The sequence below is a fragment of the Sphingomonas leidyi genome, from assembly GCF_011761945.1.
Classification (GTDB): Bacteria; Pseudomonadota; Alphaproteobacteria; order Sphingomonadales; family Sphingomonadaceae; genus Sphingomonas; species Sphingomonas leidyi.
In genome coordinates, this window is record NZ_JAASQV010000006.1 from 112,580 (window position 1) to 206,760 (window position 94,181).

The following is a 94,181-nucleotide window of genomic DNA, read 5'->3' on the forward strand; positions in this document are numbered from 1 at the left end:
CGCGAAGACGCTGCGCTGGCGCGCACGTTCGGCATCGGTAAAGGCGATCGGGGGTGTCGCGAGCTTGGCGGCGTCGGGGCCACGGCCGTTGCCCGTCATGCCGTGACAGGACGCGCAGGATTGTTGGAACAGGGCATGGCCGGAGACGAGGTTCGGAGCCTTATCGGGCGCGAGCGGCACCGGGTAGGCGCGCAGCAGATCGGCCGCGAGCCCGTGCGCCAGTGTTGCCACCTGTTCAGTCGATCCCTTTTCCGCGATTACCGCTTGGAGGTTGGCGGCCCGCTGAATGAGGGCTTGGCGCTCCGGCTTCGCCGGCAGGCCTTGAAGCCGTGTCGAGACCGACGCGGCAAACTCATTCATTTCGGCGTATTCCGACGCGCTCTTGATCCGACCGTTCGCGACCGCGCCTCCATAATCGACGGCCATATAGTCGAGCAGCCGCCATGCGGTTTGCACGTCGCCGGGTTCGGCGAATGCCGCAGCAGGGATCAGCAGCGCAGCGAGCGCGGCGAGCAGCCGCAGCGAGAGCATTGCCCGGATCAAGGTGAGCAGACGCACTACCGCTCTCCCAGTTCGCGCCGAGCGCCAGTGACGATTTCATAAGCGGAGTGGAGGAACAGGAGGGCGATGAGGCCGGCGACGGCGAGGTCCGGCCAGGCGCTTCCTGTCCACGCCACCAGACCGGCCGCGGCGATCACCGCGACATTGGCGAGCGCGTCGTTGCGGCTGAACAGCCAGATCGCGCGAACATTGGCGTCCCCTTCCCGGAAACGCGCAAGCACCAAGGCGGACACGACATTGATCGCGAGCGCGACAACGCCGATTGTGCCCATCAGTTCGGCATCCGGCGCGGTTGCGTTCAGGGCGCGCCAAATCGCGAAACCGATTACGCCCACGCCAAGCGCACCGAGAAACAACCCCTGCGTCAGCGCGACCTTTGCCCTCGCCCGTGCGGACCAGGCAAGCGCGAGAAGACCGATAAGGCTGATCGACCCGTCCCCGAGAAAATCGAGGGAATCCGCTTTCAGCGCTTGGCTATCGGCGATGAACCCGCCGAACAGCTCGGCGACTCCGAAGCCGAGGTTGAGCACCACGACGGTCAGCAGCGCACGGCGATAGGCCGGATCGGTTTGCGCGCGCGCGGGCTCCCCGTGGCACCCGCAGCTTTCGGTAGAAGCATTCATGCGGCCTTCCTTACCACCTCCAGTCGCTGTAGAAGCAAGCGAAATGTGCGACACGTTCGCATTAGCAAGGATGGCATGATGAAGCCGGTGATGATTGGGCAGCTCGCCAGCGAGACGTCGACAAAAGTGACGACGATCCGGTTTTATGAGTCGATCGGGTTGCTGCGCTCCGCCCCGCGCACGGCGTCGGGCCGTAGAACCTATGATGCCAGCGACATCGAGCGTTTGCACTTCATCCGCAACGGTCGCCGGCTCGGCTTTTCGGTCGACGAAATACGATCGTTGATGGGGCTGGCGCAGAACCCGGACCAGGATTGTGGTGCCGCCTCAGCTATCGCTGCTCAGCACCTCAAGGATGTTGAGGAGAGGCTGGCGCAACTCGCGGTGTTGCGGGATGAGTTGGCAATGCTCAGCCAGAGCTGCACCAAGGCGCGCATGGCCGATTGTCGGATCATGAAGGCGATCGGCAAAGGCCACCCTCAAGCCGATCAGTAATAGTCGGCTAGCCTGAGGTCGCGCACATCACCCGAGGCCATCGTCAGCTTTACGAGGGTGCCAGCAGGCCGGGAGCGCACTTGCCAGAGCTCCCCACGCGTATAGTTCGCATCGATCGAATGGCCGTTCACCGCCACGATCCGGTCGCCGACCGCCCAGCCAGCCTTTTCCGCGGGACTGTTCGCCGCCACATGAACGACGGTGAGCGCCGTTGGTGAGGCTGCGAGGCCAAGGCCGCTACGGTCCTTCAGCATCGGCAGGCGACGACGAGGACCGAGTGGCCGGAGCCACACGAATCCGGCGGTCACGTCGAACACCACGTCGAATTGAGCGATCAGCGGTAGGCCGACATTGCCAACCGTGCTGGTGGAGAGCCAAGCTCTCATCCCGAGTGTGGGGACGTTCGAGACGCCAAGCCCTTCAATGTTGATGTTCTGGGTTGTGAAAGCATCGTTGACTCGCACGCCATCGACGCCGCCGATCGCCGCGGTCGAGACGAGCTTCCCGTTCAACAGCCCTTGATCGCGGGCATAGGCCGACGAGAGCATCAGCGCGGCCGAGCTGCCAAGATCGATCATCAAGGGCACGGGAGACAGGCCCTCGACGGAGGCCCGGATGAACAGCTCCTGCTTGGCACCGCGTCCGAGCGCGACAGCGCGCCAGTCGGGGCCGGCGAGAAACGTGCCTGACTTGACGACCGCCATACGCCTGTTCGCGAAATCGAGCGCGATGCAGCTGCCCGTGAACATATCGGCACCGAGGAGAACGTCGATCGGTCGTCCGAAGGCCGCCGACACTGAACTCAGATCACCAACAACGGCAAAGGGTAAGCGACGGGTTTCGCGGGCGAGCTGTACGTCGATGTCGCGGACCAGCAGCACCGGGGCCTTGGCGCTCAGCCCGCTAATCATGCGCCGCTCACCATTGTTCAAGCCGAGCTTCGCCGCGAGCGCCGTGCTCATGATCGACGCGCCGCTGCCACTGTCGAGCACCGCCCGCGCCGGCACTCCGCGCACTTGTGCCGAAACAAGGAGGGTATCACCCGTGCCGACTTCCAGCGGCTCCCATTCGAGGTGAGCCGCGCCGAAGTTCCACGAGGCCGCAGACCGGGAAGTCTGTCGCGCGAGCGTTGGAGAACCGAGCACCAAGCCGGTTCCACAGGCCACCAGCCGCGCCACTAATGAGCGTCGAGACATACCGATTGCTTCAACACGGGCCGTCAAAAAGCCACCTCCAGCCCCCCGTCCGCAGGAGAGCAAATTGCGGTTACATGCTCTAGCAACTGGAGGAGCAAGGGTTTTTGAAGCGCCCGAAATGCTATCCTGTTCAAATGCCCTCTCGAAAATGAGCAGTTGAGGCAGGTCAGGAACCGGTCGAATAAGACCGAAGTAGGCAATTTCGCTTGCGCGACCTTGGCGAGCAGGACCCCAGTTCACGAAGAAACGTGAAGCTATCGCCTCACCCGCAGCAGCCCGCCACAGTCCCGTTTGCTTTCGCTTCCTGGATCGGAGGGCATGGGACATCGCCAAATGAGCAGAACACGCAGCAGTCGCCAGCCAGGGGCCGCAGCACCACCGCGCAATGCCGGCAATCATAGAAGAATTGGCAGGCGTTGGTGGGCATCCTTTCGGTGGCCACCCCGCCGCATTTGGGACAGGTCAGGGTTGAGGTGAGCTGCATCAGGAAAGCGCGTTCATCAGCGGCGCTTCTAGGAGGTCCCAGGCGAACGCGATAAGCGTCAGAACCGTTCCAATCGCGAGCAGGATAGGTGTCGCGCGCGAGGGCAGCGGCATTGTGCAGGACCGGTCCCCAGCACAGGACCTCCGCCGCTGCGCGTAGGCCCACCACCCAGCAGCCAAGCCGATGAGGGAGGTCGCCGTTAGCGGCCACCGTAGTGGTATCAGCGCGGCGAAGTTGCTGGACAGGCCCGCCCCCAGGCCGAGCGCCGCGAGTGCGAGGGGCAGGACGCAGCATGACGCCGCAGCTAGAACAGCGGCTAAGCTCGCAAGCGCGCCGAGGGCGGATAGCCCCGTGTCGGCGCGACGTCGTGACGTTGGTGCGCCTAGGGGTTCACGCGGGATGGTCTCTTGGTTCATCTATCGCCTCTAGCGGGTTAGCCCGTTATGCATCCTGTAGTGACTACAGGAGCAAGCAATATATGCGCGTTGAGGAAAGCATCACGATCGGCGAGCTGTCTCGCCGGACTGGCGTGAATATCGAGACGATCCGGTACTTCGAGCGCGTTGGTGTTCTCGCAACGCCACCCCGCACAAGCGGCGGGCGGCGGGTATATGGGACCGGTCACGTCCGCGCACTTGGGTTCGTCCGTCGCGCGCGCGAACTCGGCTTCTCCCCGGCCGAGGTGCGCGCGATCCTGTCTCTTGGCGGTTCTGCGCAGGCGTCATGCAGTGAGGTCCGCGAGATCGCGGCTCACCATCTAGAGCGTGTGCGCGCTAAGATGGAGGATCTGGCGCAACTAGAAAGCCTGCTGGCTGCGACCATCGACCGTTGCGAAGGCGACGGGGCGGCGAGGTGCGCCGTGATCGACTTGCTGAACCAACATTCGACTGCGTAGATGTCGCATCGCACCCCGTACTCGCGCAAACGGTCGATAACGGAGCCGATCACCATCACCACGGCACGCGGCCCTAGCCACCTATGTGGACGTTGCGCATCACGAAGCCGCTTTTCGGAAGCGCTGGCAGCCTGGCGAAATCGATGCTCAGGTCTTGGTCCGGTACGTCATAGCGCATCGCGTTGACGAGGAGGTGTGCCGCCACCTTCATGATCGCGAGGACGATCCATTCGCCGGGACAGCGATGGCCGAGATAGTGATCGCCGCCGCCCTGCGGAATGAAGTTGAAGGAGTCTTCGTCCCAAGCCCTGAAACGCTCAGGGCGAAACTCCTGGGGGTCGGCCCAGGTCGCTGCGTCGTGATTGCTCCCATAAAGGTCTAGCACCACTTGACGCCCTTCCGGAAAGGCCATCCCCTCCCACTCGAAATCTTGGCTCGCGCGCGCCACCACAGCGGGAAAGAAGGGATAGAATCGGCGGACCTCTTGGACGAAGAGCTCGGCATAGTCCGGCTGCTGAACCAAGGCCGCCCTGATCCCTGAACAGGTTTGCAGCGCGTGGGCGACGAAGGTGATGTACACTGCGATCGCGACGGTCGGGCGAAGGACATTTACCAGTTCGACCGCTGCGACGTGCGGCGAAAGAAGATCGTCGTGCCGGTCGCGATGCCAGGCTATCGCGTAAGCCGCGGTCCCCGAGCCCGAGCCGATGCTCCCGGCCCGAATGCCTTCAATGATCCGCTTCGCCCATGCGTCGACGCGACGACGGGCCAGCCGTGACCAAAGATGCCTTGGGCTCGCCGAGCCGGCGGCGTCGAACAGCGCCCGCAGCTCGCCCGCGCGGTTGCCGGCTTCATCGTCCGGAAGAGGAACTCCCGCCCAAGCGCATACCGCTCGCGTCAGCGGCTCATGCAACTCGTCATAGAAGACGATCTCTCCTTTGCGCGTCCAGCCCGGCACCGCCCTGCGCCACTCGGCCTCGAACAATTGCGCCAGCGCCCGCACGCGCTCTGGTGTCATCAGGCCCATGAACATCTGCTTGCGGTGCCGATGGGTCTCGCCGTCCAGACCCTGAACGCCGCCTTGGCCCAGCAGTGTCTTCTGAATAGCGACCGGCATGGCACCTTCGCGCTCGAAGCGGGTCGTATCGTAGAAGATTTCGGCGGCCTTGGCCCCCTTAAGGCAGTTGGTCTTTTTCAGCAGGAAACGGGATTCAAAAGCGTTTGCGCCTAGGCGCTGGCACTGCCTGGAGATGAACCGATAGGGATCGGCGAGGAGAAAGGGTTTCGTCCGGGCCTTTCGTGTGTGGTGTCTTAGGCATGACCGGTCCGGTGATTGTTGGGTCTCCTTTGATTAACTCGGAGGAATATCACGGGTTGCAGGCTCACGACAGGTGACGCACGAGGACGATCAGGGCGGAGCAGGCGCGGCCGAGGCGTTCGAGGCCATGCGCGGCGAGCTGGCGCTGCGCCGTGGAGGGCTTGGCGGCCGAGCGCGGCGATCGACATACCCGACCATACCGAGACGCTTGGCGTGCTCCAGCAGAACGTGAACACGGCAGGCGAGAACGTCGCGCGCATCGGCCAATTCCTGAAAGCGGCCCCGGCGCTGGCGATGACGCCGGAGCAGATGGCGCAGCGCATCGCCGCGGCGGGCAGCGCCGCCCGGCGCGAGGATCAGGCGGCGCTCGCCAAGGCGGGCGAGGACAAGGCCCGCATCATGGCCGATCTTCGCGCCATCGCCGGGTCCGCATGGACACGCGCCGACCAGAAGAATCGGCAGCTATGGTTTGCCCTGGGTGGGGTGGCGGCCGGCATCCTCGCATGGGCGATCGTGCCGGGCCTGGTCGCGCGCGAGATCGCACCGGCGAGCTGGCAATGGCCCGAGCGCATGGCGGCGCGGACGCTCGACTTGCCCCGCTGGGAAGCCGGGCAGCGTATACCCTTGTGAGCCAGTCATGCAGCAGGCGGCTCAGAACGGCAATTCCCGGTCCTACGTAGCCTAGCTAAGCGGACCGGGTCTAAGTAGCTGCTCCATCATCGATGAACGCTATTTCGGTGATCGGGCGTGCATTGGTCCCTGTCTCCACGCTGGCGTCCGATTTTGCTCTCCGGTATAAGGCCGTTGGACAGGTCGGATCAGCGGGTTTGGTGCAGATGGAAGCACAGAGGGTCAAGATCGTGGACGGCGGTAAGCTCGTGATCCCGGCGGCAATGCGCCGTGAGCTCGGGATCACTACGGGTGACACCGTTCTCGTCGATGTGGACGATGGCGAGTTGCGGGTACGTTCCGTACCTAAGGCACTTGAGCGTGCTCGCGCGATCCTGCGCAAGTATGTGCCCGAAGGCGTCGGCTTGGCTGACGAGCTGATCGCGGAGCGTCGGCGTGAGGCGGAGCGTGAGTAGCAAAGTCGTACTCGACGCCTCCGCCCTGCTCTGCCTTTTAAACGATGAAGCCGGGGCGGATCGGGTAGTCGACGTCCTGACCCGCAGCATCATCGGAACGGCCAACCTCGCAGAGGTCGTTTCCAAGCTAAGGGACCGAGGATTGCCGCTCGACGAGGTGCGTGAGGCGCTTGGCGGGCTGCACCTCGATGTCCGGCCGCTCACTCCTGCCCAGGCGCTCATAGTAGGCGACCTCCGGCCAGCGACGAAGGCGCTCGGTCTGTCTCTCGGCGACCGGGCATGCCTTGCCTTGGCGATCGACCTGCAAGCCGAGATGCTCACAACGGACGGGCCACTTGCGAGCGCCGAGGTAGGCATCACCATCACCAACGTGCGCCCTCTGGCAGAGTAGTCGCACATTCTTGCTTTTAGGTACGGCACTCTGCAGGCGGGAACTCCCATGACTACCGCTCCGACACCGGTGCGCGACACAATTTTGATCACGCACGCCAATCCTGAGGACAATCGCTTCGCCCGGTGGCTTGCCGGGCGCCTCACCACGGCCGGATACAAGGTCTGGGTCGACGTTCGCGCGCTTCGGGGTGGCGACGATTTCTGGGACAAGATCGAGCACGTGCTGCGGCACGAGGCGATCAAGCAGATCGTCGTCGTGTCCGAGCACATCGGCAAGCAAGGCGTAAAGAAGGAACTCGCCCTCGGCGACGTCATGCGTCGCAAGCTCAGCGACCCGGAGTTCATGGTCCCAATCCGGATCGCCGACGTGGACTTCGGCGAATTCCCCACAGAGATCATCCGCCAGAACGCACACAATGCGTTCCCTAACTGGGCAGCCTGCCTTCAGCCCCTGTTCGAGACGCTCGACACCTCACGGGTGCCGAAGGTTGAGCATCTGGACGCCGAGCAGCTTGCGATGATCGTCGCTGCCCAAGAGGACGGTCGAAAGCTGGTCACTCCAAATCCTGAGACGCTTTACAGCAACTGGTTCGAACTCCGGGCGAGGCCTGACGTCTGGATCCTGGAGGCTAAGGGAACGACTGCGCAGCTGGAAGCGTGGAGCCAGTTCACCAAGGCTCCCCACGTCCTTCACGAGGGAGGCGCTATCGCCTTCTGCGGACCCGATGCGATCGAGCGTCTCGACAATGGCGCGCCGCCGTTGAAGGCACGCGCTAGCCTGCCTTTCAACAGCGTGATCGACGGTACATATAGCCGCCACTTCGGTGAGCGTTCCAACGCGCGGCGGATCGCCGTCAACCTGATGCGCCAGCATTGGGACCTGGCCATGCATCGTCTCGGGCTACTTCCTGTCGATTTCGCCTCGGGCGCCCGCGGCCGCTTCTTCCCCGACGGTCTCATTGACGGAAGGGTAAAGCTGACGCTGAGCGATGGACATCGGGTCGACCGGGTCCTGAGCGGCAAGTTCAAGGATCGGCGCTGGCATCTGTGCCTTGTTGCTCAACCCAAGCTCTGGCCGGATGCTCTCTTCCGGGTCCATGCCAATGTCGCGGTGACGACCGATGGCCGAACCCCGCTTCCGGGTGAACAGCTGCAGCGCATCCGATTGCGCCTCACGCGGTCTTGGTTCAACGACAAATGGCGCGACATGCTGCTCGCCGCGATGGGCTGGCTTGCCGAAGGTGAAGCGGCACTAGACATTGCCGCGTCCGGTGAGCGCCTCACCGTCGCTAGCTTACCGATGAGCTTCGACTTTCCGGTCAGCTTCGCCGCGGAAGAAGACCGCCGAGCCGAGGAAGACGAGGCAGGCCAGATAACCCTGTCAGAGGACTTCGAAACGGCCTTCGACCGGGATGAGATACCGGAGGAGGCCGACGCATGAGCATCCTCACGCACCGCATCGCCGAGCCTTTGCTCGAGTTCGGTCACGGGCAGCAGATGGAAGCGCCAAAAGATGGGCTCTTCCTCTTTGGGCCGCTCGAAGGTCCAGATGGCCGCTCCCAGGTGCGTTTGGGCGTCATCGGGACGGAGAGCGGCGTCGGCCTATCCCGCCGCTGGTTAGAGCGGATCAGCCTGCATATACCCGGCAAAGTTGATGCGAAGGGCAAGCCCGTCCTATGGGCACCCGCATGGCCAGGCTTCGAGGCCTGCTTCGGCATCGCGCTGCCGACCCGCGGCATGGTCGAGCTAGCGGTCAAGAGCGGCGACATCGATCACTGCATCAAGAAGAACAATCGCGCCGACGCGGTTCGTTCCACGGTACTGCTGTTCGCCAACGCGATCCGCGCGCACATCCGCGCCGAGGAGCGCCGTCCCGACGTCTGGCTCGTTGTCGTTCCGGACGTCGTCTATCGCTATGGACGCCCCCAGGTCGCACCACCGCCCAAAGACGAGCGCACCCCCTCCGACATCACGAGCTTCAAGGACGCCAAACGCTTCTTCCAGATGGGGGGCGACCTGTTCCCAGACACGGTGCGGGATGCCGAAACCTACCTGTTCTCGAGCAATTTTCACCACCAGTTGAAAGCCGAGTTGCTGCAGGACGGCGTCGTCCTCCAGCTGATCCTCGAAAGCACGCTGGTCGACCGCAACCTCAACATCACCAACGACCGCCGGCGCGGCCTCCAGGACGAGGCCACGGTTGCCTGGAACTTCTGCACCACGCTCTACTTCAAGATGGACGCCAAGCCGTGGGCGCTGGCCCATGTCCGCCCTGGTGTTTGCTACGTCGGACTGGTGTTCAAGAACGACGACACGCCTGCGGCAACGGGCGAGGCCTGTTGCGCCGCGCAGATGTTCCTCAACTCAGGCGACGGTCTCGTATTTCGCGGCGCCCTTGGCCCTTGGTACTCCGACGAGCGCAAGGAATATCACCTGTCGAGGAGCGCGGCGGCGAATTTGATGACCTCGGTGGTCGAGGGCTATAAGCTCAAGCACGGCAAGCCACCGAACCAGCTATTCATCCATGGCCGTCACCGCTTTTCCCACGATGAGTGGGACGGCTTTTGCAGCGCAGTGCCCACTGAAACACAGCTGGTAGGAGTCAGGATCAAGCAGCTCGATGATGTTCGGCTGTTCCGCCCCTCTGCGTCGACACCGGTCCTGCGCGGCACAGCCCTTACCGTGGGTGACTGGTCAGGTTACCTTTGGGCGCGGGGCTTCGTGCCGCGGCTGGCAGGGTATCAAGGGTTCGAGACACCCAAGCCGCTCACCGTCGACGTGACGCATGGCGAAGGAGACATTGTAGAGGTGCTCGGCGACATCCTTGCGCTCACCAAGGTCAACTATAACGCCTGCGATTTTGCGAGCGCCCTGCCTGTGACGCTCAAGTTCGCCGACCGGGTGGGTGAGATCCTGATGGCGTCGCCTCATACCGTTACCGCACCGCCGCTGCCGTTCCGGCACTACATCTGATCCCATGAGCGCCGACTGATGCCGATGGCAGGTCGAGCGTGAGGCAAAAACTCTGACGTCCACCAATTTAGGTGCAAATCCGCTATTTCGGGAGCGTGCCGCCGGGCAGATGCCGTCCACCATTTCAGGAAAACCTACACATCCCAACCGCCGGCGAATTTCATGCCGCCGGCCTCAAGCAGGTTCACCTGGCGTGGCAGATCGCGATGGACTCGGTGCATGATTACGATGGTGCAACGTACTACAAGCTGGCCGACGAAACGCCCGAGGAAGCGGTTGAGGAATTTTGGCAGCGCTCGCAGCCCGCGCTCGCCAACGCGTACAGCCTCATCCAGCAAGGCATGGAGCTGGCGCTCAAGGGTCGGATCGCGGCGGTATCGCCCTATCTCCTGATTGGTGGGCCGAAGGATTGGCCGAAGGGCACCGCCACTGGGCCGGTCTCGTTCGGTGAATTTCGCACGCTCGACGCCACGGACCTCATACCCGTCCATAACAGTGTGGTTGCCTCTCCCTTGGACGAGCCGTTCAAGACGTTCTGGGAACAAGTCAGGCGCGATCGCAACAAGATCATGCATTCATCGGCGCCGGGCACGTTCACGCCCGAGCAGGTGGTGAAGACGCTGCTGACAGCGATCGAAGCGCTCTTTTCGGAGGTCCCGTGGGCGCAACGGTTGATCGAATTGGAGGACGAGAGCAAATTCGCCTCGCTCGGCTTCGTCGACAATGCCCGAAACCACGTCCTGCGACAGATCGCCACCGCCATCCGTCATCTGAAGCCCGCTGAGGCCAAGCGCTTCTTCGGCTATGATGACGATCGGCGGGGCTATGTGTGCCCGCACTGCTATTTCGCGTCGAACCGCGATTGGCAGGACGACTGGCCCCGCCTTGCTCAGTTGACGACCAAATCGCCTGGGGCGACCGAGCTCTACTGCCTAGTGTGCGAAGAGACGACTGTTACCGAGCGCGCGCCGTGCGGTCAGACCGAATGCAAGGGCGATGTCATCGCCGAAGGGATCTGCCTGACGTGCACACATAGCCAGGACGAGTGTTTCGACGTCGCATCCGGCTTGGTGGATTCGACGCTCTCCAAGGCCGATCACTGCTACGACTTCGTGTTTGGCTACGGCACCGCTGGCGCTGGGGGCTACTTCGCAGGCGACCAGCAGACCCTTGCCAATGACGCAGACGCTAAAGAGCATGGCAGATTTGCCATGCGCGAGAAGCATCTTCAGCGGTGGAACACGGTCTCGATCATGCATGTGCAGCGGCGTAACTTCCCCGATCTCACCGATGCAGATCGGGTGCTAGGTCATTGGAGCCGAAATGGCGACAATCTCGATTGGATCGACGGTGTCCGTGCCGATCGCCCAGATATGGGAGGCCTATCGGAATGAGCCAAAACGACGGCGAAAGCCTCAAAGCGATCATGGCGGGCACCGTCGCGGTGCTCAATCAGGTAACTTCCCTGGAGCCGTTTCTTCCTGACCTTTCGCCTGACGATCGCGAGCGGGTTGACGCTTATGTCGCGCGGGCCTCGGCCGAGGCGACGTTGCGCGCATACAAATCCGACTGGCGGCTTTTCTGTGCCTGGTGCGGGGAGAATGGATATCGGCCGCTTCCGGCGGCACCCGCAACCGTTGCAGCCTTTTTGACCCTGCTTGCCGAACGCGGGTTCGTGCCGGCCGAGCCGCGGCGAACGAAGCGCGGCACTGTCCTCGAGCGCAGAGATCCCGTGCCGTTGGGCCGTGCCACTGTCGGCCGTCGCTTGGCCGCAATCGTCTTCGCCCATCGCGCAGCGGACATGGAGCCCCCCACTACTCAGCCTGACGCCGCCCGTCTCGAGAAAGCCGTGCGCGGCATTCGTAAAGACAAAAAGGGAGAGCTCCCCGGAAAGAAGCGCGCGGCTGATGGGGACGTCCTTCGTGACATGCTCCGCAGTATCACAGGCGAGGATTGTGGATCGGCGTGCAAAAAGGGCCCCGTTAGCGGGGTGATCGGCGTCCAAAAGGGACCCCTCATTTCGATGGTTTAGGCAGCGGTCTGGATTTCCAGATGGCGAGATCGGGATGTTGGTGGTGGAGACTGTGGTGCGGGTCCGGCGCGAGTACGCGGCCGGCAAGCCGATAAAGGCGATTGCGCGGGATTTGCGGCTGTCGCGCAAGGTGGTTCGCAAAGCGATCCGCGCGCCGGAAGGCGCCTTTGACTATCATCGGGTGGTGCAGCCGCTGCCGCGGATTGGTCCCTATCAGGAGCGTCTCGACGCGCTGTTGCTCGAGAACGAGGCGCGGTTACGGCGCGATCGGCTACGCATGACGCGGATTCACGATCTGCTGAAGCGCGAGGGGTTCGAGGGCTCTTATGACGCGGTCCGGCGCTATGCCACGCGCTGGGCGGATGCGCGGCGCAAGGATCCTGGCGGCGACGTGCCCGCGTTCATCCCGCTGATGTACAGGCCGGGCGAGGCCTACCAGTTCGACTGGAGCCACGAGGATGTAGAACTTGCGGGCAAGCCGATGCGGATCAAAGTCGCCCACGTGCGGCTGTGCGCATCGCGGGCGGTGTACGTCAGGGCCTATCCGCGCGAGACCCAGGAGATGCTGTTCGACGCGCATGCGTGCGCCTTCGCATTCTTCGGCGGGGTGCCGCTGCGCGGGATCTACGACAACATGAAGACGGCGGTGACGACGGTGTTCACCGGCAAGGAGCGCGAGTTCAACCGCCGCTTCCTGGTCATGGCCGATCACTACATGGTCGAGCCGACCGCGTGCTCGCCGGCGGCGGGTTGGGAGAAGGGCCAGGTCGAGAACCAGGTGCAGACGATCCGCGGGCGGCTCTTCCAACCACGCCTGCGGTTCGCCAGCTTCGAGGAGCTGAACGGTTGGCTGGAGGCCGAGTGTCGCCGCTGGGCAGCGCATCAGTTCCATCCCGAGCAGCGTGAGATGACCGTCGAAGAAGCTCTGGCGGCGGAACGCTCCGCGCTGCAGCCGATGTTGGCGCCGTTCGACGGCTTCCACGAGAGCGAGCACGCGGTGACGGGCACCTGCCTGATCAGCTTCGACCGCAACCGCTACTCCGTGATGGCCAAAGCGGTTCGCCGCGCAGTGCAGGTCCGCGCCTATGCCGACCGGATTATCGTGCGCCTGGGCGACGAGGTGGTGGGCGAGCATCGTCGGTTTTTCGGCCGGGATCGGATGATCCTCGACCCATGGCATTACCTGCCTGTGCTGGCCAAGAAGCCCGGTGCCTTGCGCAATGGGATCCCGTTCCAAGGGTGGGATCTGCCACCTGCGCTCAGCCGGCTGCGCCGCAAGCTGGGCACCGGCGATGAAGCCGATCGACGGTTCGTGCGCGTGCTGGCGGCGGTGCTGACCGACGGCCTGGATGCCGTGGAAGCCGCGATCCTTGAAGCGCTCGATGCGGGTGCTGCCAGCGACGAGGTGATCCTCAACATCCTCGCGCGGCACCGTGAACCACCTCGGCCGCTGACGATCGTCACGCCGGAGGATCTTGCCCTGACGCATCCGCCGATCGCCGACTGCGCCCGCTACGATCGCTTGCGAGGCCTCCATGCAGCGGCATGATATGATCGAGGCGATGCGCGGGCTTGGCCTCAAGGGTATGGCCGGTGCGTTCGACGAGGCGGTCACCGCCGGCGTGCAGCGCCAGCGCACCATCACTGAGATCCTGACCGATCTGCTGCGTGCCGAAGCCGCTCACCGTCATGCCGCCTCGATCCGCTACCGGATGAGTGCCGCCAAGCTGCCGGTGGTGAAGGACATCGATGCGTTCGTGTTCGAGGGGACGCCGATCAACGAAGGCCTGGTCCGATCGCTGCAGGCAGGATCGTTCCTGCCGGGTCGGCGCAACATCGTGCTGGTCGGCGGCACCGGCACGGGCAAGACCCATCTGGCCACCGCCATTACCGCCAGCGTCGTGCGCGCTGGTGCCCGTGGCCGCTACTTCAACACCGTCGACCTGGTCACCCGGCTCGAGGAAGAGACCCGCATCGGCAAGGCCGGCGCGCTTGCCGCGCAACTCTCCCGGCTCGAACTCGTCGTGCTCGACGAGCTTGGCTATCTGCCGTTCGCCCGTTCGGGCGGACAACTGCTGTTCCACCTCGTCAGCAAGCTCTACGAACGCACCTCGGTGATCATCACCACCAACCTCGCGTTCGGGGAGTGGCCGACGGTGTTCGGCGATCCCAAGATGACCACCGCGCTCCTCGATCGCATCACCCATCACTGCGATATCGTCGAGACCGGCAACGACAGCTGGCGGTTCAAAAACCGCAGCTGACCCGCCTACACATAGCTCCCGGAAAGACGCTTCGCCCTGCTTGCGCCTCCGGTCGGGCTACGCCCGCCCTACGCCGCAAGCAGGGCGGAATAGCGCACCGCTCGACGTTCCGCGCCAGCCACCAAGGGGGTCCCTGTTCGACGCCGATCGGGGGTCCCTTTTGCACGCCGTTTGACAGGCGAGGATCTCCGCGCCTATCGTGACAGGGCGCTGCTCGCCATCGGAATGGCCGGTGCAATGCGTCGCTCCGAATTGGTCGCGGTGACGGTCGGGCGGGTATCCGAAGATGGTCGAGGCCTGCTGATCCGCATTCCCTCCTCGAAAACCGATCAGGAAGGTCAAGGGCACACGGTCGCGATCCCAGACGGCCAGCGTCTCGAGCCGGTGCAGCATTATCGGGCATGGCTCGCTAAAGCTGGAATCGATAGCGGGCCAATCTTTCGCAAGCTGACACCGCAGGGTCGACTGACCGGGAAGGCAATGAGCGCGCAGGGCGTAGCACTGGTCGTCAAGGCGGCGGCTGTGGCTGCCGGCTATCCGCCGGAGCTCTTCTCAGGTCATAGCCTCCGAGCCGGGTTCCTGACCGAAGCAGGACGCCAGAACGCAAACCTCTTCAAGATGAAAGAGCATAGCCGGCACGCTTCGCTCGAGATGGTCGCGGAGTATGTCCGCGATCATGAGCGGTTCCGAGAGCATGCAGGTGAGGGCTTCCTTTGAAGTCACGCGGAGCCGCAATCTCCGCTGCCGCGCGTGCGATTAGCTTCCGGGCGCGGGCTGCAGGTGTAGCTGTGCGCGGTTGGGGTAGCGAAAAAATGGTCCTGGTGCGTCGGCCAGTCCGCCGGCGCATCGCGCGAGCCAGGCGATACGCGCGCCGCACCTTCCTGCTTGGGTGGGGCGCAGCCGGATTGGCCATTATCGTTCAGCTCCTGACGCCCATGGCTCTGCTGTATCTGTGGTTGCGCTCGCCGACGGCATCGAGCCATCTACCAAGTGCCGTCCTGCCATATGCGACCGTCCTGGTATTTATGGCCGGATATGTGAGCATCATGGTGCTGGGGACCGCGGCAAGCATTATCCTGAAGGCCGCGATCAAGGGCTACAGCTCCGGCACACGCAGCCTCGTTATCTTCCTGATGAGTATCGGACTTTATCTCTTCGTCGCATTCATGGGTGCCGTGGTGGGGCGTGAGGCGCCGAAACTTCCGGGGCAGGTCCCTGTGCTGCTGACGTTCTACATTGCGCTCTACGTGATGTTTTCAGGTTGGACCACCAAGCACATCTGGGACCGGATTACCGACGACGGCCGGGACAGGCTGCACCTCTTCTTGGCTGGTCGCGCGATGCGACGCCGAGCGCAATCGCGCCTTACGGCTGTTGCCAGGCGGTCGTGAAGTCGAGAGCCTCGATCATGTCGAAAAGAGAGCAGCACGGGACCCCGAAGTCACGACAGACATCAGGCACCTTCCGGTTGGCACCCTGCTTGCCGGGTTTCGATACCTCGAAGCTTACGACCGTGCGTTCGCCCGGCTCGACGCGTCCGTAGGCCACCAGAAAGGGATCGCGCCCGACTAGCTCGACGCCGTTCTCGTCGAGGGGACCATAGCCTTGCAGGGTTGTATCGGCGACCAGCGCGGGGTCGAGATCCTCGGCCAGGATCAGCGCCGCGCGGCAATCTTCGGTGCAGAGCCAGTCCACGATGTCGCCCCGACCGGAGGTGACCTCCTCGAATTGCTCCAATGGAATTTTGACGTTGCCGAGGGTGCCTTGGTGTCGCAACCACTCCCAAAACACGGGAAAACGCCGGAGCGGATAGGCTCTGCGATCTCCTGTTATGAGCGTGTCGGCATCGAGCAGGTAGAGCAAGCGACCCCCGCTATGCCATCTGTTCGGTCATGCGACCGATCGCCGTGGGTTTTACGCCGAGCACCTTGCCCGCCTTGGTCGTCGTCAAGGCGCCACCCGCGACCATCCGATCGACAAGCGCGAGGAGACCCTGTCCAACCCGGTGGCGCCTTACGACATAATAGTCAGGCGCGCCTTTCGCTGGCTTTCGCGGAAACTCGAGACGGTCCTCATCGAACCGGGCGGCGAGCTGCCGGTACATGGCCGCATCGATGAGGCGCTCCCGTAAGAGGTTGTAGGCGACCATCTTGCGGCTGACTTTGCGAGCGTTTGCAAAGACGCCGATTTGGTCGATCAATCCGTCTAGGTCGGCGACACCGGCGAGCTCCTGCAGCTCCTCGCGGCCAAGAAGGAATTTCGCCGCCGCGTCATCGCACAGCCGCTCGATCACCTGTTCGCTGTCATATCCGCTGATACCGCTCTGCCCCAAAAGGATGTGGCCGAGCTCATGAAGAAGCGTGAACGGCCAAGCTGCCTTGGAGTCCGTTTCATTGACGACGATGAACGGCGCGACCTCGTCCGCGAGAGCCATTCCCCGGAAAACACCTGGGCTGAGATTGCTCGTCCAGTGGCCGAGATTGCCGATGAGCAGCACATAGACGCCCGCAGCCTCAACCGCATCGCGCAAGATCCGGAAGGCTTGCTCGATCGTCCGGGCCTGGCGGTAACCCCCTCGATCAAGGTTCAGCAGTTCACCCATCGCCTGAGCAAGGGCATCCGCACCCGCCCGTGGGTCAATGGACCCGACGAACGTCCGGATTTCAGCCTCTTCGGCGTCTTCTAATGCACCACGAACAAGGGACTGGCGGGTGCGAACGTCACGGACCAGCGCACCGACGGTCGCCTCCGCTCCGGCCTCCCGATCCGGAAGCGTCCGAAAGTCATGGGTTCGGGGGGGCGCTGCCGGTGGTTCGGGTAGGTAGAACGTGAGCAATGGACGACGATAGCGATCCGCCATTTTGAGCAATTGGGGGCGGCTGGGCTCGCGATCGCCCGCCTCCATCTCCGCCAGGCGTGCAGCGGCGCTTTCACCGCCAAGACCGATCCCTTTGGCGGCATCCTCAAGCGTCAGGCCCGCGCTCTCGCGCGCCCATGACAGGATCTGAGGATTGACCTTCGGCATGCTTGGTGGGGCTACTCCGCTGATGATGTTCCCTTGCTATATGCCTATGGTGCAGGCCTCTGTCATCGCCGAAGCGCGGCGCGGAAGCTAAACCGTTGAAACATAGGGAGTGATGTCGAATGGGGCAGGCGAAGCAGCGAGCAGCCGCGCGTGCAGGAGTTCACGCGGAAATTGATGCTCGGCTGCGGGGGCTCGGCATCGACACCACCCAGTTTGGCTTTTTCGATCAGCCGGCCTTTGCGGCGGAGGAAGGTCGCGACGGCACCTTCCTCGATCAATACGCCTTGTGGGTGCAATCCCGCCCGCGCACCGCCGAATATGATGAGCGCGTCCGTGCGATCGTCCCCCGGCTCGCCGAATTCCTGGCGGATCTGTTCGAACGTGAGGATATGCAGCGTAGCTGTGTTCATGTCTCGTCGATGATGCAGCGTATCCTCGATCGGCTCGGTGTCTGGAGTTTCGGGCTGAAAGGCTCGATGATTGCCGAAGTAGCCAGCGAAGATCTTTGGCGCGGACAGTCGATGTGTGACCTCTCCGATTTCCCTGGTGCCGAACTGGGCCACGCATGGGTCGTTGCGCCGCCTTTCGTGATCGTCGACGGAACGATCCGGCTGCAAAATCCTGTCGGCGACCCAATGAACAGCTACACCCCAGCCATTGTTGCGGTAGAGCATACGACGATGGTGAAGCCGACCGTCGACGACGTCGTTTCCGCTCAGCTTCGCGCCCGGATCGCTCGTGATGAAGGACGAGAAGACAGCCAACTCCATCACCGCCTGGTCCCAAACCTGAAGGATTTCAGTCGCAATTTCCCAAGCAGTGAGATCCGCTATGGCGAACTGGTACTCCGCTACGTCCCCGCTGGCGTGCGGATCAGCGATGTCGGGCTGGAGCAGATAAACGGCGCGGGCGAGAAACTTCGGGGTGATGAGGTTTGGAACGACCATGTCGCACCCGCCTTCGCCGACTTCATCGTTTGATCCGGTTGGCTCGCACGGGTCGCGCTAGCTTTTTAGGCGGTGCCGGCGGGAGCGAGCGTCTCGGCGCTGATCATCCGGACCGCAAGCTAGCCATGTCCAGCAAGCTGCTCGAGCAGCAAAACGCTGTGAGCCTCGGCGTCGTCTGCGGTGGTGAACATCTCCGTCGTGTAACGCCCACGCGCCATGCTGCAGCCTGGTATATCCTGAACTAGCGAGACGTAGCTGTCCGGCCAGCGACAGACGATGAGCAAGGGCCAGCCGGTGGTGGGTGGCTCATAGCGAGAAATCAGCACATTGTCCGAGACCAGGGCCGATGGACGGTGATCGAAAAAGTCTGGAGCCACGGGCCCCGGACGGGGAAGGTTCAGAAGGCGTTCCGCTTCCGCTTGTTCGTGGCTGGTCTCCAAAATCATCGCGTAATAGCGTCCGAGCCCGAGACCGTCGCCGCGCAGCGGTACGGGCACATCGACCAAGAGAACGCTTGGCGCTGAGATGATCGTCGAGGGATAGAGCATTCGTCGTCGCGCGAGGTCATCGGACAGGCGGTAGGTCGCAAGGCTCATCTTTTTGTCCGTCGGTCGGAGCCGTCGGCATCGGCTCATTGAAGCCGCCACCACCCTGCTCCACAAGCATCCGCAGATTCCGGCAAGAAGCAGACTATGAACATATGGCGCTGACTTTCAACGCGGTCCTCGACGAAGCGGGCATAAGCCCTGATTCCGTTCGTCTCCTGCGGCATCAAACGCATTCTGCGGGCCGGACGCCTTATTCGCTCTGGCGCGACGATCGGGCGGGCTTCCTCGTGTATCAAAGCCTTCAGACGAGCCAGAACCGCGCTCGTCTTTCCGCAAGATATTGGGCGAGCTTCGTCGTGACGCCCGCGGCAGCCACCCTGTTCGTGGGACTTTACGAAATCTCGCTCATCGGGAGTGCGCCCGACGACATTGTCGACCCGCTGCGTCACAAGCTCGCAACCGAAGGCGGCACCCGGCCGCTCGATCTCTATGCGCAAACCTCCGTATTCGCGTTGGAGGACATGAGCGGCCGTTTGACCATCGACTGGGGCGCAGGAACCCGGAGTTGGATCCAGCGTGCCGGTAGCCAGGCGAAGGCTATACTCGAATTGAGCCGCACGTTTCAGGAGGAAGCGTTCCCAGGTTATGTGCGGTTCATCGGCAACCTCTCGTCGCTGGAAGCACTGCCAAAGGGCTGGATCGCCGCGCTTACCGCGGCGCGGGGCGTTTACCTTCTGACCTGCCCGCGCACGCGCGAGCAATATGTTGGTTCGGCCACAGGCGAGAGCGGTTTCTTCGGCCGCTGGCTCACCTACATCCGAGATGGCCATGGCGGCAATCTGGGTCTGAAAAGTCGCGACCCGAGCGACTATCAGGCCAGCATTCTCGAAGTGAGCGGATCAAGCGCCACCGTCGAGGAGATCATCGCTGCAGAGCAGCTTTGGAAAGCGAAGCTACAAAGCCGGGAGCTGGGCCTTAACCGTAATTGAGGGTGTTTCACCGACCGGCGTGAAGTGCCCGACGTGCTTCCTCGGTGATCGTGTAAACCGCTTGCCGCTGGGCGCCCCGATTTTGGTGATCCACCCGGTAGCCCTGATAATGCCGCCTGACGAAGCCGGCGCGAACCAACTCGGAAACGGCGCGGCTGACATTTGTGCGGCCGGACTGACGAACCCGCTTGCGAACCTGAGCGTCGACGATCCTGTTTGCCGCCACCGGATCGACCGGAAGGGCACACTTAGCCTCAAGGTCTTGTCGCACCTTGTCTGCGATCGCGAGACGACGGGGGTCGCGCTGAGCGACGGGAACCAGTGCGTCGCATAGCCAATCCCGGACGGGAATCCGGCGGTCACCCTCGCGGATGTACGGTCCCGCCGATCCCGTCTGAGCACTCGCCTGGGCGATCAAGTTGAGCACCATGAAGCTGTAACGCGGTCGCTCGCATACGATCGTCAGCCGCTCCAGAATGGCCGGTAGGTCAAGCGGGCGCGTAGGCTCTCCGGCTTTCACCGGCCGAGCACAGTCCTCAAGGGAAAAGAGATCGGGCTGAAACATGGAACATTACAAGCACAGAGTGCCGGCAAAGTGAATCCCGCACAGGAGGGCCACAAAGACTTTAACCGCTCGTGGCACTTCACCGAGCGAGGTAAAGTGCCGCGAGCGGTACGGATTTTTGACGGCGGGGCGCGGCTAGAGGGTGATGAGGATGCGGCTCTTAAACAACTTACGCAATTGGATAGCCAACGCGCTACGTGTTGAGGAGCCGGCCGAGACCGCCGCGCTCCAAGAAACCAGCGAGCGTGATCTCCATACACTCGACAGCTGGCGACAGATGTTGTCGGGTCTGCCGCGAACGATCGAGTGCCCGCAAATGACGTTGTTCGGGCGCGACGAGGAAGGCGCGATCTTCAAGGGTTCGGGTCGCATCGAAATCGTCAGCACGACCAAGATGCGGTTCTATATGCATGCGGCGCCTTCGGTAGATTTGCGGCAGGCACTGGAGGTGTTCAACCGGCAGAAGTCGCAGCCGTATGACGCCCGTGACCTCCTCCGCTTGTTTGCGACGGACTATCGCGGGGTCGAATGGGTGGGCGGCTATACCCAGGTGGACTTCTTCGCCGACCACAATAACGGGTGGCCGCTGAGCGGCGAAATCGACGCACTGCACGCGCTGGCTAAAGGCTACTGGGTATCGAAGCGGAGCAATGTCGAGCTGTTGCTCGTGCCGCCAATCGACCTGCCGATGAGCGAGCCGCTGACAACCACGGCATTCATCGGCGAGCGCCGTATCTTGGCGAGCCGCGGGCCGGGCCAACACGTGATTGAGGTCCTCGGGACTAGCATCACCTTTTCGTATGAGCCGTCAGGCCAGGCGTTGTGGATCACTGCCGACGCGGGCGGGGTTCTCTCTCATCCGTTCTTGGAGAATTGGCTGACAGAGCCGCTGCGTATCCTGCTCGGCGTGCCGGTCTATCCGCGCATGGTCGCGCGCAACCTCGGTGACGGCACTGCGCATGTGTGGCTGCGGCCATCGCCGCGCCATCGGGAGCCGTCTGCGATCGGCTTGCTGCAGCCCTTCGCGATCGAACACGGACGGGCGGAAGCCTTTTGGAAGCTCTACGCCGACATTCTTACGTTCATCGTCAAGGTCGGATCTTTCGAAGCGAATCCGCTGACACGTTATTACGATGAGCTCGCCGAAGCCCAGCTCGGTTCGCGCTGGGTGCTCACGCTGACGCTCGCCGGCGCGGCTGAGGCACTGGCGAACGAGTTGATGACCGAGGACGACAGACGGCCAGAATTCTCCGATGAACTTCTTGCGTCAATGAAAAAGCAGATCGAGGCGTGGAAGGACGACCCCGCCTTGCGCGGCCGAATGCTCTCCAACCTTGGGATGGTGAGCAAGCGCAGCGTCGTCGCCTTCATGCGCCAACTCGGCAAGGCGGGCACGCTGGAGGCGGCGCACGTGCAGACTTGGTACGAGATTCGCAACTCGGTGATGCATGGCAATCTCGTCGAGCCATGGTCCAGCGAGGAAGGCGACGCCCGGCTGCACCAGATGCTCGATCTCCTCCACGCTCTAACCCGCGCCCGGATCGCCGCTGGCCGGTGATGCATCCCGTGGCTTATTCTGAGCGCATGCGTGCACCGCATGCGTGGTGGGGAGCGCCCCCCACGTGGTTGGAAAGACTTTTCCGGGAACCGGCAAAGTGTTTCCGGCTGGAACGACTTGGGGCCACTATTTCAGAGCGGTGACACCTCATCGTAGCGTCCCGCTTGGCGCAATTGGCGGACGATTCCATTGAAGGCAGCGGTCACACCCTGCGAGCGACCGATGTCATTGGCCTGGGCTGCCGCGTCCCAGAAATTCTCCAGAGGCCAGCGCTCCGGGCAGTGTTGAAGCAGGCAGCGCAAGGCCAAACGTACCTCGACGACGTCGACGCGAGTGTCGGAGGATCGTGCGGTCGCGGAGCGAAGGATATGGACGGAAAGGGCGATGACGACGCGCTGGTGGCGCGGAAGGGCACTCATAGCTCAGCGGAAATCGTGTGACTTGAACCGCACGACCTCCTTTGGATCCATGCCGTCAGCGTGAGGCGGCCAATAGCAGTTGCGTGGCTCGGGCTTCCAACCCTTGTCTCCGCGGTCGGGGGCGCCGGCATGGCGAGCTCCATCGGCTCGACCGGTCCGGTGCGGGAATGACAGCTCGCCCACTCGGTGAAGCAGATCCCCGTGATCGATGATCCGATCGCAGATGACGTGGATTACCTCGCCTTCTTTCTGGACCCTGCCCTTCATGCCGATCATCGATGCCGACATGACGGTTCGGCGCTGCGCCTCGAACCGGTCCGGCCAGAGTATGCCATTCGCGATGCCTGTCTCATCTTCAATCGTGATGAAGAGGACGCCCTTTGCCGAACCAGGTTTTTGTCGAACAAGGATGATGCCGGCGACCTCGACATGGCGACCGTCTCGGATGCTCGCGAGATCCGCGCAACGGGTCACGCCTCGCCGCGCCAGTTCGTCGCGGACGAATGTGAGAGGATGGGCGCGCAGTGACAATTGGAGCGAGCGGTAATCTTCGATCACCTCGCGACCATCCGTTAGCGGCCGCAGGGTGACGGCCGGCTCGAGGCCCTCGGCGCTCACGGTCTGCGCTTCGCGGTCAGCGGCCGCAAATAGCGGCAAAGGTGCCTCGCCGAGGCCCTTCACCTTCCAGAGCCCTTGGCGACGATCGGCGCCGAACGCGTGGTAGGCGTCGGCGTCTGCCAGCTTCTCGATAGCCGCCCGCTGGACCCGTGATCGGCGCCACACGTCCTCGACAGAATCGAACAGAGCGGTCGAGCGCGCGCCGACTATTGCCGCACCGTCTGCGTTCGAAAGACCGCGGACCTGGCGCAGTCCAAGCCGCACCGCGAGATAGCGGCCGTTCGTGGGCTCCAGCGTACAGTCCCACCGGCTCGCGTTGATGCAGGGCGGACGGACCTCCACACCGTGATCGCGTGCGTCGCGAACGATCTGCGCGGGCGCATAGAAGCCCATCGGCTGGGCGTTCATCAGGCTGGCGCAAAAGACGTCAGGGTGATGATGCTTCATCCAGGCCGAGGCATAGGCGATCTTCGCGAAGGAGGCGGCGTGGCTCTCCGGAAAGCCGTAGGAGCCGAAGCCTTCGAGCTGGCGGAAGGTGCGCTCGGCAAATTCGCGCGGATAATCGCGCGCCACCATCCCCTCGATCAGCTTCTCCGAGAAATGCGAGACCCCGCCGGTAAATTTGAAGGTCGCCATAGCCCGCCGCAAAGCGTCCGCCTCGGCGGCCGTGAAGCCTGCGCCGACGATAGCGACCTTCATCGCCTGTTCCTGAAAGAGCGGAACCCCCAGCGTTTTTTCCAGCACCGCACGCAGCTCGGGCCGGGGATATTCCGGCTTCTCCAAACCCTCGCGCCGCCGAAGGTAGGGATGCACCATGTCCCCCTGAATCGGCCCTGGCCGGACGATCGCGACCTGTATGACGAGATCGTAGAAGCGCTGCGGCTTCATCCGCGGCAGCATTGACATCTGCGCGCGGCTTTCGATCTGAAAGGTCCCAAGCGTATCGGCCTTCTGGATCATAGCGAACACCGCAGGGTCATCATCCTGCAGGTCCGCAAGGCCGATCTGGCAACCTTTCGCTTCCTCGAGAAGGTTGAAGGCGCGGTTCATGCAGCCAAGCATCCCCAAGCCGAGGACGTCGACCTTCATGAATTTCAGGGCGTCGATGTCATCCTTGTCCCATTCAATAATCTGCCGGTCGTCCATCGCGGCCGGTTCGATCGGTACCAGGTCGTCGAGACGGTCATGCGTGAGGACGAAGCCGCCGGGATGCTGGGACATATGGCGCGGCGTACCAATCAGCTTGCGCGCGAGATTGAGCGTCAGGCGCAGCCGGCGATCTCCGAGATCCAAATTGAGTTCTTCAACCTGCTTTTCGCCGACCCCTTCGGCCGACCAGCCCCAGACCAGGCCTGCAAGCGAGGCGGTCAGATCTTCGGGCAGGCCCATCGCCTTGCCGACATCGCGCACCGCTCCGCGCGCGCGATAGCGGGTAACGACGGCTGTCAGCGCGGAACGGTCACGGCCGTAGGTTTCGTAGATCCACTGGATAATTTCTTCACGGCGCTCATGCTCGAAATCGACGTCAATGTCCGGCGGCTCGCGGCGCTCGCCCGATACGAAGCGCTCGAAGAGCAACTCGTGCTTGATCGGGTCGATCGACGTGATGCCCAGCACGAAGCACACGCAGCTGTTCGCCGCAGACCCGCGTCCCTGGCAGAGAATGCCGCGACGGCGCGCTTCACGCACGATCGCGTGGACGGTTAGAAAGTAGGGAGCGTAACCTAGTTCACGGATCAGCCGCAGTTCGTGGTCGATCTGGCTGCGGTAAGATTGCGGCACATCGCCATCGAACAGCCGGTCAACCGCGTCATTCGCCATCTGCTCAAGGGCTTCTTGCGCCGTAAGACCCTCGACCACCCGCTCGTGCGGGTATTGGTAAGCGAGTTCATCCAGACTGAAGGTGCAAGCGCGGGCAATGTCGACGCTGGCCTGCAGCGCATCGGGGTAGGCGCGAAAACGCCGGGCCATTTCGTCGGGTGATTTGAGCGCTCGGTCGGCATTCACCTCCCGCCGGTAGCCGAGCTCGTCGACAGTGCACTTCTCGCGGACCGCAGTCAGCACATCCTGCAGGAGGCGAGCCTCAGGCGCATGATAGAGGACGTCGCCGGTCACGACGGCACGGACGCCGGCACCGCCCGCCTGACGGGCAAGCGCGTCAATCCGTACCGCGTCGTCGGGACGGCGACGCTGAAACAGCGCCATATAGGCCCGGCGACCGTAAATGGCTTTCAAGTCGGCAAGGCTGCTCAGATTCTCAGCGTCAGCCTCTTGCGGCAGGAGGATCGCGATGACGCCCTCTGACCACGGCTGCAGGTCATGCCAATGAAGGAGGCACCCGCCCTTTCCCGCTCGCTTCTTCCCGACGGTCAAAAGCCTGGTGACGCGCGACCACGCTGGTCTATCGGTCGGATAGAGGATGAGGCGACGACCGCAGGAGAGATCGACGCGTGTGCCCGCTATCGATCGCACCCCGGTCGCTTTCTGCGCCTCCCAGGCGCGCACGACGCCTCCTACGGTGCCGATGTCACCTATCCCGAGGGCGGGGTAGCCGAGCAGGGCTGCGGCTGAAAATAGCTCCTGCGGGCTCGATGCGCCGCGCAGCAAGGAAAAGTGCGTCAGCACCTGAAGCTCGACATAGGCGCTCATGCGAAAACGCCGTGGATCCACCAGCTAAGGTCGCCAGTGTTGTCGTCCATCCCATCGCCGCGCCGGAACAGCCAGTACCGGCCGCCATCTTCGTCCTCGACCCGATAATAGTCCCTGACGGCCCAGACCTCCGCATCGCGCCGCCACCATTCGCCATGGACACGTTCGGGTCCGTCGCCGGCGACGACCCGGTGAGCTGTGCCGCGCCATTCGAAGCGGCGGGGCGGCTGATCGGGGAGGAGTGCTACGACGCCCCATAGCGGCTCTGGTCGAGCGAACAGTCGAACCGGACGCTGCCATTTGGGCCAGTCGCCTGGAATATGGACAGGGTTCGTGCGTGCTACCGCGCGTTCCGGAACATGACTTTCAACGGGAGCGATCCGAAAAACCGAGCCGCTGCCGATACGGCCAGCGACCACATCCACCAAGCGAGCTGGGTCGCGGACGAGCGTGTCTCCTGCGAGCACCGCCCCTAGATCAATCGCGTCGAGAGGCTCCGTGTGGGGCGCTGCCAGCCAGAACTGCTCGATACCCAGGCCTGGGTCGATGCGCTCGATGCGCAGCTTCAGCAGTCGAAGAAGATGCGGCACCTCGCGTGTCGGCCGCGAAGTGCCGATGCCCACGATCTGTTCGCTGCCATCGACCCGCAGGCCGGCAAGGCGGAGCGAGCGGACGCCAAGCCCCCGCCCCTGCAGCAGCTCCCCGAGATCCCGCAGGAGATCGCCCATGACCTGCTCGATCGCTTCGGCGGTGCCGATCGGCTCCAGAAGGCGGCGCTCCACCACAGGGATGGATGGATCGTCGCGCGGAGTGATCGGCTCCGCAGTCGAGCCAAGCGCCTGATCGAGCCGGGTGATGGCCGGCAAGCCTAGTCGCCGCGCCAGGGGACCGCGCGCCACCGGCAGGAGATCAGCTACTCTCTCGAAGCCGAAGCGCCGCGCTGCACTGAGCGCCGTTGGGTCGAGCCTGAGTGCTGCGATCGGCAGCGAGGAGAGCGCGACCGTGGTGGTACCCGGCGTCACGCAGGCGAGATCGTCGGCGCCAAACCGGGCGATTGCGTGAGCCGCACCGGGGGTATCGGCGACGGCCACGCGAGCGGTAAATCCCGCCCGTCGGCAAAAGACGAGCAGTCTCTGACAGAACTGGTACTCGCCGCCATGGAGATGCTCGCACCCGGTGAGGTCGATCCACAGGCCATCGGGGGGCGACACCGCTGCGATCGGCGACCATCGCCTAATTGCAAAAAGCGCGAGCCGATCGAGCAGCGCCGCATCGGCCTCCGGCTCGGCAGGACGAAGGTCCAGGTCCGACACAAGCGCACGCGCGTGCGTGGCGGCCATGCCGACATGGATTCCGAGCGCTTGCGCGCCAGCGCACGCCGCGACGATCTCTTCTCGTCGCCCAACCTTCCCGAAGAGAGCCAGCGGGGTAGCGACCGCCTCCGCGACAGGTGCGGTCTGTTGCGGTTTCGCCGCTGGCGGCGCTTTGAATGGATGCTGAGCGGCCTCCGAACGACGGCCCAGCTCGCGGGCAGGCGGCTGCGCATGCCGTGGCAAGGTCGCGATCTGTGCCTCAACGTCCGCGCGCGTGAGCATTCCGCTGCGGGCCCACCGGGCGCCCGGCCGCCAGCCGCCCCCGCGCGGGACGGAGCAAGCGCCGGGATCGTCGTCGACGGGTGGCTGGAGGCTCGGCCGACTAGGCGGCCGCGTGGCGGACCGTTCCTGCCGTCTCAGCCGTTCGATGGCCAAGTGCGGCAGGAACGCGGAGACGACCCGTCTCATCGCTGCCCTCCACGATCAGGGAAAAAGCCTCGCCACCTCGTTGGCGCGCGAGTTCGACCGTCCAGCGTGGCCGTCCTACACCGGCGACGCCGAGCCTCTCCGAAGGGGCGCTCGCGATCCGCCAGCGAGTCCAGGCAGCCGATGGCTCGCCAAACGGATCGTGATCACGGCGCCGCCGCCGTCGCAGGAGCAGGACCGGGAGGTCGGCATCAGCTGCAGCAAGCTGAAGGCGGCGGGAGGCGACCATCGAGACCTTCTCAGCCTCGGCAACGATGGCAGCAGGCGTACCGTCTCGGATCGCATCTTCGACCACCGCGAGCAACTCAGCATCATCGCGCGGCTGGGCGTGAATGACGGCAGCTGAGGACAACCCCGCCTGAGACAACGCCGGGGCGTACAGATCGCTGCGACAGCTTGCCCAAAGGACCGGTCCTGCGCTGATTGCAGCTTCCCGAGCGGCTATACCGCACAAAAACAGGGTCACCGCCGCATCGTCAACGAGCGAGCATGAATGCGCGGTCGCCTCATGGAGCGCTCCCGCTCTCAAGCCCCCGCTGGCAAGCCGCTGGTCAAGCTCGGGCACCCCGAAGGGCATCGTCCGGTACTCGGCGATGGGTGTCGCGATGGAGCGAAGCTGGGCTATGTTCGCAAGGCGGGAATCGACGGCAGGCATAAAAACAAAGACTCGGAGCGTTCCCCTTATGTTCTGCCATCCTTGTCTTTGGGTCAAGAGTTCGATCGTGTCGAGCTCCCGTCCGAGGACGACCTTTTCAGACCGCGCATCGGCTCGGCGGCAGCCCTAGTCCGTCCACTCGAAACAGCGACCACGCTCGATGAACATCCGCAGGATACGACCGGATCGCCGCACCAAGTCACGATCGCGACCGTGCTGGGGCGATTTCGCACCGTGAAACAGGTTGCAGCGAACGCAATATATGGTCCGTAAGAGCTGCGGCCAGGTTGGGACATCTCCGTCTGTCCAGCCCACTGGTTGCATCCGGACGCCCACGCGTCGACGGCGGTCGAAAAGCTCGTCGCGGTCCTGCGCCCAGAAGGCATCACGACCGAGCTTCTGCCGCACGTCCCGGACGTTGAGCACCGGCCATAATTGCGAGAAGGCCATCACGCGTCGTTGAAAATCGTCATCCTGCATCAGCTCTTCATAGGCATCGGTAGCTCGCCGGTTTTCGGCAATCGCGGTGATCATGGCCGCGTCATGGTCCGCGCCGGTCACCGATTCCATCCAGCCGTTGAAGCCCATCCAAAGGCTCATAAATGACATGAAGGCTGAGCGTTGCCGGTCAGCGTTATCGATCAGCTCGTGGCAAGATCGGCCGTTTCCGGGTCGAGCGATCGAAAATTGCTGAAGTGACCATCGTCGATATGCTTCCCGATTAGGCGATCGCCGCCGATATCTGGCGAAGCGTAGCCACGAAGGTATCCAGCAGCTGACGGCCTTGCATCGCTGCTGGCGCGGTATCATCGACCCCTGCCCGCTCCTTGCCGCTGGCGATGTTGCTCGAACCAAGATGTGCGTCGGCGAGCCGAAGATCGTAGATCCCGAAGAGCGGCGCCATCATCGTGCTCGCGTCGTTCCCAGGGATTAGACTGCCGAGGAGTTTCTCCAGCGCCTTATTCGAACCCGGCTTCCGACCATCCTTGGGTTTGGGCAGGTTGAGAGGCGCAAGGACGGCATCGACGTCGACCCGCTCCATGAAAAGGCGAGTGACCTCCTTGGCTAGCTCCAGCAAACCGTCTGCTTCAGCCGCCTGGAAGCGGTGCGCGCGGCGCAACAGCCGAGGCACGGCCTGGTCGTCGCGGAGGAGCGGGACGCCATATTTGCCGCTGAAAGCCGCGTCGATCTCCGCAAGCGCCGCGGCCAGCTGCGATTCTGGTGCGATCGTACTGGCCGGTGTCACATCCATCTGAGCGGCGAACAACTCCTCTGCCACGCCGCCGTCGGGCGTTACGTTATGAGCGCTCCACAGCCGCTGCTCCCAAGGATCGAGTGCTCCGATGTCTTTTGCGAAGACCGTGATCAGGCCGAGCCGGTTGACCCCGAAGTGGACACCGGTGCTGGCGCCCAGGCCTCCGGTTTCCGCGCTGTACCAATGCAGGCTCGCGCCGCGATGGCGCATCAAGGTGGAGACGACGGTGGGATCGAAATATAACCATGTCGACACCCCAGCCAGACCATCGCCCGACCTGCGGGTGCCGTCACTCTCCAGTATGAAGCTCGTGGTATGGGGATCCTTGTCGCCCCGGATGCGTGTACTCAGCCCGCTTGGCTGGACCCATTCCGTTCGCCACATGGCGCCCATCGTGCGGTACTGATCACTGGGGGTCGGCCAGCGCCCCGGTCCGGTTCGACCCTCCCGCTCGTCCCTGCCCCTGACTTCGGCGAAAGCGTCGCCTGGCCAGCTGTAGACAGGCTTGTCGATGGTGGTGGCGGTCCGCTGGTGATAGCTCGAACAATACAGGGCCATGCCGCGGGCGCTGAGGTAGTCACCAAGGAACTCCGGCCTAATCTCAAGCAGGATCGGGCGGTCCTCAGCATCTCGTTTCAATCGCGCGACCTCGGCCCAGCCCTCCTCCGGTCGAAACCAGCAATCACCTTCACGTAGAAGGCGGAGGGCCACGACCAGGTCGGGATGCAGGTGCCAGATGTGAAGGTGTTCGTCCTCGAGATACTGGTCGATCACGAGATTGGAACCGATCGGCTGAGTGGACCTGCCATAGAACAGGTCGGAAGCGCGATAGCCCCACGGTTCCATGCCGCCCCGGTGTGCGCCGACCCCCAAGTCGCTCCAGACGACCTTGTCGCCCTCTGATCGATGGGTGTCGAAGATCGCGGCAGTGGCGATGCCCGTATATTCCCGCAGCTCGACGATACCGGCCTCAGGTGGGTCGATCACGACATCGGCATCGTGGCGGAGCGGTATCCATGGCCGCCCTTGCAGCGGCAGCACATCACGCAACTCAAAATATCTCTGTACGATCGGCATAGGCACCCCCGGGTAGCGGAGCATGACTACCCCTGATTGCAGAGACCTTGAATCAGCTTTTTGCGATATTCTACCGTGCAGCAGGCGCCGTCGCAGAAGTCGCCGGTATCGGCTTGGTTATAGCTGCCACAAAGCACGGGACCATGTGGGCGAACGGTATCAGGAGGGATGATGAAGCTAACCAGCGATGCTGTCGAAGTGGTGAACCGCAATGCGCTCGTCACCGTCGCACTCAATCAAGGCTACAACGCCTATCTGCCGGTCTATGACAATGGCATCGACCTGATCCTGTTGAACGAGGCGACTGGCGATACCAAGCTGGTGCAGCTCAAAGGCCGGTGGACCATCGATAAGAAATATATCGGCCGAGACATCTGGATCGCGTTCCCCGACCGCGGTGTCTGGTACGTCGCACCGCACGACGAGATGCTGCGGTTAGGGGAAAGGCACACCACAACAAGCAGCTGGGCTCGAGGCACCTACAGCAAGAGTCCTCTCAGCAGGAGCGATTGCGAAGAATTGGCGTCCTATCGCTTCGGCGATCCGGACACGGTCATGGATGATGCCGCCGCTTTGAGCGCGGGCGGATAACATCCACTTTGGTGCAAAGCGCCGCAAGCTCACGTGCACCACCTTACTCAGAGGGTGAGACCGATGCACAAAAGCAGGATCGCCGCCGCGCCCGCAGCGAGCTTCCCGCCGGCAACGACGCGTGCCGATCGCCCCACGCGAAGCCGCTTGCCCGTCCTGTCCATTCCGGAGCGGAGCCCGAGCACGCCGTCGGTCGCCAATACGGTGCCGATGATGAAGAGCAGAACCGAGATTGCCTTGGCAAAGCCGTGAGGTGACAGCCCGGTGACGATGAAGACCGCAACGAGCCCGATCGTGAGCAGGCCGTACAGTGCAAATCCGATGTCGAGCAGCCCGCGCAGCCGCTTCGGCCCGTTCCAGTCCGTAGGCCGTCGAAGGAGGATCATCGGGCGCAGGCAGAGCTGGCAGCTCTCGAGATTGCTGTCGCGCGGCCAGTGATTGATCAGATGGCCGCAATGCGGGCACCCCGGTCGACGGTATGGGAATGCGGTCGCCCGGATCAGCATGGCGAAGTCTCCGGCGCCGGTGCCAGATAATAGGCCGTGATGGCCGCCCCGATGATCATTCCCTCGACGGTGACCGACTTACCGATCAGGTGTCCGGCGATCACGTCCCCAACGAGCCGCCAGCGCATCCCGTCTCCCTCGATCAGCATCAGCCCACGTGGCGTCATGTCCACCACGCCGGTTAACCGGACAGGGCTGCTGGCCGTCATTCTGCTGCCTCGGCATAGACCCGGGTTTCCTCGGCCGAGGCGCCATTGAAGCATACCAAGGGACAGTGGAGGAGAAGCCGGCCGTGATAGTGCAGCGTGCGCCCGTCCAGCCTGATCGGATCGCGAGCGAGGCGTTGGCAGGATTTGTTCGATCGGTTCCTGAAAGCGCAGGGCGCGGCGAGCGGGGAGAGGGGCACCTTGGTCACTTCTTCCGCTTGGGATTGAGGCGGCGGTTCGCCGAAGAGGTCGCACTGTTCCATTACGGGTTCCGTTCTCCCCCCGAGTGGTGGCCGCGGTTGCCAGCGCTGGACCATGGCGGCGTGAAGTCGTCGCGAGATTTTCCGTCGATTCAACGAAGCGCTGCCAAGCGGCGTTGACTTCGTCTTCGGCGCGTTTGCGTCCCTCGCTGCCTTGCCGAAGCCCCAGCGGAGCTTGCCGGGATCAACCTTCTGCCGCTGGCGATACCGCTCGCGCGTATAGTCGCGGTCGTCGATCGCCACTACGCAGCCCCTTCGACGCTGGATTGATAGTAGACGCCTTGGTCGCGGTGCATCGCGATCTTCAGAAAGGCGGGGCACTCGACAAGCACCGCCAACCACGCCGCGCACTCGGCCCTTCCGAGCGCCGACGAGTGACTGGCCAGTTCCACCCAGACGAGGAGGGCGAGGCCGGCGATAGTCCCGATGCGGACGTCCCGCCGAAGGCCGGCAGGAAGCTTTAGAATGCTCGGTAGGCGCACCCATGCCGGGCTGGCGAGATCACCCCTGAGGTACAGCGGCGATGCGGCGTAGATCGCCAGTATGATCTGGGTCTCAAGCATGGTTCGCCCCCCGATCCGCGATCGCGCCCGCAGATCGATCCGAATGAAGCAACGGTGCGAGCGCCTCACGGACATTCGCCAGCGTCGGCTTGGTCTTTGCCGCGATGCGGATCGTCGTGTAGCCAGCGCCCGATGTCATCGCATCACGCTTTGCGTCGGTCGCGGCGTTATGGGTATAGTCGTCGACCTCGATCAAGGCGACGATCGTTCCAGTCTCCCGGTCCTGCACTACGAAGTCGATGATCTTCTGCGAGAAGCTGTTTCGATCAGCGGGGGACACCTTGCGCCCGAGCCGACGTGGAACCTGCAGGAGAGCCCCCATTGCCACCTGCGCGTGGATGCGGTGTGCGGGCAGGGCGCGCTCGATCGCCGCGAGCATGGCCAGCTCGCGGTCGGTAAGAAAGCGCTTGGCCACCGGCGCGGGCGGTCCACTCGGTGCCGCCGCGCTTTTCACCAGCGCAAGTATAATGACCGCGCAGACGATAAGAAATACGGTCGCGATTGGCGATCCGAACAGTTGTGTCATTGCGTCACCCCTCGGAATGGAAGGCGCGGCCAACAACCGGGGCCGCGCCGGTCTGCCGGTTACCAGCCGTCGCGGCGCCCCTCGCCGCTGTCCTTGAGCCCACGCCGGTCCAGACTGGAGCGCCGGATCTCCAGTTCAACGCCATCGCCCTTGTCGCGGGTTCGGATGTCGCGGGGATCCACATTGTTGCGCTTGGCGAAGTCCTCGGCTGCCTTGTCGCTGCCGAACTTGCCGACGTCGTCGAAATCCCATCCACTCATCGTCGTCTCCTTCAATCCGGCGGTCCGGCCGGTCGGTCGTCACAGATCGAGCCCCAGGCTGCGTTCCGGCAGCGGCGGCAGCACGTCGCTGCGGTCGGGCTTGAGCTCGGGCGGTGATTTGAGGGGATCGCCCGGTGCAGACGCAGCCTGGCCCTTCCCGGCAGTCGGAAGCGGCGGGTCGCCTGGCAAAGGCGGCAAGTCCGACAGATCGACAGGGCCGGGATCGAATTTTTCGCGCGGGCTGGTGCCCGTGCCGCGTTCCCGGTCGACGTCGAGCCGACCCACCGTTTCGAGCGCCGAGGTCTTGTTTCCGGGGTTGTTGTCGAGCTGGCGCTCGAGCTTCGCTTTATCGTCCACCACCATCGTCATTTCGTCGCGAACGCGGGTGACGCCGACGTTGAACAGGCGCTGGTTGGACAGGTTGCGCTCCTGGCTCGACATGACGGTGATCGCCTTGTCGGTGGTGATGCCCTGCGCCATGTGCATGTTCAGCGAGTAAGCGAGGTCGAGCCGCGACAGCATCGGATCGCCCAGGTCGAGCGTCAGCCGCTCCTTGCTCGCGGTTTCGACGGTGACGCCGCTCGCATCGATGGTGAGGACGCGTGCGAGGGCGGCGTTGTGGAGCCCCCTCCCCTTGTCGTTGGCGGTCCAGCGAATGCGATCGCCTTCGCGCAGATGAAGATCTTTCTTCTCGCTGAGCTGAAGGCGGTCGCGCTTCTCGGTTGGCGAGAGTTTCTGTGGGTCGAACCGGATGCGCCGGCGACCGTCGAGAAGATCGACCTTGCCGTTGGGGTGGACCTTGTCGACGTCGTAGCGGCCGGCGGCGAGGCCGACGTCCTGACCGCCTCCCCTGCCTACCTCGAGGGTTTGTCCGGGCCGGTAGGTGGATGCGTACCGCAACTCCTCGCGCGTGGTATTCACCCGCTCGTAGACGGTGAGGTGAATCCCCTCGCCGCGCACGGTCTTCTCGGCCGCAAGCCCGTCCTGAATGCGTTGATTGATGATCGCGCGCGAGGCGCGGCCCGACGCGAACACCGCCGTCGACTCCCGATCGGCGCTCGAGAGTCCGAGCCACATTTCGGCTGCGTGCAAGGCCGGGCTATTGTGCTCGATGACGCTGTCGCCAAGCACCTTCATGGCCTTGCCCGCTTCGCCGACATTGGCCAGGGCCGCGACGGTGCGCAGCTGATCGGTGCGCTGGCGGATGTTCTCGTCCATGCGCGCCATGGTTCCCCCGCCGGCCTGGATGAGCGCGAACGACTTTCCGGCATCGATCGAGGAGAGCTGCTGCCGGTCGCCAACGAGAACGAGTTTGTCGACGCCCAGCGCGGCCGAGATTTGATGGAGCTTCAGCATGTCGTCGCTCGACACCATCGAGGTCTCGTCGACGACGAGCATCTGGCCGCCGAACACGGCCCGCGCCTGCTCATAGGCGTCGCCCTGCCGGTTCGTGACGTGCCGCTCGTTGGCAAGAATGAAGGAGGCGATGGTCTGGGACTTGATTCCGGCGCCCTCTGCGAGGTCCGCCACCATCTTGTTCTGGAAGGCGAGGCCCGTGACGGCCCGCCCCTCCGCCTCGGCGACCCGCGCGACGGACTGCAGCATGGTCGACTTGCCGGCGCCGGCTATGCCCTGCACCACCACCGTCCGGTCCTCCGAAGAGACAATCAGTGTGGCGGCGGCGAGCTGCCCGGCGTTGAGCTCGCGATCCGCATGTGCCTGCAAGCGCTCGGGAGCCTCGCTGGCCGCAATCATCGGAGTGGAAGCGCCCTTCCCCTGCTCCACCGCCTTGAGAATGCGCTCCTCGGTCCTGAGGGCCTCCTGCGTGGTCACCATGCGGGGCCGGGTGTCGCCCACGCGCGCCTCGCCCGCGATCAGCTGGCCGCGTTCCACAAGCTGAGCGATCCGCCGCTCGACATGGTCGACCGTGACGCCCTTCAGACCGAGATCCAGAGCGGTCTTGCCGAGCTGGTTGACGTTGAAGGCGGCTTCACGCTCGGAAAGCATGCGCACGGCGGACGCAACAGCCAGCTGCGCACGAGCTTCTGCCGGCGAGTGGGTCACCCGAGCCAGGCCCCGATCGACGAGAGGATCGTGCGGCTTGAGGACGTCGCCAAGCTTTTCCCAGGCGTTCGTAAGCGCCTCGGAGACGGCGCGATAGCCGCGCTCGAGAGCGCTTCCCGGCTCGCGCTGTTCGGATCTTGCAAGCGCCGCCTCGAGCAGGGCCTTGCCATCGAAGCCGAGGGCCGCCGCCTTCTCGATCCACTCGCGTCGGAGGCCGTCGCGGTCCTCAACATTCAGCTTGGGATCGCGCGTATTGGTGGTGACGCTGTCGCGCCCTTTGGGAGAGGTAATGCCGAGCTCGGCCGCCTTCTCGAGAATGGCTTCGCGGCGCTGGCTGAACGCCTCCAGCACCGCCTTGGGGACACCGGCTACCTCGAACGTCCCGTGCTTGCCCTTGAGCTCTAGCCTGTAGCCCAGCTTCTCCATCTCCTCGCGCAGGAAGGCGTGGTAGATCGAGCCGATCACCGTGTTGTTGCTCCAGATCTTGTCGGCATGGAGCGCCTGCCATTTGCCGTCGGGCATCTTGGTCAGGTTGGCGATTACTGCGTGGACGTGCGCCTGAGGATCGAGGGCGCGGCTCGTGTCATGCTGGAACAAGGCGAAGACGAGGTTGCCGGTCTGCACCGGAACCTTGCGCCCTTCCACGTCCTTGCGCCCTTCGGCGAGGTTCTTCTCGACCCAGGCCATCGCCCGCGCGACCGCCTTCATGTTGGCGCCGTTCTCGCCGAGGATCCGCTTGTCGCCGGTGACATAGGCGAGCAGCGACACCGACTTCGGAGCCGAGAAGGTGAGGTCGACGCCCGATCGCCGGTTCTCGACCTGTGCCACGCCCTCCCCGCTCGGCAGAATACCGTTCAGGATGCCTTCGAAGGCATCCTTCGCCACCTCGCCGGACAAGCCCAGGTCGGAGGCGCCCTCGCCGCCCCAGGCACTGACCTCCGAGCTGTCGTCGACGGTGTAATAGTCGTCCTTGGCGAAGTAGCCGGCGGCGCCGGAGGCGGAACGGACGGAGGCGACCGAGAGCACTGGCTAGATCCCCATGTCCATGCCGTCAGGCTCGCGGCCGGCGGAGAAATCCTGGCGTAGCTCGACGATCGTCTGATCCTCGACCCGCGGCGCGCTGTGATGGCTGCGACCGTCCTTTCGATCATCACGTTCTCGGGCCTGCGCTGCCTCCTGCTCTGCTGCCGCGCGCGCAGTCTGTGCGATGTCGGCCGCATGTTGACGGGGTGCCTGTCCGTCGCGGTCGGCGTTGTTTTCGTGAACCGCCTTGCTGGTCGATTCCTTCTCCGCATCGACCTCGGCAGACAGGATGCGCGCGGCCATTTCCTTCGCCACGTTGACCGGCTCTACCACCTCCTGGATCACCTGGCCGGCACCATCACGCCCACCGGCTTCACCACCCCCTTCTCCGTCGAACACTTCCTCTCCGCGCTTCGATCGCACCGGCTTCATGTCGGGGCGGGGCAGGAAGCCGTCCGCGACCTGGGGATAGTCCTTCCAGACGAGCTTGATCCGAGCGGCCGGGAAGCCGTCGGGGAACTTCACGAAGCCATGCATCGAGGGCAGGTTCGTGATGTCGTCGGCGATCACGAGCGGTTCGACCTGCTTGCGCGGAGTCAGCGTCGAGGCGTCGCGCGTGTTGTTGTAGCCGTAGCTGTAGGCCTCATCCATCTGGCGGACTTCGCGGTTGCCGATATAGCGGGCGCACTGCTCGGCGGTGTCGAGATCGGCGGTCGCGAGGATGAGCTTGGAGCGGGCAAGCGAGGCGAGATTGCGGGCGCCCTGCTCGCCATAGACCTCGACCAGCTTTTCGAAGCTGTGGATGCCGAGGATCATTGCGCCGCCGAAGGCGCGGGCCGTCTGAAGGCCATTCTCGATGGCTGGCAGCCGGTGAAGTGCGCCGAGCTCGTCGAACATGAACCAGGTGCGCAGCGACCGCGTGCGCGGCATGGTCATGAGCCGGTTGATGGCGAGGTCCATCCAGAGCGTCAGCAGCGCCCGGTTCATCGGCATGTCGACGTAATTTGAGGTGATGAAAAGGATGGAGCCTGGCTTCTTCTCACCCGTGATCCATTCGCGGATCGAGAAGCGCGGACCCTCGTCTGGCAGGAAGCGGAGGACCTGCGCGTTCGTGTTGAAGACGGCGCGGATCGACTCCGCCATGCGGGCGGCTTCCGGGGCCGTCAGAGGGTCGGCGATGGTGTTCTGAAGGTAGCGGTGAACGCGCTTTAGATCGGCCGTCATCAGATGTTCCGACAGCGCGAGATTGGTGGTCTCACCACGCTCCTGCAGGCGGACGCACATTTCGATGAAGAGAGTTCGCGCCGCGAGCGCCCAGAACGGTTCTGAGGAGCCGCCGTCCGACGGGATCAGGGCCGCAGCGGCGGCGGTAAACTCACTGTGGGTGCAGCAGTCCGAAAAGATCGACCATGCCGGGCAGCGCCGGTCCATCGGATTGAGGATCGTATCGCGCTCGGGGTCATAGAATGCCTCGACATAGGCACCGGTGAGATCAAAGATGACGGCGCTGTCCTGACGCTCGCGCATCTGCTTGACGAGGCTGCGCAGCTCGGTCGTCTTGCCCGACCCGGTGGTGCCGACCAGCATCGTGTGCGACTGTTCCATCCGGTGCGGGAACGGGATGCCGGCGAGTATGTAGGGATGGTGGATCCCGGCGGCCTTGCGCGCCGCAAAGGGCAGTTGCAGCACCTGCCGCGGCGAGAGGTCGGGCAGGCACTCCCGGGCTTCCTTTTCGAACGCCGCCTGGTTGTGTTGGGACACCTCCGCGAGAAGCAGTTCGCGCTCGACTAGCATGGCGCCCCGCTCGTGTCGCTCCTGCAGGATCGACCGGCCCCGACGCCGCGAAATATCGACGAACCAGATGGTCAGCGGGATCGTGAGAAAGACGGAGACGAGGATGGCGCCGAGCAGGCCCCGCACGGCCACACTCCAGGCCCTCTGGACCTCGGGCATATACTGCACGACCGCCATGATCGTGCGGTGGATTTCGCCGTTGGGGAGGGTGACGTTGACCCGCTTGGCAGGGTCCAGTCCGACCCAGTCCCAAAGCATCGCGTAGAGCTTCATGCAGACGAGCTGGAAGCCGTGCTCGTCGAGCTTGAGCGATAAGATGATGAACCAGGCCGCGAGGAAGGCGAAGAACCACAGGATGAAGGGCAGCTTCGCGCCCGAGAACCACATCAGCATCTCGTGGGTGAGAAGCTGGCTTCCGCGCGTGAAATTGCCGGCGTTGCGATGGACTTTGCCCCGCGCCGAATGATGGGTCAGGGGTATGGCGCGGCCATCGGTGCGGATGTCCTTACGCGCCATGGTATTGCTCCAGGCGCTTGTCCGCATTGGCGATGATCCGCTCGCGGAATTCGGGATATTGCTCGCTGATGATGACGTCGAGCGCGAGCTGCATGAACTCGCTGATCCGCGCCAATCGGCGGTGGCTGGACGTGATGACGCTCGCCGTGCCGAGATAGGCATCGACTGCCGCCCGGATGATCTCGGAGGGCTTGCATTCCTGGTCCGTCGCGAGGGCCAGAATGCGATCATACTGCTGGCGGTCGAGCCGGACCGTGCAGTGCCGTGTCGTCGAGGACAAACCAGCCTCCTAGCAGAGAGGCTGGTGGGGACCTGAGAAAGCGTGTGGAGATATAACCGATCGCGCGGTGGGCGGCAAAGAGAAATGGGGAACACAGAGCGCGTGGCACCACGTGGCACGGCTAAGTCACTGAAAGCTTGGGATAAACAGACTCCCTCGCGAACGTCCCACGCCGTGGCACGCTCTCCGGTCGCCCTAAGCTATTGAGGGAACACGGGAATCCTGCACCTTCAGGTGCGTAGGGTGTGCGCATATCCCAAGAGACCGCTATATGGTCCCGGACCTGTCCGGAGGTCGTTGGAAATGGCCCGTAGCCGGGTCCGGCTGGGCAGAGGTCCGCCGGCAGGCGGAACGGCGAGAATCGACCCGCGCGAAGTCAGGGGCCACCAGCGGGCGCCTTGGTCAGGCGAGGATCGTCACCCGAATGGGCGGAGACAAGGCGCTTGCCTTGGCTCCGTGAGGTTGGGTTGCCGGGCCCCAACGGGGTGCGGCAGCCCTAGCGAATAGAGCCGTCATCGGGCGTGAAGCCCGATGCGCCCCCGCACCATTCTTCTCCTTCCGGGGCGGAGGCTCTCCCGCTATGGTCGGACTGTTCATAGCCCGATCAGCCTTGAACAGAGGCACCTATGGCAAAGACACTGGAACAGGAGCGCGCAGCGTTCGAAGCGGATGCACAGCGATTGGAGGAACGGCGCCGAAAGCTCGAAGAGCGAGAGCGCGAGCAGGCCATAACGGCGGTGGAAAAAGCGGGCCTGCTGAAGCTTGAAATCAGGCGGCTGACCGCGATCGTCGAGCGGGTAAAATCGCTCGGAATCGACGAGGTTGAAAAGCGGCTGAGGGCCTGAACCCAGCCTGCCGCGGCAGCGCCGCGGCACGGGCATAGGGGGTTCGATGCCCCCTATGCCCGTATTCCTTCCAGCAAAAAAAGGGGAGAGGCGACGCGCGCGCCTCCCCTTTTTGTCGGTCTCAGAATTCGTCGAGGACCCCGCCCGGCGCGGTGTAGACGATCCGGTCGATCATCGCCGGCGTCAGGTTCCCGTAATCGCCCTCGTCGATGGCGAGATACCCCTGCTCTTCGTCCTCGATGACATGTTGATCGAAGAAGCTGTGAAGCGCCCGGCGTTCCGCGTTGGCGACCGCTGCGAAGTAGGCGTTGTTGTGGGCGGCGGCGGTGTTGGTGATCGTCTGCATGGCTATGCTCCTGTCTGTCTTGAATGACAGGGGAAGGCGCGTCGGGCGGGTGAGGTCGGGTCAAGGATCGCCGGCTTGCCGGCGACCGCGCAGCGGCGGTGGGGGTCACGATTTTCTTCGGCGGCCACCGGTGTCGAGGGGGGAGCGCTGCGCTCGATCCGCCGGAGAAAATGGTGGGGCCCCGCCGTCCTTGAGGCGGCCTCGCCCGGCCGACAGAATGGGAAGACTGTGAGAGATGTTTCCTCTCGGTCGGAGGACCAGGCCGAGGCGTAGCGGCGTGCGGACCGGCGGGTCCGCGCGTCACGCGAGCGAGCCTGCGTCTGGCAGCCTTCGCTATTCCATGCCGTCATGGAACAGCCTCCAGAGGAGCGCGTCCCCTTCAATCTCGCGGAGCCGAAGCTCCAGCGACAGGGCCGCTTCCCGCTCCGCGATCCGGGCGTTTTCGGCGGTCGTGAGGGCGGCGCGATCGATTCCGGAGAGAAAGGTTTCTCGGTGGTTGAGGAGGCGCCGCAGCCGTGCCGTTTCGCGGTCGATCGATGCGATGGCGGCGACGGCAGCGTGGGTTGCGGATACGGTCATGGTTGCGCTCCAGGTGCGAGGGGATTGAGCGCTCGAGCGCCCTTTCGTTCGAGACGCCGCCGTTTTGGCGGAGGGAGAGAAGAGGAGCCGGGCGCGCGACCCCGCCCAAGGGCTGATCAGGGGTGCCCGTCGCAGTGGCAGTAGGGCATGGCCGCTGTGCCTTGGTGTCGCGGATGGTCTGTGTTAGTTCCCGCGCTGCGCTGCGAAGGCCGTGGCGCCGGGACTGGTAATCCCGTCGAGAAAGGCAACTCGGTGTGGTTTCACGCCGGGGTGCCTGCGCATATGTCCAGGTGCCTCGGCACTAAAAGCGTAGGCGCATGTCTCGACGTGTTACCAGCCCCGGCTCCCGCGCCCCAGCGCGGGAGTTGCTTGGCGAGAGCGCCCAAGTTGCTCCGATGATGGTCGCGCTCCGGAATGCGATATGGACCTCAACGAGAAGGATCCGGGCGTGACACGGGCGCTCGCCTTGGCGCTGATGCGTCAGGCGCGCGAGTATCTCGGCGCGATCGGCGAGGACGAGGCGTCGCTTCATCTGCAACGCGCGATCGATGCCCTCCTGAAGCCCGCGCCCGGCAATTCGGCGCAAGCCTGAGCGGCAAAAAAGGGCGCGCCATGCGAGGTGACGCGCCCTCCTTCGGCGGCGGGAACGGGCGGAGGCTATGCCCATTCCAGCCGCGAAGTGTCGTCGGCGTCGGCCAGGCCGATGAGCTGGTCGAGCCGATCAAGATACGGGGTGATCCCCTCCTCCTCCGCACGGCGCCGGACGGCCGGGTTGGCAAGCCGCACGCGGACGGCATCTATGGGTATTTCGCCGATGCTGTCCGGCGCCAGTCCGAGGCTCTCAAGCAGGACAGCGGCGTTGCCCGAGGCGAGATCGAGTTCGAGGCCCCGATCGGAGGTGAGAGCGACCCGCATGGCGATCGTTGCTGCCCCCTCGTCCCGCCATACGCTGACCCGGCGGCATCGGAACTGGGCCTCTTCGACGACGCTGATGACGTTCGCGTCGAAGTCGAAAATCCTCGCGATCGCGGCCAGCGCGAGTGGGCAGACGCGTGCTTCGAAGTGATAGGAAAGATACTCGTCCTCGGGCGCGTCGGGGTCGAGCAGAACGGCTCTGCAGCGGGCGCTTTCCTCGCGAAGGAAAGTCCGGAAGGCGGCGAGTTGCCGGGCGTTGATGGTGGCTCGCGGACCCGGCTGGTCATCGGCCGCCGTCGCGATACGGAACGTGATGGACATCTCGTCCTCCCTTGTTGAACCGCAGCCGATCCTCCCCCTCTCCTTTTCCGCCAGCGGCGGGATGCCGGAGCGAGCGCGCAGGCGCTCAGTCTCGCGGCGCGAAGGGGCTCGATGCCCCTGAGCGCCGCTTGTCGACGCAAGAAAGGAAGAGAGGCCCCGGCTTACGCCGGAGCCTCTCGGACAAGCGCCTCAGGCGGCGCGTTGGCCCCGCTGCTGGGTGAGGCGGACGATGTGCAGCGGAACACCCGCCTGCCGCAGCTTCTGGGCGAGATTCTGCTGGATGCCCGAGCCTTCGCAGATGACCGCTTCGACCGGCTTGAGGTTGAGGATGCGGTCGTTGCGGACGAAGGCGGCGCGGTTGCCCTGGCTGCGATCGAGGCGGAACTGGATTACCTTTACGCCGCGCGAGGCGGCCCATGCGTGCGCCACGGCATCGCACCCCTTGGCCTGCGCGGTCGTCGCGAGGATCATCTCCGGGATGCGCGCCTTGATGCTGTCGAGACCCTTCCAGAGCAGGTCGCCGTCTTCCCAGACCTGACCGCCCGAGAAGGCCACCACAGGTCCTTCGGGCGCGAACTGTTCGCGGCGCTCGCGGGCGCGTGAGGCGAGATAGTCGCGGGCGTCGATCATCGATGCGTTGAGCGCGCTCGACACCCTGCTTCCCCGGACCGGCGAGAAGGGCTTGCCGGTTTCGACGCGATATACTTCGGCGGCGTGGTCGCGCATGCATTCCATCGCTTCCCGGCAACCTTGCAGCGTCTGACACAGGAGCTGCGTGTCCTCCAGTTCGGTCGCGTAGATCTCGGAGGGGTCGTAGGCGCGGGCGAGGTCGCCGAGCTTCTTGGCCGCGTCGTCCTCCCGGCCCTCGATCCGCTTCGCCACGACGTGGAAGCTGTTCGCGAAACCCCAGGCGAGATCGGTCGCGAAGGCCTCCATGCGCGTGTCGCGCAGCACATCGAACATCGTCTGCATCATCATCTCGACGGCGGCCCGGACTTGCTCGGGGTCGGGCATGTCCAGCGCTTCCGGCGCCTCGACGATGCTGAGCTTGGCCATCTCGCTATGCTCGATGAAAGCGCCTTCGTAGGTCTGGGTCAGGTCCTCGTTTTCGCGCGCGGCGGCAATGTGGCTGGCGAGGTCGGCGAAGTTGGTGAAACTGGTCTGCATGATAGCCTCCTTGGAATCTCATCCATTCGATGAGGCTTCTCATTCGACGTGCGGCGGTCGTGCCGGTCAGGGACGTTAACCGGGAAGCCGGCGCCAGTCGGATCCCGGTTAACGCCGCGAAGCGGGGAGCGGGGGAGCCGATTTTCTCGGGCCCGGAGCGCAGCGCAGGGTGCGTGAAAATTGGGGGAACCGCTCATCCTTGACGGGCTCGGATCCCCGCACGTCACAACTAGGAATTCAGAGAGAGAGATTTTTTGGTCACCACCTCTCCTCACGCTCCCCGCAGGGTGATCGTCACCCGTAAGGGCGGAGACCCGGCGGAGACGGGGCTCCGGGAGCGACAGCGAGTAGAGCGCCGGTCCCGCCCGCAGGGTGGGATGCGTCGAACCATTGGCGGTTGATGACAGCGCGACGACGGCAGGTCGCAGGCGGCGGGCAAATCTGGCAAGCAGCGTCTTTGACGAACCTGCGGAGTGCGCGTGAAGGCCCTGATCCAGGCGAACTATGAGGAGCGATTGTCGCGCTATGCGACGCTGCTGCACGGGACCGAGCCACCCGGCCTGGCCGCCAAGCTCGGCGTCTATGCGCAGCTGCTCCGGCAGCATGAAATCCATGGCGATCGCCTCTGGACGATCGAGCCGATCCTCTATCCATTGATGCTGTCGGCCGAGACCGACCTCCACCTGGCCGTCGCGCGGCTGCTCGAGGATCCCCGCCGGGCGGAGGGCAGCGTGTTTGCGTTTCTGGAGTTCTGTCGGAAGAACCGGGAAAACATCGCCTGGAAGGCGGGCACACCACCCGCCGATGTGCTCGACGCGCAGGTCGCGGCGCTCGAGAGTCATCGGCCGACGATCGCGGCGATCATGGGCCGCCGGGACCGGTTCTTCGCGCACCTGGACAAGAAGTATTTCCTCGATCCGGGGCGAATCTACGAGGATTATCCGCTTGAAGGGTCTGCGGTTATCGCGCTCGCCAATGCTGTGATCGCCGTGATCTCGGAGCACCAGTGGAAGCTCAGGGAGCACGCCAATTTCCATTTCGCCGAGTTCTTCGAGATCGGTGTCGACAACATGGTGCGCAATCTCGAGGCGGGCCGCCGCCAGAACTACCCGGGCCAGCTCGACTGACATCGATCGATCGATTGTCGGTCCGCCGGCGGCACGAAAAATGCTATACGGAGTCGGGGCGCAGGATCACGATGCATGGAGAGCGTCATGAGATTGGCGATGGACGAGGCCATGATCCGGGACGCCGCGGAGGCACTCGCCGCGCGGTTCAAGGATCTGCTGGTCGACGGCTTGGCGCGCAGCTTCACCCTGTCGCGCGACGAGGTGGTGCTGGCGCTGGGTTTCACGCAGAGCGTGGCCGACCTGCTGACGCCGACGATCCCGGCGCCGGCGATGCGGCTTCCGGCCTGAACACAGGCGGACAGAGCGGCGCGTGAGCGCCGCTCCGTTGCGCTTCAGAAGAAGTCGATCTTGTCGGCGATGATCTCGCAGCCGTAGCGCGTCACGCCGTCGCGGTCCTCCCAGCTCGAATAATGCAGGCGGCCGGTGATCGCGACCACGTTGCCCTTCTCCCGGATCGCGGCGGCACGGCCGAGACCGTTGAAGCAGGTGATCTTGTGAAACTCGGTTTCCTTGGCGGTGTAGCCGGTGGCCTCGTCGACATAGGTCTTGCCGTCCCTGAGCTTCACGCGATCGGTCGCGACGATGAGGGTGGTGACGGTGCCGCGCGTCTCGGGGTCCTTGGCGACCCGGCCGGTGATGTTGACGTTGTTCATGGGACTGCTCCTTCCGATGCTGCGGCGGCCTTTCCGCCGGTGACACCGAAGAGCGGCGTGCGGGCGCGGCCGACACCGGAGCGCGAAGCGCGGAGGGAAACCCCGGGAGCGAGCTGGCGCGGGCAGCCGCGTAGCGGCAACACGGGCGAGCGGATGGGGTTGTGGGACGCGGCCGTCTCGCCGCAGGTGTCAGGAACCGGCGACGGAAAGGCGCTGGCACCAAAGGATGACGGGGACCCACCACGTCGATGCGGGGCCGATCGGCGATTGACCGGCAAATGCAGCGTCATCTCATTGGACGCGTCTGGCGGCGCAATGGGTCAGGAGGTCCGCTTAACCTGGGCGATCTTGCCAGCGTCGTAGGCGGCAAGCCAACGCGTGCGAATGGTCTCGTAGAGGCTGGCCGGGAGCACGCCGTATGCGACGTCGCCGGCCGGATCGCCGGGCGCTGGACGCAGGTCGGGGCCGGGCCATTGGAAGTGGTTGAGTTCGGTGAGGATCACCCATGATCGCTCGTCGTCGAGGCCAAGGCGCGCCTTCGTGGCCGCCGGGATCTCCACCGCGAGTTTAGGGTCAGCCGGGGGCGTGTGCGTCACCGGAAGGACGGTGACCATTCTTGCGCCGGCCTTGGTGGTTGCGGTCAGGAGGATGGCGCAGGGGCGGTCCTTGCTGCCCTCTTCGTGGCCGGCCTTGGCTTCGTGGCTCCAGAGATAGGCGTAGCGGATGACGAGGCCTGGAACCGGTTCAGGTATTTTCACGCGTCAGGACTCGACCTCGTTATCGAACGCGGCTGCCTCGGCAGGCGCTCGCGCGGCGCGCACGCCCTCGGCAATCTCGTCCGGGATGTTGTCGAGCGTGTAGACCTGACGATCACGGCTCTTGAGCCGCTGATATTCGGCATGCGACAGAAGCACGAGGCTTTCATGCCCATGATGGGTGATGGTCAGCGGGCTCTCGAGGGCCTGGCGGCTGAAGCGGCCGAAGGATTTCGAGACCTCGACGGAACTGGCGGTCTGGGGCATGGCGATTCTCCTGCCCGGAATATACGGAGTTTCCGGATAAATTCAAGGACGGCGGCTGACTATCGGGCAGGTCGCGTCCAGAGCGAGAGGTTCCCTCTGGCGCCTTGCCAGTCCTGGCCTTGGCGCGAGAAGCCCGCCCGGCTCAGCTTCCCGTGCATCCTGGGATTGTCGGTCGTGGCGAAGCAGGCTTTGGTGAGCGGATCGGCCACGGCGCGAACGAGGCGCTCCCCGAGGCCCTGCCCTTCCATGTCCTTTGCCACGACGATGTAGCCAAGTTCCGGGGCATCCTCATAGCCATCGATTGCCACGCCGGCCTCGGCGAACTTCTTGCAACGATAGTTTGTGGACGGGTCTTTGAGGACGCCGGCACCGACGATGCGATTGGTCCCGGGCTCGCGAAGCAGTTCCACGCGGTGGCTTCGGCCGAGCCGCGGCAGGATACGTTCGATCGTGTCGGGGATCGCCCCGCCGTCTTTCACAAGCGCTGCAAGCGCTCGTTGATCGTCCCGCCCGAGGTCGGTGAAGCGGCCGGTCCAGGAAACGGGTTGATCATCGGCCGCCATCGGCACTCCTTGCTGACCGCGTGTCCGCGGCTTCCCGGATTCTACCGAAGATCGGTGTCCGGCCTATAGCCGGAAACAGAAAAAAGGGCCCGCTTCGCCGGGGGGAGCGAAGCGAGCCCTGGTGATCCGTGCGCCCGATGAGGCGCACGGCGTGAGGTCAGTCGGCCATCTCGGGCTGGCGGCGGCGACGGCCGCCGGAAGCGGGCTCGCCACCGGAGGCGGGCTCTCCGCCGAACGCGCCATCGGCCGAGGATTCGCCGAGCCCGTCCGTGCCTGCCGGCGCCGCCGGCTCGCCCGCGCCCGGCAGCGGCGGCAGGCCGTCGTCGGCCGCGACCGTGTCGGTGGGCGCATCGCGGCGGCGCGTCGGACGCGACCAGACGATGTTGTAGGAGCCGTCCTCCTGGCGGAAGGCCGAGATGTAGAGCGGCTTGTCGAGGCTCGGATCCTCGATCTTGCCGTTGAGGAAGGTCTCGCCGGTCGAGTTGGACGAGAGTTCGAACAGCGCGCCGACCTGAACCCACTGGCGGGCAGCCGAGAGCGCGAGGATCTCGAACTTGGGCGCGCGGGGATTGGCGGAGTGGACGGTGCGCAGCGCGATCACGATCGCGACGGTCAGCGTCGAGATCTTGCCGGTGTAGGTGCCGCTGGCGTTCTGGGTGATGGTGCCGATGTTCATGGGTGGTCTCCTGAGAAAGTTCGCTCGAACCCCTTGTCCGAACACCTTCTCTGACCCCCTCCTCTCCTCGGCCGTTCGGCCGAGTAAGGCGCGTCAGCGCCGCTCCGACAAGCGCCACTTCGGCGCCGTCGGGATCGTGTCACTGACCGAGTGGAACGGGAGTCAGGACTTTCGCGCGAGCGAAGGACGCCAAAGGGCGATGATGTCCTGCATCTCCTCGGCAAAGCCCAAGCTATCGATGTAGACGGCGCCGCGGTCGTTCTGCCCGAGGAAGCCGATAACGCTGGTGATGTCGTTGGCGATGGCGATATCGAGGCCGAAGAGATCGGCAATCTCGAAATGGCCGAGATCGGGGCCATTCCACCAAGCCATCAGGAAGTTCGCGACGCGGCGCGCCTGGCCGGTGTCGCTCATCGCGATTGGGATCAGGCGCGTCAGCGCCGCGCGCGCGGAATCATAGTCGGTCTGGATCGAAGTCATCGGCGGGCTCCCGGATGACAAGCTATCGGGATGCGTGCGCTGCGCAAAGGACTTCCCGCTGCCCCTCAGAGACGCAGCGGCGCTGGCATCGCCAGCCATTCGGGCTGATCGTCCGCGATCGGAAGGTCGAACTTCGCGGCCTCGGTCTCGCTGAACACGGTCGCCCGCGCAAGGCTGCCGAAGCCGTCCTCATTGTTCCAGAAGCTGAGGCCGGGTTCGCCGTTGCGCGTGGCAAGGACAAAACCGTCCGCGCCTTCGTCGCTCGCCCGGGCGATGGCACGATCGAGCATCAGCGAGGTGTGGCCATATTCGATCGTGTCGGCGGTTATCGCGACATAGCCGCCGCCAAACTCGCCGGCGCGCAGTCTGTCGCAATCCGACGCCCACTCGAAACCGAACGGCAATGCCGACGGGGCGCAGCGCTGGATGAGCTTGGCCGCGGTCTCCACGCCGAACTGCTCGCCCGATAAGAAGACCACGACCACGCCGTCCGCATCGGGCCCGGCGAAGTCGATGTCGAAATCTAGGCTCGGATAATTTTCGTCCCGGAAGAGGTCGAGCAGCCCGTCGAACGGGCTCTCCGGCGTGCGCGGGAAGAGCGCGGCGAAGTCCGCGCCCAGGTCGCGATAGTGGGCCTCGAGCACGTCGAGGCCTATCTCGGCATCGTCGATCATCTCGATCGCGCCGACGACGCGGTGAAGAAGATCGGCCTCAGCGCTGGTGACCGCAATGCCGAACGCGGCCTTGGTATAGCTATTGGACATGACGGCCTCCGTGGCTGGCGGGGTTGTCGGCATCGACACCGCGGACGACGAGCGGCGGCACGGTGAATTCGGCAGTATCGAAATGCGCGAGGACGGCCTCGAACGAGCCGAGCATCTCGATCTTGCTTCGGCTGATGACGACCTCGTCATCCTCGGTGACCGCGTAGGACGTGATGCGCTCGTCGCCGGTCGAAACGACGCGTTCAGGTCCCCACTGGCCGGAATAGCCGCCGCACCATCGAACGAAGGGCAATCGATGGGAAAGGCACCAGCTTTCGAGATCGTCGAAGCTGCCGCCGGCCACCTCATGGGCGAAGAGGCTGCGCGGCTCACCCGCGACATGATGATGCGCTTCGAAAGGCTCGCCGTCCCATTCGATGGCGAGTCGCTCGCTTGCGATGATGTCGACCAGCTCGTCGAACTCGGCGGCGTTGAGCGTGCCTCCGACGATGATCGAGGCGGATACGCGATCGGCCATATGGACCTCCTTCGGTTGTGCGCGCCTCGGCGCGCATGAATTGACCGGCACGCGCTCGGCCGCCCCGCCCGGGACGGACGCATGCTGCCCGGCCTCGGTTGCGGAGCATTGCGGCTTATCCGCCGCTGCGCCGCATCCGGTGCTGGACGTGGCGGGCTGCGCCTTCGGCGCTGCTGATCGCCTTGCCGGCGGCCGACGCCGCCTGGCGGGCGCCAGCCTGGCGGAGAAGAGTCCGCGCTTCGCGCAGTCGTTCGACCGCGATGGCGATGGCCTGCCCGTGCTCGGGCGTGGCCGGGGTGATCCGGCGCATATCATTCCTCCGAAAGGGATGGAGCGGCGCGCGAGGCACCTAATCGTCTTCGGGCAGCATGATCGTCATGACCCGTGTCGTGACATCGGGGTCGCCCGGATCCTCGGAGCCCCATTCGAGCGAGCGATCATAATAGTCGATCGCAAAGCGGATCGCCCTGCCCCTGAACAGGACCTCGCCGCGGCGGCGTTCATCGCGCTCGTCGGCCGCGAAGGCGCACCGGTCGATCGCCATCAGCAATTCGCCATGGGCGCGCAGCGTCGCGTCGGGGTCTGAGCCTTCGGCGAGCGCCGCTGCGCAAGCGGCGGTGATGACGATCCGCGCCGCCGGATCGAGACCTTGCCGGACGCGATCGTTGAGCGTGGCGATGCGGGAGAGCTGGTCTGTCATTCTGCCTCCATCAGGCCGGCATTGAAGGTCGCGATCCAGGCTTCCATCGTCGGACGCTCTGAGACCGGCACGAGGCTGGCCGCGTCCTGGAAACGGATCAGGTTGGTCGGGGCGTCGCGGCGGATCGCCGCGATCTCGGCCTCGGGAAGGAGCCGCTCCGCCCGGATAAAGTCGGTAATCTTGCCCGGCTTGGTCTTGGTCGAGCGGCGCCACAGGCCTTCGACGGACCGGAGCCGGGGCTCGGCTCGGGCCTCGATCAGGACAATCAGGCGCAGGCACCAGGAGGGAAGCGCGCGAACCTCGTCAGGCCGGATCGCTCCGCAAAAGAAGCAGCTTGATTTGGGAGGCACCGGCAGGCCGGCCGAGACGATGCGCGCCACGCAGCGATCGCGGGTCCAGCCCCATTCGCGCAGCGGATAGCGGCACTCGAACAGGGGGTCGTCGATGGCGGAGGCGTGCGCGTAGCGACGACTGTCGGCGGGCGACGCATCGTAGCCGATCAGGCGAACGACCTTCTGACCGCGAGACCAGGCGGTCTGCGCCGGCGCCCAGTCGCGAAGGTAGGCATCCTGCGGCGCGACCTTCCATTTGAGCGAGCAGCTATGTCGGCCCAGGCTGATGCTGGGAAGCGTTGCGTTGGTGAGCACATTGGCCAGGATCGAGTAGTAAGGCGGCCAGTGTTTGAAGCGTCGGGGAACGTACCGGACAATCTCATAGGGGATGCCGCGCGCCGCCATCCACGCCGCCATCATCTCCTGATAGGCATAGGTCTCGGGCTTCTCGGCCCCGGGATCGGCGGACAGGACGAGATCAGGAGCCTCGCCGCGGGCCTCCAGCTCCACGAGCAGCGCGGTGGAATCGACGCCGATACCGTAGGCGAGGACGACCGGTGGCGGGGCGGAAACCAGGATGTAGTCGGGAGACCGGGCCATCCCGGCCTCGGCGTGAGGAAAAGCGGACATGAAGGATGGCCTCGGATCTTGAAGGCGGTCATCGCCTCCGATCCTCCAGACCCCCCTCCCCTCATTCCTGGCGGCTGGGCTCGCCCAGGAGGATGACGGCGATCGACGGCTTGTCATCGGCATCGAGCTTGCGGCTGTCGAACACCTGTCGGCCGCCGAGGCCGATCGTCAGCATCTCGAAGGTCGGCGAGATGCCGCCGTTGGCGTTCGCGATGTTCGTGCCGTGATCGTGATACTGGATGTCGACGAAGCTGGGCGGCGCGCCGCGCTTGTGCTCGCCGAAGAAGAACGTGACCCTTCGCCCGTCCGACGTCTTCGCCGTTATCGTGAAGTTGCCGTCGGGGATGTCGACCGGAAGCGTCGGCACGTCGTTGAACCGGGCAAAGCCGATGCTCTCGGCATCGGCCGCCGTCATGACGGGGAGGGTCGTGATGTCAGCCATGGTTGGTCTCCGCATCGACAGGAAAGAGCGGCAGCGTGGGGTGCCGGATCGGAAGAGCCTTGGGATAGGGCAACCGGGGGAGCGCGCGGCCTCGGCGGCGCGCCTCTCGGGTGAGCTCGAAGCAATAGGCATAGAGCCCGGCTTGCTGGTGGGCGAGGAGATGCCGCTCGCGTTGAAGCCGCCAGAGCCAGCGGCGCGGCTCCTCGCCTATCGACGGCCTCGGGACGCCGAGCGCGACCAGCTGGTCGATCGCACCAGCATGTCCTTGCTCGCCGAGACGAATTTTTGAGAGGGTCCGTCCCGAGATGGTGATGTCGCCGACGCGGAGCATGGTACGCGGCCTCGTGATCGCCCGGTGCGCGGCCGAGAGCGCGCAATAGACCCGGCCAATATGCCCGGCGCCGGGGTCGCTATACGAGACCACGGCCTCGATTCCCGGCCGTTCACGGCGGAGGTGCCGGAAGGCGCGCGCCACGAAGAAGCTCTCGCCGTTCTGCGGCACTGCGTCGGTCAGGATGAGACGGGCCAGGACGCAGCCGCGTGCGGGATCGTCGAAGCCGGTGTGGCGTGAGATCACGGCGCCGGTGGTCGGCACTGCGAAAACGGCGACGCCTTCGAGAGCACCACTGCGATCGAACAGGCCGACAGCGACTTGGGCCGCCGGATAGGTCGGGAGGTAGTGGTGCCGTGCGATGAACGCGCGCGCCACGGCATGGTCGATGACCTCGACCCGATAGGCGCTTGGATCGATGAGCTCGAGGTCGCGCGCCCATAGCGCGCGCCGCTCGCGCCATCGCTGGCTGCGGTCGGTTTGCATGAGGTGATGATCCGAAGGTCAGAGCAGACGAGGCTGACGGGCGTGATCGTCCAGCATTTGCCGTGCGAAGCGCTCGGCGCCCGCCTGGTCGGTTGATGGGAGCAGGTCGTGTGTGCAAAGCAGGCGAAAGCTATGATCGCGTTCCATCGCGCACAGCCATCGATCACGGCCCTCGACATCCACCATCGTGAGGGCGAGGCACCGCGACCCGGCATAAGGGTTGGTGTCGATCGGATCGCCGGCGAAGCCGGCCAGCGACCAGAAGCGCCAGCCGAGCGGCGGCTGATCCTCGATCTCGGCGGTGAGGCGACATTGGCCGATGGCGACATCGATCGCCGTCATCGCGCGGCCTTCCGTGGCGCGACCGCGAGAAGCTCGGCAAATCGCTCCATGATCGAAACCGCGGTGGGAAATCGGTCTGGCAGGGAATGGCGTGCCAGGATCGGGCGCCGGGCCGCGGCAATGTCCTCGGCCTCGGCCGGAGTGGGCAGCCGGGGCGGCCAACCTTTGACGTATCGCAGACCTGGCGGCATCGACGCTTCTAGACGGCGGCGCTCGAGCTGGTCGGCCTTGGCGCGCGCGACGTCCGACCTGAGCCCGGCGCTCAGCAGCCGGGGCGCGACGTCGGCGAGCCACCGCGTCGGCTGGAAGGGGAACGTCGAACGAGCCTCGATGCCGACCAGTTCACGATAAACCTCGGCATTCGACGGCGCCGCTGCCGACGCCTCGAGGTCCTGCAGCGAGGCGAAAATGCAATAGCGACAGGACAGCCGGCTCGAGCCCCACGTCGAATAAGCTTCATGCAGCAGGATCCCGAGCATGCGGTGGGCGTGAAACACGTCGCTGCTCGTCCAGTCGGCAATCGGATGCCACGTCATCATCGTCGTTCCGTGCCGGTTCCCGGCCTTGGCGTACCGCTCGTCGGCCTTGGCGATCGGGATCGAGGCCCGGTTGTGGCTTTCGTCGCGGCGCAGCCCGAGAACGGAGATGATTTGTTCGCCCTGGTGCATTCGGGCAACCGCCGGTCCGATCACCGCCGCCTTCATTTCGGATTGGCAGAAGCGAAGCGATGCCGACGACCACGGTCCGATCAGATTATAGGTCTCGAGCGCCGCGTATCGCCGCTTGCCGCTCTCGAAACGCTGGATCCAGCGATCGACCAGGTCGCCCGCCGCTCGCCGGACGACAGTGAGCGGCATGCCCGCCTCGGCGGCGATGCGCTGGACGGTCTCCGGGGTCGTGGCCCATTCGGCACGGCCGAGATCGGCATGGATCGCCATCCGCCGTTCGCGCGGATGACCGACGAGATCGAGGAATAGGTTGACCGCGGCCATCGCGGCGCTCGAATCCTTTCCGCCCGACAGGTTGAAGACGATCCAGGCGCCGGCCCGGATAGCGCCGATGATTTCGGGCGTGAGGGCAATGCCCGGAAGCTCCGGGCTGATCATGTGCGATGAAGCCGCCGAGGCGAGGCGAGCGTGGTGGATCATGGTCTGCTCCGGCGGCGAGAGGGCGAACGCGAGGCCGGTCAGGCGAACAGCCGATCCGCCTGGGTGACGGACGGCGAGAGCTGCAGGTCCCGCCGAAGCTGCTGCGCAAAGCGATCGGGGGCGAGCAGTGCAGTGACGGGCGCGAAGTGATTGCGCTGGCCGCAATAGTCGGTTCGGCCGCTGACGCGGCGGTAGAGAACCTCCCGATCCTGGCCCAGCCCGCCTAGCGAGAGCTGGACATAAACCTCGTCACCATGGAGCGTGATCTCGCCGGAGACCGCAGCACCGCCCTTGTTGGAGCGGACGGAGTAGCTCTCGGCCTCGAGGCCCAGGGCCTCGGCGAGCCGGCGCATCGCGGTCCGCCCTTCGGCATGGAAGGTGCGCTTCGCGGCCTCGTCATAGGCGACGCCGCGATAGGCGAGCGTGCGAAGCACAGGATGTCGGCGGATTTCGGCGATCTGGTCCATGCAGGTGCGGCGCAGGGCCATGCTGTCCGGGCGGCGCTCGGCTACCGACACGAGGTGCCTCACGAGCAGGATGACGGCTGCGTCGGTCTCAGCGTCCTTTCCGGCATTGCGACAGTCGGTGATCGCCGCGTGAATGGCGTGCAATCCTGCGCCGATGGTGGTCAGGGCGCTGGGGTCGAGCGCCTGCTGGTGGCGCATCGCGACATCGTAGGTCATGGACGGGGTACTCCGGTCTCAAGCGCAAATCCGCTCGACCAGCCCCTCCCCTCTCTTCTCCTTCACGCCGGCGGGCGTCGACGATCAAGCAGCCGCCGGCAGGGGTATCGGGGCGCAGCGTCCGCTGCCGAGATTGATGAAAGCTCCGGCGTGACCGATCGACCCGCGACCGAGCAGGTCGAACAGGAGTGAGAGCGCGTGGCTCGCGACGATGCGGTTCACGAAGAGGGATTGTCGCTCCAGGGCCTCGGCGACCGAGCAGGATGGCGCGTCGTCGTCCGGCACGCTCTCGTCAGCGAGTTCCGGAAAATATTCGAGGACGGTGGGCAGGCGACGCTCGTTCCGGCGATGGGCAGCGGCGGGGCAGCCGATGATGTATTGGCCATCGCCGGCGCGGTTGCCGAGGTCCAGCCAATAGGCGGGTGCCTTGGACCCTCCACCGAGCGCGGCGCCGAGGGCGCGGCGAGCTGAGGCGGTATCGACGCAGCTGATCAGAATGTCCGCCCCCGATACATCGATCGCCTCGGGCGCTCGGCCGTGAACGGCTCGCCAGGCGAGACCGTGCGCAAGGTTGATCCGCTCCGTCAGCGTATGGGCTTTGGAGTTGCCGAGATCGCAGCGGTAGAAGGGCTGCCGGCCGAGGTTCGCCTCGGTTACGACGTCATCGTCGACCACGATCACATGAAGGGATCGCGACGAAATTGCGCGCAACGCCGTATCGAGCGAGGCGAGGCCCATCAGAATCTGGGCGCCATTTCCCCCGCACCCGATCAGAACGACATTGATTACGCGGTGGTGGAGCCCTTCCGGCAGGAAGTGGCGATCACGTGTTTCAGGCGTCATGGCCGTATCCTTCGAAGGGGCTGCGCGGGAGCGGAAGAAACATCCCGCCGGCGCAAAGCCGAGAGGCAAACTCGGGACTGTCGGGACCGCCAAGGCGACCGATGACGAGCGCAATCTTGGTCGCGTGAGCGTCATCGGCATCGTCCGTGGCGCTGAAGAAGGCCCGGCCATGGCCGTGGCTGTGGATATCGCAGACGATGTGGCGGTTCCCGGGCAGGACAGGTGTCCGATAGACCAGGCGCGACGGCGTCGCCTGGTCGATCTGCGGGAAATCGAGAAGGAAGCGCCGATCGTCCTCGTCCCACACGATGAAGGCGGCCGCCTCATTGGGCAGCGCCGCGCCGAAATGATCGATGATCTGGGCCAAGAACGCCCGCGGTATCAGGCCGCACCGAAGGTTGGCGCGAGGCTCGCCCACGCTGCCATAGGGAAGGTAGGCGGCAATCGGCGGCGTGACAGGCACATCGAGCTCGAGCCACGGGCGCCTGACAATCAGGAAGACGCCGTCTCGGCCGATCGCGAGGCAATGGCCCGCGCGCGAAGCCCGTACCGCGTCCAGGCCGGGTGAGCTGCCGCTCGGCGGCGCAGGGAAGCACGGGACGGCCGCGAGCAAGGCAGCCGCCGTGGGGTCATCGGCGAGAGCCGTCATCGTCTCGTCCTTTCGATGAGTTGGCCAAGCGTCAGCGGCTCGATAGCCTTGCGGGACGATGCCGCAACCGACCGACGTTTGACGGCGAAAGCCTTGAGACGCCTGACCGGGAAGCGGGCGGCGCGGCGCGCCGCAAGGTCGTCCCAGAGGGAGATGAGTCCACCCTTGCCCGAGACCGTCTGGTCCTGCCCGTGATTGGGATGAGTCGACCAGGACTCGAACAATGCCCGCTCGAAGTCCGGGATGGCGGAGACGGACAGCGTTCCGGGCTTCGGGATATTCCCCCAGCAAAGCGTGCCGTCGGCGTAGACATTGAGGATCGGCGAATGGAAGACGATAGAGTCGGCAGTCGGCCGCTCATCCTCTCGAAGCGCGTAGACTCCCAGCGATCGCTTCGTGGCAACGAGCAGGTGGGCCGGGTAAGGGACCGAAACCACCGTTCTGGTGGAAAGAGCCTTCAGGCCGGCGAGCGGCGTGCTCAGATTGAAGTAGGCCGGACGAACCTTCGCCGGGATCCACCACGCGAGGAGATCCTGGTGCGCAACGAGCACGTTGTGCGGGAGGAGCTCGGGCGCGGCGGCGCGACCCAAGGCCTCGGACCATTGGCGCAGGTGCGCCCGTGTCAGCGGCGTGCCGGCGGCGATCCTCGGCCCGGCGTCGTCATCATGCTCGATGTGATGAAGGCTGGCGAACGCCCGCCCATCCTGGCCGGGAGCGCCGTAGCGCGTGCCGCTTCTCGCGGCCTCGGTTCGATAAAGCAGGATGGCGTTGGTCAGCACCAGCCCGCCGGCGGTGGCTTCGAATTGGGTCGAATGCTTTGACATGGCTGCCTCACAGGGTGTCGGGATCGAGCTGGATCAGCTCTTGGGCGGCGAGCAGAAGCCGGGCGCCCGCCTCGAGCGATGCGAACCAATCGGTGACGCGAGCGGCGTCCGGCAACGGGCAGAGGCCGGCGATGTCCATGAAACCGTATTCCATGCCGTGGCGTGCGACATCGTCGACCTCGCGCGCGAACTGCTCGACGGGCACGAGCGTCAGAGGAGGCAATGACGAGCACTCCTCCAGGTCCGGCAGATATTCGTGGAGGGTCGCGCCGTCGAAATGCCAGGCGTTCTTCTCATCCGGCAGGGCCCGAAGCGCCCGGTGGCTGCATCGCAGATTGCGAAGCGCGCTGCGCAGGCCGTTCGGCAGCGACCGCAGCGGCGCTGCGTTCGCCGCGATCATCCAGTCCGGCCTTCTGTCATTCATGTCAGAGGGAAGGATGGTGTCTTCAAGATCCTCCGGATCGGCACCATGATAGGCCACGAGCGCGTCGCGAGCGGCTTTGTCCTCGATTTCGCCATCCCAATAGTACATCGAGATTTCTTCGAAGAGATCGTCGTAGCCGAAGATCGGAAGCGCTGAGCCCATGGTCCGGGCGAGCGCGGTATAGGCAGCGGCGCGCCAGCCGATCTGGGCGTCGCTGGTCTCGATCCAGCCGAGGTCGAGCTGTCCCATACTGTCGCAGACGATGGCGATGGCCGGCGCGTCCATGTCCTCGCTGTTGAGGACGGCGACGCGCAGTTCGGCCAGTTCGAGCGGCCTGAGAATATCCAGAACCGCCTTATCGAAAACGCGCTCGATGCGGCGTCGAGCCTCAGCGCGCGTGCAACGCCGTGCCGTCTGGTCGCGCGATGCGACCCAACCGCCAATCAGCTTGTGATGACGTGCAAGCGGCTGATCGAAACTGACCGGGATCTCCCGGGACAAGACGACCGACCGACCGGCCAGGTCAGCCGAGCGGGGGCAGTCGCAAGCCGTTGGGAGACTGGAGGGGCTCGGCCGGTTCGCCGTGTTGCGATGCCGGGTCGATGAGGATCTTGAGGTGGAGGGCCTGGGCCTGCGGGTCGCAGGGTGGTCCGGGAGAGCGGGTAGCGTCGCCATCATCGAACTCGATCCATTCGAGAAGTGTCTTGCGGGATGCGGCGGGAAGGACCGCGTCGGCCTTGCGCGCCACGGCTATCCCTTGGTGCCGACCGCGCGGCGGTACTCGGTGACATGGGTACCCGCGGTGACGCCGGCGTCGACCAGTTCGGCGTTCAGGATCGCGGGATAGAGAGTGGCGTGATACGCGCGCAGGCCCTGCGGGTCTTCGGCAAGGTGGGGCGGAACCGGAAGGTCGATCCCGTCATATCGATAAGCGCGCGAAAGGTGATTGATCTGCATGGGGCTTCTCCTGAGAGATTGAACACGGGCCGAAGCGGGGCCGTCACCAAAGACTTGCCGGCTCGTTCGATTTGGCCTCGGCCGGGAGCGCGCTCGGAGCTGGTGCCGGCGACGCGGAAGTGGTCGCCGTCTTTGCCGGCGCCGGTGTTGGCCTTGCCTTGGCGGCCTCGGCCGAGGCGAACTTGGCGGCTTCAGCGGCCTCACGTTGATCGGCGATCTGATCGGCGAGAGTCTTGCGCGTCGCGATCAGCTGACCGAGTGCGCCGTCGGCGCCACGCGCGAGTTCCGCGTCGATTTCCGCTGCGCTTGCGGTGATCGAGATGGGCCGTGTCTCGCCGACCTCGAGGGCGGCCGCCGTGCCCTCGACCTTCCGAGGGATGACGGTCAGGGTCACAGTGTCGTCCGGCCCGGCGACAAGGTCGAACCCTAGCGAATAGCGGTGGAGCAGTGGGAGCAGGTTTGCGATAAGCATGGTCGTTCGTCCTTGTTCGGATGCGAGGAAAGTGGATCAGGCGGCGAGCGCATCGACGCGGCGGCTGGACATCGGGGCGGCGCCGGGCGCCGCGCCATATTGCCCGTCGAGGGTCATCGCGCTCGGCAGCCGGCCCGCCCAATCGAAGCCGGCGGCGTTCAGCATTCCGGTGACCAGATCGGCCTTCTTGGAGCCGAGAAGCTTGGCGAAGGCCTTCTCGCCCATGTGCGAGATCAGCCCGCACTCCCGGGCGACGAACTTCAGCTCGTCCTTGGTATATCGCTCGAGAAAGCCGCGATCGACCTGCCAGACCTGACGGATGTCGACGTCGAACGCCCTTGCGAGATCGGCGACATGGCTGAACGATTGCACGTCGCGGGCGTAGGCGGCGCCGATCGCCGAGAGCGCGGTTGCCGCCTGGGCCTCGGAAAGTTCGCGAACCTCATTGATTTTGCCCCCGAAGTCCAGATCAGGGAAGGACGGGTTGACGAGAAGGCCGGCTCGCGCCGTCAGCGTGCCCGACTTGATCTGGGAGAGCGTCCCGGTCAGCGCGGCGACGAGGATGGCGGTTCGAGCATCAAAAGCGTTGTCTGCGAGCCCGCGCGCCAGCGCGGTGCGCCAGGTTGCCTCCCGCAGATCGCTTGTGCGGCCCGCGATCGACTTCGCGGTGACGCTGGGGCCATTGGCATTCGCGTTCGATCGCACGGTCGCCCGACCTGACGGAGTTCCCGGCGCGAGCGCGGCTCGCCGAGCGGTCGCCTCGACCCCGTCCGCGCGCTCATCTTCCTGATCCTCGGCCTCATCAGCTTCGGCGAGGTCGCCTTCGTCGGGGGTGTCATCGGCTGCGGCGGAACGATCCTGCTCTTCCTGACGGGCCTGCTCGACCGCGTCCGTCTTGAGCTGGAAGCATGCCGCGTTGGTGCAATGGCCATCGTCGACGTGGGTCTCGAAGAGCGCGCGTTGGGTCCCGGAGTTGAAAGGACAGGTCGTGCATTCGGACTTGTCGAAACAGGCGTCGGCAAGGTTTTGGGTTACGCGCATGAGGAGGTCGCGGGTCTTCCCGATGTCGAGGCCGGCTCCCAGGATAGTCTCGAGCGCCTTGTCCTGCTTGTCCGCCGGCACGGCGGCGAGCAGCTCGGCGTGGCCGACCTTGATGCGGCGCTTGTCGAGCGCGAGCTTCACCGCGTCCGAAAGGTTGGCCAGCGCGAGGCGGCGGTCGAGCTTGGCGCGCGACCAGCCAAGACGTCGACCGGCCTCGCCGCGGTCGTTCTGGCAAGCGGCGAGGACCCGGACCGCGGCATCGGCCTGCTCGGTTTCGGAGGCGTCATCCCGGATATCGTTTTCGTCGATCGCCGCCTCGAGCGCTTCCTGGTCGGTCATTTCCCGGATGATGACCGGCGCTTCGCCGTCCGCACCGAACGCCTCGAGCGCGGCGCGATACCGCCGCCCGCCGGCGACGATGATGTAGCGATCCTTGCCATCGTCCGCCGGGCGCACCAGAATCGGCTGAAGCATGCCGCGCAGCCGGAGCGACGCGACAAGTTCGTCGTGCTTCTTGCTGTCGAAATAGCGGCGCGGGTTGTAGCCGATGGCTATCCGGGCGAGTGGGACCATGGTGGTTCCGGTGGGCTGGGGTGCGGTCACGGCCGATCTCCTTGCAGGGTAGCGGGCCACCTCCGTCGTAGATGGGCGCCTCGCTCTGGCGAGCCTCATGCTCACCCCATTCCTGCCCCCCTCCCCTCTCATCAGCCGGCGAGCCGCTCGCGGTAGATGTCGGCCGCCCATTGCTCGATCCACGGCGCTGTCATCTCGTCGTGATCGAGATCCCCGCTCTCGATGAGCTCGCGGATCTCGGCTCGAGCTTGCGCGATCGCCGTTTCCCAAGGGTCCGTCGGGACGCGATCGGGTTCCGCAGGCCGATGGTGCGGCAGGCGCAAAGGGTGGCTGGCAAGACGTGCGTGCTGTGCCGCCACCCACCGCGCCATATGGTCGGCCACGAAGCGGTCGCTCTTGGATACACGGGCCTGGCGGGCGGCCTGGCGGGCGCTGATGCCGTATGCCTGGCTGTCGATAGACGCGACCCGGTGCTCGAACGGAAGCAGGTATGGCAGCGCCGAACCCTTCACGCCAAATGCGTGCAGCCGGACCCCCTTGGGCAATATCTGATCCAGATGGTCGATGACGGCGATGACCCCCTCCGGACCATGGACGTCTCGCCGGCACATGCTGCCGACGCCGATCAGCGACCCGGGCTTCAGCGATCCCCCCAGCGCATCTATGCAGCGCTCATAGTCTTCCGGACGGCGGCCCTGGATGACCGGCATCAGGGTGTCGGCGATGCCGTGATCCTGGGCGAGACGGCGACAGTCGAGATTGGCGCGGATCGTGCGCGAGAGGCGGTCGATGACCTCTTCGCGGTCGCGAGCGATTTCTGCCTCGACGCAATAATCGGCGCTCGCCCACCACCGAAAGGGAAAGGCGGCCGCGAGCGCGACATAATCGACGAGCGACCAAGGGAAGCCGCCGTATCGAGCCGCCGCGACGAATCCGGCCGAGTCCAGGCAGAGCGCCGCCAGTCCCTTGCCATTTCTCAGCTGGGAAAGCCGCCACCCGTCCCATTCCCGCCACCCGCGGCGTTCGGTCCAACGAGACAATCCATTCGCGGAAATGAGAGTGGGCTGCTGCAATGCGCGAGCTTGGGCGAGGATCGGTCCCTCGCTCAGGTGCGGCAGCCCCACCATGATCTCAATCGGCATAGCGGCCTCCCTGGGCGTGATGATGTTGACGGCGCGGCGCGTTCACGATACGTTCCTTGGCGCAGGAGATTTGCCATGACGACGACACCGTTCCGCGAGCGCTTCGACCTCGACATCACGCTGCGAGATGCGGCGCTGGATTCCGAGAACCGGCCGACGCGCCGGATGATCGCGAACGCGTCGATCGGGATGCACGTCGAGGACGCCTATTATTCGGTTCGTGAACTGCGCGAGGCGGTGAGCTGGGTTCATGAGGGTATCCCCGCCGGCAAGGGAAAGCTGTCCGAGATCCTCGCCAACGATGGCGCCGACGACTTCCAGCGTTGCATCTATTTCTGCCTGGCCGGGCGCGGCGTGGTGGCGATGCTCGACGATCTGGAATGGCTCGAGGATCTGCTCGAACGCCGCGGCCGTGTCGCGGGAGAGCAGGGGCGGCTGAAGGCGACCCGGATGCCGCTCACCAACCCCTATGTCGCCGACGCGCCGGACGGTCCGATAGTGAAGCTGGACGCCGCTTTCGAGCAGGGACCGTCTTGGTGGGCCGATCCGACCTTATCCTGCTGAGCGGAAGTCGGCGCCCGAACTCAGGCCTCGCGTCTCGCATCGGGCGGGCCGGGTCGTCGGCGAGATGATTCGCGGCTCGCGCAAAGGGATAGATCACCGCTTCAAAGCACCATCTCGACTTCGACGCGCTCGCCAAACGCCGGCCAAGTGCAGACGCGGAAAGGCTGGATCGGATTGGTGGTGCGCACGATGCTGACGCGACCCGGCCGCTCGTCGAACAGCCGGGAGGCGACGCGGTTCGCGTTTTCGCGACTGCAGAGGAGAAGACGCTTAGGGGACAGGCCGGTGCTCAGGTCAAGCATGTCAGATCCTTCTCGGAAAGCATGATACCGGCAGGACTCAGGCGAAGATCGTCTTGTGGGTCTTCGTCGTCGGCACGATCCGCCATTGCCGCTCCATGAGGCGGCTGATCCGGTAGCGGCCGCGGGTCTCAGGGTCGCGAAGGGTCACTCGGCGCCCCTGCTTCTCGACAATGAATTCCTGCCCGACATGGCCGTCCGAGAAGGTGACCGGCTGCTCCAGCCGGATCCGATCGCCGTCCGCGACCTTGCGCGAGCGGCGTTTCAGGTTCTCGGCGCAGCGACGACGCCAGTCGAGCGCGTGCTCCTTGTCGGTCGGCGTCAGCAGGTCGAGGATGTGCTGGGGGCATCCGTCCTCGCACGGCCCCATCGACTCCGTCAGTCGGGTAGGATTGGTGCTGCTCATGGAGTCAGCCCTGATCCCCCCGCCGAACCGCACGTGCAGCTTTCACCGCATGCGGCTCTCCACTGTGACGAACCATCACTTTGCCGTAGATCGGGCAGGCGGCCTCTGTGAGTATCCCAGTGGCATTGCTCGCACAGGACCACCGTCCTGCGGGCGCGTGCCACCTTCATTCTCACGACAAAACCGCGGTGCGAAACATCGGCCATCCCCCGGATATGGTGCACCTGACACGGAACATCGGATCGACCGCAAGCCTCGCATTGCTTGGCATTCTGACGATCAACCCAGTCCGTACGTGAGTGGGTGAACACCTGCGTCCAAGGCTGGATATCAATCCTGGACGAGGTGGCCGGATCACGTTTCAGATGAGCCAGTTTCCAGACTTTGACCGATCGGGGCTGGCCATCGACGTCGTAGCCGATGGTGAATTCCTGCCCCGTCCTCATGCGGGCCACGACCGCTCGCACATTGGTTTTGTGCTTGCTGGCCAAGGTCTTGAACAAGCTCCACCGCTGGAGAAACTCAAGCCTGTTCAGCTTGAAGCTCACATCCTTGGCGAGAGCATAGTAGTTCGCAAAACCCCGCAATTCGGCGTTGTAAGCTAGGACGATCTCAACGTCGCTGCAGCTGAGCAGCAGGCTACGATGACGCGGCTTCAACACCGACAGATCACCATAACCTTTTGCAGAAGCGAACGCGTGGACCTTCTCCCAAGGGACATGCAGCTGCATCACTTCCGACGGCGGCCTACGAAGGAAGCTGACGGAACCTTGTCGGCTCCGGACAACCCGTTGGCGTGTCGTATATGTGCGGACCTCATATCCAAGGAAGGCGGCTCCATCGCTCGCCTTGCGGATACCGCTTTTCTCCTCGGACACCGTGAGCGCCAGCGCCTCGGTCAGGAATGCCCTGACTTCGGCGAACACGCTTCGTGCATCCTCCTTGCTACCGATAACCCCAATCATGAAGTCGTCCGCGTAGCGACAGTAACGAAGTCGGCGATAACCGGGGTCCATCGCGTCTCTCGACGGGATGGACCGCTTTTGCGGCAGTAAGGTTTGGATTTTGGCCAAGGAGGCCGCAACCTTCACCTCGTCGACATTGTCTTTGGCCCGCAGCATGGTGACGCGCTTCCGTTGTTTCTGGATGCGCCCAGCCAGTCGCCCATATTCCGGGTTCGTGGCACGGACCTTCCCCCTCTCGAAAGCCGCGATCCGTTCCGCCATGAACATATCGAGTTCATGGAGGTAGATGTTGGCCAAGATTGGAGAGACGATACCGCCCTGCGGAGTGCCGCTGTAGGTCCGGGTGTGAACCCGGTCTTCCATAACACCCGCCTTAAGCATGCTGCCGATCAAGCCGATGAATTTCTCGTCATCGATCCTTTTCCGCAACAGCCGCAGGAGGATGTCGTGGTCGATGTTCTCGAAGAACCCCGCGACATCCACATCTACGAGCCATTTCACCCCCGTCCATACGGCTTTGACGTGTTCAAGCGCCGTATGACACGACCGGCCCGGCCGGAATCCATGGGAGGCGTTCGAGAACACCGGTTCATAGATCCGTTCGAGCAGTTGCCGCGCCACTTCCTGAACGAGGCGGTCGTCGCGCGTGGGAATGCCCAGCGGACGCCGTTTGCCCTTGCCTTTCGGGATAAACACCCGACGCACTGGTTTGGGATCATAGGTCCCTGCCGTCACGCTGGCGATAATCGGGTCGAGGTCTTCCGGTCCGAAGTCCGCGAAGGTCTCGCCGTCAATACCCGGCGTCATCGCACCCTTGTTGGATCCGATCTTCTGGAGCCCCTCCTCCCAAAGGAGGCGAGACCCCATCAGACGATAGAGTCCATTCACCCTTTTGCCCGACGCAACGAGCGCCGGAATGGCCTCCAACCGGCCTTTCACAGTTTCTGGCAGCATCAGCACACCCCATGATCGGTGGTTGAAGAATCACAGCTGCCGCCCTTCCCCCGGTCTTCCCCGCTTTCGGCCCGATCGCTCGAGACCTTATACAGTTGCACCGCCGCCTCCGAAGAGGTCGATGTCCCGGGCATTACCCCGGGCATTTGAGTAATATGGCGGCTCCGTACCCATGCAGGCCGGCAGAAGCCGCCTGTTTAGGGCATCCCGTAGTTACGCTGAATGGAGATGCGGCGCGGTTAGGTGTCCCGTTCGTCCACTAAACCCCTCGACGAGAGGCGCACCGGATGGGCTGAGAAACAGGCGGCCAAGACATGAGACCGCTGTCATCATCCGGACCTGGCGTGACAGTCGCTTTCGCCAGTATCGCTATATAGATTGCTGCAGACTGGGATTTAAGCAGTGTAGCCTTCACCATACGCACCTTGCCCTGACCGTCATCGCCTCCATTTGCGACTAAGACGCATCTGGCCTTTTCCGAACATGCTATTGTTCCCCGTCCCTTTCGGGATTTCAGACCTTGTGAGGCCCGAGGTTAGTCCGGCGAGCAGAGGCATTCTCAACTTACCTCATCATCACTGATACTCCATTTCAGCGCCGCAACGGCGCACTATCCTTGTAGCCGAACTGCTCACGGGTCTTGCTGCCTGGGTTCCAGAGAACCTTGCAGATGATCGCGAACACCTCGCCGCCGGCGCCGTTCGTCATCACCTGCACAGCGGCATAGTAGGTGCGGTTTCGTGGGCAGGACGAGGCGAGCACCCTGAGACCCGAGGTGCCCCCATCGACCTCGCGGCTATAGGTGAACTGGTCGTCGAGATAGGCCTTTGCCGAGGCGTGACCGCCCATCGATGTAAAGGGCATGGTGAGCCAACCCATGAGGGGTCCTTTCGCAAGCGGGAGGGGTCAGGCGGCTTCTGTCAGCGGATCGATGGAAGCGGACACTGGCGCGCCCTCGTCCCCATGATCGCTGCTGAAGGCGAGGAGGTAGTTGAAAGCTTGTTCGGCCTTGGCCGCGGCGTGAATGATCGCGGTCTTGTCCGCGCGCAGGATTCCGAGCCAGTGGGCGACATAGCTCGCGTGATTGTCGTGGAGCTCGTTGGGCAATCCGAGCTGCGCGCAGATGAGGCCGCTGCCGATCTCGGCGACCAGCTCCTCGAATGCGTATGCCTGGTCCCCGAACCGCTTGCCGAACGTCCGCGCGAGGCGGGCGGTGCCGCCCGACCAATGCGTCGTCTCGTGTGCGCGCACCGAAGCATAGTGGTCCATCGTCCTGAAGGACCGCTGGTGCGGCATCTGGATGTAATCGAAAGTCGGGTGGAAGAAGGCGCGATCGCCACCGTGGCGCACTTCGGCGGGGACGGCTCCGAAAAAGGCGTCGATCGCGCTTTGGCGGTCGGATGGGTCGCCAGGATCGATGATCTCGGATCCGGGATAGAAATAGGCTGGAAGTCCGTCGATCTGATCGGCGTTGAAGACGACATAGTGCCGCAGGAACCGGATATTCTTTTCGGTCTCGGCGCCCGTAACGGGATTGGCCTCGGTCTTTTTGAAGTTGGAATAATAGACTGAGAGTGAGCCGCTTTCGCCGCGGCGGACATTTGCGCCAAGCGCCTCGGCCTGGCGGTAAGTCATCCAATAACGGGATCGATAGCCATTCGCGTCGGCGATCGCCCAGAGATAGATGGTGTTGATGCCGGTGTATGGCGTGCCACAGTGCCGCAGCGGTCTGCCCCCGGCGCCGGTGACGCGCCACGGTCGGCTCCAGGGCGCAACCCCTTCCTCCAGTTTGCGAATGATGAGACTGGTGATCTCGGCCGCGACGTCGCGGCTCGGTGTCGATTTGGCGCGCATGGTGATGTGCTCCGGTCGCATGACGGGATGGCCGCCGGCGCGGGCGCGCCGACGGCCAGTTTCTCGCGGTTGTTCGGATCGCTGTGGCCGGGTGGTCAGGCCTCGACCGGTTCGAAGAGCTCGCCGCCCTCGGCCTGCGAGCCGCGTTCTGCGTCATTGGACGGGTCTTCGGCATCGCCGTCATCAGCGGGATCGATGACGGTAGCGTTGGCATCGTCGAGGAACCGCATCGCATTGGGAACCCAGGCGAGCGCGGCCTGCTTGACCTCAGGTTCGACGATCGACTCACCGGCGAACAGCTTCTGGCAGCTTTCGGAGATCTCGGTCTTCTTGAGCGAAGCGTGACGGGCCGTGAGCGCCGGCCCCCCGACATCGTGGAGGAGGCTGAGGATGGTGCCCTTGTTCACGCGGTCGAAGAAATTCTCCGAGGTCGGCCGCCACCAGCCCGCGACGTCAACCTCGAGGATCGTGGCGATCCGGTTGTGAAGCGGAACCTGGGCATTGGACGGGCCGGGCTTCGCTTCGAGCGACAGCGCGACGATATAAGCGAGCCAGTTCGCCTTGCTGTCATCATCGAGAGCGCGGAACCCCTCGAAACGATCCACCTCGCTGTCATGCTCAGTCCACGCGGCGTCGAGACCATCATGAGCTTCCGCCAGGTAGGCCCGTGCGCGGGAGCTGGGCATGTCTCCGACCATGGGATCCTGCGGACCCATCGCGCGAATCGTCGTGCCGTATTTGACGGCGCTGTCGGTGGCACCGCCGGATGAGCACATCCGGGCGTCGATCATCACGAACAGCGCGAAGTCTAGCGCCAGTGCGGGCTGCGCTAGGAGGCACGACGCCAGGATGTCGCGTCGTTGGATCGCAAGCTCATCGTACAGCCGCCCGCTGAGTGGCTTTCCGCCGGGCGCCACCGCCTCGGGCCGACGGTCCGGCTGCGCGGAACCACGATCGGCGACGCGAAATCCTCCGGTCGGCGACTCTTCCCGACCCGCCTCGCCGTCACGAGCAGTATCATCCTCGCCCGTGACCGGTTCGCGCGGCTTTTCAATGAGAATTTGCTGCTCGCTGTAATATTGCGAATCGAGCCGCATCTCGCCTTGAGGGGTGAGGACGAGGAACGCTCCCACATGGACTTTCAGCTCGTCCGGCAACACCGGAGGGCGATTCTCGATTGCCTCGGCCTCGGCGATCAGCCGATCATCTTCCTGGTCGAGCACCTTGACCGCCTCCTCAGAAAGATCCGCATCCTGCATCTCGGCTTCGAGAGCACCGCGACGCTCTGCGATTTCGGCAAGCCGAGCACTCTGGGACGCGGTCAGTTCCGGCGGTTGAAGAATGACGCGGTAGAGCCCGTGGGCGGCATTGTGCGTGTAGTTGCTGGCGATCGGGCGGATCCAGGCGAGCCCAGTCTCCTCACCGATCCGCCGGGCCTCGGCCTCCATGATCTCGCCGGCGAGACGATGGGCGATCTCCGGATTGACCCAACGGTCGTTGCCGTCTGTGAAAAGGTCGCCGTCGATCTTGCCGCCGGCAGTACGATAGCGCGGTTCGCCGACCAGCATCGCGATGGGGTCGCTGGCTTTGAGCGTCTCGTTTTCAATGACCCGGCGGATCGTGTCTGCGGTCACCTCACTGTGCTTATACGTGTTCCAGACCAGGAGCTGCTTCTCGCGGTTCTCGGTCGAGGCGTATGCCTTGGCGATATCAAGCGTGATCTCGCCCTTGCTCAGCGCCTCGAAGATCGGCTCGGCGAGCGAGGCGAGCCGCAGGCGACCCTCCACGAAGCGACGGGTGACGCCGAACCGCTTGGCAACCGCATCGATGTCGCCGCTCTTGCCGATGAAGTGCTGGAAAGCGCGGCATTCTTCGGCCGGCGTCATCTTCAGCTGATGAAAGTTGGTGGCGGTCGAAGTCTCGGAGAGTTCGGCATCCTCCCCCGTCAGCACCATGACAGGCACGTCGTAGTCCGCCTCGGAGATCGTACCGCGCTCCGCCAGAAGACGGAGCGCTCGCCAACGGCGGCCGCCGTCGAACACCTCATAGGTCCCGCGCGGCTTTTTGGCCGGAGTGACGAGAAGGTTCTGCAGGACGCCCTTGGCCTCGATGCTCGCGGCCATGGGCCCGATCTGGAGCTGCTCGTCCGGCGCTGTGCGAACGTTGATTGGTGAGAGACGCAGCTTGCTGAGTTTGACGGTCTGGATCACGGGGGAAACTCCTGATGGCGTCCGGCAAGTTCCGGACACCATTCCCGACCCCCCTTCCCTCTCTCTGGCTCAGAGCGCTCCGGGAGGGTGGACGCCGCCCCCCCCCGTGCTCGCTCTCGGTCGCCTCATGCTTAGAGACGCGCGCACAAAAACGAAGGGCCGCCCTTTCGGACGACCCTTCCATTGTCCTGCCTGAACGGGCAGCTCAGCCGAGCCGGACTCCCGAGGCGGAGGTCTTGCTCATGAGAACTGCCGCACGCGGCATATGACAATGAGACATCTGACCACCTCCTTTCCGTTGTTGAACGATCGCTAAGATGTGGGCGCACAACGCGAATTTTCAATCCTGCGAATATTCGCGGTGGCTTATTCCGCATGCGCGTTGGCCGCCTCAGGCAGCGGCGCGCAGTATGCGATCGAGCGTGTCGCCGGCCGTTGCCATGGGCAGGAAGATGCGGGTTCGGTACTGGATGACCTCGGTGAAACAACCGAGGGCCTTAAGCCATGCGAGTTGCTGCGACGGTGCACCGACCAGTTCGATCCGCTGAGAGGCGTTCACCAGGGAGCGTTTGATCGTCATCGGGAACGGCCTGGTCAGATCGACGCTGCGTCCCGACGAGGCAGACTTGATGATATCCGCGGGTGGCATGTTCTCGGCACGGTCGATGCCGAGCCTTGTGAAGAGTTGCACGACATGCTCGTCGAAGACGAGGCGTCCGAGCCAGCTGTTGCCAGCCTTGTCCGCGATCCGGTTGACCACGAGATGATCGCTCGGCAGCGCGGACCAGATCGGGAGCAGCAAGCCGGTCGCGAGCCGAATGGTTTCGGTGTCGACCTTGTTCGCTGCAACTTCTGCCTCTTCGAGCCACTTTCGACAGAAAGCGTCGCGGTCGATCGGCGTCCAGGCGCTCTCGAACAGCTCCTGCTCCCGCATGTATTCACGCCGTGTCGGCCGCATAAGCTCGAAACGCGGAATGGGCGTTCCCTCTTTCTCCTCCATGAGAGCGCGGGCACGGGTCTGCAACGCGACCATGCCGGACTTCCCGTTGATCAGGAACTCGGCTGTAGCATCGCTGTCCGCGATATGGAGGATGCGGTCCAGCGCGACCGGCGTTCTGCGATGAGCGATCTCGATCGTGAGCAGGTGTGATGTCGCCCCACTGACCGGATCGGTTCGCAAGAGTGTGTCATCCACCAGCGTCGCGGTGTCGACGAGGATCGTCTCGACTCCGAGGTCGAGACGCCCGGCGTCGCGCGCGGCCGAAACACGGGTTTCGACCAAAGAAAGAAACTCATCGAATATCTTGTTCTGAAGGGCGATCGGGAGCGCCAGGATCCGGTTGAGCCAGCGCTGGATGGGCGGAAGCTCATCCCTCATGACTCCGTCCTTATCGCAGAGCTCTAGCCCGGTTCGGCTTTCGAACTCGCTATGCGACACGCTGGTCAGCTTGCCACCGACAAGCAGATGAAACCAGCTGACGAGCGCCGCGCAGGCATATTCGCTCTCGAGATTATCGGCGGGATCAAAGAGGTTTTGCCCGCCGGTCTGGCGCTGGCCGCGGGTAAGAGCGCCCAGGCTGTCGAGGCGGCGCGCGATCGTGCTCGTGAAGCGCAGCTCGCCCTTGCAATCGGTTGTCACCGGCCGGAAGAGCGGGGTGCTCGCCTGATGCGTGCGATGGGTGCGGCCCAGGCCCTGGATGGCCCGGTCGGCGCGCCAGCCGGGCTCCAGCAACAAGTGGACGCGCTGTTCCTGGTTCGGCACGTCGCGCGACGCATGGTATGACCGACCCGTCCCGCCGGCATCGGAGAAGATGAGGATCCGCTTGCGGCCCTGCATGAAGGCGGCCGCCTCGGCCTGGCTGGTCCGGGTCGAGCGGGTTTCCAGCTTCTGGCGGCCGTCGGCCATCGAGACAAGCCGCTTGGTCCGCCCCGTCACTTCGGCGACCGTATCATGCCCGAACTGCTCTAGCAGGCCGTCGAGTGCGGAGGTGATTGGTGGCAAGGCACACAGGTCTTCAATGAGCTGTGAACGGGCGGCCTCGGCCTCCGGGTTGTAAACGGGATTTCCCGCCTCGTCTTCCATGGGCACGGAACGCTGCGTGCCGGTATCGTCCGTGAAAATGCGCATCTGCCGCGTCGGGAAGGCGCGCTCGAGATAGTCGATCACATATTCGCGAGGCGACAGATCGATCTCGAGCTCGGCGCGCTCGTCGGGGCTCAGCGCGTCGAGACGACGATCCAGGATCGACTCTGCGGTGGTAACTAGCTGTAGTACGACCGATTGGCCGTTTGCGAGATGTTGGCGGACGGCGGCGATCACGGTCGGAAGCTTCATGGACAGCAGCACCTGTCCGAAGAAGCGCTGCTTGGTGGATTCGAAGCGCGAGCGGGCCGACGCCTTGGCACCGCTGTTCAGCGTGGCGTTTTCCAGCCCGTCGACGACGCCGGTGAGTTCGAGTGCCCGTTCCATGTTCTGGTGGATGATCGACCAGGCGTCGGCATATGTGTCATAGATTTCGATCTGGGCCGGGGTCAGCTCGTGCCGCAGAATTTCGTACTCGACGCCCGCGAAACTCAAGGCTCGGGCCATGTAGAGACCGGTCGCCTTGAGATCGCGAGCAACTAGCTCCATCGCCGCGATGCCGCCCTTGCGGATGCCGCTGATGAATTGCTCGCGATCGGCAAAGGCGGTCTCCGGTCCCCAGAGACCGAGGCGGACCGCATATGCGAGATTGTTGACGTCGGACGCGCCGGTCGCAGAGGCATAGAGCACGCGCGCACTGGGAAGTTGGTTCTGGAGAAGCACGCCGCAGATACCCTGCTGCGATCCTTCCTTGGCGCCAAGGGCGCCCTCCCCGCCCGCGACGCCGCCCATTTCATGAGCCTCGTCGAACGCCAGCACGCCTTGGAAGTCGGCCCCCGCCCAATCGACGATCTGCTTCAGCCGGCTGTGATCGCCGCGCATCGAGCGCAGCGTGGGATAGGTGACGAGGAGGACACCCTGATCGAGCCTGATCGGCTCGTCGATCTTCCAGTTGGAGATGGGCTGAATGTCGCCGCTGAGACCGCCGAGCGCAGTCCAGTCCCGGCGCGCATCTTCGAGAAGGGGGGCGTTCTTGGTGACCCAGATGTTGCGGCGACGGCCTTGAAGCCAGTTGTCGAGAATGCAGGCTGCTATCTGCCGGCCCTTCCCTGTACCCGTCCCATCTCCCAGGAAGAAGCCTTTTCGATAGGCGTCGCCGTCCTCGGCAAGGGTCAAGCCGACGCCTTCCTTGTTCGGCTTGAAGCGACCGGGGATCGTCTGCGCCCAGGCATGCCCCGCATAGACGACCGTTTCGAGCTGGGAAGCGGAAAGCAGGCGCTCGGCGACGGTGCGCTCGGGTAGCGACGGGACATAGTCGGGGACCGGCGCCGGGATCGATCCCATCGCCACGGATTCGACCAGCGCGGTCGGATGTTCGCCGGCGGTGGCGAAGCTGATGCGGCTTGGACGGTAGGGAAGATAGACGCCGGTCTGCTCGAGGAGCGGTGCAGGCGTCGCGAGCTTCTCATATTCGACGGGGAGCACATCGTTACGAACGGGTGCGTGAAAGGTCCGCGGTTCTGGGCGGCTGCTCTTGACCGCGCGAAAAAGCGAGACGCCGCCCGACCGCTTTGGCGCAGGCACGCACTCGTCTCGACGGGCCCTCGATCTTGCGGGAACGCGCAGCGCATCGAGAAGCTCGGCCACGGAAGAGCGCTGGATTACGGAAGGCGGCGCCTTGCCGGGGACCTTGTCGATCACGAACAGTCGGACGGCGATCGAGGTCCCGTGCTTCAAATAGCACTTTTCGAGCCGCACCGAGGTCTGGACGGTGACGTTGCGCAGCACCGTTTCGTACTGGTCGCGCATTCTGGCGCTGGGTCCGAACCAATCAGGCATGATCGCAACCAGACGTCCCCCCGACTGCAGCCGGCGAAGCGCAGCCTGTAGATGGCGGACCGCCGCATAGTCGTCGGCGCCACGCCCGAGGGAGCGCGAGAACGGCGGATTCATGAGGATGAGCGAGGGTCGCTCGGCAGCAGCCAAGGTCGAGTTGATCGTTGCGCCATCCTCGCCGGAGATCGTAGCCTCCGGGAAGACGTGGTGCAGCCGCCCACGGCGGAGGGGATCGAGCTCGTTGAGGTGGAGGGCTTTGTGCTGCCCGATTTGAGCGACAAGCAGTCCGTTGCCGGCGCTCGGCTCGAGGATGACGTCATCGGGCTGGACGTCCGCAAGCAGGACCGCGACGGCGGCGATGTCGACTGGCGTTGAAAATTGCTGCCAGTCGAGTTGCTCCTCGCTCCGCACCGTCTGGGTCGGGAGCCTCTCCGAAAGTGCGACCAGGCCGCTGACTTCAGCAAAAGAATTCAAGCCCTGGCAGCTTGAGCGGAGGTGTAGGGCGAGCGCATGTTCGAGGACCTCGAAGCTCGTGCGCTGAGTCCAGCGACCGTCGGCGTCGGACCCGCCGAAAGCAGTGACCATGATATCGTTGATCAGGCGGCGGCTGATGACGCTGTCCGCTGCGAGGTGCGGAAGGAGAAGACGCGCGGCTTGATGGTCGGCGCCATCGGCCGCGTGGAAGAGGTCGGTCATCTCGGAATCTCCTGCGTGGCTGCACCCTCAGCAGCATCACGCTCTCGATCCCCCTCCCCTCTTCCGGCGCCGAGCGCCTAGGCGCTGATGCGCTGGACGGTGGCGTCGAGGGCTTTCGCCCAATCCTTGAACTTTGCCGGGGGCGGTGCCCGGCGGATAATCAGACCCGGCCGTCGATAAAGGTTTTCCGCCTTGTCGGCGGCGCGTCGGCCTTCGGCGTCATTGTCCTGGGCGATGAGCAGCGTATCGATCGCGGACGGGATGACCAGTTGATCGAGCCGCCGTGCGCCGAGAGAAGCCCAGCAGGGGATGGCGTTGAGACGAGCGAACGCATCTGCGGTTTCGAAGCCTTCGGCAATCGCAAGGATGGTGCCCCCCTCCCCGCCCCGCCACGAGCCGTTCCCAGGCGTGCCAAGCATTACCTTGCGCGTATAGTCGGCGGTCGCGGGGTCGAGAAAAATCCTCTGAATGGCGACCAGTTGACGGGTCTCGCGCACCGCGATCAGCAGGGCAGGCTCGAATATGGTCTTCGGCTTCGGCATGTACGGGCACCGCGGATGGAAGCGCACCTCGCGTGGCGGCGGAAGGAGGTTGCGGCGAGCGAGATAGCGCTCGGCCAAGGTGCCTCGAACATCGCCAGCCTGCTCCCAGAGCCGCTCGACATTGGCCGGGCGCTGCGGACCGGTTGCCTCGGGTGCCGAATAGTGGCGATCTGGTCGGACCCGGCGGAGTTCCCGCAGGACGTCTTCTCGCGAGCATCCGGCAAAGCAGGTAACGAGGATCCCGCGATCACCTTGGCGGATCGACAGGCTTGGATCGCTGTCGCTATGAGCTGGGCAGCGGCACATCGCGATATAGCCGCTCCAGGTACCACCGAGCGCCCCGACGATGTCGACTAGTTCCTGCGTGGGCCTCTTGGCTGTAAGCGGCATGGGTTCACCTCCTGCTCGCCAGCCTAGACCCCTCTCCCCTCCTCAGCGACGTGCCAGTTGTCGACGGGTGCGACTCGGGTGAACTTCCTCAAAGAATCATCTTTAAAAACGCCGCTGCTCGCAGCGGAAGGATTCGTGATTCAAAAGATTCAGATTCAGGGCACGAAAAGCTCATAGAAATCAACGGACTACGGCGTTTTGCCTGACCGGACGGGGGTGTTTGACTGACCCATTGGGGGCTTCAACCTGTCCCGTTGGGGGGCGATACCTGACCTGCTGGGGCAATCCTGACCGATTGGGGGGGGGCGTCATTCTTGGCGTGCTTCGGCCTAGTTTTGAGGCGCCCTGATCGACGAAGCGATCGGAAAGGCGGTTCGCGAGCATTGTTTGGGGGGCGCCGCGCGACTCGGCAGCGTTCCTCGAATTCTTGCCCACAGCCATGCAAATTTGTCCTGACCGATTGGGGGAGGCCGGGCGGCGGATGATCCTGACCTGACTTGACGGACGAGGTCAGGTCAGGCAGCAACTAGGCACCGGAGACTCACAACTGATCGTAATTATGGCATGGAAACCGACGCTGGCCAAATAGACGAGGCAGTAGACCAGAGCGGCGAGGAAGCATCGCCAGGCCGTGCGATGCGAGTTGCGGCGGCGCTGAAGGCCAAAGGTGGCGATCAGTTCGCCAAACCAGGCAACATCATCGAGGTTAAGTTCGTCAAGGGCGAGTCTCTTAGTCTGACAGCCTCGCGATTGCTTGCGCTGATGATCCTTACGGCGGGCGGGGATGCCTGGGAGGATCGTCCGCATCGCATGCGCAAGGCAGACATCCGCCGGGGTCACAAGGGCAATGAGCGTATCAGCGACATGTTGGAGGAGCTCCATCGCACGCTGTTCGCAGTCGACGACAAATCGTGGCGAGGGAAGAAGGCCACGCTCCGCTTTTCGCTCATCTCGCGATCGCGCGAGGAGACGGAGGAGGACGGTGGCGAGGCGGGTTGGATCGAATGGGAGTTCACGCCCGACGCGCGGAAGCTCATCCAGGCTTCCGAGACCTATGCGGTGCTCAACCGGCAGGCCGTTCTTGGCTTCAGATCGAGCTACGCTCTAAAACTTTATGAGCTTGGCGCGCTCCGGCTGCATCGGAGGCAGGCCACATGGAAGGGCGACATGCAAGCGCTCCGCGCCGCGCTCGGCATTCCGCCGGAGGTCTATGCTGACTTCGCCCAGTTGCGGCGGAAGGTGCTGGAAAAGGCGAAGGCCGAGATCGATCAGCTGGCCCATTTCAGGGTGGAGTGGCGGGAGATCCGGCAGGGGCGGACGGTCACCGAGCTGGAGTTCCGCTTCGAGCCAAAGGGCGCACCCGAGGTCATCGAGACGGTGGATGAGCTAAATCGGCACTCATCGGGACGCGAATCGAGGCGTGACGGTAGCGTGGAGACGGTGAGCGTCGCGCGGGCAGGGCAGGGGATGATTTCGGCGCCAAAGAAGGTTCTTCCCAAAGCCAAGCCGGAGGAGAAGACGTTCCCGCGTGGGTCGCTTCATTTTGGCGAGGATGAACTCCTGGCGATCGGCCGTGCACATGGCGGTGGCTGGGACATCAACATGATCGCGGATGCCTATCGCGAGCATATGGGTGAGCGCCTTGGAAAGGTCCGGGGTGCCAAGATGGTCGCGTCTTGGAAGGGATTCTGCGAGGGCTGGGTCAACCGTCGGGGACGTCCCTGAGAGCAGGAATTGCACGCGTGCAATTTCGATGACCCCCACCGAGTCAGGATGACGGGTAAAACGAGCCCGATGGCGGCTTCACGGTACGACGACTTTCGAAAGTTCGTCATTTCTTGACCGAAAAGCGCAAGTCGGTGTACCACACGCCGAATTGCGAAAGGTAGTCATGTGGCTAACGGACTCGAGATAGAGGAAGCCGAGCGGATCGTCTCGGTTGCGACGCTTGCGAGTCGAACTTCGTCAGTGCTTGAGAAGCTGCGCGATTCAGCCCGTAGTGCGCGGGCTGATGACCGGCGCGAGCCGACCTTCACGATCAGCAAGGCGGCCGAGTTGGTAGGTCGAACGCCGGCGGCGATCCGCGATGCGGAGAAGGACGGGCGCCTTCCCGAGCCATCGCGGACCGACACCAATCGACGCGAACGATATACGCTGGCTCAGCTGAATGACATGCGAGGGGTGTTCGGAACCCGTCCCTATCGGGCGCCAACTGATCCGTGCTGTGTCGTTGCCGTCCAGAACTTCAAGGGCGGGGTGGGCAAGTCCACGGTAGCGGTCCACCTTGCCCAATATCTTGCGATCCGGGGCTATCGCGTTGCCCTCGTCGATTGCGATAGCCAGGCTTCTGCAACGACGCTGTTCGGCTACGTTCCCGATCTCGACCTCGGCGAGGACGATACGCTCTATCCGTTTCTCCGGGAGGGCGAGCGGTCATCGCTCGATTACGCACTGCGCAAGACGCATTTCGATGGCCTCGAGCTGATCCCGGCGAACCTCCGCCTGTTCAACTCGGAGTATGAACTGGCCGCGCGCATGGCGCGGGGAAGCGACGGGCTTCTCGACCGCTTGAAGGAGGGGGTCGAGAGTATTTCGGATCGTTTCGACGTGATCGTGATGGATCCACCGCCGGCGCTGGGCGCCATCTCGCTGTCGGTTCTCCGCGCGGCGAACGCTCTGGTCGTTCCGGTGCCGCCGACGGTCATGGATTTCTCGTCAACGGCGGCATTCCTGTCGATGCTTGATGAGACAATCGAGCAGCTGGCCGAGCGTGGTTTGGCGCCGGAGCTTCAGTTCTTGCGGTTCGTCGGCTCCAAGGTCGACGAGAACAAGTCGATGCAAAAGGAGCTGCTGCATTTGATGCGGACGCTGTTCGGGCATGCGATGGTGCGGACACCACTCAAGGATTCGGCCGAGATCGATAATGCAACCGCCCGGCTGATGACCGTGTATGAGCTTGATGGCCCTGCGACCAGCTCGGCCGTTCGCAATCGCTGCCTTGGTTATCTCGACGGCGTGAACGCGGAGATCGAAGTCGATATCAGGTCGATGTGGCCAAGCCATCAGGCAGCGTTGCGCAAGGCTGCGCTGGCGTGAAAGTCCGAAATTGCACGCGTGCAATTTTGCGAGAACAAGGAACAATTGCACGCGTGCAATTCGCTAGAGGGAGGCTCGAATGAGCAGGAAAAACACCGGCTTCGCGGCCGATCTGGCGGCGGGCATCGACCTGTCCGAGGAGACTCCGCCACCGCGTCGCTCGGGCCTCGCTTCAAACGTGCTGACGGGGCGCTCGAATAGGCTTGCAGACCTTGCTTCCGGCGCGATCGTCAATCGCACGCATGAGCTTGTCGATCCGGCGCGCTGTCGAATGTGGGCAGGCCACAACCGCGACTACGCGCTGCTTACCGAGGAACGCTGCGCCGATCTGATCGAGAGCATCAAGGCGCAGGGGCGCCAGGAGATGCCGGCGATCGTGCGGCGAGTCTCAGGCGATCCTGACTTCGATTTCGAAGTGATCTGTGGAGCGCGGCGGCATTGGTCGATCACCTGGCTGAGAACCCACAATTATCCTGACTTCAAGTTCCTGGTCGATGTGCGCGAAATCGGGGACGAGGAAGCTTTCCGACTCGCCGACATCGAGAACCGGGCTCGTGATGACCTGACTGACCTTGAGCGGGCGAGGGACTATCTGCGCGCGCTCGACACCTATTACGACGGCCGCCAGAAGACCATGGCCGAGAGGCTCAAGGTCTCCGAGAGCTGGCTGACCCGCTACCTCGATCTGGCGCGCCTGCCAGAGGAGCTGACCCGGGCGTTCGTGAATCCGCAGGATCTTGGCATTCGCAACGCGATGGCCCTTAAGGGCCTTCTGAAGCCGGAGGACCGTAAGGCGAGGGCCTACAAGGAGGCAGCGCGGCTTTCCGAAGCGCAGGCGGCGAGCGGCGAGGCGCTGCCGGTTCTCGATGTGATCAAGGCGCTCACCTTGGCGGTAGACCCCCCCAAGAGGTCAGGATCCCCCAAGAGGTCAGGAAAGCCGGAGACCATCTCCAGTTCAACCGGGAAGCCGGTGCTCCGGATTGAGGGCGCCGACCGGAAGGGCATTCGCTTGACCCTGCTGAGCAAGGGCGGAGCGTCCCGCCAGGATGCGGAGGAGGCAATCCGAGCGGTACTAGATCAGCACTGGGCGTGACGCGGACGAGGCCGACGCCAGGAGCTTGCGGGCACCTTGGGGCGTCACCTTCAAAAGGCGCGCGACCGCGGCGGGCTGAAGTCCCGGGTAGGAGAGTTGGAGCCGAGCGAGCAGGGGAGCCTTGCTCCGCTTCGTGGCCTGGAGATCCAATTGGATGCGCGCCGCCGCACGTTCGAGGGAAGCCAGTTCCCGAAGCCCCGTCTGAGCCGTTCGGCCAATCGCCTGCACCATCAGCCTGGCGAGCTCAGCGGGGGAGGGGGGCAGGTACTTTGGCAGCAGGATAAAAGAGGGGATGACCCGCGTGGTGAAGCCGGCGCGGTAGAGCATCCGTGGCACGGCGACCGCAAGCAGCCAGTTTCGGTCGCGACCGCGCGGTGGAAGGTTGAGCGTCCGACCATCGAGACTAACTACATCCCATCCGCTTGTGGGCGCTGGCTCGGTGGATGCGGCCAGCTCGAAGATGCGGTCCGCGACGCTGAGGAGGTCGCCAGTAGGGAAGGGGGCGTCTGCGGCCGCCTGCACTTGCCGCCAAAGTGGACCGAAATGGGCGAGGTCCGACGTCGCATAGGTTTCCGCTTCAGCGCGATCGTCCAAAACGGAACGTAGCGCATTCAGCGTCGCGCGGGCGAGTGGGTCGCTGAGGTCCTCATCCCGGCTGAGGGCGATGTGGAAGATGGCCGCCACCGAGATCGGATCGTTGAGTCCCTCGGACGAGCGGGGAGGGGGCGTGCGGCCCGCGATCCAGTCTTGCAGGTCTCTCACTGCGATCGGCACGCCGGCGAGGCCGCAAAGGGCGGAGGCTCCTTCAAGACGCGAACGGGCGAGAAAGATGTCCGCGCTTGTGCTACCCTGCAGGCGGCCGTCGAGGCGCCCCAGCAGGAGAAAAGGGTCATCGGCGGGAGGGTTGTCGTCGCGGGCCATGGGTAACCGACGATGCCACGCCGAGAAACCAAAGTCAGTAGTTGGTTTCCTCTCTCGTACGTTGTTTTGCATGGACCCGTGATAATTGCACTTATCACATAAGCAGATTTGACCGTTCTTTATAAGGTGGGCTACAAGTGTCGGTTTCCCTATACGACCGGACTCCAGCGTTTCCCGCGATGTAGCGCGTCAGGCTGACCCCAAACCTCCGGACTCCGATACCAAACCACTGGACTGGCATTGGCAAAGCGCCGGAAAGTCGCGGATTGGGGCGCTTTTGAACCTTTGAGTGGGGAGGGGGCTCAATCCCTCACGGGTATAGGCGCTGGCGCGGCGCGCAACATTCTCTCCTTGGATCACCGGCGCGCGTTCATGGCGATCAAGACCAGCCGCCACTTGCTCAAAACTCTATCGTACGGGGACAACCGGTCGTTTGACCCCGTTATATGGAATGTGACAAATGGCTTTGATCGGCTACGCGCGGGTCTCGACCGACGAGCAGGACACGGCCATCCAGCTCAGTGCGCTGCGCGCCGAAGGCTGCACGGTGATCCTCGAGGACAAGGCGAGCGGGGGCAGCCGCGATCGTCCGAACCTCGCGCGTGCGCTCGCACGCGTCGGGCATGGCGATACGTTGCTGGTGGTTCGGATCGACCGTTTGGCACGATCGCTTTCGCATCTGCTCGAGATCGTGGAGACCCTGAGGGGGAAGGGCGCCTATTTTCGCTCGATCAACGATCCGATCGATACATCGAGCGCGCAGGGCATGCTGATGACGCAAATGCTCGGCGCCTTCGCGGAGTTCGAGCGTGCGCTGATCCGCGAGCGGACCCGCGCCGGTCTTAAGGCGGCCGTTGCACGAGGAGCTAAACCTGGAAACCCGAAGATGCGCGCACGCGATCCGGCGGCGATCGCCGATATCCGCTACAGCCTCAAGGAACGCTATCTCAATGAGTTGATCGACGATCGGCACCGCTGGTTGCCGACGGTTGCCAGATTGCGGCCGCATCTGCCTTGGGCACTAGTCCTACGGCAAATCCGCGCCATCACGCCACCCGTGCGCTCGTTCAGCGAGCGAACTCTGGTGAAAGCGTGCCGAGCCCTGGTAAAGGCCGGCTATGCCGATGCAATCATCCTTGACCAGGCACCGCGCCTGCCGCCTGATACGCGGGTCGCGCGGCTTGTCGCCGATCGCCTGAAAACGCATCCGGATTCCTCGTTACGGGACATTGCGTCCTGGCTGACCCGAGATCTGCGTGAGCCAACGCCGCGCGGCGGATTGGCATGGTCGCCCGAGGGCGTGCGGCGGGTGATTGGGCAAGCGCAGAAGCTGCAATTGCTCCAGGATTGATCCAGAGCTTCCTTTTTGCGAATAATTCGCAGATAAGCGCGGTCAGGAATTGCGAAGTTCGCAGGATTCGGGCTTAAGAACACTTTGGAAGGAAAGGTCTCTCGACCTTGCTATGTTGATCGTCCGGCTACTTTCCTTGCTGTTCGTGCTGACGCTGGCTTTCTCCCACGGCGGTCCGATCGCGTCGATCAGCCACGATCACGCGCTCACGGCCGAACATCATCATGCCGGGCATGGCCATAGCCCTAGCGATGCGCCCGATACCGATCATGAATCGGACGGGACCAGCGCCCATGTTCATCTGCTCGTCGACCGGCTCGCGTATGCGGCGCCGGTCCCGGCGACGAGGCTTGACCGAGCGCCCCGACACTGGCCGCACAACCAACCGCAACTGCCATCGGCCGTTCTCGCGCCGCTGCTCGAGCCACCCGCCGCCTGAGCCTGATGCGGCAGCCGCCGCGTGAACGCGGTGCGGGTTTGTTTCGCGCCGTTTCTCCAGGCATGTGCCTGGCGGGCCGCTTGCCCGTCCGGCGCTCAGGAAAGTCATGTCATGAATTCCTTACGGGCCAGACCTCCGGCGATTTGCCGCACGGTCCTCCTTGCCCTGATGGCCTTTTCCTTCGCTGGCGCGGCTTTCGCGCACGGCGTCGCCGAGGGCGATCAGGGCTATATCGAACAGACGAGCGGGCCACAGATCGGCGCGTTCCTCTATCTCGGCGCCAAGCATATGGTGACGGGCTACGACCATCTGCTGTTCCTGTTCGGCGTGATCTTCTTCCTCTACCGGATGAAGGACATCGCCGCCTATGTGACGCTGTTCGCGATCGGTCACTCGACGACGCTGATCGCGGGCGTCCTCATGGGCACGAATGTCAGCGCCTATCTGGTCGATGCGATCATCGGCCTGTCGGTCGTTTACAAGGCGCTCGACAACCTCGGCGCGTTCCAGCGATGGTTCGGCGTCCAGCCCAATACCAAGGCGGCGGTGCTGATCTTCGGCCTGTTCCACGGCTTCGGCCTTGCGACCAAGCTACAAGACTTCTCGCTGTCCCCGGATGGGCTGATCGTCAATCTCCTCTCGTTCAATGTCGGCGTCGAGATCGGGCAGATCCTCGCGCTCGCCGCCATCCTTATCGTCATGGGCTACTGGCGGCGCACGCGCAGCTTTTCGGCCCATGCCTTCACCGCCAACGTCGTGCTGATGACCGCGGGCTTCGTGCTCACCGGCTATCAGCTCGCGGGCTTTGCTCTGGAAGGAGCCGCATCATGAACCAAGTTCCGCAACCCGGCATCGGGGAGTTGCCGAGCCTGCGCCAGCTCAACCGCGCGACCCTGATCGCTCTCGGAGCCGCCGCCGTCATTCTCGTGACGACCGTGCTTCCGGCCGAATATGGCGTCGATCCCACCGGCGTCGGCCGCTTGCTCGGGCTGACCGAGATGGGCAAGGTCAAGCGGGCGGAAGCCGCAAGCCATGCCGTCCCGGCGACGCCCGTGGCCGCAGCGCCCGCCGCATCCCCGGCGCCCGCGCTGAAGGCCGGGGAACGCGTCGAGGTGAAGCTGACGCTCGCTCCCAATGAAGGCCGTGAGGTCAAGGCGACCATGAAGGCGGGCGGCGAGTTCGACTATCGCTGGGCCACGGATGGCGCGGAGGTCCGTTTCGAGCTGCACGGCGAGCCGGCAGGCGCTGCGAGCGACGACTATACGAGCTATGAGAAAGGCAGCTCGGCTGGCGCATCGGGCAAGTTCCGCGCGCCCTTCGACGGCACGCATGGCTGGTATTGGAAGAACCGCACCGACCAGCCCGTCACCATCACCGTGACCGCAACCGGCGACTTCGAGAAGTTCGCCGCGCTTCCCTGAACCTCATTTCCAATCTGAAAAGGATATTTCCATGCGTATTGCTCTTATCGCTCTTGCCGCCTTCGCGCTCCATGCTGCCCCGGCGCTCGCCCATCCCGACCATGACGACGAGGAGCATGAGGCGCGCACCCCCCAGCAGACCGCCCGCGACAATGTGGTGCGGCTCATCAGCCAGGCGAAGCTGCCGGCGAGCTGGTCGAAGGCGACCGTTGCCGGCACGCGCGAGCGCACCAGCCAGGGTCAGCGCCAGACGATCGTGACCTTTCGCAACGAAGCCGAACCGAATGCGGCGCGCAAGCTGTTCCATGTCGTGCTGACGGCAGGCGGCCAGTTCGTCTTGGGCGACTTCCGCCAGCCTTGACCCTGCAAGGACGCCGGGGCCATCCCCCGGCGTCCGCTTTTCCGACTCCGCGATCCTATCGGATCGGCCAGTGCGGATGCAGTTCGTCGATCACGAATATATGGGCCGCGCGACCCTGCGGATGGCCTTCGGCGAGATGGGGATGGTCGGGCGGAAGGGCGGCGTGATCGTGCTCCACCACGTCGGCATCCTCCTTTGGCCAGATCAGGAACGCTAGTCCCACGCCGATCAGCGACAGCGCGGCGGCGACCGCGAACGCCAGGCCCATGCCACCCTGCGCGCCGGTCTGGCCAGCCAGCGGATAGGCGACGAGCCAGCACACATGGCTGAGCGCGAACTGCGCGGCGAACAGGGCGGGCCGATCCGCTTCGCCCGACGATCGTCGTAACAGGCGGCCGCCCGGCGTGATGCTCGCCGAATAGGCAATGCCGAGCACCGCCCACCCCGCGAGAATGACGCTCCAATAGCCGGGCGAGGCATGACCGCGCCAGGAGAGAGCCAGCGCGGCCAGCGCGATGGTCATTGCCGGGGCCGCCGCAAGCATCACCGTGCGGTCGGGCAGCTTGTCGAGCAGGCGCGGCAGCAGCAGCGCGGCCAACATCGAGCCGCCGCCGAACGCGGCGAGCGTGATCGCCACCTCCCGTTGCCCCAACCCGAGCGCCGCCTGCACCAGCACCGGCGTATTGACGATCACCATCGCGCTCGCGGCGGCGGCGGCGAGCGTCACCGCCAGCAGCCCGCGCAGCCGGGGCGTCTTGAGATAGAGCCGGGCGCCGCGCGTGGTGTTGTCGTAGATGCCGCCTTTTGGCTTGGCGGCGGCAGCACGCGGCAGAACCGTCGTCAGGACCAGCAGCGCCGAGCAGGCAAAGCCGATCGCGGTGCCCGAAAACAGCCAGTGGAAGTTCATCACCGTCAGCAGCGCGGCGGCGAGCATCGGGCTGGTCAGGCTTTCCATGTCGTAAGCGAGGCGCGAGAGCGACAATGCGCTAGTATAGTCCTTCTCGTCGGGCAGCACGTCAGGAATGGTGGCCTGGAAGGTGGGCGTGAATCCGGCCGAGGCTGATTGCAGCACGAAGATCAGGAAATAGACCTGCCAGACCTGATCGACGAACGGCAGCGCCAGCGCGACCAGCCCACGGATCACGTCCATCGCGACAAGGAAGCTGCGGCGCGGCAAGCGGCTCGCATAGGCGCCGACGGCCGGGGCGACGCCGATATAGGCGATCATCTTGATCGCCATCGCCGTGCCGAGCACGGCCCCCGCATCGGCCCCGGCGATGTCATAGGCGAGCAGGCCGAGCGCGACCGTGGCGAGGCCGGTGCCGACCAGCGCGATTATCTGCGCCAGGAACAGGTGGCGGTAGGTGCGATTGGCGAGAACCGAGAGCATGGGCAATTCCTCAGACTGTCCGCTCCCATGCGCGATCGACGCATGGGAGCGGCATGGGTCAGTTTATGGCGGGCGCCATGTCCGGCGGCGTTCGCGTTTCGGGTTCGGCCCTGCGGCCATGCACGAGGCGATAGAGCGCGGGCAGGACCAGCAGCGTCAGCAGTGTCGAGGAGATGATGCCGCCGATCACAACTGTTGCGAGCGGCCGCTGCACTTCCGCGCCCGCGCCGACGTTGAACGCCATCGGCACGAACCCGAGGCTTGCCACCAGCGCGGTCATCAGCACGGGTCTCAGCCTGGTGAGGGCGCCTTCGCGGATCGCATCCTCAAGGCCGTTGCCACTGGCGCGGAGCTGCCGGATGAAGCTTAGCATCACCACGCCGTTCAGGACCGCCACGCCCGAGAGCGCGATGAACCCGACACCCGCCGAGATCGAGAGCGGCATACCCCGGATCAGCAGCGCCGCCACGCCGCCGGTCAGCGCCAGCGGCACGCCGGAGAAGACGATGGCGGAATCCCTGGCGGATCGGAACAGGCCGTAGAGCAAGCCGAAGATCAGCAGCAGCGCGGCGGGCACCACCAGGCGCAGCCGCTCGGCCGCCGAGATCAATTGCTCGAACGTACCGCCATAGCTCACCCAATAGCCGGAGGGGACTTCGACCTCGGCGTCCACCTTTTGCTGAAGCTCCTCGATGAACGAGCCGAGATCGCGCCCGCGCACGTTGGCGGTCACGACGACGCGGCGCTTGCCGTCCTCGCGGCTGATCTGGTTGGGTCCGATCACCACCTCGACCTTGGCGACATCGGCGAGCGGCACGAACCCGCGCGGGTTGGCGCCATTGCCTGCCAGCGGAATCCGCAAGCGCCCGATCTCGTCGGCCTTGCTCCTGATGTCCTCGGGCAATCGCACGATCACCGGGAAGCGCCGGTCGCCCTCGAATATCCGCCCGGCCTCCCGGCCGCCGATCGAGACCGCCACCACCTCCTGGATATCACCGATGTTGAGGCCGAGCCGCGCCAGCGCCGCCCGGTCGGGCGTGATCTGGAGGACGGGCAGCCCCGTAACCTGCTCGACGCTCACATCCTGCGCGCCCTCGATGCCGCTCACCACGCCTTCGACGGCCTGACCGATCTCCAACAACTGATCGAGATCGTCGCCGAACACCTTGATCGCGACATCGGCCCGGACGCCCGACAGCAGTTCGTTGAATCGCATCTGGATCGGCTGGGTGAACTCGTAATTGTTGCCGGGAATGGTCGCGGCGGCTTCCTGCATCTCGCGGACCAGCTCGGCCTTGGGCTTGCGCGGGTCCGGCCATTCGCTGCGATCCTTGAGCATTATAAAGGTATCGGCGACCGAAGGGGGCATCGGATCGGTCGCCACTTCGGCGGTGCCGATCTTGGCGACGATCCGCTCGACCTCGGGGAACCGCTTCAATCGCGCTTCGAGCGTGGTCTGCATCTGGATCGCCTGGCTGAGACTTGTGCCGGGGATGCGCAGGGCGTGGAGCGCGATGTCGCCCTCGTCGAGATTGGGAACGAACTCCGATCCCATGCGCGTCGCGGCAAAGCCCGCGATGGCGACCAGCGCCACCGCGCCCGCGACGAACGCAACCCGGAGCCGCAGGGCGGCATCGAGCGCGGGCGCATAGACCTTGCGCGCCCAGCCCATCAGACGGCTTTCCTTCTCCTCAACCTTGCCGGTGACGAACAGCGCGACTGCCGCCGGCACGAAGCTCAGCGACAGGATCAGCGCGAAGGTCAGCGCCATGACGACGGTGATCGCCATCGGGTGGAACATTTTCCCCTCGACGCCGGTGAGCGCGAAGATCGGCACATAGACCAGAGCGATGATGAGCATCCCGAACAGCGACGGCCGGATGACCTCCGACGTCGCCGACGCGGCGAGCGCGAAGCGTTCCTCGCGTTTCAGCAGCCGCCCTAGCTGGTGCTGTGCCTCGCCGAACCGGCGCAGGCAGTTCTCGACGATGATGACCGCGCCATCGACGATCAGCCCGAAGTCGAGCGCGCCCAGGCTCATGAGATTGCCCGAGACGCCCGCGCGCACCATGCCGGTGATGGTCATCAGCATGGTAATCGGGATCACCGCCGCCGTGATGAGCGCCGCGCGGATATTGCCGAGCAGCAGGAACAGGACGACGATCACCAGCAGCGCACCTTCGAGCAGGTTCTTCTCGACGGTCCAGATCGCCCGTTCGACGAGATCGGTGCGATCGTAGATCGGCACGGCCTTCACGCCCGCCGGGAGCGCCCTGGCCGCTTCCTCGAGCCGCGCGGCGGCCGCGCGCGCGACGATCCGGCTGTTCTCACCAGCCAGCATGAACACGGTGCCGAGCACGACTTCCTGGCCGTTCTCGGTCGCCGCGCCGGTGCGCAGTTCTTCGCCCATGCCGACATCGGCGACATCGGCCACGCGGATCGGTATCCCGCCCCGATTGGTTACGATGATCGACTTGAGATCGTCGATGCCCGACGCCTGGCCCGGCACGCGGACCAGATATTGCTCGCCGTAGCGCTCGACATAGCCCGCGCCGACATTGGCGTTGTTGCGCCCCAATGCCTCGACAACATCGTTGAGAGTAAGCCCATAGGCCGAGAGCCGGTCAGGCAGCGGCGTCACATGATACTGTCGCTCATAGCCGCCGATGCTGTTGACCTCGGTGACGCCGGGGGTGTTCCTGAGCTGGGGCCGGATCACCCAATCCTGAAGCGTGCGCAGATCTTCGGGTGTATAGCGGCTCCCATCCGGCTTGCGGGCATTCGGCGCCGCTTCCAGCGTATACATGAAGATCTCGCCCAGCCCGGTGGCGATCGGCCCCATCTCGGGCGCGACGCCATCGGGAAGCTGGTCGCGCGCCGTCTGGAGCCGTTCGTTGATGAGCTGGCGCGCAAAGTAGATATTGGTGCCGTCCTCGAACACGGCCGTTACCTGGGAAAGACCGTAGCGCGAGATCGAGCGGGTATATTGCAGGCCCGGCAAACCGGCGATCGCGGTCTCGACCGGGAAGGTGACGCGCTGCTCGGCTTCGAGCGGCGAGAAGCCGGTCGCTTCGCTGTTGATCTGCACCTGGACGTTGGTGATGTCCGGCGTCGCGTCGATCGGCAGGCGCTGGAAGGCCCAGACGCCGATGCCGCAGAGCAGCGCGACAACGACCAGCACGGCCCAGCGGAAGCGGATCGCGGAGGCGACAATCTTTTCCAGAAGAGGTGGGCGTTCAAGCAAGGGCGTATGCTTGTGGGTGGCGGTCTCAGTGGTCATGGCTGGCCCCCGACTTGTCGATGTCGGCGCGGATCAGGAAAGCGCCGTCGGTCACATATTCGGTGCCGGGTTCGAGGCCGCCGAGCACTTCGGTCCATTCAGGCGTGCGCCGCCCGATCTCCAGCATCCGCACCTCGTAGGTGTTGCCGACCCTGGCATAGACCACCTCGAAATCGCGGAACCGCTGGATGGCCTTGGTCCTGACCGCGAGCGGCACTTGCGCTTCGGCCACGGCGAACGATCCCTCGACGCCCATGCCGGGGCGGAAGGTTCGCGACGCTTCGGGCGGCAGATGGACATGCGCCATCATCGTCTGGCTGGCGACGTCCGCGGTCGGCAGCACGGCTTCCACGGGCGCGTCGAGCTTCGCTTCGCCCGACAGGCTTCGCACGCTCACCCGCTGGCCCACGCGCACGCGCTCGGCGTCGCGGGGATAGACGAAGAACTCGGCATGGAGCTTCGTGGGATCGGCAACCACGAACAGCGCCCGGTCGCCGGTGGTGTCGCCGACATTGGCGTTCTTCTCGATGATGGTGCCGCTGATCGGCGCCGGCACCGCGTAGGTCTGGAGCGAATGGCTGGACTCGACGCGCAGGAGTGTCTGCCCCCGGCTGACCCGATCGCCCAGCTTGCCGGTCATCCAGACGATCTGGCCGGGAAGCCGGGCGCGGACATCGGCCTTGCCTTCGGGCGTGATCTCGATCCGCCCGCCCATGTCGATCAGCTCGGCAACGGTCGCGGAACCCGCGCGCTCGGTCTTGACGCCTCCGGCCCGCGCCGCCTCGGCCGAAATCGTCGTCCGGCCCTCATAGGAGGCGTAGGTCCAGTTGTGCGTGCGGCCGCCTTCGACCGCGCGCACCTTCACGTCGAACGAATGAGGCTCGATCACCACACCGCCGCCGCGCAGATAGTCCTCCTGCGGGGTGAAGGCAAAACGATCGACCTTGCCGCCAAGGCGCGACAGCTCGATCGCAAGCTGGACTTCGCCTGGCGGAATGGGCTTGTCTTTCCGGTAGGCATAGACGTGGAACTCGGGATCTACGCCATCCTCGAAGATGGTGATCTCGACCGCGAAATCGCCGTCGCGCAGCATTCGCCCGCGATGCGGCCCGCGTTCATAGTCGTCGGCGGCAGCGGCCGCCTTGGGTTCGGCCGCCTCCTTGGTGGCAGGGGACTCGCCGCATCCGGCGAGCAGGGAAAGAGCGAGCAGCGAGCCCGCGAAAAGGAAGGATCGTGTCATCAGCGGTTCTCCGCGCTGGCAAGGAGGGAGGCATGGCGACCGGTCAGCCGGTCGAGCCGGGCGCCATCGAGATGGAAGCGGCGCAGCAGCTCGACCCGGCGGGACCGGGCATCGACGACGGCCTGCTGGGCCTGGTTGACTTCGAGGAAGGTGAAGGCGGTGCCGCCGCGCGCGAAACCATCGCGCACCAGCACCACCGCGCGCTCCGCGCTCGGCAGAACCTCGCGTTCGATCCGGACGATCTCGGCGGCAAGGCTCGCCCGTTCGGCTGTCAGCCGGTCGATTTCACGCCGCACCTGCACCCGCGCGACGGCGATCTCGGCTTCGGCGGCCTGAGCTTCGGCATTGGCGCGCGCGACATTGCCGCGATTGGCGGCGCGGTTGCCGAGCGGGATCGAGCCGCCAACTATAATCGCCACGTCATTGCCTTGCCCGAAATGGCGAACGCCAACCCGCGCGGTCGGGTCGCCGGCATTGCCGGTCTCCGCAAGCCGCACGCGGGCACCGGCAGCGTCGCGCTCGGCGGCGAGCAGGGCGAGGTCGGGACTGTCCTCGGCCGCCGTCGCGCCGGGGGTAGCGATCCCGAACGGCGAGGGATCGAGATTGTAATCGGCCGTGCCGCCCCAGAAGGCAGCGAGACTGGCGCGGGCGATCCGCGCAGTCTCCCGCGCCTGATCGAGCGCGATGCGGGCTTGCGCCACGGCGGTCCTCGCCCGTTCGCCCGCGAACAGCGGATCGAGCGCGCGCCCGACACGGCGGCCGGTCTCCGCTTCCACGCGCTGGGCGGCGGCGAGGCGCTGTTCGGCAATAGAGATCACTGCTTCGGCTGCCAGCGCATCGACCCAGGCGGCTTGCACCTGGGCCAAGAGGTCGAGCATCCGTAGGCGGTTGCGCTCGACAGCGATGCCCAGGTCCGAGCGGGCCGCACCGATGCGGGCTTCGCGCTTGCCGCCGCGTTCCCACGTTCGCTCATACCAGGCGGTGGTCTGCGATCGTTCGAGCGGGGAATAGGGGCCGGTGCCCGCGAAATCCTCGACATCGACGCCGACGACATCGCGTGGCCGCACATCGGCTTGGGTAATGGCGGCATCGGCCGCACGGAGCCGCGCGGCGTTCGCTGCGACGGAAGGATCGCCGGATGCGACGCGCGACAGCGCATCCGACAGGCTGAGGGACTGCGCCGCGCCGATTGAAGGCGCGGACAGGGCGGCCAGCGCTGCGCCTATCGCAAGCGCGCGCCGCAAACGCGCCGGTCGGCGCGCAACGAGGATGGAAAGCATGACAAGAACGGCCTCACGAGCAGGCGTGGCAGATGCCGCGCCTCACATGACGCGGCGGCTCAGCTTGGGATCGCGAGGCTCTTGGGAGGTCGTTCGGGGCCGGGAATGCGCAGGCCTGGTGTCTGGTTATCCGGCGCAAGCCCGAGCAGTTCGCTGGACAAAGCGACTTGGACGGAATCCGCCGAGGCCGTCACCGGCACAGCCGAGCCGCCATCGCCATGATGGTGATGGCTGCCGGGTAGATGGTCGGACGGATCGTTGTCGCCGGGTTGGGGCACGTGATGATCGTCGGCATGGTCTTGTATGATGGAAGCATCGCTGAATAAGGAATGGTCGTGTTCGAACGAAACACCCGGCGCATGCTGGATCTTGTCGATAGACGTGGAAAGCGAGGCGCCAGCAAAGACGACGGCCAAGGCGATACAAAACATCGCCCAAAACCGGTTCGCCAGGAAGAGCCTCGAAATGCGCATGGATGGGGTTCTAGCCGGTGAAGGGCGGGGGCTCAATCAGTAACCGCTTCCAACGACATGGAATCAGCTTTGGCCAGCGAGATCGCGAGGTTCGGTTTGTTCGTTTGTCGATGCATGGGCGAATACGTTGCGTATCGCTCGATGCGCCGCTTCCAGCTTCGAGATCGTGAACCGGCGGGCCATTCGCTCTCGTGCGGCTTTGATCTGAGAGATAAAGGCGGAAGACCAGTGTCCGTCTGTCATCAGCAAGCGATCGAGCACGCCACGATCTGCTCTGGCAATGAACCGTTCGATCGCTGACGGTGCGTCAGGACCAAAAAGCGCGGCGCCTATCTCGGGATTGGTCTCGATGATGCCGCAAGCGGCGGCAAGCAGGCGCCGGCGCAGGAGCGGCGATGCGGCGGCGAGCGGGTTGAGAGTGTCGCTCGAATAGAATTGGAGGCCCATGTAACCGGGCGTCATCGCGTCGCACGCGAAATCGTTCAGCGGGATGTTCCGTGTCCTGCACCACCAATATTCGTCGTTTGGCGGCTTCCTGGTCAGGAGGCGGCAAATGCCTCGAACCTCGTTGAGGAGTTGGTCGGCCGACGTGAAGTTGAAGCGGAACTGGTCGGGGGTCCTACCCTTTATCGCGCCTATGCATTGCTGCTCGAACGCAATAACATGATCCCAGCAGAGCAGGGCGTCCTTCCCGGCATAAATGGCCGGGGCCGAGGTTCTTTCCATCGGTTGCCAGCAGGCATCGCAAATCATCCGCAGCGGACCGCGCGCGGGCATCGCAAATCGCCATGTCCGCGATCCGCAACCATTACAACGATCCTCCAGCGGCCAGCGGTGCCGATGGCAATAGCCCACAGCGGCCAGTACCCACTGACGCCGGACGTGCGCTGGCCGGTCGGATGCGAAATCTTCCGCGAGGCACCGGCTGCACCAACTGACGTGCAGCCGCGGCACCGGGATCAGCCCGGTAGAACCGGCTGAGCCCGGCGGGTGTTCCCAAGCCAGAAAATCGACCGGTAAGTAGGGATAGTGCTTCGCAAGACTATGTTCGACTAAGCGCGTCGCCGGCACGTTGAGGTCGTCGGCAGTCCCATTGAGCCAGGCTCTTGTCGGGCGAATATCCGGGTGGCGCCAGTCGCCCTTGCGATTTCGGACAGCCTTTGGCTCCGGTAGCGCTCGCCCTCGGCGGGAATGGCGCTGACGCGCGTGCCAGGACGTCAGCAGTTCGTCAGCGAAAGGATTTTCATGCCGCACGGCGCCGCAATGCCCGCTTGGCACTGGCGATGACCTGCATCGAGACGAGCGGGAGCAATAGCTGCTCATCATCGAAGCTGTCGGCGTCGATCATCTCGCGGCCGCTTCGGATCGCCGCGATCGCGACAGCCTCCATCAACCGGAAGATTCGGCCTGTCACGCCCTCACTCAATGCGATGACGCGCTGGCGGACCTCAGCTTCATCGAGCAGGGAAGGGCGGCGCAAGGGGAGCAGACCGGCGAAGCTCGCCATGAGCTGGCGCAGGGCGTGATCGTTGCGCCAGGGTGAAAGCTCGAATGCGGCGAAGCGGTCGGCGAGATTGGGATCGGTGAGGATCGCGATACGCGCATCTTCCGTGCCCGCGCACACGATCGGAATTCTGAGGTCGTTGGTCAGAAAGCGAATGGTGTTGAGAAAAATCCGCTGCTGGCGCGGCGAGCCCGCCAGCATCTTGTCGATTTCGTCCAGAACCAGCACCTTGGTCCCGAATTCCCCGAGGGTGCGACGGGCCAGAGAGCGCAGTGATCGCAGGGAGATATGGTCGAACTCGGAGTAGTTCATAGCCAGCATAAGCTCGGTGTAGAACTCTTCCTCGGTAGGCTGTGGCGGCATCTGGACCATGACGACCGGCATAATCGTAAGGCCGGCATTCTTATCGTACCGGGTTGAGTGCAGCTCTGCGAAGCGATTGAGGATCTCGCTCTTGCCCATGCCAGTGGAACCGAAAAGCAGGAGGCAGGGCATGCGGCCGCGCGGGGGATAGGTCAGCAGATCTTCGAGCCTGCCGAGCGCGGCTTCGGATTGTGGCAGCGATAGCCATCGATCGCGTCTCAGCCAGTCGATGCGTTCGTCGTCGGATAACCCTGCCTGCTCGCGATATGCCGGAAACAGATGATCGTAGAGGTCGGTCATAGTCGCTCCTCGATCTGGAATGGAACGATAGGCGCGCTATCCTCCGGCTCGGACGATACCGGCAAAGCCATTGAAGGAACTGCGGTGGCAGGAGGGAGGCCAGCCTCCAGCGCATAGGCGATGCGCTGGGCGGATTTTCGCGCAGCCTTGGTCTTGTGGGCCGCTTCGAGGACGATGCGCCGCTGCTCGTTCACCATGTCAAACAGCGATTGCTCGTCGACGGCCTGACGCCCGCGTTCGCGCAGTGCTCGCACCGCGAGGTCGTGCTCGAACTTCGTGATGGCAGGCCGCCGCCGATCACGGAGCGGAACCGTCAAATGCTCGGTATCGGACAGCTCGACGTAGACAGCCGAGAGGTTGAGCGGATTATACTTGATCGGGAGCTTGTGATCGCAGTTCGCGAGGAGGCCGGACAAACTGCCATGCCAGTAAAATGCATGGAACAGCTCGATACCCTCACGCCTGACCTTCCGCATCTCGAACGGGAGAAAGTTGAAGAGGAAGCGAGCGGGATCAGCCGGGAGCCGGAGCGGGTCAGCGCGGCTCCCGAGCCCGTCAGCCCAGGCCGTGAGCGGAGGAACGCCAAGCTCGCTGTGAATCGAGCCATGATAGACGCCGACCTCGAGTGTAAACCAGCGCTCGAACTCGCGCAGCGTCATGCAGGCTTGGCCCTCCGCGTCGTAGTCGCCTTTGGCCTGGATGTTTGAGAAGGTCGTACCCGGTAGGAGATGCACGGCGCCGACCGCGGTTCCGATCAAGCGTTCGATGTGGCCACCGTAGTGCGGCGTGCGCCGGGGGCGGTGCTTGAGGTCGATGCCATGCTGCTCACAGCCACGCTCGAGCGCCCTGGACCTAAACTCTGCGGCATTGTCGAGATGCAGAGTTTCGGGGATGCCAAAGACGGGATAGTCGAGATTGATCTCGCGTTCTTGAAGCCAGGCTGCCTTTGGCAGGACCGCATGGCGGATCGCCATGCCTACAGACGTAGCTGAGGGTTTCTCGAGCGAGATGTAGAAGCCCGGAATGACTCGGGTCGCTATGTCGATCTGGAGGGTGAGCGTTGGTCGGCCAAGCGGTTTGCGGAAATGCTCGTCGACGATGATGATATCGGCGGGTGTGTGGTCTATTTGTACGATCTGCAGCGGGTAGTCGGCAGTGTAAGATCGAATCACGGGTCGGTATCGATCAGACGCTGCCTTCGCGCCTTCGCGCGTTCTGGTGAGGCGTTCTCGGTCAATCGCGGCAACGCGCGCGGCGATAGTCTTGCGAGTGGGCGCGCGAAGGCCGCGTTCATAACAGGCATGCCGGATGTCGCGCTGCAATCTCGCGAGGGTCGGTTTGGGGCGCGTCAAGTAGAACCGTTCGATTTCGGAGGCGATCACTTGGTCGATCTCCGGCGCCAGTCGGCGACGCCCTTTGGGAAAACCTTCGGGCCGATCGACGAGGGAGCTGGTAACGGGCTCAGCGCGATAGCGGGCGACAAGCTCAACGACGCGCGACCTGCTCAGGCCCAGCTCCGCGCTCGCGTTCAACATCGCAGCGCGGGTAATCTTGGGCAGGCTGGCGAGTGCACGAATAGCCGGCTCGCGATTGCAAGCAATGCTCCAGGCTGTAGAATCCGCTCTCGTAAGAGCTGTGCCCGTTTCGGCCATGACCTATCCCCGATCTTGCCAGGGACTCGTGTTGCCGGGTCCACCGGTATTGTATCAGAAACGGGATGGACGGGCGAGAGTCCGGAGGTATTTGGGATAGATGAAGATTGAAAAGCCTGGCAATTTCGGTCTGTCCGTTTGGTCAAACTGACAACAAGCGCGGCTGAGGAGCGAGGCGCGTCGTGAGCACCGAAACCGCCCGGGAAGGGCCAGAAATCCCCGTAGCGCCGCCTGAGGCTGTCCTGCCG

The 94,181-nt window shown here is 64.4% G+C and carries 98 protein-coding genes and 3 pseudogenes (1 of these 101 cut by a window edge); 30 read left to right on the top strand and 71 right to left on the bottom strand.

Features of this window, described 5'->3' with window-relative positions; genetic code table 11:
* Both FHR20_RS20925 and FHR20_RS20930 read right to left on the bottom strand, forming a co-directional pair.
* Window positions 1–558 carry the 5' end (the start) of a cytochrome c/FTR1 family iron permease gene (locus FHR20_RS20925; protein WP_151954923.1) on the bottom strand. Its footprint begins 1,404 nt before the window's first position, so 558 of the gene's 1,962 nt are visible here — the first part of the coding sequence; it begins with the start codon at window positions 556–558; the stop codon falls past the left edge of the window.
* The gene (locus FHR20_RS20930) at window positions 558–1,184 is read right to left on the bottom strand and encodes a cation efflux transmembrane domain-containing protein (RefSeq protein ID WP_004212870.1); all 627 of its coding nucleotides are present in this window, start codon (window positions 1,182–1,184) and stop codon (window positions 558–560) included. Before FHR20_RS20930 ends, FHR20_RS20925 begins: the two co-directional genes overlap by 1 nt.
* A 78-nt stretch (window positions 1,185–1,262) precedes the next feature.
* Between FHR20_RS20930 and FHR20_RS20935 the strand changes: the two genes are divergently transcribed.
* Window positions 1,263–1,679: a MerR family transcriptional regulator gene (locus tag FHR20_RS20935; RefSeq protein ID WP_004212867.1), complete on the top strand. Its 417-nt coding sequence runs from the start codon at window positions 1,263–1,265 to the stop codon at window positions 1,677–1,679.
* Here FHR20_RS20935 and FHR20_RS20940 read toward each other — a convergent pair.
* The 3 genes from FHR20_RS20940 to FHR20_RS20950 all read right to left on the bottom strand — a co-directional run bounded on the left by FHR20_RS20940 (window position 1,673) and on the right by FHR20_RS20950 (window position 3,775).
* Window positions 1,673–2,875 carry an aspartyl protease family protein gene (locus tag FHR20_RS20940; RefSeq protein ID WP_082795033.1) on the bottom strand — a complete coding sequence of 401 codons (1,203 nt, stop codon included), beginning with the start codon at window positions 2,873–2,875 and terminating at the stop codon, window positions 1,673–1,675. The genes FHR20_RS20935 and FHR20_RS20940 overlap by 7 nt on opposite strands.
* A 262-nt stretch (window positions 2,876–3,137) precedes the next feature.
* The gene (locus FHR20_RS23095) at window positions 3,138–3,359 is read right to left on the bottom strand and encodes a GDCCVxC domain-containing (seleno)protein (protein WP_081609171.1); all 222 of its coding nucleotides are present in this window, start codon (window positions 3,357–3,359) and stop codon (window positions 3,138–3,140) included.
* Window positions 3,359–3,775, bottom strand: coding sequence for a mercuric transporter MerT family protein (locus tag FHR20_RS20950; protein WP_017980799.1), 417 nt, complete (start codon window positions 3,773–3,775; stop codon window positions 3,359–3,361). Before FHR20_RS20950 ends, FHR20_RS23095 begins: the two co-directional genes overlap by 1 nt.
* 62 nt (window positions 3,776–3,837) lie before the next feature.
* Between FHR20_RS20950 and FHR20_RS20955 the strand changes: the two genes are divergently transcribed.
* Window positions 3,838–4,254, top strand: a complete 417-nt coding sequence (locus tag FHR20_RS20955; RefSeq protein WP_017980798.1) for a MerR family transcriptional regulator — start codon at window positions 3,838–3,840, stop codon at window positions 4,252–4,254.
* A 73-nt stretch (window positions 4,255–4,327) separates the two neighbouring features.
* Here FHR20_RS20955 and FHR20_RS20960 read toward each other — a convergent pair whose 3' ends face one another.
* Complete coding sequence (locus tag FHR20_RS20960; protein ID WP_241769272.1) at window positions 4,328–5,371, bottom strand: cytochrome P450; 1,044 nt, start codon at window positions 5,369–5,371, stop codon at window positions 4,328–4,330.
* A 414-nt stretch (window positions 5,372–5,785) separates the two neighbouring features.
* Between FHR20_RS20960 and FHR20_RS20965 the strand changes: the two genes are divergently transcribed.
* From FHR20_RS20965 to FHR20_RS21015, 11 genes are all read left to right on the top strand, one after another.
* A complete protein-coding gene (locus FHR20_RS20965) occupies window positions 5,786–6,202 on the top strand; it encodes a hypothetical protein (protein WP_243857693.1) in 417 nt (138 codons plus the stop codon).
* Between the two features lie 92 nt (window positions 6,203–6,294).
* The gene (locus FHR20_RS20970; protein WP_208413793.1) at window positions 6,295–6,657 is read left to right on the top strand and encodes an AbrB/MazE/SpoVT family DNA-binding domain-containing protein; all 363 of its coding nucleotides are present in this window, start codon (window positions 6,295–6,297) and stop codon (window positions 6,655–6,657) included.
* Window positions 6,650–7,048 (top strand): type II toxin-antitoxin system VapC family toxin, encoded by a 399-nt coding sequence (locus tag FHR20_RS20975; protein WP_137862507.1) that lies wholly within the window; start codon window positions 6,650–6,652, stop codon window positions 7,046–7,048. The genes FHR20_RS20970 and FHR20_RS20975 overlap by 8 nt, the downstream gene beginning before the upstream one ends.
* Before the next feature lie 48 nt (window positions 7,049–7,096).
* Window positions 7,097–8,491, top strand: a complete 1,395-nt coding sequence (locus FHR20_RS20980) for a toll/interleukin-1 receptor domain-containing protein (RefSeq protein ID WP_167301451.1) — start codon at window positions 7,097–7,099, stop codon at window positions 8,489–8,491.
* Window positions 8,488–10,023, top strand: coding sequence for an argonaute/piwi family protein (locus tag FHR20_RS20985; protein WP_167301452.1), 1,536 nt, complete (start codon window positions 8,488–8,490; stop codon window positions 10,021–10,023). The genes FHR20_RS20980 and FHR20_RS20985 overlap by 4 nt, the downstream gene beginning before the upstream one ends.
* A 71-nt stretch (window positions 10,024–10,094) precedes the next feature.
* On the top strand, window positions 10,095–11,417 hold the full coding sequence (locus FHR20_RS20990; protein ID WP_167301453.1) for a hypothetical protein: 1,323 nt from the start codon (window positions 10,095–10,097) through the stop codon (window positions 11,415–11,417).
* Window positions 11,414–12,055: a site-specific integrase gene (locus FHR20_RS20995; RefSeq protein ID WP_243857695.1), complete on the top strand. Its 642-nt coding sequence runs from the start codon at window positions 11,414–11,416 to the stop codon at window positions 12,053–12,055. Before FHR20_RS20990 ends, FHR20_RS20995 begins: the two co-directional genes overlap by 4 nt.
* 34 nt (window positions 12,056–12,089) lie before the next feature.
* Entirely contained in the window at window positions 12,090–13,604 is a 1,515-nt protein-coding gene (gene istA, locus FHR20_RS21000; protein WP_167301454.1) for an IS21 family transposase, read from the top strand.
* A complete protein-coding gene (gene istB / locus FHR20_RS21005) occupies window positions 13,591–14,319 on the top strand; it encodes an IS21-like element helper ATPase IstB (RefSeq protein ID WP_167301455.1) in 729 nt (242 codons plus the stop codon). Before istA ends, istB begins: the two co-directional genes overlap by 14 nt.
* A gap of 171 nt (window positions 14,320–14,490) precedes the next feature.
* The gene (locus FHR20_RS21010) at window positions 14,491–15,036 is read left to right on the top strand and encodes a site-specific integrase (protein WP_279589473.1); all 546 of its coding nucleotides are present in this window, start codon (window positions 14,491–14,493) and stop codon (window positions 15,034–15,036) included.
* A 188-nt stretch (window positions 15,037–15,224) separates the two neighbouring features.
* The gene (locus tag FHR20_RS21015) at window positions 15,225–15,710 is read left to right on the top strand and encodes a hypothetical protein (protein ID WP_167301456.1); all 486 of its coding nucleotides are present in this window, start codon (window positions 15,225–15,227) and stop codon (window positions 15,708–15,710) included.
* Here FHR20_RS21015 and FHR20_RS21020 read toward each other — a convergent pair.
* Together FHR20_RS21020 and FHR20_RS21025 are read right to left on the bottom strand one after the other, a co-directional pair.
* Window positions 15,685–16,182, bottom strand: coding sequence for a DUF4411 family protein (locus FHR20_RS21020; RefSeq protein WP_167301457.1), 498 nt, complete (start codon window positions 16,180–16,182; stop codon window positions 15,685–15,687). The genes FHR20_RS21015 and FHR20_RS21020 overlap by 26 nt on opposite strands.
* 10 nt (window positions 16,183–16,192) lie before the next feature.
* Window positions 16,193–17,344: an ImmA/IrrE family metallo-endopeptidase gene (locus tag FHR20_RS21025; RefSeq protein ID WP_046408762.1), complete on the bottom strand. Its 1,152-nt coding sequence runs from the start codon at window positions 17,342–17,344 to the stop codon at window positions 16,193–16,195.
* Window positions 17,345–17,463: 119 nt separating this feature from the next.
* On the opposite strand from FHR20_RS21025, the gene FHR20_RS21030 reads away from it, so the two are divergent.
* Window positions 17,464–18,324, top strand: a complete 861-nt coding sequence (locus FHR20_RS21030; RefSeq protein WP_052742498.1) for a hypothetical protein — start codon at window positions 17,464–17,466, stop codon at window positions 18,322–18,324.
* Window positions 18,325–18,410: 86 nt separating this feature from the next.
* Here the strand turns inward: FHR20_RS21030 and FHR20_RS21035 are convergent, their stop codons facing one another.
* Entirely contained in the window at window positions 18,411–18,887 is a 477-nt protein-coding gene (locus tag FHR20_RS21035; protein ID WP_167301458.1) for a hypothetical protein, read from the bottom strand.
* Between the two features lie 104 nt (window positions 18,888–18,991).
* Here FHR20_RS21035 and FHR20_RS21040 point away from each other — a divergent pair, with 104 nt between their 5' ends.
* Window positions 18,992–19,828 (top strand): GIY-YIG nuclease family protein, encoded by an 837-nt coding sequence (locus FHR20_RS21040; RefSeq protein ID WP_046408763.1) that lies wholly within the window; start codon window positions 18,992–18,994, stop codon window positions 19,826–19,828.
* Between the two features lie 7 nt (window positions 19,829–19,835).
* Here the strand turns inward: FHR20_RS21040 and FHR20_RS21045 are convergent, their stop codons facing one another.
* Window positions 19,836–20,393, bottom strand: a complete 558-nt coding sequence (locus FHR20_RS21045) for a hypothetical protein (RefSeq protein WP_046408764.1) — start codon at window positions 20,391–20,393, stop codon at window positions 19,836–19,838.
* A 145-nt stretch (window positions 20,394–20,538) separates the two neighbouring features.
* Here FHR20_RS21045 and FHR20_RS21050 point away from each other — a divergent pair, with 145 nt between their 5' ends.
* Window positions 20,539–21,951: a hypothetical protein gene (locus tag FHR20_RS21050; protein ID WP_243857700.1), complete on the top strand. Its 1,413-nt coding sequence runs from the start codon at window positions 20,539–20,541 to the stop codon at window positions 21,949–21,951.
* Window positions 21,952–22,373: 422 nt separating this feature from the next.
* Here FHR20_RS21050 and FHR20_RS21055 read toward each other — a convergent pair whose 3' ends face one another.
* The 5 genes from FHR20_RS21055 to FHR20_RS21075 form a co-directional block, all read right to left on the bottom strand.
* On the bottom strand, window positions 22,374–25,637 hold the full coding sequence (locus FHR20_RS21055; protein WP_167301459.1) for an error-prone DNA polymerase: 3,264 nt from the start codon (window positions 25,635–25,637) through the stop codon (window positions 22,374–22,376).
* Window positions 25,634–27,232: a Y-family DNA polymerase gene (locus FHR20_RS21060; protein ID WP_205499277.1), complete on the bottom strand. Its 1,599-nt coding sequence runs from the start codon at window positions 27,230–27,232 to the stop codon at window positions 25,634–25,636. Before FHR20_RS21060 ends, FHR20_RS21055 begins: the two co-directional genes overlap by 4 nt.
* 100 nt (window positions 27,233–27,332) lie before the next feature.
* The gene (locus tag FHR20_RS22945) at window positions 27,333–28,091 is read right to left on the bottom strand and encodes an ImuA family protein (RefSeq protein WP_241213583.1); all 759 of its coding nucleotides are present in this window, start codon (window positions 28,089–28,091) and stop codon (window positions 27,333–27,335) included.
* 126 nt (window positions 28,092–28,217) lie between these two features.
* A complete protein-coding gene (locus tag FHR20_RS21070) occupies window positions 28,218–28,679 on the bottom strand; it encodes a hypothetical protein (RefSeq protein ID WP_205499273.1) in 462 nt (153 codons plus the stop codon).
* Window positions 28,680–28,812: 133 nt separating this feature from the next.
* Complete coding sequence (locus FHR20_RS21075) at window positions 28,813–30,423, bottom strand: hypothetical protein (protein WP_046408812.1); 1,611 nt, start codon at window positions 30,421–30,423, stop codon at window positions 28,813–28,815.
* Window positions 30,424–30,591: 168 nt separating this feature from the next.
* Here FHR20_RS21075 and FHR20_RS21080 point away from each other — a divergent pair, with 168 nt between their 5' ends.
* The gene (locus FHR20_RS21080; protein ID WP_052742500.1) at window positions 30,592–31,014 is read left to right on the top strand and encodes a hypothetical protein; all 423 of its coding nucleotides are present in this window, start codon (window positions 30,592–30,594) and stop codon (window positions 31,012–31,014) included.
* 47 nt (window positions 31,015–31,061) lie between these two features.
* Here FHR20_RS21080 and FHR20_RS21085 read toward each other — a convergent pair whose 3' ends face one another.
* Genes FHR20_RS21085 through FHR20_RS21125 form a run of 9 tightly spaced genes read right to left on the bottom strand, consistent with a single transcriptional unit; the run spans window position 31,062 to window position 39,012 of the window.
* A complete protein-coding gene (locus FHR20_RS21085) occupies window positions 31,062–31,520 on the bottom strand; it encodes a hypothetical protein (RefSeq protein ID WP_126002493.1) in 459 nt (152 codons plus the stop codon).
* Window positions 31,514–31,729 (bottom strand): DUF5818 domain-containing protein, encoded by a 216-nt coding sequence (locus tag FHR20_RS21090; protein WP_126002492.1) that lies wholly within the window; start codon window positions 31,727–31,729, stop codon window positions 31,514–31,516. The genes FHR20_RS21085 and FHR20_RS21090 overlap by 7 nt, the downstream gene beginning before the upstream one ends.
* Entirely contained in the window at window positions 31,726–32,229 is a 504-nt protein-coding gene (locus FHR20_RS21095; protein WP_046408775.1) for a hypothetical protein, read from the bottom strand. The genes FHR20_RS21090 and FHR20_RS21095 overlap by 4 nt, the downstream gene beginning before the upstream one ends.
* A complete protein-coding gene (locus FHR20_RS21100; RefSeq protein WP_126002491.1) occupies window positions 32,229–32,549 on the bottom strand; it encodes a hypothetical protein in 321 nt (106 codons plus the stop codon). Before FHR20_RS21100 ends, FHR20_RS21095 begins: the two co-directional genes overlap by 1 nt.
* Complete coding sequence (locus tag FHR20_RS21105) at window positions 32,542–33,075, bottom strand: DUF2726 domain-containing protein (RefSeq protein ID WP_126002490.1); 534 nt, start codon at window positions 33,073–33,075, stop codon at window positions 32,542–32,544. The genes FHR20_RS21100 and FHR20_RS21105 overlap by 8 nt, the downstream gene beginning before the upstream one ends.
* Before the next feature lie 59 nt (window positions 33,076–33,134).
* A complete protein-coding gene (locus FHR20_RS21110) occupies window positions 33,135–33,335 on the bottom strand; it encodes a hypothetical protein (protein WP_046408815.1) in 201 nt (66 codons plus the stop codon).
* 39 nt (window positions 33,336–33,374) lie between these two features.
* Window positions 33,375–36,425, bottom strand: coding sequence for a MobF family relaxase (gene mobF / locus FHR20_RS21115; RefSeq protein ID WP_126002489.1), 3,051 nt, complete (start codon window positions 36,423–36,425; stop codon window positions 33,375–33,377).
* Between the two features lie 3 nt (window positions 36,426–36,428).
* A complete protein-coding gene (locus FHR20_RS21120) occupies window positions 36,429–38,732 on the bottom strand; it encodes a type IV secretion system DNA-binding domain-containing protein (protein WP_046408780.1) in 2,304 nt (767 codons plus the stop codon).
* The gene (locus tag FHR20_RS21125; protein WP_010339736.1) at window positions 38,722–39,012 is read right to left on the bottom strand and encodes a hypothetical protein; all 291 of its coding nucleotides are present in this window, start codon (window positions 39,010–39,012) and stop codon (window positions 38,722–38,724) included. Before FHR20_RS21125 ends, FHR20_RS21120 begins: the two co-directional genes overlap by 11 nt.
* Before the next feature lie 626 nt (window positions 39,013–39,638).
* Here FHR20_RS21125 and FHR20_RS21130 point away from each other — a divergent pair.
* A complete protein-coding gene (locus FHR20_RS21130; RefSeq protein ID WP_037448170.1) occupies window positions 39,639–39,857 on the top strand; it encodes a hypothetical protein in 219 nt (72 codons plus the stop codon).
* A gap of 121 nt (window positions 39,858–39,978) precedes the next feature.
* Here the strand turns inward: FHR20_RS21130 and FHR20_RS21135 are convergent, their stop codons facing one another.
* Together FHR20_RS21135 and FHR20_RS21140 are read right to left on the bottom strand one after the other, a co-directional pair.
* Window positions 39,979–40,203 (bottom strand): hypothetical protein, encoded by a 225-nt coding sequence (locus tag FHR20_RS21135; RefSeq protein WP_037448174.1) that lies wholly within the window; start codon window positions 40,201–40,203, stop codon window positions 39,979–39,981.
* A 333-nt stretch (window positions 40,204–40,536) separates the two neighbouring features.
* Entirely contained in the window at window positions 40,537–40,782 is a 246-nt protein-coding gene (locus FHR20_RS21140; RefSeq protein ID WP_037448177.1) for a hypothetical protein, read from the bottom strand.
* A 421-nt stretch (window positions 40,783–41,203) separates the two neighbouring features.
* Between FHR20_RS21140 and FHR20_RS21145 the strand changes: the two genes are divergently transcribed.
* Window positions 41,204–41,374, top strand: a complete 171-nt coding sequence (locus FHR20_RS21145; protein ID WP_164521873.1) for a hypothetical protein — start codon at window positions 41,204–41,206, stop codon at window positions 41,372–41,374.
* 65 nt (window positions 41,375–41,439) lie between these two features.
* Here FHR20_RS21145 and FHR20_RS21150 read toward each other — a convergent pair whose 3' ends face one another.
* Together FHR20_RS21150 and FHR20_RS21155 are read right to left on the bottom strand one after the other, a co-directional pair.
* A complete protein-coding gene (locus FHR20_RS21150) occupies window positions 41,440–42,018 on the bottom strand; it encodes a hypothetical protein (RefSeq protein ID WP_037448180.1) in 579 nt (192 codons plus the stop codon).
* Between the two features lie 189 nt (window positions 42,019–42,207).
* Window positions 42,208–43,185 (bottom strand): DUF2493 domain-containing protein, encoded by a 978-nt coding sequence (locus tag FHR20_RS21155; RefSeq protein WP_037448183.1) that lies wholly within the window; start codon window positions 43,183–43,185, stop codon window positions 42,208–42,210.
* Window positions 43,186–43,664: 479 nt separating this feature from the next.
* Here FHR20_RS21155 and FHR20_RS21160 point away from each other — a divergent pair, with 479 nt between their 5' ends.
* On the top strand, window positions 43,665–44,312 hold the full coding sequence (locus tag FHR20_RS21160; RefSeq protein ID WP_234703100.1) for an AbiU2 domain-containing protein: 648 nt from the start codon (window positions 43,665–43,667) through the stop codon (window positions 44,310–44,312).
* Window positions 44,313–44,399: 87 nt separating this feature from the next.
* On the top strand, window positions 44,400–44,603 hold the full coding sequence (locus tag FHR20_RS21165) for a hypothetical protein (RefSeq protein WP_233447709.1): 204 nt from the start codon (window positions 44,400–44,402) through the stop codon (window positions 44,601–44,603).
* Window positions 44,604–44,647: 44 nt separating this feature from the next.
* Here the strand turns inward: FHR20_RS21165 and FHR20_RS21170 are convergent, their stop codons facing one another.
* From FHR20_RS21170 to FHR20_RS21285, 25 genes are all read right to left on the bottom strand, one after another.
* Window positions 44,648–44,968: a single-stranded DNA-binding protein gene (locus FHR20_RS21170; RefSeq protein WP_037448186.1), complete on the bottom strand. Its 321-nt coding sequence runs from the start codon at window positions 44,966–44,968 to the stop codon at window positions 44,648–44,650.
* 320 nt (window positions 44,969–45,288) lie between these two features.
* Window positions 45,289–45,726, bottom strand: a complete 438-nt coding sequence (locus FHR20_RS21175) for a hypothetical protein (RefSeq protein ID WP_037448189.1) — start codon at window positions 45,724–45,726, stop codon at window positions 45,289–45,291.
* Between the two features lie 3 nt (window positions 45,727–45,729).
* Window positions 45,730–45,990 (bottom strand): type II toxin-antitoxin system Phd/YefM family antitoxin, encoded by a 261-nt coding sequence (locus tag FHR20_RS21180; protein WP_037448192.1) that lies wholly within the window; start codon window positions 45,988–45,990, stop codon window positions 45,730–45,732.
* A gap of 59 nt (window positions 45,991–46,049) precedes the next feature.
* A complete protein-coding gene (locus FHR20_RS21185; protein ID WP_037448195.1) occupies window positions 46,050–46,553 on the bottom strand; it encodes an N-acetyltransferase in 504 nt (167 codons plus the stop codon).
* A 157-nt stretch (window positions 46,554–46,710) separates the two neighbouring features.
* The gene (locus tag FHR20_RS21190; protein ID WP_037448199.1) at window positions 46,711–47,229 is read right to left on the bottom strand and encodes a DUF736 domain-containing protein; all 519 of its coding nucleotides are present in this window, start codon (window positions 47,227–47,229) and stop codon (window positions 46,711–46,713) included.
* Window positions 47,230–47,391: 162 nt separating this feature from the next.
* Window positions 47,392–47,709, bottom strand: a complete 318-nt coding sequence (locus FHR20_RS21195; RefSeq protein ID WP_037448201.1) for a DUF7673 family protein — start codon at window positions 47,707–47,709, stop codon at window positions 47,392–47,394.
* Between the two features lie 65 nt (window positions 47,710–47,774).
* Window positions 47,775–48,473 (bottom strand): hypothetical protein, encoded by a 699-nt coding sequence (locus tag FHR20_RS21200; RefSeq protein ID WP_037448204.1) that lies wholly within the window; start codon window positions 48,471–48,473, stop codon window positions 47,775–47,777.
* Entirely contained in the window at window positions 48,463–48,951 is a 489-nt protein-coding gene (locus FHR20_RS21205) for a hypothetical protein (RefSeq protein ID WP_037448206.1), read from the bottom strand. Before FHR20_RS21205 ends, FHR20_RS21200 begins: the two co-directional genes overlap by 11 nt.
* A gap of 115 nt (window positions 48,952–49,066) precedes the next feature.
* A complete protein-coding gene (locus FHR20_RS21210; protein WP_037448208.1) occupies window positions 49,067–49,261 on the bottom strand; it encodes a hypothetical protein in 195 nt (64 codons plus the stop codon).
* A 39-nt stretch (window positions 49,262–49,300) separates the two neighbouring features.
* Window positions 49,301–49,651, bottom strand: a complete 351-nt coding sequence (locus FHR20_RS21215) for a DUF3768 domain-containing protein (protein ID WP_037448212.1) — start codon at window positions 49,649–49,651, stop codon at window positions 49,301–49,303.
* Entirely contained in the window at window positions 49,648–50,613 is a 966-nt protein-coding gene (locus FHR20_RS21220; RefSeq protein ID WP_037448215.1) for a hypothetical protein, read from the bottom strand. The genes FHR20_RS21215 and FHR20_RS21220 overlap by 4 nt, the downstream gene beginning before the upstream one ends.
* A gap of 61 nt (window positions 50,614–50,674) precedes the next feature.
* Window positions 50,675–51,055, bottom strand: coding sequence for a hypothetical protein (locus tag FHR20_RS21225; RefSeq protein ID WP_037448218.1), 381 nt, complete (start codon window positions 51,053–51,055; stop codon window positions 50,675–50,677).
* Window positions 51,048–51,872 carry a Mom family adenine methylcarbamoylation protein gene (locus tag FHR20_RS21230; protein WP_037448220.1) on the bottom strand — a complete coding sequence of 275 codons (825 nt, stop codon included), beginning with the start codon at window positions 51,870–51,872 and terminating at the stop codon, window positions 51,048–51,050. The genes FHR20_RS21225 and FHR20_RS21230 overlap by 8 nt, the downstream gene beginning before the upstream one ends.
* A gap of 18 nt (window positions 51,873–51,890) precedes the next feature.
* Window positions 51,891–52,214: a hypothetical protein gene (locus FHR20_RS21235; protein WP_037448223.1), complete on the bottom strand. Its 324-nt coding sequence runs from the start codon at window positions 52,212–52,214 to the stop codon at window positions 51,891–51,893.
* Window positions 52,211–53,362, bottom strand: a complete 1,152-nt coding sequence (locus tag FHR20_RS21240; protein WP_079247000.1) for a phosphoadenosine phosphosulfate reductase domain-containing protein — start codon at window positions 53,360–53,362, stop codon at window positions 52,211–52,213. The genes FHR20_RS21235 and FHR20_RS21240 overlap by 4 nt, the downstream gene beginning before the upstream one ends.
* 38 nt (window positions 53,363–53,400) lie before the next feature.
* Window positions 53,401–54,045 carry a hypothetical protein gene (locus FHR20_RS21245; protein WP_037448226.1) on the bottom strand — a complete coding sequence of 215 codons (645 nt, stop codon included), beginning with the start codon at window positions 54,043–54,045 and terminating at the stop codon, window positions 53,401–53,403.
* An 84-nt stretch (window positions 54,046–54,129) separates the two neighbouring features.
* Window positions 54,130–54,888 carry a PRTRC system ThiF family protein gene (locus tag FHR20_RS21250; protein ID WP_037448228.1) on the bottom strand — a complete coding sequence of 253 codons (759 nt, stop codon included), beginning with the start codon at window positions 54,886–54,888 and terminating at the stop codon, window positions 54,130–54,132.
* Window positions 54,878–55,537 carry a PRTRC system protein A gene (locus FHR20_RS21255; RefSeq protein WP_046407164.1) on the bottom strand — a complete coding sequence of 220 codons (660 nt, stop codon included), beginning with the start codon at window positions 55,535–55,537 and terminating at the stop codon, window positions 54,878–54,880. Before FHR20_RS21255 ends, FHR20_RS21250 begins: the two co-directional genes overlap by 11 nt.
* Window positions 55,534–56,361, bottom strand: coding sequence for a PRTRC system protein B (locus FHR20_RS21260; protein ID WP_126002488.1), 828 nt, complete (start codon window positions 56,359–56,361; stop codon window positions 55,534–55,536). Before FHR20_RS21260 ends, FHR20_RS21255 begins: the two co-directional genes overlap by 4 nt.
* Window positions 56,362–56,368: 7 nt before the next feature.
* The gene (locus tag FHR20_RS21265) at window positions 56,369–57,286 is read right to left on the bottom strand and encodes a hypothetical protein (protein WP_205499366.1); all 918 of its coding nucleotides are present in this window, start codon (window positions 57,284–57,286) and stop codon (window positions 56,369–56,371) included.
* A gap of 22 nt (window positions 57,287–57,308) precedes the next feature.
* Window positions 57,309–57,533 (bottom strand): hypothetical protein, encoded by a 225-nt coding sequence (locus FHR20_RS22950; protein WP_205499365.1) that lies wholly within the window; start codon window positions 57,531–57,533, stop codon window positions 57,309–57,311.
* A 2-nt stretch (window positions 57,534–57,535) separates the two neighbouring features.
* Window positions 57,536–57,742, bottom strand: a complete 207-nt coding sequence (locus tag FHR20_RS21270) for a PRTRC system protein C (protein WP_046407168.1) — start codon at window positions 57,740–57,742, stop codon at window positions 57,536–57,538.
* 43 nt (window positions 57,743–57,785) lie between these two features.
* On the bottom strand, window positions 57,786–58,214 hold the full coding sequence (locus FHR20_RS21275; RefSeq protein WP_167301460.1) for a PRTRC system protein E: 429 nt from the start codon (window positions 58,212–58,214) through the stop codon (window positions 57,786–57,788).
* A gap of 36 nt (window positions 58,215–58,250) precedes the next feature.
* A complete protein-coding gene (locus tag FHR20_RS21280; protein WP_046407172.1) occupies window positions 58,251–59,858 on the bottom strand; it encodes a PRTRC system ParB family protein in 1,608 nt (535 codons plus the stop codon).
* A gap of 101 nt (window positions 59,859–59,959) precedes the next feature.
* Window positions 59,960–60,970, bottom strand: a complete 1,011-nt coding sequence (locus FHR20_RS21285; RefSeq protein ID WP_126002486.1) for a deazapurine DNA modification protein DpdA family protein — start codon at window positions 60,968–60,970, stop codon at window positions 59,960–59,962.
* Between the two features lie 75 nt (window positions 60,971–61,045).
* Between FHR20_RS21285 and FHR20_RS21290 the strand changes: the two genes are divergently transcribed.
* On the top strand, window positions 61,046–61,534 hold the full coding sequence (locus tag FHR20_RS21290) for a hypothetical protein (protein ID WP_126002485.1): 489 nt from the start codon (window positions 61,046–61,048) through the stop codon (window positions 61,532–61,534).
* A 101-nt stretch (window positions 61,535–61,635) separates the two neighbouring features.
* Here the strand turns inward: FHR20_RS21290 and FHR20_RS21295 are convergent, their stop codons facing one another.
* The 8 genes and pseudogenes from FHR20_RS21295 to FHR20_RS21330 form a co-directional block, all read right to left on the bottom strand.
* Complete coding sequence (locus FHR20_RS21295) at window positions 61,636–61,836, bottom strand: hypothetical protein (protein WP_126002484.1); 201 nt, start codon at window positions 61,834–61,836, stop codon at window positions 61,636–61,638.
* Between the two features lie 37 nt (window positions 61,837–61,873).
* Window positions 61,874–62,215: pseudogene (locus FHR20_RS21300) on the bottom strand (DUF6927 domain-containing protein); the annotation flags it as partial.
* Between the two features lie 20 nt (window positions 62,216–62,235).
* Window positions 62,236–64,158 (bottom strand): reverse transcriptase domain-containing protein, encoded by a 1,923-nt coding sequence (locus FHR20_RS21305; RefSeq protein ID WP_024018999.1) that lies wholly within the window; start codon window positions 64,156–64,158, stop codon window positions 62,236–62,238.
* Between the two features lie 612 nt (window positions 64,159–64,770).
* Window positions 64,771–65,037, bottom strand: a pseudogene (locus FHR20_RS21310) (DUF6927 domain-containing protein); the annotation flags it as partial.
* A 27-nt stretch (window positions 65,038–65,064) separates the two neighbouring features.
* Window positions 65,065–66,012, bottom strand: a complete 948-nt coding sequence (locus FHR20_RS21315; RefSeq protein ID WP_167301461.1) for an ArdC family protein — start codon at window positions 66,010–66,012, stop codon at window positions 65,065–65,067.
* A 95-nt stretch (window positions 66,013–66,107) separates the two neighbouring features.
* The gene (locus tag FHR20_RS21320) at window positions 66,108–68,222 is read right to left on the bottom strand and encodes a ParB/RepB/Spo0J family partition protein (RefSeq protein WP_167301462.1); all 2,115 of its coding nucleotides are present in this window, start codon (window positions 68,220–68,222) and stop codon (window positions 66,108–66,110) included.
* A 391-nt stretch (window positions 68,223–68,613) separates the two neighbouring features.
* Window positions 68,614–72,837, bottom strand: a complete 4,224-nt coding sequence (locus FHR20_RS21325; protein ID WP_167301463.1) for a strawberry notch family protein — start codon at window positions 72,835–72,837, stop codon at window positions 68,614–68,616.
* 77 nt (window positions 72,838–72,914) lie between these two features.
* Window positions 72,915–73,769 (bottom strand): DUF7146 domain-containing protein, encoded by an 855-nt coding sequence (locus FHR20_RS21330; RefSeq protein WP_167301464.1) that lies wholly within the window; start codon window positions 73,767–73,769, stop codon window positions 72,915–72,917.
* Window positions 73,770–74,405: 636 nt separating this feature from the next.
* On the opposite strand from FHR20_RS21330, the gene FHR20_RS21335 reads away from it, so the two are divergent.
* From FHR20_RS21335 to FHR20_RS21345, 3 genes are all read left to right on the top strand, one after another.
* Window positions 74,406–75,494 (top strand): replication initiation protein, encoded by a 1,089-nt coding sequence (locus FHR20_RS21335; protein ID WP_167301474.1) that lies wholly within the window; start codon window positions 74,406–74,408, stop codon window positions 75,492–75,494.
* A gap of 168 nt (window positions 75,495–75,662) precedes the next feature.
* The gene (locus tag FHR20_RS21340) at window positions 75,663–76,865 is read left to right on the top strand and encodes an AAA family ATPase (RefSeq protein WP_167301465.1); all 1,203 of its coding nucleotides are present in this window, start codon (window positions 75,663–75,665) and stop codon (window positions 76,863–76,865) included.
* A 79-nt stretch (window positions 76,866–76,944) separates the two neighbouring features.
* Window positions 76,945–77,958 carry a ParB/RepB/Spo0J family partition protein gene (locus FHR20_RS21345; RefSeq protein WP_167301466.1) on the top strand — a complete coding sequence of 338 codons (1,014 nt, stop codon included), beginning with the start codon at window positions 76,945–76,947 and terminating at the stop codon, window positions 77,956–77,958.
* Here FHR20_RS21345 and FHR20_RS21350 read toward each other — a convergent pair.
* A complete protein-coding gene (locus FHR20_RS21350) occupies window positions 77,938–78,879 on the bottom strand; it encodes a hypothetical protein (protein WP_167301467.1) in 942 nt (313 codons plus the stop codon). The genes FHR20_RS21345 and FHR20_RS21350 overlap by 21 nt on opposite strands.
* 460 nt (window positions 78,880–79,339) lie before the next feature.
* Here FHR20_RS21350 and FHR20_RS21355 point away from each other — a divergent pair, with 460 nt between their 5' ends.
* From FHR20_RS21355 to FHR20_RS21375, 5 genes are all read left to right on the top strand, one after another.
* On the top strand, window positions 79,340–80,230 hold the full coding sequence (locus FHR20_RS21355; protein WP_016744730.1) for a recombinase family protein: 891 nt from the start codon (window positions 79,340–79,342) through the stop codon (window positions 80,228–80,230).
* Window positions 80,231–80,366: 136 nt separating this feature from the next.
* The gene (locus FHR20_RS21360) at window positions 80,367–80,669 is read left to right on the top strand and encodes a hypothetical protein (protein ID WP_016744731.1); all 303 of its coding nucleotides are present in this window, start codon (window positions 80,367–80,369) and stop codon (window positions 80,667–80,669) included.
* A 168-nt stretch (window positions 80,670–80,837) separates the two neighbouring features.
* Window positions 80,838–81,500 (top strand): HupE/UreJ family protein, encoded by a 663-nt coding sequence (locus FHR20_RS21365; RefSeq protein WP_016744732.1) that lies wholly within the window; start codon window positions 80,838–80,840, stop codon window positions 81,498–81,500.
* Window positions 81,497–82,090: a hypothetical protein gene (locus FHR20_RS21370; protein ID WP_167301468.1), complete on the top strand. Its 594-nt coding sequence runs from the start codon at window positions 81,497–81,499 to the stop codon at window positions 82,088–82,090. The genes FHR20_RS21365 and FHR20_RS21370 overlap by 4 nt, the downstream gene beginning before the upstream one ends.
* Before the next feature lie 31 nt (window positions 82,091–82,121).
* Complete coding sequence (locus tag FHR20_RS21375) at window positions 82,122–82,451, top strand: DUF6488 family protein (RefSeq protein ID WP_016744734.1); 330 nt, start codon at window positions 82,122–82,124, stop codon at window positions 82,449–82,451.
* 55 nt (window positions 82,452–82,506) lie between these two features.
* Here FHR20_RS21375 and FHR20_RS21380 read toward each other — a convergent pair whose 3' ends face one another.
* The 9 genes and pseudogenes from FHR20_RS21380 to FHR20_RS21415 form a co-directional block, all read right to left on the bottom strand.
* Window positions 82,507–83,841 (bottom strand): MFS transporter, encoded by a 1,335-nt coding sequence (locus FHR20_RS21380; protein WP_167301469.1) that lies wholly within the window; start codon window positions 83,839–83,841, stop codon window positions 82,507–82,509.
* Between the two features lie 58 nt (window positions 83,842–83,899).
* Window positions 83,900–87,121 (bottom strand): efflux RND transporter permease subunit, encoded by a 3,222-nt coding sequence (locus FHR20_RS21385; protein ID WP_016744736.1) that lies wholly within the window; start codon window positions 87,119–87,121, stop codon window positions 83,900–83,902.
* A complete protein-coding gene (locus FHR20_RS21390; protein WP_016744737.1) occupies window positions 87,111–88,361 on the bottom strand; it encodes an efflux RND transporter periplasmic adaptor subunit in 1,251 nt (416 codons plus the stop codon). Before FHR20_RS21390 ends, FHR20_RS21385 begins: the two co-directional genes overlap by 11 nt.
* Window positions 88,361–89,641 (bottom strand): TolC family protein, encoded by a 1,281-nt coding sequence (locus FHR20_RS21395; RefSeq protein WP_167301470.1) that lies wholly within the window; start codon window positions 89,639–89,641, stop codon window positions 88,361–88,363. Before FHR20_RS21395 ends, FHR20_RS21390 begins: the two co-directional genes overlap by 1 nt.
* A 59-nt stretch (window positions 89,642–89,700) precedes the next feature.
* Window positions 89,701–90,114: a hypothetical protein gene (locus FHR20_RS21400; protein WP_020372088.1), complete on the bottom strand. Its 414-nt coding sequence runs from the start codon at window positions 90,112–90,114 to the stop codon at window positions 89,701–89,703.
* A gap of 63 nt (window positions 90,115–90,177) precedes the next feature.
* Complete coding sequence (locus tag FHR20_RS22955; RefSeq protein ID WP_029548570.1) at window positions 90,178–90,891, bottom strand: hypothetical protein; 714 nt, start codon at window positions 90,889–90,891, stop codon at window positions 90,178–90,180.
* 57 nt (window positions 90,892–90,948) lie between these two features.
* Window positions 90,949–91,440 (bottom strand): annotated as a pseudogene (locus FHR20_RS23265) (TniQ family protein); the annotation flags it as partial.
* Window positions 91,358–92,281: a TniB family NTP-binding protein gene (locus tag FHR20_RS21410; protein ID WP_167301471.1), complete on the bottom strand. Its 924-nt coding sequence runs from the start codon at window positions 92,279–92,281 to the stop codon at window positions 91,358–91,360. The pseudogene FHR20_RS23265 and the gene FHR20_RS21410, both read right to left, overlap by 83 nt.
* Window positions 92,278–93,933 (bottom strand): Mu transposase C-terminal domain-containing protein, encoded by a 1,656-nt coding sequence (locus FHR20_RS21415; RefSeq protein ID WP_167301472.1) that lies wholly within the window; start codon window positions 93,931–93,933, stop codon window positions 92,278–92,280. The genes FHR20_RS21410 and FHR20_RS21415 overlap by 4 nt, the downstream gene beginning before the upstream one ends.
* Window positions 93,934–94,181 lie beyond the last annotated feature (248 nt).

Coding starts and splice junctions, on each gene's coding strand:
- FHR20_RS20930 (WP_004212870.1), bottom strand. CDS start 1,184: ATGAATGCTTCTACCGAAAGCTGCGGGTGCCACGGGGAGCCCGCGCGC.
- FHR20_RS20935 (WP_004212867.1), top strand. CDS start 1,263: ATGAAGCCGGTGATGATTGGGCAGCTCGCCAGCGAGACGTCGACAAAA.
- FHR20_RS20940 (WP_082795033.1), bottom strand. CDS start 2,875: ATGTCTCGACGCTCATTAGTGGCGCGGCTGGTGGCCTGTGGAACCGGC.
- FHR20_RS23095 (WP_081609171.1), bottom strand. CDS start 3,359: ATGCAGCTCACCTCAACCCTGACCTGTCCCAAATGCGGCGGGGTGGCC.
- FHR20_RS20950 (WP_017980799.1), bottom strand. CDS start 3,775: ATGAACCAAGAGACCATCCCGCGTGAACCCCTAGGCGCACCAACGTCA.
- FHR20_RS20955 (WP_017980798.1), top strand. CDS start 3,838: ATGCGCGTTGAGGAAAGCATCACGATCGGCGAGCTGTCTCGCCGGACT.
- FHR20_RS20960 (WP_241769272.1), bottom strand. CDS start 5,371: ATGCCGGTCGCTATTCAGAAGACACTGCTGGGCCAAGGCGGCGTTCAG.
- FHR20_RS20970 (WP_208413793.1), top strand. CDS start 6,295: ATGAACGCTATTTCGGTGATCGGGCGTGCATTGGTCCCTGTCTCCACG.
- FHR20_RS20980 (WP_167301451.1), top strand. CDS start 7,097: ATGACTACCGCTCCGACACCGGTGCGCGACACAATTTTGATCACGCAC.
- FHR20_RS20985 (WP_167301452.1), top strand. CDS start 8,488: ATGAGCATCCTCACGCACCGCATCGCCGAGCCTTTGCTCGAGTTCGGT.
- FHR20_RS20995 (WP_243857695.1), top strand. CDS start 11,414: ATGAGCCAAAACGACGGCGAAAGCCTCAAAGCGATCATGGCGGGCACC.
- istA (WP_167301454.1), top strand. CDS start 12,090: ATGTTGGTGGTGGAGACTGTGGTGCGGGTCCGGCGCGAGTACGCGGCC.
- istB (WP_167301455.1), top strand. CDS start 13,591: ATGCAGCGGCATGATATGATCGAGGCGATGCGCGGGCTTGGCCTCAAG.
- FHR20_RS21025 (WP_046408762.1), bottom strand. CDS start 17,344: ATGCCGAAGGTCAATCCTCAGATCCTGTCATGGGCGCGCGAGAGCGCG.
- FHR20_RS21030 (WP_052742498.1), top strand. CDS start 17,464: ATGGGGCAGGCGAAGCAGCGAGCAGCCGCGCGTGCAGGAGTTCACGCG.
- FHR20_RS21035 (WP_167301458.1), bottom strand. CDS start 18,887: ATGAGCCTTGCGACCTACCGCCTGTCCGATGACCTCGCGCGACGACGA.
- FHR20_RS21040 (WP_046408763.1), top strand. CDS start 18,992: ATGGCGCTGACTTTCAACGCGGTCCTCGACGAAGCGGGCATAAGCCCT.
- FHR20_RS21045 (WP_046408764.1), bottom strand. CDS start 20,393: ATGTTTCAGCCCGATCTCTTTTCCCTTGAGGACTGTGCTCGGCCGGTG.
- FHR20_RS21050 (WP_243857700.1), top strand. CDS start 20,539: ATGAGGATGCGGCTCTTAAACAACTTACGCAATTGGATAGCCAACGCG.
- FHR20_RS21055 (WP_167301459.1), bottom strand. CDS start 25,637: ATGAGCGCCTATGTCGAGCTTCAGGTGCTGACGCACTTTTCCTTGCTG.
- FHR20_RS21060 (WP_205499277.1), bottom strand. CDS start 27,232: ATGCTCACGCGCGCGGACGTTGAGGCACAGATCGCGACCTTGCCACGG.
- FHR20_RS22945 (WP_241213583.1), bottom strand. CDS start 28,091: ATGCCTGCCGTCGATTCCCGCCTTGCGAACATAGCCCAGCTTCGCTCC.
- FHR20_RS21070 (WP_205499273.1), bottom strand. CDS start 28,679: ATGGGCTTCAACGGCTGGATGGAATCGGTGACCGGCGCGGACCATGAC.
- FHR20_RS21075 (WP_046408812.1), bottom strand. CDS start 30,423: ATGCCGATCGTACAGAGATATTTTGAGTTGCGTGATGTGCTGCCGCTG.
- FHR20_RS21080 (WP_052742500.1), top strand. CDS start 30,592: ATGATGAAGCTAACCAGCGATGCTGTCGAAGTGGTGAACCGCAATGCG.
- FHR20_RS21085 (WP_126002493.1), bottom strand. CDS start 31,520: ATGCTGATCCGGGCGACCGCATTCCCATACCGTCGACCGGGGTGCCCG.
- FHR20_RS21090 (WP_126002492.1), bottom strand. CDS start 31,729: ATGACGGCCAGCAGCCCTGTCCGGTTAACCGGCGTGGTGGACATGACG.
- FHR20_RS21100 (WP_126002491.1), bottom strand. CDS start 32,549: ATGCTTGAGACCCAGATCATACTGGCGATCTACGCCGCATCGCCGCTG.
- FHR20_RS21105 (WP_126002490.1), bottom strand. CDS start 33,075: ATGACACAACTGTTCGGATCGCCAATCGCGACCGTATTTCTTATCGTC.
- FHR20_RS21110 (WP_046408815.1), bottom strand. CDS start 33,335: ATGAGTGGATGGGATTTCGACGACGTCGGCAAGTTCGGCAGCGACAAG.
- FHR20_RS21120 (WP_046408780.1), bottom strand. CDS start 38,732: ATGGCGCGTAAGGACATCCGCACCGATGGCCGCGCCATACCCCTGACC.
- FHR20_RS21130 (WP_037448170.1), top strand. CDS start 39,639: ATGGCAAAGACACTGGAACAGGAGCGCGCAGCGTTCGAAGCGGATGCA.
- FHR20_RS21135 (WP_037448174.1), bottom strand. CDS start 40,203: ATGCAGACGATCACCAACACCGCCGCCGCCCACAACAACGCCTACTTC.
- FHR20_RS21140 (WP_037448177.1), bottom strand. CDS start 40,782: ATGACCGTATCCGCAACCCACGCTGCCGTCGCCGCCATCGCATCGATC.
- FHR20_RS21145 (WP_164521873.1), top strand. CDS start 41,204: ATGGACCTCAACGAGAAGGATCCGGGCGTGACACGGGCGCTCGCCTTG.
- FHR20_RS21150 (WP_037448180.1), bottom strand. CDS start 42,018: ATGTCCATCACGTTCCGTATCGCGACGGCGGCCGATGACCAGCCGGGT.
- FHR20_RS21155 (WP_037448183.1), bottom strand. CDS start 43,185: ATGCAGACCAGTTTCACCAACTTCGCCGACCTCGCCAGCCACATTGCC.
- FHR20_RS21165 (WP_233447709.1), top strand. CDS start 44,400: ATGAGATTGGCGATGGACGAGGCCATGATCCGGGACGCCGCGGAGGCA.
- FHR20_RS21170 (WP_037448186.1), bottom strand. CDS start 44,968: ATGAACAACGTCAACATCACCGGCCGGGTCGCCAAGGACCCCGAGACG.
- FHR20_RS21180 (WP_037448192.1), bottom strand. CDS start 45,990: ATGCCCCAGACCGCCAGTTCCGTCGAGGTCTCGAAATCCTTCGGCCGC.
- FHR20_RS21185 (WP_037448195.1), bottom strand. CDS start 46,553: ATGGCGGCCGATGATCAACCCGTTTCCTGGACCGGCCGCTTCACCGAC.
- FHR20_RS21190 (WP_037448199.1), bottom strand. CDS start 47,229: ATGAACATCGGCACCATCACCCAGAACGCCAGCGGCACCTACACCGGC.
- FHR20_RS21195 (WP_037448201.1), bottom strand. CDS start 47,709: ATGACTTCGATCCAGACCGACTATGATTCCGCGCGCGCGGCGCTGACG.
- FHR20_RS21200 (WP_037448204.1), bottom strand. CDS start 48,473: ATGTCCAATAGCTATACCAAGGCCGCGTTCGGCATTGCGGTCACCAGC.
- FHR20_RS21205 (WP_037448206.1), bottom strand. CDS start 48,951: ATGGCCGATCGCGTATCCGCCTCGATCATCGTCGGAGGCACGCTCAAC.
- FHR20_RS21210 (WP_037448208.1), bottom strand. CDS start 49,261: ATGCGCCGGATCACCCCGGCCACGCCCGAGCACGGGCAGGCCATCGCC.
- FHR20_RS21215 (WP_037448212.1), bottom strand. CDS start 49,651: ATGACAGACCAGCTCTCCCGCATCGCCACGCTCAACGATCGCGTCCGG.
- FHR20_RS21220 (WP_037448215.1), bottom strand. CDS start 50,613: ATGTCCGCTTTTCCTCACGCCGAGGCCGGGATGGCCCGGTCTCCCGAC.
- FHR20_RS21225 (WP_037448218.1), bottom strand. CDS start 51,055: ATGGCTGACATCACGACCCTCCCCGTCATGACGGCGGCCGATGCCGAG.
- FHR20_RS21230 (WP_037448220.1), bottom strand. CDS start 51,872: ATGCAAACCGACCGCAGCCAGCGATGGCGCGAGCGGCGCGCGCTATGG.
- FHR20_RS21235 (WP_037448223.1), bottom strand. CDS start 52,214: ATGACGGCGATCGATGTCGCCATCGGCCAATGTCGCCTCACCGCCGAG.
- FHR20_RS21240 (WP_079247000.1), bottom strand. CDS start 53,362: ATGATCCACCACGCTCGCCTCGCCTCGGCGGCTTCATCGCACATGATC.
- FHR20_RS21245 (WP_037448226.1), bottom strand. CDS start 54,045: ATGACCTACGATGTCGCGATGCGCCACCAGCAGGCGCTCGACCCCAGC.
- FHR20_RS21250 (WP_037448228.1), bottom strand. CDS start 54,888: ATGACGCCTGAAACACGTGATCGCCACTTCCTGCCGGAAGGGCTCCAC.
- FHR20_RS21255 (WP_046407164.1), bottom strand. CDS start 55,537: ATGACGGCTCTCGCCGATGACCCCACGGCGGCTGCCTTGCTCGCGGCC.
- FHR20_RS21260 (WP_126002488.1), bottom strand. CDS start 56,361: ATGTCAAAGCATTCGACCCAATTCGAAGCCACCGCCGGCGGGCTGGTG.
- FHR20_RS21270 (WP_046407168.1), bottom strand. CDS start 57,742: ATGCAGATCAATCACCTTTCGCGCGCTTATCGATATGACGGGATCGAC.
- FHR20_RS21275 (WP_167301460.1), bottom strand. CDS start 58,214: ATGCTTATCGCAAACCTGCTCCCACTGCTCCACCGCTATTCGCTAGGG.
- FHR20_RS21285 (WP_126002486.1), bottom strand. CDS start 60,970: ATGCCGATTGAGATCATGGTGGGGCTGCCGCACCTGAGCGAGGGACCG.
- FHR20_RS21290 (WP_126002485.1), top strand. CDS start 61,046: ATGACGACGACACCGTTCCGCGAGCGCTTCGACCTCGACATCACGCTG.
- FHR20_RS21295 (WP_126002484.1), bottom strand. CDS start 61,836: ATGCTTGACCTGAGCACCGGCCTGTCCCCTAAGCGTCTTCTCCTCTGC.
- FHR20_RS21305 (WP_024018999.1), bottom strand. CDS start 64,158: ATGCTGCCAGAAACTGTGAAAGGCCGGTTGGAGGCCATTCCGGCGCTC.
- FHR20_RS21315 (WP_167301461.1), bottom strand. CDS start 66,012: ATGCGCGCCAAATCGACACCGAGCCGCGACGTCGCGGCCGAGATCACC.
- FHR20_RS21325 (WP_167301463.1), bottom strand. CDS start 72,837: ATGACCGACCTCTTCCACGCGGCCGATGGCGCCGACCATCAAGCCGCG.
- FHR20_RS21330 (WP_167301464.1), bottom strand. CDS start 73,769: ATGCCGCTTACAGCCAAGAGGCCCACGCAGGAACTAGTCGACATCGTC.
- FHR20_RS21335 (WP_167301474.1), top strand. CDS start 74,406: ATGCGAGTTGCGGCGGCGCTGAAGGCCAAAGGTGGCGATCAGTTCGCC.
- FHR20_RS21345 (WP_167301466.1), top strand. CDS start 76,945: ATGAGCAGGAAAAACACCGGCTTCGCGGCCGATCTGGCGGCGGGCATC.
- FHR20_RS21350 (WP_167301467.1), bottom strand. CDS start 78,879: ATGGCCCGCGACGACAACCCTCCCGCCGATGACCCTTTTCTCCTGCTG.
- FHR20_RS21355 (WP_016744730.1), top strand. CDS start 79,340: ATGGCTTTGATCGGCTACGCGCGGGTCTCGACCGACGAGCAGGACACG.
- FHR20_RS21365 (WP_016744732.1), top strand. CDS start 80,838: ATGGCCTTTTCCTTCGCTGGCGCGGCTTTCGCGCACGGCGTCGCCGAG.
- FHR20_RS21370 (WP_167301468.1), top strand. CDS start 81,497: ATGAACCAAGTTCCGCAACCCGGCATCGGGGAGTTGCCGAGCCTGCGC.
- FHR20_RS21375 (WP_016744734.1), top strand. CDS start 82,122: ATGCGTATTGCTCTTATCGCTCTTGCCGCCTTCGCGCTCCATGCTGCC.
- FHR20_RS21380 (WP_167301469.1), bottom strand. CDS start 83,841: ATGCTCTCGGTTCTCGCCAATCGCACCTACCGCCACCTGTTCCTGGCG.
- FHR20_RS21385 (WP_016744736.1), bottom strand. CDS start 87,121: ATGACCACTGAGACCGCCACCCACAAGCATACGCCCTTGCTTGAACGC.
- FHR20_RS21390 (WP_016744737.1), bottom strand. CDS start 88,361: ATGACACGATCCTTCCTTTTCGCGGGCTCGCTGCTCGCTCTTTCCCTG.
- FHR20_RS21395 (WP_167301470.1), bottom strand. CDS start 89,641: ATGCTTTCCATCCTCGTTGCGCGCCGACCGGCGCGTTTGCGGCGCGCG.
- FHR20_RS21400 (WP_020372088.1), bottom strand. CDS start 90,114: ATGCGCATTTCGAGGCTCTTCCTGGCGAACCGGTTTTGGGCGATGTTT.
- FHR20_RS22955 (WP_029548570.1), bottom strand. CDS start 90,891: ATGCCCGCGCGCGGTCCGCTGCGGATGATTTGCGATGCCTGCTGGCAA.
- FHR20_RS21410 (WP_167301471.1), bottom strand. CDS start 92,281: ATGACCGACCTCTACGATCATCTGTTTCCGGCATATCGCGAGCAGGCA.
- FHR20_RS21415 (WP_167301472.1), bottom strand. CDS start 93,933: ATGGCCGAAACGGGCACAGCTCTTACGAGAGCGGATTCTACAGCCTGG.